Origin of the sequence: Pseudoalteromonas aquimarina, assembly GCF_049257255.1 — a bacterium.
In the GTDB taxonomy this organism is placed as follows: domain Bacteria; phylum Pseudomonadota; class Gammaproteobacteria; order Enterobacterales; family Alteromonadaceae; genus Pseudoalteromonas.
Map to the genome: position 1 here is coordinate 115,344 of NZ_JBMMUG010000002.1, position 115,343 is coordinate 230,686.

At 39.2% G+C, this 115,343-nt stretch carries 119 protein-coding genes, 1 pseudogene and 1 other annotated feature (2 of these 121 cut by a window edge); of the genes and pseudogenes, 44 read left to right on the forward strand and 76 right to left on the reverse strand.

Annotated features, from left to right (window positions below):
* Both AAEU29_RS05385 and AAEU29_RS05390 read left to right on the forward strand, forming a co-directional pair.
* Positions 1–45: the final stretch of a cytochrome b gene (locus AAEU29_RS05385; protein WP_421972389.1), read on the forward strand. Its footprint begins 495 nt before the window's first position; the window shows 45 of its 540 coding nt (coding positions 496–540); its start codon lies off the left edge, out of view; it ends in the stop codon at positions 43–45.
* 19 nt (positions 46–64) lie between these two features.
* On the forward strand, positions 65–625 hold the full coding sequence (locus AAEU29_RS05390; protein WP_421972390.1) for a YceI family protein: 561 nt from the start codon (positions 65–67) through the stop codon (positions 623–625).
* Positions 626–664: 39 nt separating this feature from the next.
* Here the strand turns inward: AAEU29_RS05390 and AAEU29_RS05395 are convergent, their stop codons facing one another.
* Positions 665–907 (reverse strand): DUF6868 family protein, encoded by a 243-nt coding sequence (locus AAEU29_RS05395; RefSeq protein ID WP_421972391.1) that lies wholly within the window; start codon positions 905–907, stop codon positions 665–667.
* Positions 908–1,098: 191 nt separating this feature from the next.
* Between AAEU29_RS05395 and AAEU29_RS05400 the strand changes: the two genes are divergently transcribed.
* Positions 1,099–1,380: a YebG family protein gene (locus tag AAEU29_RS05400; protein WP_274760574.1), complete on the forward strand. Its 282-nt coding sequence runs from the start codon at positions 1,099–1,101 to the stop codon at positions 1,378–1,380.
* 43 nt (positions 1,381–1,423) lie between these two features.
* On the opposite strand, the gene AAEU29_RS05405 is transcribed toward AAEU29_RS05400, so the two are convergent.
* From AAEU29_RS05405 to AAEU29_RS05420, 4 genes are all read right to left on the reverse strand, one after another.
* On the reverse strand, positions 1,424–2,614 hold the full coding sequence (locus AAEU29_RS05405) for an amino acid aminotransferase (protein WP_421972392.1): 1,191 nt from the start codon (positions 2,612–2,614) through the stop codon (positions 1,424–1,426).
* 122 nt (positions 2,615–2,736) lie between these two features.
* On the reverse strand, positions 2,737–3,396 hold the full coding sequence (locus tag AAEU29_RS05410) for a GAF domain-containing protein (RefSeq protein ID WP_421972393.1): 660 nt from the start codon (positions 3,394–3,396) through the stop codon (positions 2,737–2,739).
* 69 nt (positions 3,397–3,465) lie between these two features.
* Positions 3,466–5,112, reverse strand: a complete 1,647-nt coding sequence (locus AAEU29_RS05415) for an ATP-binding SpoIIE family protein phosphatase (protein WP_421972394.1) — start codon at positions 5,110–5,112, stop codon at positions 3,466–3,468.
* 7 nt (positions 5,113–5,119) lie between these two features.
* The gene (locus tag AAEU29_RS05420) at positions 5,120–5,425 is read right to left on the reverse strand and encodes an STAS domain-containing protein (RefSeq protein WP_274760578.1); all 306 of its coding nucleotides are present in this window, start codon (positions 5,423–5,425) and stop codon (positions 5,120–5,122) included.
* A 180-nt stretch (positions 5,426–5,605) separates the two neighbouring features.
* On the opposite strand from AAEU29_RS05420, the gene AAEU29_RS05425 reads away from it, so the two are divergent.
* The gene (locus AAEU29_RS05425) at positions 5,606–5,935 is read left to right on the forward strand and encodes an SUI1 family translation initiation factor (RefSeq protein WP_274760579.1); all 330 of its coding nucleotides are present in this window, start codon (positions 5,606–5,608) and stop codon (positions 5,933–5,935) included.
* Positions 5,936–5,981: 46 nt separating this feature from the next.
* On the opposite strand, the gene AAEU29_RS05430 is transcribed toward AAEU29_RS05425, so the two are convergent.
* On the reverse strand, positions 5,982–8,999 hold the full coding sequence (locus AAEU29_RS05430; protein ID WP_421972395.1) for a bifunctional diguanylate cyclase/phosphodiesterase: 3,018 nt from the start codon (positions 8,997–8,999) through the stop codon (positions 5,982–5,984).
* A gap of 189 nt (positions 9,000–9,188) precedes the next feature.
* Positions 9,189–9,305: a sequence feature (Phe leader region), on the forward strand.
* Positions 9,306–9,330: 25 nt separating this feature from the next.
* Between AAEU29_RS05430 and AAEU29_RS05435 the strand changes: the two genes are divergently transcribed.
* Complete coding sequence (locus tag AAEU29_RS05435) at positions 9,331–10,488, forward strand: chorismate mutase (protein ID WP_421972396.1); 1,158 nt, start codon at positions 9,331–9,333, stop codon at positions 10,486–10,488.
* 24 nt (positions 10,489–10,512) lie between these two features.
* Here AAEU29_RS05435 and tyrA read toward each other — a convergent pair whose 3' ends face one another.
* From tyrA to ffh, 6 genes are all read right to left on the reverse strand, one after another.
* On the reverse strand, positions 10,513–11,640 hold the full coding sequence (gene tyrA, locus AAEU29_RS05440) for a bifunctional chorismate mutase/prephenate dehydrogenase (RefSeq protein WP_421972397.1): 1,128 nt from the start codon (positions 11,638–11,640) through the stop codon (positions 10,513–10,515).
* Positions 11,641–12,103: 463 nt separating this feature from the next.
* On the reverse strand, positions 12,104–12,463 hold the full coding sequence (gene rplS / locus AAEU29_RS05445) for a 50S ribosomal protein L19 (protein ID WP_372766006.1): 360 nt from the start codon (positions 12,461–12,463) through the stop codon (positions 12,104–12,106).
* Between the two features lie 34 nt (positions 12,464–12,497).
* A complete protein-coding gene (gene trmD, locus AAEU29_RS05450) occupies positions 12,498–13,244 on the reverse strand; it encodes a tRNA (guanosine(37)-N1)-methyltransferase TrmD (protein ID WP_421972802.1) in 747 nt (248 codons plus the stop codon).
* An 18-nt stretch (positions 13,245–13,262) separates the two neighbouring features.
* The gene (rimM, locus tag AAEU29_RS05455) at positions 13,263–13,793 is read right to left on the reverse strand and encodes a ribosome maturation factor RimM (RefSeq protein ID WP_372766004.1); all 531 of its coding nucleotides are present in this window, start codon (positions 13,791–13,793) and stop codon (positions 13,263–13,265) included.
* A 16-nt stretch (positions 13,794–13,809) separates the two neighbouring features.
* Complete coding sequence (rpsP, locus tag AAEU29_RS05460; RefSeq protein WP_038640545.1) at positions 13,810–14,058, reverse strand: 30S ribosomal protein S16; 249 nt, start codon at positions 14,056–14,058, stop codon at positions 13,810–13,812.
* 202 nt (positions 14,059–14,260) lie between these two features.
* Positions 14,261–15,634 (reverse strand): signal recognition particle protein, encoded by a 1,374-nt coding sequence (gene ffh, locus AAEU29_RS05465; protein ID WP_372766002.1) that lies wholly within the window; start codon positions 15,632–15,634, stop codon positions 14,261–14,263.
* 168 nt (positions 15,635–15,802) lie between these two features.
* Between ffh and AAEU29_RS05470 the strand changes: the two genes are divergently transcribed.
* A complete protein-coding gene (locus AAEU29_RS05470) occupies positions 15,803–16,609 on the forward strand; it encodes a cytochrome C assembly family protein (RefSeq protein WP_421972398.1) in 807 nt (268 codons plus the stop codon).
* A gap of 97 nt (positions 16,610–16,706) precedes the next feature.
* Complete coding sequence (locus tag AAEU29_RS05475; RefSeq protein ID WP_421972399.1) at positions 16,707–17,975, forward strand: HlyC/CorC family transporter; 1,269 nt, start codon at positions 16,707–16,709, stop codon at positions 17,973–17,975.
* Between the two features lie 120 nt (positions 17,976–18,095).
* Here AAEU29_RS05475 and AAEU29_RS05480 read toward each other — a convergent pair whose 3' ends face one another.
* Positions 18,096–18,701 (reverse strand): transglycosylase SLT domain-containing protein, encoded by a 606-nt coding sequence (locus AAEU29_RS05480; protein ID WP_421972400.1) that lies wholly within the window; start codon positions 18,699–18,701, stop codon positions 18,096–18,098.
* A gap of 102 nt (positions 18,702–18,803) precedes the next feature.
* Complete coding sequence (gene gshA, locus AAEU29_RS05485) at positions 18,804–20,372, reverse strand: glutamate--cysteine ligase (protein WP_421972401.1); 1,569 nt, start codon at positions 20,370–20,372, stop codon at positions 18,804–18,806.
* A gap of 270 nt (positions 20,373–20,642) precedes the next feature.
* Between gshA and AAEU29_RS05490 the strand changes: the two genes are divergently transcribed.
* Entirely contained in the window at positions 20,643–21,068 is a 426-nt protein-coding gene (locus tag AAEU29_RS05490) for a DUF4124 domain-containing protein (protein WP_421972402.1), read from the forward strand.
* 40 nt (positions 21,069–21,108) lie between these two features.
* Here AAEU29_RS05490 and clpB read toward each other — a convergent pair whose 3' ends face one another.
* From clpB to rluD, 3 genes are all read right to left on the reverse strand, one after another.
* Positions 21,109–23,685, reverse strand: a complete 2,577-nt coding sequence (clpB, locus tag AAEU29_RS05495) for an ATP-dependent chaperone ClpB (RefSeq protein WP_421972403.1) — start codon at positions 23,683–23,685, stop codon at positions 21,109–21,111.
* Positions 23,686–23,799: 114 nt separating this feature from the next.
* Entirely contained in the window at positions 23,800–24,534 is a 735-nt protein-coding gene (gene pgeF, locus AAEU29_RS05500) for a peptidoglycan editing factor PgeF (protein ID WP_421972404.1), read from the reverse strand.
* Positions 24,534–25,511 carry a 23S rRNA pseudouridine(1911/1915/1917) synthase RluD gene (gene rluD / locus AAEU29_RS05505; protein ID WP_421972405.1) on the reverse strand — a complete coding sequence of 326 codons (978 nt, stop codon included), beginning with the start codon at positions 25,509–25,511 and terminating at the stop codon, positions 24,534–24,536. The genes pgeF and rluD overlap by 1 nt, the downstream gene beginning before the upstream one ends.
* Positions 25,512–25,648: 137 nt before the next feature.
* Here rluD and AAEU29_RS05510 point away from each other — a divergent pair, with 137 nt between their 5' ends.
* The gene (locus AAEU29_RS05510) at positions 25,649–26,413 is read left to right on the forward strand and encodes an outer membrane protein assembly factor BamD (protein ID WP_421972406.1); all 765 of its coding nucleotides are present in this window, start codon (positions 25,649–25,651) and stop codon (positions 26,411–26,413) included.
* Between the two features lie 67 nt (positions 26,414–26,480).
* On the opposite strand, the gene AAEU29_RS05515 is transcribed toward AAEU29_RS05510, so the two are convergent.
* Positions 26,481–26,819, reverse strand: coding sequence for a P-II family nitrogen regulator (locus AAEU29_RS05515; protein WP_038640527.1), 339 nt, complete (start codon positions 26,817–26,819; stop codon positions 26,481–26,483).
* A gap of 182 nt (positions 26,820–27,001) precedes the next feature.
* Here AAEU29_RS05515 and AAEU29_RS05520 point away from each other — a divergent pair, with 182 nt between their 5' ends.
* Positions 27,002–27,538 carry a GspH/FimT family pseudopilin gene (locus AAEU29_RS05520; protein WP_421972407.1) on the forward strand — a complete coding sequence of 179 codons (537 nt, stop codon included), beginning with the start codon at positions 27,002–27,004 and terminating at the stop codon, positions 27,536–27,538.
* 45 nt (positions 27,539–27,583) lie between these two features.
* Entirely contained in the window at positions 27,584–28,105 is a 522-nt protein-coding gene (locus AAEU29_RS05525) for a GspH/FimT family pseudopilin (RefSeq protein WP_421972408.1), read from the forward strand.
* A 416-nt stretch (positions 28,106–28,521) separates the two neighbouring features.
* On the opposite strand, the gene AAEU29_RS05530 is transcribed toward AAEU29_RS05525, so the two are convergent.
* The 13 genes from AAEU29_RS05530 to murJ all read right to left on the reverse strand — a co-directional run bounded on the left by AAEU29_RS05530 (position 28,522) and on the right by murJ (position 43,281).
* Positions 28,522–28,926, reverse strand: coding sequence for a type IV pilin protein (locus AAEU29_RS05530; protein WP_421972409.1), 405 nt, complete (start codon positions 28,924–28,926; stop codon positions 28,522–28,524).
* A 2-nt stretch (positions 28,927–28,928) separates the two neighbouring features.
* Positions 28,929–32,117 (reverse strand): pilus assembly protein, encoded by a 3,189-nt coding sequence (locus AAEU29_RS05535; RefSeq protein WP_421972410.1) that lies wholly within the window; start codon positions 32,115–32,117, stop codon positions 28,929–28,931.
* 1 nt (position 32,118) lies between these two features.
* Positions 32,119–32,589 carry a hypothetical protein gene (locus AAEU29_RS05540; protein WP_421972411.1) on the reverse strand — a complete coding sequence of 157 codons (471 nt, stop codon included), beginning with the start codon at positions 32,587–32,589 and terminating at the stop codon, positions 32,119–32,121.
* Positions 32,577–33,590 (reverse strand): PilW family protein, encoded by a 1,014-nt coding sequence (locus tag AAEU29_RS05545; RefSeq protein WP_421972412.1) that lies wholly within the window; start codon positions 33,588–33,590, stop codon positions 32,577–32,579. Before AAEU29_RS05545 ends, AAEU29_RS05540 begins: the two co-directional genes overlap by 13 nt.
* On the reverse strand, positions 33,590–34,156 hold the full coding sequence (pilV, locus tag AAEU29_RS05550) for a type IV pilus modification protein PilV (RefSeq protein WP_421972413.1): 567 nt from the start codon (positions 34,154–34,156) through the stop codon (positions 33,590–33,592). Before pilV ends, AAEU29_RS05545 begins: the two co-directional genes overlap by 1 nt.
* A gap of 108 nt (positions 34,157–34,264) precedes the next feature.
* Positions 34,265–34,972 carry a LytR/AlgR family response regulator transcription factor gene (locus AAEU29_RS05555; protein WP_421972414.1) on the reverse strand — a complete coding sequence of 236 codons (708 nt, stop codon included), beginning with the start codon at positions 34,970–34,972 and terminating at the stop codon, positions 34,265–34,267.
* 2 nt (positions 34,973–34,974) lie between these two features.
* The gene (locus tag AAEU29_RS05560) at positions 34,975–35,976 is read right to left on the reverse strand and encodes a sensor histidine kinase (RefSeq protein ID WP_421972415.1); all 1,002 of its coding nucleotides are present in this window, start codon (positions 35,974–35,976) and stop codon (positions 34,975–34,977) included.
* Between the two features lie 24 nt (positions 35,977–36,000).
* Positions 36,001–36,930, reverse strand: coding sequence for a 4-hydroxy-3-methylbut-2-enyl diphosphate reductase (ispH, locus tag AAEU29_RS05565; protein WP_421972416.1), 930 nt, complete (start codon positions 36,928–36,930; stop codon positions 36,001–36,003).
* Positions 36,930–37,370 carry an FKBP-type peptidyl-prolyl cis-trans isomerase gene (gene fkpB / locus AAEU29_RS05570; RefSeq protein ID WP_274763586.1) on the reverse strand — a complete coding sequence of 147 codons (441 nt, stop codon included), beginning with the start codon at positions 37,368–37,370 and terminating at the stop codon, positions 36,930–36,932. The genes ispH and fkpB overlap by 1 nt, the downstream gene beginning before the upstream one ends.
* Positions 37,367–37,855, reverse strand: a complete 489-nt coding sequence (gene lspA / locus AAEU29_RS05575) for a signal peptidase II (protein WP_372766878.1) — start codon at positions 37,853–37,855, stop codon at positions 37,367–37,369. The genes fkpB and lspA overlap by 4 nt, the downstream gene beginning before the upstream one ends.
* Positions 37,856–37,864: 9 nt before the next feature.
* Entirely contained in the window at positions 37,865–40,693 is a 2,829-nt protein-coding gene (ileS, locus tag AAEU29_RS05580; RefSeq protein WP_421972417.1) for an isoleucine--tRNA ligase, read from the reverse strand.
* A 25-nt stretch (positions 40,694–40,718) separates the two neighbouring features.
* Positions 40,719–41,645, reverse strand: coding sequence for a bifunctional riboflavin kinase/FAD synthetase (gene ribF, locus AAEU29_RS05585; protein WP_421972418.1), 927 nt, complete (start codon positions 41,643–41,645; stop codon positions 40,719–40,721).
* A 73-nt stretch (positions 41,646–41,718) separates the two neighbouring features.
* A complete protein-coding gene (gene murJ, locus AAEU29_RS05590) occupies positions 41,719–43,281 on the reverse strand; it encodes a murein biosynthesis integral membrane protein MurJ (protein ID WP_421972419.1) in 1,563 nt (520 codons plus the stop codon).
* A 288-nt stretch (positions 43,282–43,569) separates the two neighbouring features.
* On the opposite strand from murJ, the gene rpsT reads away from it, so the two are divergent.
* Positions 43,570–43,830 (forward strand): 30S ribosomal protein S20, encoded by a 261-nt coding sequence (gene rpsT, locus AAEU29_RS05595; RefSeq protein ID WP_274763246.1) that lies wholly within the window; start codon positions 43,570–43,572, stop codon positions 43,828–43,830.
* Between the two features lie 73 nt (positions 43,831–43,903).
* Here the strand turns inward: rpsT and AAEU29_RS05600 are convergent, their stop codons facing one another.
* Positions 43,904–44,284, reverse strand: coding sequence for a response regulator (locus tag AAEU29_RS05600; protein WP_421972420.1), 381 nt, complete (start codon positions 44,282–44,284; stop codon positions 43,904–43,906).
* Between the two features lie 99 nt (positions 44,285–44,383).
* Here AAEU29_RS05600 and AAEU29_RS05605 point away from each other — a divergent pair, with 99 nt between their 5' ends.
* From AAEU29_RS05605 to smrA, 3 genes are all read left to right on the forward strand, one after another.
* Positions 44,384–44,839 carry a hypothetical protein gene (locus AAEU29_RS05605; RefSeq protein WP_421972421.1) on the forward strand — a complete coding sequence of 152 codons (456 nt, stop codon included), beginning with the start codon at positions 44,384–44,386 and terminating at the stop codon, positions 44,837–44,839.
* Positions 44,840–44,932: 93 nt separating this feature from the next.
* On the forward strand, positions 44,933–45,172 hold the full coding sequence (locus tag AAEU29_RS05610) for a hypothetical protein (protein ID WP_274763243.1): 240 nt from the start codon (positions 44,933–44,935) through the stop codon (positions 45,170–45,172).
* Between the two features lie 49 nt (positions 45,173–45,221).
* Entirely contained in the window at positions 45,222–45,797 is a 576-nt protein-coding gene (gene smrA, locus AAEU29_RS05615; RefSeq protein ID WP_421972422.1) for a DNA endonuclease SmrA, read from the forward strand.
* Between the two features lie 14 nt (positions 45,798–45,811).
* Here smrA and AAEU29_RS05620 read toward each other — a convergent pair whose 3' ends face one another.
* Positions 45,812–45,946 carry a hypothetical protein gene (locus AAEU29_RS05620; protein ID WP_274763241.1) on the reverse strand — a complete coding sequence of 45 codons (135 nt, stop codon included), beginning with the start codon at positions 45,944–45,946 and terminating at the stop codon, positions 45,812–45,814.
* Between the two features lie 122 nt (positions 45,947–46,068).
* Positions 46,069–46,986: a 2-hydroxyacid dehydrogenase gene (locus tag AAEU29_RS05625; protein ID WP_421972423.1), complete on the reverse strand. Its 918-nt coding sequence runs from the start codon at positions 46,984–46,986 to the stop codon at positions 46,069–46,071.
* A gap of 155 nt (positions 46,987–47,141) precedes the next feature.
* Here AAEU29_RS05625 and AAEU29_RS05630 point away from each other — a divergent pair, with 155 nt between their 5' ends.
* The gene (locus tag AAEU29_RS05630; RefSeq protein ID WP_274763239.1) at positions 47,142–47,789 is read left to right on the forward strand and encodes an OmpW/AlkL family protein; all 648 of its coding nucleotides are present in this window, start codon (positions 47,142–47,144) and stop codon (positions 47,787–47,789) included.
* A gap of 91 nt (positions 47,790–47,880) precedes the next feature.
* On the opposite strand, the gene AAEU29_RS05635 is transcribed toward AAEU29_RS05630, so the two are convergent.
* Positions 47,881–48,486 (reverse strand): peroxiredoxin C, encoded by a 606-nt coding sequence (locus tag AAEU29_RS05635; RefSeq protein ID WP_274763238.1) that lies wholly within the window; start codon positions 48,484–48,486, stop codon positions 47,881–47,883.
* Between the two features lie 357 nt (positions 48,487–48,843).
* Positions 48,844–49,566, reverse strand: coding sequence for a fatty acid metabolism transcriptional regulator FadR (gene fadR, locus AAEU29_RS05640; protein WP_274763237.1), 723 nt, complete (start codon positions 49,564–49,566; stop codon positions 48,844–48,846).
* 271 nt (positions 49,567–49,837) lie between these two features.
* On the opposite strand from fadR, the gene dsbB reads away from it, so the two are divergent.
* Entirely contained in the window at positions 49,838–50,362 is a 525-nt protein-coding gene (dsbB, locus tag AAEU29_RS05645) for a disulfide bond formation protein DsbB (protein ID WP_274763236.1), read from the forward strand.
* A 1-nt stretch (position 50,363) separates the two neighbouring features.
* Positions 50,364–50,666 carry a DUF6170 family protein gene (locus AAEU29_RS05650; RefSeq protein WP_372766904.1) on the forward strand — a complete coding sequence of 101 codons (303 nt, stop codon included), beginning with the start codon at positions 50,364–50,366 and terminating at the stop codon, positions 50,664–50,666.
* A gap of 32 nt (positions 50,667–50,698) precedes the next feature.
* On the opposite strand, the gene AAEU29_RS05655 is transcribed toward AAEU29_RS05650, so the two are convergent.
* Positions 50,699–51,019 (reverse strand): ComEA family DNA-binding protein, encoded by a 321-nt coding sequence (locus AAEU29_RS05655; protein WP_421972424.1) that lies wholly within the window; start codon positions 51,017–51,019, stop codon positions 50,699–50,701.
* Positions 51,020–51,180: 161 nt separating this feature from the next.
* Here AAEU29_RS05655 and AAEU29_RS05660 point away from each other — a divergent pair, with 161 nt between their 5' ends.
* The 4 genes from AAEU29_RS05660 to AAEU29_RS05675 are packed head-to-tail and all read left to right on the forward strand — an operon-like array spanning position 51,181 to position 54,263.
* Positions 51,181–51,915, forward strand: a complete 735-nt coding sequence (locus AAEU29_RS05660) for a TrmH family RNA methyltransferase (protein ID WP_421972425.1) — start codon at positions 51,181–51,183, stop codon at positions 51,913–51,915.
* 3 nt (positions 51,916–51,918) lie between these two features.
* Entirely contained in the window at positions 51,919–52,653 is a 735-nt protein-coding gene (locus tag AAEU29_RS05665) for a 5-oxoprolinase subunit PxpA (RefSeq protein ID WP_421972426.1), read from the forward strand.
* The gene (gene pxpB / locus AAEU29_RS05670; RefSeq protein ID WP_421972427.1) at positions 52,646–53,338 is read left to right on the forward strand and encodes a 5-oxoprolinase subunit PxpB; all 693 of its coding nucleotides are present in this window, start codon (positions 52,646–52,648) and stop codon (positions 53,336–53,338) included. Before AAEU29_RS05665 ends, pxpB begins: the two co-directional genes overlap by 8 nt.
* Positions 53,331–54,263, forward strand: a complete 933-nt coding sequence (locus AAEU29_RS05675; RefSeq protein WP_421972428.1) for a 5-oxoprolinase subunit C family protein — start codon at positions 53,331–53,333, stop codon at positions 54,261–54,263. The genes pxpB and AAEU29_RS05675 overlap by 8 nt, the downstream gene beginning before the upstream one ends.
* 70 nt (positions 54,264–54,333) lie before the next feature.
* On the opposite strand, the gene AAEU29_RS05680 is transcribed toward AAEU29_RS05675, so the two are convergent.
* Positions 54,334–54,783, reverse strand: coding sequence for an Hsp20 family protein (locus AAEU29_RS05680; RefSeq protein WP_421972429.1), 450 nt, complete (start codon positions 54,781–54,783; stop codon positions 54,334–54,336).
* Positions 54,784–55,062: 279 nt separating this feature from the next.
* Here AAEU29_RS05680 and AAEU29_RS05685 point away from each other — a divergent pair, with 279 nt between their 5' ends.
* The 3 genes from AAEU29_RS05685 (at position 55,063) to AAEU29_RS05695 (ending at position 56,236) form a co-directional block, all read left to right on the forward strand.
* Positions 55,063–55,494: a TlpA family protein disulfide reductase gene (locus AAEU29_RS05685; RefSeq protein WP_421972430.1), complete on the forward strand. Its 432-nt coding sequence runs from the start codon at positions 55,063–55,065 to the stop codon at positions 55,492–55,494.
* 57 nt (positions 55,495–55,551) lie between these two features.
* Entirely contained in the window at positions 55,552–55,830 is a 279-nt protein-coding gene (gene ppiC, locus AAEU29_RS05690) for a peptidylprolyl isomerase PpiC (RefSeq protein WP_100912954.1), read from the forward strand.
* A gap of 139 nt (positions 55,831–55,969) precedes the next feature.
* The gene (locus AAEU29_RS05695; protein WP_010560676.1) at positions 55,970–56,236 is read left to right on the forward strand and encodes a GrxA family glutaredoxin; all 267 of its coding nucleotides are present in this window, start codon (positions 55,970–55,972) and stop codon (positions 56,234–56,236) included.
* A 78-nt stretch (positions 56,237–56,314) separates the two neighbouring features.
* Here AAEU29_RS05695 and AAEU29_RS05700 read toward each other — a convergent pair whose 3' ends face one another.
* From AAEU29_RS05700 to prmB, 5 genes are all read right to left on the reverse strand, one after another.
* Positions 56,315–56,590, reverse strand: coding sequence for a YfcL family protein (locus AAEU29_RS05700; RefSeq protein ID WP_421972431.1), 276 nt, complete (start codon positions 56,588–56,590; stop codon positions 56,315–56,317).
* Positions 56,591–57,718 (reverse strand): ATP-NAD kinase family protein, encoded by a 1,128-nt coding sequence (locus tag AAEU29_RS05705; RefSeq protein WP_372766924.1) that lies wholly within the window; start codon positions 57,716–57,718, stop codon positions 56,591–56,593.
* Positions 57,702–58,256 carry an elongation factor P hydroxylase gene (locus tag AAEU29_RS05710; RefSeq protein WP_421972432.1) on the reverse strand — a complete coding sequence of 185 codons (555 nt, stop codon included), beginning with the start codon at positions 58,254–58,256 and terminating at the stop codon, positions 57,702–57,704. Before AAEU29_RS05710 ends, AAEU29_RS05705 begins: the two co-directional genes overlap by 17 nt.
* 86 nt (positions 58,257–58,342) lie before the next feature.
* Positions 58,343–59,443, reverse strand: a complete 1,101-nt coding sequence (gene aroC / locus AAEU29_RS05715) for a chorismate synthase (protein ID WP_395389622.1) — start codon at positions 59,441–59,443, stop codon at positions 58,343–58,345.
* A gap of 77 nt (positions 59,444–59,520) precedes the next feature.
* On the reverse strand, positions 59,521–60,453 hold the full coding sequence (gene prmB, locus AAEU29_RS05720) for a 50S ribosomal protein L3 N(5)-glutamine methyltransferase (protein ID WP_421972433.1): 933 nt from the start codon (positions 60,451–60,453) through the stop codon (positions 59,521–59,523).
* Between the two features lie 93 nt (positions 60,454–60,546).
* Here prmB and smrB point away from each other — a divergent pair, with 93 nt between their 5' ends.
* On the forward strand, positions 60,547–61,086 hold the full coding sequence (gene smrB, locus AAEU29_RS05725; RefSeq protein ID WP_010560682.1) for an endonuclease SmrB: 540 nt from the start codon (positions 60,547–60,549) through the stop codon (positions 61,084–61,086).
* Positions 61,087–61,132: 46 nt separating this feature from the next.
* Here the strand turns inward: smrB and sixA are convergent, their stop codons facing one another.
* Positions 61,133–61,618, reverse strand: coding sequence for a phosphohistidine phosphatase SixA (gene sixA, locus AAEU29_RS05730; RefSeq protein ID WP_421972434.1), 486 nt, complete (start codon positions 61,616–61,618; stop codon positions 61,133–61,135).
* A 198-nt stretch (positions 61,619–61,816) separates the two neighbouring features.
* On the opposite strand from sixA, the gene AAEU29_RS05735 reads away from it, so the two are divergent.
* Both AAEU29_RS05735 and AAEU29_RS05740 read left to right on the forward strand, forming a co-directional pair.
* The gene (locus tag AAEU29_RS05735) at positions 61,817–64,552 is read left to right on the forward strand and encodes an insulinase family protein (RefSeq protein WP_421972435.1); all 2,736 of its coding nucleotides are present in this window, start codon (positions 61,817–61,819) and stop codon (positions 64,550–64,552) included.
* 46 nt (positions 64,553–64,598) lie between these two features.
* On the forward strand, positions 64,599–66,848 hold the full coding sequence (locus AAEU29_RS05740) for a sensor domain-containing protein (protein WP_421972436.1): 2,250 nt from the start codon (positions 64,599–64,601) through the stop codon (positions 66,846–66,848).
* A gap of 22 nt (positions 66,849–66,870) precedes the next feature.
* Here AAEU29_RS05740 and AAEU29_RS05745 read toward each other — a convergent pair whose 3' ends face one another.
* From AAEU29_RS05745 to fadI, 3 genes and pseudogenes are all read right to left on the reverse strand, one after another.
* Positions 66,871–67,074, reverse strand: a complete 204-nt coding sequence (locus AAEU29_RS05745) for a hypothetical protein (RefSeq protein WP_421972437.1) — start codon at positions 67,072–67,074, stop codon at positions 66,871–66,873.
* A gap of 100 nt (positions 67,075–67,174) precedes the next feature.
* Positions 67,175–69,307 (reverse strand): annotated as a pseudogene (gene fadJ / locus AAEU29_RS05750) (fatty acid oxidation complex subunit alpha FadJ).
* A gap of 1 nt (position 69,308) precedes the next feature.
* The gene (gene fadI, locus AAEU29_RS05755; RefSeq protein WP_421972438.1) at positions 69,309–70,619 is read right to left on the reverse strand and encodes an acetyl-CoA C-acyltransferase FadI; all 1,311 of its coding nucleotides are present in this window, start codon (positions 70,617–70,619) and stop codon (positions 69,309–69,311) included.
* Positions 70,620–70,906: 287 nt separating this feature from the next.
* Between fadI and AAEU29_RS05760 the strand changes: the two genes are divergently transcribed.
* The 9 genes from AAEU29_RS05760 to AAEU29_RS05800 all read left to right on the forward strand — a co-directional run bounded on the left by AAEU29_RS05760 (position 70,907) and on the right by AAEU29_RS05800 (position 79,405).
* Entirely contained in the window at positions 70,907–71,110 is a 204-nt protein-coding gene (locus tag AAEU29_RS05760; protein ID WP_421972439.1) for a hypothetical protein, read from the forward strand.
* Positions 71,111–71,325: 215 nt separating this feature from the next.
* Entirely contained in the window at positions 71,326–72,282 is a 957-nt protein-coding gene (locus AAEU29_RS05765) for an AAA family ATPase (RefSeq protein ID WP_421972440.1), read from the forward strand.
* Between the two features lie 8 nt (positions 72,283–72,290).
* Entirely contained in the window at positions 72,291–73,223 is a 933-nt protein-coding gene (locus tag AAEU29_RS05770; protein ID WP_421972441.1) for a DUF58 domain-containing protein, read from the forward strand.
* A gap of 7 nt (positions 73,224–73,230) precedes the next feature.
* Positions 73,231–73,692 carry a DUF4381 domain-containing protein gene (locus AAEU29_RS05775; protein ID WP_421972442.1) on the forward strand — a complete coding sequence of 154 codons (462 nt, stop codon included), beginning with the start codon at positions 73,231–73,233 and terminating at the stop codon, positions 73,690–73,692.
* Positions 73,685–74,665 carry a vWA domain-containing protein gene (locus AAEU29_RS05780; protein ID WP_421972443.1) on the forward strand — a complete coding sequence of 327 codons (981 nt, stop codon included), beginning with the start codon at positions 73,685–73,687 and terminating at the stop codon, positions 74,663–74,665. Before AAEU29_RS05775 ends, AAEU29_RS05780 begins: the two co-directional genes overlap by 8 nt.
* The gene (locus AAEU29_RS05785; protein ID WP_421972444.1) at positions 74,662–76,533 is read left to right on the forward strand and encodes a vWA domain-containing protein; all 1,872 of its coding nucleotides are present in this window, start codon (positions 74,662–74,664) and stop codon (positions 76,531–76,533) included. Before AAEU29_RS05780 ends, AAEU29_RS05785 begins: the two co-directional genes overlap by 4 nt.
* On the forward strand, positions 76,527–78,140 hold the full coding sequence (locus AAEU29_RS05790) for a BatD family protein (RefSeq protein ID WP_421972445.1): 1,614 nt from the start codon (positions 76,527–76,529) through the stop codon (positions 78,138–78,140). Before AAEU29_RS05785 ends, AAEU29_RS05790 begins: the two co-directional genes overlap by 7 nt.
* Before the next feature lie 52 nt (positions 78,141–78,192).
* Positions 78,193–78,705, forward strand: a complete 513-nt coding sequence (locus tag AAEU29_RS05795; protein WP_233430493.1) for a sigma-70 family RNA polymerase sigma factor — start codon at positions 78,193–78,195, stop codon at positions 78,703–78,705.
* Positions 78,698–79,405, forward strand: coding sequence for a DUF3379 domain-containing protein (locus AAEU29_RS05800; protein WP_421972446.1), 708 nt, complete (start codon positions 78,698–78,700; stop codon positions 79,403–79,405). Before AAEU29_RS05795 ends, AAEU29_RS05800 begins: the two co-directional genes overlap by 8 nt.
* A gap of 76 nt (positions 79,406–79,481) precedes the next feature.
* Here AAEU29_RS05800 and AAEU29_RS05805 read toward each other — a convergent pair whose 3' ends face one another.
* Entirely contained in the window at positions 79,482–81,035 is a 1,554-nt protein-coding gene (locus tag AAEU29_RS05805; RefSeq protein ID WP_421972447.1) for an AbgT family transporter, read from the reverse strand.
* A 154-nt stretch (positions 81,036–81,189) separates the two neighbouring features.
* On the opposite strand from AAEU29_RS05805, the gene AAEU29_RS05810 reads away from it, so the two are divergent.
* On the forward strand, positions 81,190–81,714 hold the full coding sequence (locus AAEU29_RS05810) for an NUDIX hydrolase (RefSeq protein WP_421972448.1): 525 nt from the start codon (positions 81,190–81,192) through the stop codon (positions 81,712–81,714).
* 19 nt (positions 81,715–81,733) lie between these two features.
* Here AAEU29_RS05810 and AAEU29_RS05815 read toward each other — a convergent pair whose 3' ends face one another.
* Both AAEU29_RS05815 and AAEU29_RS05820 read right to left on the reverse strand, forming a co-directional pair.
* Complete coding sequence (locus AAEU29_RS05815; protein ID WP_421972449.1) at positions 81,734–82,306, reverse strand: MiaE family protein; 573 nt, start codon at positions 82,304–82,306, stop codon at positions 81,734–81,736.
* Positions 82,307–82,366: 60 nt separating this feature from the next.
* Complete coding sequence (locus AAEU29_RS05820; protein WP_421972450.1) at positions 82,367–82,963, reverse strand: sulfotransferase family protein; 597 nt, start codon at positions 82,961–82,963, stop codon at positions 82,367–82,369.
* 92 nt (positions 82,964–83,055) lie between these two features.
* Here AAEU29_RS05820 and AAEU29_RS05825 point away from each other — a divergent pair, with 92 nt between their 5' ends.
* Positions 83,056–83,814 carry an MBL fold metallo-hydrolase gene (locus AAEU29_RS05825; RefSeq protein ID WP_421972451.1) on the forward strand — a complete coding sequence of 253 codons (759 nt, stop codon included), beginning with the start codon at positions 83,056–83,058 and terminating at the stop codon, positions 83,812–83,814.
* Here the strand turns inward: AAEU29_RS05825 and AAEU29_RS05830 are convergent.
* The 3 genes from AAEU29_RS05830 to AAEU29_RS05840 are packed head-to-tail and all read right to left on the reverse strand — an operon-like array spanning position 83,801 to position 85,481.
* Positions 83,801–84,097, reverse strand: a complete 297-nt coding sequence (locus tag AAEU29_RS05830) for a hypothetical protein (protein WP_421972452.1) — start codon at positions 84,095–84,097, stop codon at positions 83,801–83,803. The genes AAEU29_RS05825 and AAEU29_RS05830 overlap by 14 nt on opposite strands.
* A gap of 1 nt (position 84,098) precedes the next feature.
* Positions 84,099–84,563, reverse strand: a complete 465-nt coding sequence (locus tag AAEU29_RS05835) for a cyclic nucleotide-binding domain-containing protein (protein WP_421972453.1) — start codon at positions 84,561–84,563, stop codon at positions 84,099–84,101.
* Between the two features lie 12 nt (positions 84,564–84,575).
* Positions 84,576–85,481: a M14 family metallopeptidase gene (locus AAEU29_RS05840; protein WP_421972454.1), complete on the reverse strand. Its 906-nt coding sequence runs from the start codon at positions 85,479–85,481 to the stop codon at positions 84,576–84,578.
* 124 nt (positions 85,482–85,605) lie between these two features.
* Between AAEU29_RS05840 and AAEU29_RS05845 the strand changes: the two genes are divergently transcribed.
* Positions 85,606–86,895, forward strand: a complete 1,290-nt coding sequence (locus AAEU29_RS05845) for a hypothetical protein (protein WP_421972455.1) — start codon at positions 85,606–85,608, stop codon at positions 86,893–86,895.
* A 36-nt stretch (positions 86,896–86,931) separates the two neighbouring features.
* On the opposite strand, the gene AAEU29_RS05850 is transcribed toward AAEU29_RS05845, so the two are convergent.
* From AAEU29_RS05850 to AAEU29_RS05860, 3 genes are all read right to left on the reverse strand, one after another.
* Positions 86,932–87,978 carry a hypothetical protein gene (locus AAEU29_RS05850; RefSeq protein ID WP_421972456.1) on the reverse strand — a complete coding sequence of 349 codons (1,047 nt, stop codon included), beginning with the start codon at positions 87,976–87,978 and terminating at the stop codon, positions 86,932–86,934.
* A gap of 194 nt (positions 87,979–88,172) precedes the next feature.
* Positions 88,173–89,621, reverse strand: a complete 1,449-nt coding sequence (locus tag AAEU29_RS05855) for a sigma-54 dependent transcriptional regulator (RefSeq protein ID WP_421972457.1) — start codon at positions 89,619–89,621, stop codon at positions 88,173–88,175.
* Positions 89,622–89,759: 138 nt separating this feature from the next.
* On the reverse strand, positions 89,760–90,545 hold the full coding sequence (locus AAEU29_RS05860) for a flagellin N-terminal helical domain-containing protein (RefSeq protein ID WP_421972458.1): 786 nt from the start codon (positions 90,543–90,545) through the stop codon (positions 89,760–89,762).
* Between the two features lie 198 nt (positions 90,546–90,743).
* Between AAEU29_RS05860 and pseB the strand changes: the two genes are divergently transcribed.
* The 3 genes from pseB to AAEU29_RS05875 are packed head-to-tail and all read left to right on the forward strand — an operon-like array spanning position 90,744 to position 93,741.
* Positions 90,744–91,745: a UDP-N-acetylglucosamine 4,6-dehydratase (inverting) gene (pseB, locus tag AAEU29_RS05865; protein ID WP_274761114.1), complete on the forward strand. Its 1,002-nt coding sequence runs from the start codon at positions 90,744–90,746 to the stop codon at positions 91,743–91,745.
* A complete protein-coding gene (pseC, locus tag AAEU29_RS05870) occupies positions 91,742–92,884 on the forward strand; it encodes a UDP-4-amino-4,6-dideoxy-N-acetyl-beta-L-altrosamine transaminase (RefSeq protein WP_421972459.1) in 1,143 nt (380 codons plus the stop codon). The genes pseB and pseC overlap by 4 nt, the downstream gene beginning before the upstream one ends.
* Positions 92,881–93,741 carry an aldo/keto reductase gene (locus AAEU29_RS05875; RefSeq protein WP_421972460.1) on the forward strand — a complete coding sequence of 287 codons (861 nt, stop codon included), beginning with the start codon at positions 92,881–92,883 and terminating at the stop codon, positions 93,739–93,741. The genes pseC and AAEU29_RS05875 overlap by 4 nt, the downstream gene beginning before the upstream one ends.
* A gap of 31 nt (positions 93,742–93,772) precedes the next feature.
* Here the strand turns inward: AAEU29_RS05875 and AAEU29_RS05880 are convergent, their stop codons facing one another.
* Genes AAEU29_RS05880 through AAEU29_RS05920 form a run of 9 tightly spaced genes read right to left on the reverse strand, consistent with a single transcriptional unit; the run spans position 93,773 to position 102,196 of the window.
* Positions 93,773–94,510 carry a WbqC family protein gene (locus tag AAEU29_RS05880; RefSeq protein WP_274761117.1) on the reverse strand — a complete coding sequence of 246 codons (738 nt, stop codon included), beginning with the start codon at positions 94,508–94,510 and terminating at the stop codon, positions 93,773–93,775.
* Positions 94,507–95,139 carry a class I SAM-dependent methyltransferase gene (locus AAEU29_RS05885; protein ID WP_274761118.1) on the reverse strand — a complete coding sequence of 211 codons (633 nt, stop codon included), beginning with the start codon at positions 95,137–95,139 and terminating at the stop codon, positions 94,507–94,509. Before AAEU29_RS05885 ends, AAEU29_RS05880 begins: the two co-directional genes overlap by 4 nt.
* Positions 95,136–96,071, reverse strand: a complete 936-nt coding sequence (locus AAEU29_RS05890) for a DegT/DnrJ/EryC1/StrS family aminotransferase (RefSeq protein WP_421972461.1) — start codon at positions 96,069–96,071, stop codon at positions 95,136–95,138. The genes AAEU29_RS05885 and AAEU29_RS05890 overlap by 4 nt, the downstream gene beginning before the upstream one ends.
* Positions 96,062–96,730, reverse strand: coding sequence for a class I SAM-dependent methyltransferase (locus AAEU29_RS05895; protein ID WP_274761120.1), 669 nt, complete (start codon positions 96,728–96,730; stop codon positions 96,062–96,064). Before AAEU29_RS05895 ends, AAEU29_RS05890 begins: the two co-directional genes overlap by 10 nt.
* Positions 96,723–97,691, reverse strand: a complete 969-nt coding sequence (locus AAEU29_RS05900; RefSeq protein WP_421972462.1) for a glycosyl transferase — start codon at positions 97,689–97,691, stop codon at positions 96,723–96,725. Before AAEU29_RS05900 ends, AAEU29_RS05895 begins: the two co-directional genes overlap by 8 nt.
* A complete protein-coding gene (locus AAEU29_RS05905; protein ID WP_421972463.1) occupies positions 97,669–99,042 on the reverse strand; it encodes an NAD(P)-binding protein in 1,374 nt (457 codons plus the stop codon). The genes AAEU29_RS05900 and AAEU29_RS05905 overlap by 23 nt, the downstream gene beginning before the upstream one ends.
* 1 nt (position 99,043) lies before the next feature.
* Entirely contained in the window at positions 99,044–100,111 is a 1,068-nt protein-coding gene (gene pseI / locus AAEU29_RS05910; protein WP_421972464.1) for a pseudaminic acid synthase, read from the reverse strand.
* Complete coding sequence (locus AAEU29_RS05915; protein WP_421972465.1) at positions 100,104–100,871, reverse strand: cytidylyltransferase domain-containing protein; 768 nt, start codon at positions 100,869–100,871, stop codon at positions 100,104–100,106. Before AAEU29_RS05915 ends, pseI begins: the two co-directional genes overlap by 8 nt.
* Positions 100,871–102,196: an aminotransferase class III-fold pyridoxal phosphate-dependent enzyme gene (locus tag AAEU29_RS05920; RefSeq protein WP_421972466.1), complete on the reverse strand. Its 1,326-nt coding sequence runs from the start codon at positions 102,194–102,196 to the stop codon at positions 100,871–100,873. Before AAEU29_RS05920 ends, AAEU29_RS05915 begins: the two co-directional genes overlap by 1 nt.
* 83 nt (positions 102,197–102,279) lie before the next feature.
* Here AAEU29_RS05920 and AAEU29_RS05925 point away from each other — a divergent pair, with 83 nt between their 5' ends.
* Positions 102,280–103,266 (forward strand): hypothetical protein, encoded by a 987-nt coding sequence (locus tag AAEU29_RS05925; protein ID WP_274761126.1) that lies wholly within the window; start codon positions 102,280–102,282, stop codon positions 103,264–103,266.
* Here the strand turns inward: AAEU29_RS05925 and AAEU29_RS05930 are convergent.
* The 11 genes from AAEU29_RS05930 to AAEU29_RS05980 all read right to left on the reverse strand — a co-directional run.
* A complete protein-coding gene (locus tag AAEU29_RS05930; RefSeq protein WP_421972467.1) occupies positions 103,259–103,741 on the reverse strand; it encodes a GNAT family N-acetyltransferase in 483 nt (160 codons plus the stop codon). The two genes, AAEU29_RS05925 and AAEU29_RS05930, sit on opposite strands and share 8 nt — an antisense overlap.
* Positions 103,728–105,845 (reverse strand): motility associated factor glycosyltransferase family protein, encoded by a 2,118-nt coding sequence (locus AAEU29_RS05935; protein ID WP_421972468.1) that lies wholly within the window; start codon positions 105,843–105,845, stop codon positions 103,728–103,730. Before AAEU29_RS05935 ends, AAEU29_RS05930 begins: the two co-directional genes overlap by 14 nt.
* A 9-nt stretch (positions 105,846–105,854) precedes the next feature.
* Positions 105,855–106,139, reverse strand: a complete 285-nt coding sequence (locus AAEU29_RS05940) for a hypothetical protein (protein WP_421972469.1) — start codon at positions 106,137–106,139, stop codon at positions 105,855–105,857.
* The gene (gene fliS / locus AAEU29_RS05945) at positions 106,129–106,554 is read right to left on the reverse strand and encodes a flagellar export chaperone FliS (RefSeq protein WP_274761131.1); all 426 of its coding nucleotides are present in this window, start codon (positions 106,552–106,554) and stop codon (positions 106,129–106,131) included. The genes AAEU29_RS05940 and fliS overlap by 11 nt, the downstream gene beginning before the upstream one ends.
* Positions 106,555–106,565: 11 nt before the next feature.
* The gene (fliD, locus tag AAEU29_RS05950; protein WP_421972470.1) at positions 106,566–107,960 is read right to left on the reverse strand and encodes a flagellar filament capping protein FliD; all 1,395 of its coding nucleotides are present in this window, start codon (positions 107,958–107,960) and stop codon (positions 106,566–106,568) included.
* Between the two features lie 39 nt (positions 107,961–107,999).
* Complete coding sequence (locus AAEU29_RS05955; protein WP_421972471.1) at positions 108,000–108,410, reverse strand: flagellar protein FlaG; 411 nt, start codon at positions 108,408–108,410, stop codon at positions 108,000–108,002.
* Positions 108,411–108,490: 80 nt separating this feature from the next.
* On the reverse strand, positions 108,491–109,459 hold the full coding sequence (locus AAEU29_RS05960; protein ID WP_274761134.1) for a flagellin N-terminal helical domain-containing protein: 969 nt from the start codon (positions 109,457–109,459) through the stop codon (positions 108,491–108,493).
* Positions 109,460–109,663: 204 nt separating this feature from the next.
* The gene (locus AAEU29_RS05965) at positions 109,664–110,635 is read right to left on the reverse strand and encodes a flagellin N-terminal helical domain-containing protein (protein WP_274761135.1); all 972 of its coding nucleotides are present in this window, start codon (positions 110,633–110,635) and stop codon (positions 109,664–109,666) included.
* Positions 110,636–111,347: 712 nt separating this feature from the next.
* Positions 111,348–112,316 (reverse strand): flagellin N-terminal helical domain-containing protein, encoded by a 969-nt coding sequence (locus tag AAEU29_RS05970; protein ID WP_274761136.1) that lies wholly within the window; start codon positions 112,314–112,316, stop codon positions 111,348–111,350.
* A gap of 301 nt (positions 112,317–112,617) precedes the next feature.
* Positions 112,618–113,844 (reverse strand): flagellar hook-associated protein FlgL, encoded by a 1,227-nt coding sequence (flgL, locus tag AAEU29_RS05975; RefSeq protein WP_274761137.1) that lies wholly within the window; start codon positions 113,842–113,844, stop codon positions 112,618–112,620.
* 5 nt (positions 113,845–113,849) lie between these two features.
* Positions 113,850–115,343, reverse strand: the 3' portion of a protein-coding gene (locus AAEU29_RS05980; RefSeq protein WP_421972472.1) for a FlgK family flagellar hook-associated protein. 519 nt of this gene lie beyond the right edge of the window; 1,494 of the gene's 2,013 nt are visible here — the last part of the coding sequence; its start codon lies beyond the right edge, outside the window; the stop codon is at positions 113,850–113,852.

The window sequence follows — 115,343 nt, forward strand, 5'->3', positions numbered from 1 at the left end:
CACTTTATCGATAAAGATGCCACCTTGCGCCGAATGATTAAGTAAATTTATAAGGAAAATGACGATGAAGAAAACTCTATTAGCATCAGCACTTGCGCTTAGCAGTTTTGCAATGCCGGTAATGGCCGCCGACTATGTGATTGATACAAAAGGCGCTCACGCTTCGATTAATTTTAAAGTTAAACACTTAGGTTATAGCTGGCTAACAGGTCGCTTTAATACCTTTTCTGGTGAATTCAATTACGATGAAAAACAACCTGAAGCGAGCAAAATTTCAGTAAACATTGATACAACCAGTGTTGATTCAAACCATGCTGAGCGTGACAAGCACTTACGTGACAGTGATTTTCTAGATGTTAAGAAATTTTCAACCGCAACTTTCAACAGTACAAAAGTGACTGATTTAGGCAACGGTAAACTTGCTATAACGGGTATTTTGTCACTGCAAGGTATTGAAAAAGAAATCACTATCGACGCTGAAAAAATTGGCGAAGGTAAAGATCCATGGGGTGGTTACCGCGCAGGTTTTGCAGGCACAACATCGATTCAAATGAAAGACTTTGGTTACAAGATGGATTTTGGTCAAATTGACTTTGATCTGCATATTGAAGGCATTAAAAAATAAGAATCTATAAGATGAGTAGGACAAACCTGCTCATCTTAATCAAATAATTACTTTCAGTATCATGTACGGAACTAAATTAAAGAATACAATAAGTACTTTATAAAACGCAAAATACTGCACATAAAGTAAGTTGAGTGCTTTATGCTCTACATTAAAAAGCTGACTGTGAATTGTTATTATTGATTGGCGAAAAAGTAATAAAAGCACTGCGCTGACGCTTAAAATCACCATATTAACAATCGTTGACCATCCTAAAAAACTCACAATTTGTTCAATCGCCATAATATTTATTCCCTTCTAATTCATTACGCTAGATTAATCCAACGAACTAGTCATCGCAATGCTATCATGGTGTTTCTTGATAAACAGTGGTATTAATTTATAAAAAAGGGAATTGTGATCAACAAAGACACTTTATTTTTTCATGGTTACTGATATAGTACTGTATAAAACAACAGTTAAAAAGGTGCGATATGGCCGTTGAGGTATGTTACAAAGTAGTTAGAGATGGGGTGGAACGAATGACATTTACATCAAAAAAAGATGCGGACGCATATGACAAAATGTTAGACATCGCGGAAGCACTTGAAGCCATGTTAGGCGAAGTAGATGTTCCACTGAGTGATCAACAAAATGAAGCGTTAGCATTAGAAATGGCTAAACGCAAAGATCAGTTTATTGCTGCTCTTAAAGGCGGAAAGCCCACCCCGCCAAACAACAAAGCAAAAGTAACTGATATTAAAAAAGTCAGCTAAATAAAAAAGCCACCTAATCGGTGGCTTTTTATTATCAACAATCTTACTTAATTACAGTTGCTACAGCATCTGCAAAGTAGTCAATGTTTGCTTTACTAACACCTGCAACATTCACACGGCTTGAGCCAACAATGTAGATTGCATACTCTTTTTGTAAACGTTCGATTTGTTCTGGCGTAATGCTTAAGAAAGAAAACATACCGTGTTGCTTTTCAATAAATGAAAAATCTTGTGCAACACCACGGCTGTGAAGTGCTTCAACAATCGTGCTACGTAAACCATTAATACGATTGCGCATTTCAGCTAGTTCTTGATGCCACTCAGCAGTTAGCTCTTCACTGCCTAAGATAGTATCAACAATAGTTGCACCGTGTGCAGGTGGCATCGAGTAAATACTTCGAACCACACTTAACAACACCGAGTTGGCAATATCGGCAACTGCACTTGATTCTGAGATGATTGAACATGCGCCAATACGATCACGGTATAGACCAAAGTTTTTCGAGCATGATGAGCAGATAATCATTTCATCAACTGTAGCTGCTAATAAACGAAGACCTGCAGCGTCATCTTCTAAACTTGTGCCAAAGCCTTGGTATGCAATATCAACTAACGGAGTAAAACCAACCTCTTTTGCAAGATCAGCAACTTGTTGCCATTGCTCAGCATTTAAGTCCATACCACTTGGGTTATGACAACATGCGTGAAGTAAAACGATATCGCCTTTTGGAACAGTTTTAAGTGTCGCCATCATCTCGTCAAACAATAGGCCTTTATTCTCGTAGTCATAATAAGGATATTCTTTAACGGTTAAACCTGCTGCTGAAAATAAACCAATGTGGTTTGCCCATGTCGGGGTCGTTACCCAAACACTTGCATTTGGATTTGCTTTAGCAATAAATTCTGCCGCAACACGAAGTGCGCCTGTACCACCTGGAGCTTGTGCTGTTCTTACACGATTTTCTAAAAGTGCTGGATGCTCACCAAGTAAAAGAGTTTCCATTTTTGCACAAAAACCTAAGTCACCAGCTAGGCCAATGTAAGACTTGCTCGTTTCATTATCTAAGCGGAATTTTTCTGCTTTTTTTACACAGCTTAGAATTGGCGTATCGCCTTGTTCAGTTTTATAAACACCTACGCCTAGGTCGATTTTATTTGGATTTGTATCTTGGCGGAATTTAGCCATCAAACCTAAAATTGGATCCGTTGGTAGTGGCTTTAAGTTTGCAAACATAGTTATCTCTTAAATTGAATTTCTTGCTATGGGATGAAGCCTTAGCTTATCACACTCTTTGTTTTGAAGAAGTATCTAAAGAAAATTTCATGACATGATTGTATAGAACTTTTTGCTTTAGATTATTCAGGTAAGTAATTGGGCACAACCTCACATATTGCTTGTAAAAGCGCCAGTGCATCCTGATTGAAAACATCATTCTCAAATGCTTCAGCGTCTATTATGCCTAATACCTCACCTGACTCTGAAAAATACGGTAAACACACTTCTGATTTAACAGCAGGATCGCAGGTATAATATTCACCACCATTAGCTACATATCGCTCAACATTATTAATCACTCGCCCTTTTCCATGTAATGCGACAAACGCATTGTTACTTATACGCGCATAGTTCTCATCTACTGGAAATAATGGACGGCTTGGATTACCAAAATAACTTAGTTTAAGTAGCTGTATTTGATCTTCAATCTGACGCGATTGGTAAATTCCAAACCAATTAATAAGATTTTGCTTCTCAACAAAAGAGACAATTCTTGAAAGCGCAGCTAATGCTCGAGTATTTGACTCGTTTGCTGCAATGTATTGGGTTAACTCAAAGGGAGCTTCTTGTAACTGACCAAATAAACTGCAACTGCCACCTTCACCAAGCTCTGGAATTAAATACTGCCATACAATTTGTTGTTCATTTGATTGCTGAATTTCGGTTTCAAGTTGCTGACGAAAATCCGCCACTTTAGCTGGGTCGATTACATAATCAGTAAAATCTATTGAATTAGCCATCTAAACATCTACACTTCTTAATTTAAAGTTAGAGTTTATATTTCTTTTATGTTGTTATGCAAGCAAAGTTTAACTGTGAATTAACGAGTAAGTAACCGTAATTTTATTGCCACATTCATTTAAGTTAACAGACTCAGCAATTTCCTTAATTAAGCTAAGGCCTCTGCCATGAAAGTTACTGTCATCATGTGTATCTGTTTTAATAAATCCACTGCCAGAATCTGTGATAGTAAAACTGATTTTTGGGTTATCTGGGATATAGCTGATATCTAATTTTATTTCACCGTCAGTCAAATCAGCTAAACGTTCAGCACGCAATTCGTAGTACTGACAAAAACCATCATCGCTATCTTTGAGGCTCGATTCTAACCCCAATACGCCATGCTCTAATGCATTATTAAAGGTTTCTGAAATAAGTAAAAATAAATTTGAACGATGATCTGAACATCCTTTAATGGCACAAATCATTTCGACCACATCGAGTACTGGATCTGTGCTTTTTAAACGTTCTGCATCAAGTGACATTGAAACATTAAGCGGTGTGCTCATGTATTCATCACTTAGCTTAGGCTTTATTGGTGATGGCAAACACTTTATAAGGGCTAAACTGAGATCATCTTGTTGATCTTGCTTACCTGTAAAACGTTTAACTGATTCAACAATAGAACCAAGCTCAGTAAACGAAGGGGCAGATACTTTTCGTAACAAACGCTCTTCACTAAAAAACTCGCCTCGGTTGTTTTCGGCCTCAATTACACCATCCGTGTACAAGATAATTTTGTCATTTAAATCAGTCTCAACATACACAGTGTCACGCTCAAATTCATATTCATCTAGAATCCCTAACGCCATGTGTCTTGATGTCAGTTTTTGTTTTATTTTTCCATCTTTACTTAGTAAAAAGCCATCGGGCAAACCACCTAACCAAGCAGAAAAAGAGCGACCCGAGCTATTCAATTCAAGAATTGTCGCGGCACAAAACATGTTACCCGGCAATAAATCATACAAGGTGTGGTTTAACTCAGCGGCAATATCACCAACAGATAACCCTTTTTGAGTCATAGAATAGAAAATTTTTGACGCAGGAAGAGCGCCCATTGCAGCAGCTAACCCATGCCCTGTGAAATCCCCCATCAGCACATATACCCCACCTGTACAGCTGGGCGCCATTAAAAATAAATCACCATTAAACATTGAGGCAGGTGAGAGATTAAATTCGATAAGTTCAGGTAATAAAAAGCGGTTTTCTAGTGCGTTATCAAAAATATGTTCGACTAACTCGTGCTCTCGTTCGGTATGAAGTTGATAATACGCAAGCTCGCGATTTTGTTTATACGTTTTTTTGCTTAATTCACGGGTACGCGCATGAGCTTTAATTTTTGCTGACAGTATAACTTTGTCAAACGGCTTGTTGAGAAAGTCATCACCACCAACTTGCAAACACTTTTCAAGGCTGCTTTTGTCATCAAGTGCAGTAATAAAGATGATGGGTAAATAAACTTCTGCAGATTTTGCCTTAAGCAATGGCGCAACCTCAAAACCATCCATTTTGGGCATCACAACATCGAGTAAAACAAGATCGGGGGCAAATTCATCAAAGACGGTTAGCGCTTCCTCTCCGTCCACTGCAAGAGCAACTTGATGCTGCTCCTGCTCGAGCATAAAACGCAAAAGATTGCGGTTTAGCTCCTGATCATCAACAACCAATATTTTCATTGGTTAATCAATCAATATCAAATTTCTTATCAAAACGCGAAATTTGCAAAATCTTTTTAATTTGTGGTCTGCAATTTGTTATATGAATGCCACTAACCGAATCACCAAGTGACTTTTTCATATTGAGCAACATGCCTAAAGCAGAGCTGTCCATATACTCGGTTTCACGTAAATCGATAATGACTTTTGGGGTACTACTGCCAACATCTGCATAAGCACTTCTAAATGATTGAACTAGGTTAAAATCAAACTTGCCCTTAATTTCAATCGTAAATAATTTGCCATCTGGCGAAAGAGCCTTATTCAAACTCATTTAATTCTCCTTGGAATGTCCAAATGCATTGCTAAAATCACGCCATTCGCTTTATTTAAATTAAGTATCTAACCCGCTAATTTGCAAATAATAACTGAAAAAAAACTAAAATAGATAGGACAAATAGTATATTTAAAAAATATGTTAAACTTGCGACATTAGTAATTACTTGGATTTTGTATGTCTGATTCAAATTTAGTTTACTCCACTGAAACCGGAAGAATAAAACAACCCAAAGAAGCACCTGAGTTTGAGGTCAAGTTATTTAAAGATGGCGCTGTGCGCATTGAAAGGCAAACAAAAGGACGCAAAGGCAAAGGCGTAATGCTAGTTGTCGGTATCAACCCAGAAGAGCACGATATCAAGAAGTTGGCAAAATCTCTTAAATCCAAAATGGGACAAGGCGGCGCAGTCAAAGATGGCGTAATTGAAATCCAAGGTGATGACCGAGAAAAGTTAAAAGGACTGTTAGAACAACAAGGCTTTAAGGTAAAAATTGCTGGCGGATAATATAATTGGGAGATAACCTCGGTTATCTCCCAACCTCAAATCACAGCTAAAACTTGTGGCCTTGAATTTTATCAATCATCAATGAAATTTCATGTTCTGGTACAGGCTTGCTATAGAAATAGCCCTGCACTACATCACAATTATTCAATTTCAAAAACTCAACTTGCTCGTCACTTTCTACACCTTCAGCAACTAATTCAAGATTAAGTTTCTGTGCCATCGCAATAATCGCAGCGGTAATTTCCATATCATTGCTGTCTTCAGGGATATCCTTAATGAAAGAGCGGTCAATTTTAAGAATATCGAGAGGAAAACGTTTTAAATAACTTAAAGACGAATAACCGGTACCAAAATCATCAATCGACAATGACACCCCCAGCGCTTTAAGTTGATGCATCTGCTTAATTGAACCCTCAACATCGCCCATCAGCATACTTTCTGTCAGCTCTAAATGAATTCGCGCAGCATCTATTCCTGTTTTGGCGATTACTTTTTCTAGCAATGGAATCAGGCTCGTATCTTTAAATTGGCGCGCCGATAAGTTAATTGAAATATTACTGCCGTGATCTTTCAAGGCCATACGCTGTGCAAAGGCGCACGATTCCCACAATACCCACTCGCCCAATTCAACAATTAAGCCTGTTGTTTCAGCGATTGGAATAAACTTATCAGGGGCGATATAACCTAACGTTGGATGATGCCATCGAATAAGTGCTTCAAAGCCAACAATTTGATCATTATTAATATTGATTTGAGGCTGATAATAAAGCTCAAACTGCTGCTCTTTAATGCCAATTCTAAGTTCATTTTCAATGAACAAGCGCTCTTTTGCTGCAGCATCTAAGGTGTCATTGTAGAAATAATAGGTGTTTTTACCGAGCGCTTTTGCTTCATACATTGCAAGATCAGCATGCTTAAGCAATACATCTTCTTCAGGGCTTTGTTCCGACGCCATAGTAATACCGATACTGGCACTTACAATAACCTCATTACTGCCTAAGCGAATTGGTTGGCTTAAGGTATTTTGAATCGTTAAAGCAACGTCAGCAGCCTGCTCTCTGTCATCTATACCGCTCAGTAAAACAGCAAATTCATCACCACCTAAACGTGCAATTGTATCTTCAGCGCGAAGGCGCTTTTGTAATCGTTGTGCTACTTCTAGAAGTAATTGGTCACCAGCGTCATGACCTAACGTATCATTGATACGCTTAAACTCATCTAAATCAAAATAAAAGAGCGCAAAAGAATAATGACCACGCGAAGCTAAAGCTAAAGATTTCTTTAATTGCATACGGAATAACGCACGGTTAGCAAGCCCGGTTAATGTGTCATAGTAGGCCAGCTGTTCCATTTTGCGCTGACTTTCTTTAACAAACGAAATATCCTGCGCTGATGCCACATAGCTATACACTTTGTGATTATCGTCACGGATAGGTGAAACCGATAGCGAGACCCAAAGCGCACGTTTATCCGTATTGTGTAATAGTGTGTCACCCTTCCAGTGATGACGAGCGAGTAGGTCCTGTACGATGTCTTCTACTAAGATCATCATATCAGGCTCCATTAGCACCAATAATGGTTGGCCAATAAAATGACTTTTCTCAAACCCTGTCATTTCCAGCAATTTAGGGTTTACGTATTCAATATTTAAGTGCTCATCCGTAATAACAACTGCTGAACCCGAGAATTCAACGGCTTTAGAAAGACGGCGTGCACGCTGTTCTGCTTGCTCTTTTTCAGCAAGCTCTAGGCGTAAATCACCCATGGTTTTTTCAAGTTTGCCTGCCATTGCACCAAACTCAAAATTCAAAAGGCCAATTTCATCTTTATTTACTGCTAATTTTTGTGCTGTTTCAAACTGCCCTCTTGCAACTTCACGAGAGCTTGCAACCAGTGCTTTAATTCGTTTAATAACTAAGTGTGACAGTGTTTGATGAAGTAATAAAACGACTAAAACAGCATATAAGATAAAAAGACCAAAGAACTTAACTTCAATTTCATCAATAGCTGAAAGCGCTTCTGAGTGGGTTTTGTAAACGCCAATATACCAATCAAAATCACTAAACTTCTTGATACTAAAAATGTGTTTACTGTCATCAATAGCGAACTCGCCCTGCAATTCATGGCGCTTATTGACCAATAAATTATCTACTTGCGAGCGCAATTCATCTGGCAATTGATTTTTCGTATCCAGTGTGTCGTTCATACTGCCGCTGATACGGGTAATGATATCTGTTTTGCCTTCAAACTGAATTATTTGCCCTGCACTGTTAAGCACAAACAGTTTTGCATCACCTACTTTATCTGGAAACATTGCCTGTAATTTGGGCAACTCAATATCACTGCCTGTCACACCCTTAAATTCGCCACCATAATGCAAAGGCACTATCAGGCTTATCACCCAGCGTTCCCAAATATCGTCATAATAAATTGGGGTCCAAGATGCCTCTAAATTAGGGTTAGATTCCGGAGTGCCAATTTCATAAAACACATCTTGTCTAAAATCGTGGCTCGCAGGCACGTTAAGCGCCCAATTTGGTGGAGAAATACGAATAAAGCGATCTTGGCTTATAAAGTAGAAATTAAAGAAGGTTTCATCTGTTAAAATCGGTGCAAGTTGCGACCACACCTTTTCAGTTTGGGCAAAAATACGTTTGTATTCGTGACTGTAACTTTGTTGGGGTAAAAATGCAGCAGAACGCACACCGGCGACATTTGTACTGGAAGAGCTGCGAATACTGCCGTCTTTTCCAAATACTAATTTGCTCGGTACTATTTTTTCAGCAAGTGCCGACTCAGAATATAACGCTTCAGTTACAATCGTGTTAGCATCAATCGCAATACGCTTTTTTTCGTTCAGAAGACTTTCAAAACGCTCTACAAAAGGTTTTGAAAGTTCCGTAAGCACACCATACTCTTCAAAAAGTAACTGCTTTCGCTCAGATTTAACCATCAAGTAAGCAGCGGTTAATCCAGCGATTAAACAAATCGCTGATATTAATATTGATAACTTAGCACTTAGCGCGTTGATACCAAAACTCGCATCCAAATGTTTAGAGTTCACAATGTAACCTTACTTCTGCTGCAACTCGTTTTTATTATGCTTTGAACTATAAAAGAATCTAATCAATTTCTACACCTTTTTTTAGGTTTAATGCAAAAAAGCCATAATAAATAATGATAAAATTTATTCTAAGGCAAGATACATCCATTTAACGGTTGACTTTGCCACCACTTCTTCCTACATTCGAACTATGAACAGATTAATTTTTAACTTTAGCTTCTTTTTTCACCATCCGTAACTCGGGAGGCGACTTTGTCATGAAAAAGCTAAAGTCAAACTAAACCTCCCACTGGGAGGTTTTTTTTTGCAATTGGGAATGAGGAAAAAGAAAATGTCCAATGCGCTTGAGTCCCTTCGACGGGATATCAATGAGATAGACTCAGAATTACTTGTATTACTCGCCAAAAGGCGCCGAGTAAGTCATGGAGTTGTTGAATACAAAATTGCTAATAACAAACCAATTCGAGATGAACAGCGTGAGCAAGCGCTGCTTGAAAAGTTAATTAGTTATGGCAGCTCACTTGGTCTTGATGGTTATTATGTAAATCGCGTGTTTCAAACCATTATTGAAGATTCGGTATTACACCAACAGGCCATGCTTCAGCAGAACCTAAATCCAGATCTGCACACAGAAACAAATCGTGTGGCTTATTTAGGTGGTCAAGGTTCATACAGCCAACTTGCTTGTCACAAGTACTTCAGCCGTCGCCCTGGCAAACTAGTTGAACTTGGTTGTAGTAGCTTTAATGAAATCACCAATAAAGTAGAAACTGGTCAGGCTGATTTTGGTTTACTACCAATTGAAAATACTTGCTCAGGCAGTATTAACGAAGTGTATGATCTTCTACAGCATACTCAAGTATCAATTGTTGGTGAACTAACCCAGGCAGTTGAGCATTGTTTAGTTGCAAGCCCTGGTGTCGCTATCGAAGATATTGACAAAATTTACGGCCATCCTCAGCCTTTTGCACAGTGTAGCCAGTTTATTAGCAATCTAAGTGGTGTTCAGTTAGCTTATAGCGATTCAACATCTAGCGCATTAAAACAAGCACTTGCTGACAACACAGGCGCTGCAATTGCATCTGAAGATGCAGCGCGTAAAGCTGGCCTTGTGGTGTTAGAGCCAAATCTAGCAAACCAAAGTCACAACCATAGCCGTTTTATTGTGGTTGCTCGTAAAGCCGTGAAAGTGTCAAAGCAAATTCCTACCAAAACAACACTGATTATGGCAACTAAACAGACAGCTGGTGCGCTTGCTGATGCCCTAATGATTTTTAAACAACACAATATCAATTTAGTAAAGCTTGAGTCTCGTCCAGTACCAGGAAATCCATGGGAAGAAGTGTTCTATGTAGATTTAGAAGCAAACATTGATATGCCAGATGTGAGAAATGCATTAGATGCATTAAAAGAGGTTACTGCCTACATCCGTATTTTAGGCTGCTATCAAAGTGAAACATTAAGCGCGGTTAATGTCGCAATAGAGTAAAAAAAGGGGCTAACAGCCCCTTTTTTAATAATCTAACACCTTCGCATCATTTGCCTTACTCAATAATGCTTTACTCTGACTTAAAAAGGTACTCGCTGAATCAGAAAAAAACGTTTTTGCTTTTGCAAAATCATCGATTAGTCCTGCTTTATCATTTTGTTTTAATTTTTCAAACGTTTGCTGAAAAACTTCACAATACTCTTTCATCAATGGTGCTACATCATCAAACTGTGCCAGCATAATATCGCTGTAAAGCTCTGGTGATTGTGCAAATAATCGCCCTACCATCATTAATTCTAAATGGTAAATAGGCGAAGAGCAGGATTCAATTTCTTCCAAACTGTGGCTTTGCTTTGCTAAAAACTGACCATAGACAAATGTCGTTAAGTGGCGCATCACCTGTACGATTTGCATCGCTTCATCGTGTTTTTTAGCATCCATTGCAACAAGATTACATCCCCACACAGTAAGCTGCTCAAGCAAAGAACTCGCAACTTCACAGGTTTTGTTTTGGCACACTACAACGGTTTGTTTAACCCAATGAGGAATATCAGGACCAAACATAGGGTGCAGCGCCAAAATTGGCCCCTGATGATACTTTTCCATCGCACGCAAAGGAGCTGATTTAACACTCGTAATATCAACCAATAAACACTCAGAGTGCAGCTTTGGCAACTCTGAAATAACGCTCTCTAGCGCGTGAATTGGTACCGAGATAATCACGCAACGTGCTTCAGATAATAAGCTGTCACGTTCACTTTGATTATCCTTATCAAGCACGTTTACTTGATAGCCTGAACGCTCCAGCTGCTTTTTAAATAATTGGCCCATTGCCCCTTTACCACCGACAATAACAATGGGCGATAACAGTGGTGCAACGCACGCCAAACCGAGCTGTTGATTTTGATATGATTCACGCATCAAACGGCGAAGCACATCTTCGATAAGTTCAGGGCTTACACCTGCTTTTTCAGCTTCTTTACGACGCGCTGCAATTAACTCCGTCTCTCTTGTCGGCACGTATACAGGTTGCCCTTGCTGTTGTTTATAAGCACCTACTTGAGCAGTTATATAATTGCGTTTAGCAAGCAATTCAACAAGTTGCCTATCGCAATCATCTATTTGTTCTCTCAGGGTTTGTAGTGCGCTCATTATTTTGTAAACCTTTTTATACAGCAAGTAAATATTTATATACAGAATATTATCAAGCTTAGTTGCTCAAGAAAAGGCTTAAAAAGCGATAGTTTATATAACTTTGCTATTAGCGACTCAATCACTGTTATAGTTAAAAACGTTAGGTAGAGAAGTTATATTAAAAGTGAAAAGCCAATTGAGCTAAAACGATCAGCTATTTCTGAGGCTAGTTTTTACAGAGCACTCAACACGGCAGCTAATATATATTAACTACTTATAGAAACAAAAAATCTTAACTTTTATAAAGCTACTTTTATGAGTGTGTTACTTACAAATATTATTCGCAAACTAGATAAATGCGTTAGTTCATCCAGATGAGATGAAAGCCTGTGTGGCTTTTGAATTGAGAATTTTTAAGGTAGGAAAAACAAAACAGGCTGAGCAAAGCTCAGCCTGTTTAGATTCTGAAAGTTCAGACGTATTAGTTAAGTTTTTCTTTAATACGTGCAGACTTACCAGAACGCTCACGTAGATAGTAAAGCTTAGCACGACGAACCGCACCGCGACGCTTACGCTCAACGCTGCTGATTAGCGGGCTGTGTGTTTGGAAAACACGCTCAACACCTTCGCCATTTGATACTTTACGTACAGTGAATGAAGAGTGAAGACCACGGTTACGCTTAGCGATTACCACACCTTCGAACGCCTGTAGACGCTCTTTTTCACCTTCTTTAACACGTACTTTAACAACTACTGTGTCACCAGGGCCGAACTCTGGTAAATCAGATTTAAGTTGCTCATCTTCAAGCACTTTAATAATATTTTGGTTTACTTTTGCCATTATATTTCTCACATTTCCTAGGAGTAACTGTCTTCTAGCCACAAACATTATGTTCTTGCTGAAATTCAGCAAGTAACGTTGCTTGCTCCTCAGTCAGAGCTAGGTTTTGCAACAAGTCCGGACGTCTAAGCCAAGTTCTACCCAACTGCTGCTTTAAGCGCCAGCGAGCGATTTCTTTATGGTTTCCACTGAGTAATACAGCAGGCACCTGCTTGCCATCCAAGTTTTCTGGCCGAGTATAATGAGGACAATCTAATAAACCGTCAGAAAATGAATCCTGTTCGGCTGATTGATTATGACCTAACACGCCTGGCACCAATCGAGATACTGAATCGATTAATGTCATTGCAGCGAGTTCGCCACCGGATAATATAAAATCACCAATTGACCATTCTTCGTCAATGTGCGACTCAATTAACCGCTCATCTATACCTTCATAACGACCTGCCACTAAAATCAACTTTTTGTGGTTTGCAAGTTCTTGCGCACCTTGTTGATCTAGCTTTCTACCTTGTGGTGATAGATAGATTACCTTTGCCCCTTCACCCGCTGAAGCTTTCGCTGCATCGATGGCATCTCGCAATGGTTGTACCATCATTAGCATACCAGGGCCACCGCCGTATGGGCGGTCGTCTACTGTCTTATGCTTGTCAAAAGCATAATCCCGTGGACTCCAACAGTTAAAATCGATTAAACCGTTTTTAACTGCACGACCAGTAACACCTTGCTTTGTTACCGCATCAAACATCTCAGGGAACAGTGAAATAACACCGAACCACATGTGCGCTTGTTGCGACATTTAAAAACTAGGATCCCAGTCTACGGTAACTTCTTTTGCGTCTAAATCCACTTTTAACACTACGCTCTCGGTTAAATATGGAATTAAACGTTCACCTTTTCCAAATCCATCATTAGGGTTAGCTTTAACCACTAAAACATCATTAGAACCTGTTTCTAGCATGTCATCGACTTTACCTAAGTCGTAACCTTTATCAGTTACAACAGATAAACCGATGAGGTCACGCCAATAAAACTCACCTTCTGGTAAGTCTGGCAATTGTTCTTCAAAAACAGCAATTTCAGCATTTGTTAACACATTTGCTTGGTCACGGTCTTCAACATTTGCCAACTTGGCGATAAAACCTTTGTTGTGACGACGCCAGTCGACCACTTCAACGGTTTGCCAGTTTCCTTGTTGCCCTATCAACCATGGGCTGAAATCAAAGATCCCTGCGGGATCATCAGTAAATGAATGAACCTTAAGCCAGCCCTTAATACCATAAGGGGCGCCGAGTTTGCCTGCTATAAATTTGGCTTGCTCTTGACTCATGGTTACATTACGCCTATTAAGCCGCTTTACGAGCGTCTTTAACTAACTTAGCTACACGATCAGAAAGACCTGCACCTTGACCTACCCAGTGATCAACACGAGCAAGATCTAGACGAAGTGATTCTTCTTGACCACGAGCTAGTGGGTTAAAGAAACCTACTTTCTCGATGAAACGACCATCACGCGAGAAACGGCTATCCGCAACCACGATTTGATAGAATGGACGCTTTTTAGCGCCGCCACGTTGCAAACGAATAGTTACCATACCGTCCTCTACATAGATTGATTGATTTCATTAACATAAAAACTAATTTTTACTTCCCTAACGGGAAGCCCGAGAATTGTACGAATTTTTACTCTGATTGCAAGTTAAAATGCACTCTTTTGACGAGTTTGTCGGAAGTAGTGAATGGCTAGTTAATAAAAAAGCACCAAATAAGGTGCTTTTTTAACAAATAAATGAAGGATTAAAACTTCGGACCACCCATCATACCTGGAGGCATCATGTTCTTCATATTGCGCATCATTTTCATCATGCCGCCTTTGCCTTTCATTTTTTTCATCATTTTCTGCATTTGCGTAAATTGTTTAAGCAATTTATTTACGTCTTGTACTTGCGTACCCGAACCTGCAGCAATACGTTTTTTACGTGAACCTTTAATAATTTCAGGACGCTCACGTTCTTTTGGTGTCATCGAGTTGATAATCGCTTCCATTTGATTAAACGTCTTGTCACCAACTTGATCTTTTACCGCATCAGGCAGGTTTGACATTCCAGGCAACTTATCAAGCATGCCCATCATGCCACCCATGTTTTTCATTTGACGAAGTTGATCTGCAAAGTCTTCTAGCGTGAAGCCATCACCTTTCATGACCTTCTTCGCCATTTTTTCAGCTTTCTCTTTGTCGACTTTCATTTCGACTTCTTCAATAAGAGAAAGCACATCACCCATACCTAAAATACGTGATGCAACACGATCTGGGTGGAATGGCTCTAATGCATCGGTTTTTTCACCAACACCAATAAATTTAATTGGCTTGCCTGTAATGTGGCGAATTGACAGCGCCGCACCACCACGGGCATCACCGTCTGTTTTGGTCAGTACAACACCCGTTAATGGCAATGCTTCATCAAACGCTTTTGCGGTATTTGCAGCATCTTGACCTGTCATTGAATCAACAACAAATAGCGTTTCGATTGGCTTAATTGCACCATGTAGCTCAATGATTTCGTCCATCATTTCGCTGTCTACGTGCAAACGACCAGCAGTATCGACAATTACTACATCAATAAATTTCTTTTTCGCATGGTCAATTGCGCCATTGGCAATATCAATTGGCTTTTGTGAAATATCACTTGGGAAAAACTCAACACCAACTTCATTGGCAAGGGTTTCTAGCTGTTTAATCGCCGCTGGACGATAAACATCAGCACTTACTACAAGTACTGATTTCTTTTTACGCTCTTTTAAAAATTTAGACAGTTTACCAACACTGGTAGTCTTACCCGCACCTTGAAGACCTGCCATCATTACAACCGCTGGCGGTTGTGCCGCTAAGTTAAGCTCTTCATTTGCTTCACCCATAGCTTTTTCAAGTTCTTCACGAACAATCTTAATGAAAACCTGACCTGGGCTTAAACTTTTAGTGACTTCGACACCTACAGCACGTTCCTTAACTGTTTTCACAAATTCACGCACTACCGGTAAGGCTACGTCCGCTTCAAGTAGCGCCATACGCACTTCGCGCAGCGTATCTTTAATATTGTCTTCAGTTAATCGACCTCGACCACTGATATTTTTCAGGGTTTTACCAAGGCGTTCCTGTAAGTTCTGAAACATTCACGTTAATCCAAACTAGTATTTTGCGAGAATTATACCTAAGAAACAGGAATAAAAAAGGCTTGCGCTGAGTTACATCAGTTATTTCACTCCTTGGGCTAGGCTTTTAGTGATTGATAAAATACAATGAGGTAAAAATTTTAATCAAAATCGATTTATAACAAAGTCATGAATTTAATTGTTTTAACTGTTATTGCGAGCCTTTTTTATAGCCTCTCCACAATGCATGTGGTGAGTAAGTTGTTTGACAAGCAAGGCCCAAATCAAAAGAAGACTTTGTTGCTTAGTACCGTTGCTATTTTGCTGCACTTAGCAGTACTGGTTAATTCGATTTTTACTGAAGGCGGTCAAGACCTTAGTTTTGCTAATGTTGCATTACTCATTTGTTGGCTGATTGTTGTCTCTGTCACCACGGTATCGCTGCGTTTTCCGGCAACCTTATTATTACCTGTGGTGTATGGCTTTGCGGCGATTTTATTAATTGCCAGCTTATTTATCCCTCATCATGTAATATTGCAATCAGTTAACTTTGAGCTCGGCCTTGTATCACATATCTCACTGGCGTTTATGGCCTACTGTGTACTGATTATTGCGACTTTATACGCTATTCAATTTTACTTTATTAATCGTCGCCTAAAGCGCAAAGACATGTCTATTGTGACAAGTCACCTACCACCTTTAATGCTGGTTGAAAGGCAGCTCTTTCATTTAGTTTCAATGGGTTCGTTATTGCTCACCTTTGCATTAGCCACCGGCTTTTTATTTATAGATGATATGTTTGCTAAAGGTTACGTGCACAAAACTGTTTTATCATTATTAGCTTGGGTGTTATTTGTTGCTGTTGCATGGGGCCATAAGTATCGTGGTTGGCGCGGTAAAAGCAGTGTAATCACCACTATTTGTGCTGCAACACTACTGACACTTGCCTATTTTGGAAGTCGTTTTGTGCAAGAAGTTATTCTAGGTAAATTCTAATCTCGTTGATTTTGCTATTATTGAACTAATAGATTACTTGACTAATAACGTTAACTAAGAGTTAATACCCTTTCGACTGTTTTTAAAGGATCCCTCATTGGACGCCATATCGACAAGTACGTTATTCATCATTCTTGGTGTATTAATATTACTTTCAGCTTATTTTTCTAGTTCCGAAACTGGCATGATGTCGCTTAATAAATACCGCTTGCGACACCTCGAAAAAGAGCACCACAAAGGCGCCAAACGGGTTAGTAAGCTGTTACAACGTCCAGATAGACTGATAGGGCTTATTCTTATCGGTAACAACTTAGTAAATATCGCAGCGTCATCCGTTGCAACGATTATCGGTATTCGCTTATTTGGTGATGTCGTTGGTCTTGCTGTTGCTACCTTTGGTTTAACTTTCATCTTACTTATTTTTGCTGAAGTAACGCCAAAAACTCTGGCGGCTCTATTTCCTGAAAAAGTAGCCTTTCCAAGTTCAATTATTCTCAAATACTTACTCAAACTGACCTTGCCATTTGTTATGGCACTTAATTGGATCACCAACGGCATTTTAAAGTTGTTTGGTATTAGCCCAGAACAAATTGAAGAGCACAGTTTAAGTAAAGAGGAATTAAAAACCGTTGTAAACGAATCTGCAGCGCTGTTACCTGAACGTCATCAAAATATGTTGGTTTCAATTTTAGACCTTGAACAAGTTAAAGTTGAAGACGTTATGGTGCCACGTAACGAAATCGTCGCAATTGATATCAATGACGACTGGAAGCTGATTATGCGCCAATTAACGCATGCACAGCATACACGTGTTTTACTTTACCGTGAAAATATTGATGATTCTGTTGGCTTTATTCATGCGCGAGACGCACTTCGCTTGCTTACTAAAGAACAGTTCACCAAAGCGACATTGCTGCGTGCAGTACGCGAAATCTATTACATTCCTGAAGGCACATCGCTTAATGTGCAACTACTTAAGTTCCAACAAGCAAAAGAGCGCATTGGTATTGTGGTTGATGAATACGGTGATATTCAGGGGCTTGTAACACTTGAAGATATACTTGAAGAAGTAGTAGGTGATTTTACCACCAGCATGACACCTACACTGAGCGAGAACGTTCATCCTCAGCAGGATGGCTCTTTCTTAGTTGACGGCAGTGCCAACATCCGCGATCTTAACAAAGAAATGAATTGGGACTTTCCAATCGATGGACCAAAAACGCTTAGCGGTTTAATTATCGAGTTTTTAGAAGATATTCCAAGCGAAAAAGTAAGTATGCGTATTTCTGGCTACCCAATTGAAATAGTCGAAGTAAACGAAAATACTGTTAAGCTTGCGCGGATCATGCCTGAATTTAAGAGATAAATGTTCAGGGTTCAGGGTTCAGGGTTCAGGGTTCAGGGTTCAGGGTTCAGGGTTCAGCAGAAGTTTAAAACAGGTTTTAGCAATCGTCTAAAACCTGTTGTCTGAACGCTAAAATCTTCATTAACTAAATAAACGTTGTAACCAATTCTTATCTAAGTCTTCTTCACACTTTTTAAGTTGCACACCATAATTACCTGTGCGCACTTTTACCTTTTGCGCCGTTTTCATTAACCATGCTTTGTTTTTATAAGTACCGCGGCGGTAACCACCCCACCCTTCATGGTAATTTAAATATTGGCCATAAGCGTCCCATTTGGACACCCCATTAATCTTATGCGTGTTGTAAACAAACCAGCCCATAAAATCGATAGCATCACCAAAATCATCACGGTCTGCACCGCTGTTACCACTTTTGTTCACATAGTCATTCCAAGTGGGAGTTTTGGCTTGAGAGTAGCCATAAGCAGAACTGGCTCGTCCAGTTGGGATGAAACCTAGAAAATACTCCATCGGTGGTGCCGCATCGTGTTTAAACGAGCTTTCTTGGAACATCATACTCATTAATAAGTGCTTCGGCGCACCCCACTTTTCTTGTGCATCTTTGGCATCAAAATACCAATCGCGATGCTCAAAAAAGATATCGCAAATATTATTTGGATTTTGCGGCGGCGGTGTAGCACACCCGACCAAGGTACCAGCTAAAACTAATGGCAATATTTTTTTCATATTATTTTTGAACTTTACTAGCAAAAACATATCTGACTTATTAAGTAAAACACAATGTTTCATCCCTGAAAGCGAAACGCGGCCATCTAGCCGCGTTTTTTATTACTTAAAGTAATCATCTAAAAACTCAATAAAGCTTTTATCGTCACTTTCTTCTATTTCTTTTTGTTTCTTATGCGACTCAATCGCTTTAGCTAAGAACAGCGCTTCATCAAACACCTGGTAATTACTTGCCAGTGTTTTTAACTTATATTCATTCGCAAGCTTTAACGCATAATGACCATTATCTTCTTGGCTTTCTAATAGATTAGCTAAGAACTGTCCAGAATAAGTGAGTTCTGGGTGAGTAATTGTTTTGGCAAACTTTGCAATAACGTCGCTATATTGCGTTGTCTCAAATGCTTCATCAAATAAACTTGCAACTTTAGCGAGCTCAACAAAGATTGATTCTGCCCATGAAGACAGAGTTTGTGCTTTACCTTTATTTGATAATTCAAGCCCAGCTAAACGCCCTTGATTAACCACTAAATCTAAGTTTGCCTGTGTTTCAATTTGCTCTTGCCATGCTAAATCTGCTGATGGCTTGATTGCGCAATACAACAGGAACACATCTAAAAACAGAATTTGCTCTTTACTAATCCCCACTTCTGAAAATGGATTAACATCAAGTGCACGCACCTCAATGTACTCTACACCGCCATCCGCAAGTGCTTCGCTCGGAGTCTGCCCCGATTTAGCATTTCGCTTTGGCCTGATTGGCGAGTAGAACTCATTCTCTATTTGTAAGATGTTTTGGTTTAGCTGTTTTGCTGGTTGATCTTTATAGTTACCAAATTGCTGATACAAGTCAGACGTCATAGAAATAGCTTGTTTAAAACCTTCAAGATATTCTTCTAGGCTATTGTAGGTCACGCGTAAGCTTGATTGCGCACTATTAGTGTAACCTAAATCTCCTAAGCGGAGTGAGGTAGCATAAGGCAAGTAAAGCGTGCCATTACCTAATGACTCGAATGGTAAATTGGTTTTGCGACCACCTAAAAACGAGCTACAGAGCGCTGGCGACGCGCCGAATAAGTAGCTAATAAGCCACAGCTCACGTTTAAAGTTTCGAATTAAACCAAAATACTTGTCTGATATATAGTCACTTAATTGTGCCGTGTTCTCTTCAACTGCTTGTAACTTTTGCCAAAACTCAGTTGGGAAAGACAAATTAAAATGTACACCTGCAATGGCTTGCATCATGCTGCCGTAGCGGTTTTTTAGACCTTTACGGTATAAAGTCTTCATTTGACCAATATTAGAACTGCCATAATCGGCTAGTTTGATTTCGTCTTGGTCTTCAATAAAACATGGCATGCTAAGCGGCCATAATTCTTCATTATCAATATTAGACAGCGTAAATTTATGAATATCTTCAAGTTGCGCAAGGGTCGTATCAATATCACTACACGCAGGCGTAATAAACTCTAATAACGATTCAGAAAAATCAGTTGTGATGTATGGATGCGTTAATGCACTACCAAGGGCAATTTGATGAGATGTTTGTGCTAAACGGTGTTTATTAATACGTAAACACTCTCTTTCAACACCGCGTTTGATACCTTTTAATGCACTTGCAGAACCTTGTTCAGATAAGGTGCTTAGTATCGAATCAATTGACGCTGTTTTCAAAAATTCTGTCCTCTCACAGCGAATCCTTACCAAGGTTGTCGCTTTTTCAATATCTTATCAATGTATGGTCAACATTGCGATACCTCAAGATGTAAGATCAAAATTAATCGTAACGAGATTTTAATGATAATAGTGCAACAATATTTACAAAGGCTAAAAGGATAATGAGATTAGTAGCTTAGACAAAATAAATCAGCCTAAAAGGCAGTAGCCTTCAACAAAAGCTTAGGCTATAGTTAAAAACATAATTAGTTTAAGGAAAGTAAAAACATGTACAGGTTTACTGTCATCACCCTACTATTTGCAATTGTGACGTGCTTCGCGAGTAAAGCTGATGCCAAACAATTAACGGTTTACAGCTGGGTAGACGAAAAAGGTGTCGCGCATTTTTCATATGTTGAGCCTTCTCAGAAAAACGGTGTGCGTTCTTTCGAGCTAAAAGATCACTCCTCTTTTGGTGCTGAAAAAAGAAAACTAGATGGCGAACAAGAAACAGCTACTGACGATAAAATAGATCCTTTATTAAGCCGCAAACAAGAATACTGCGACAATGCAAAACACAATTTAAGTGTATTAGAAAACTATGCACAAGTGACGCAAGTTGATGATAAAGGACAAGAGATCACCATCTCAGGCGATGAAAAAGAAAAATACAAAAAACAAGCCAAGCAGCGTATAAAAGCATTTTGTAACTAATAAAAAACCACCCAATGGGTGGTTTTTTATTTTAGGTCTATCACTTTGCAGTGATTACCATCTCATCTTCTTTGCAATCGACAATAAAACAACTACCTGCTTTAAAATCACCTGATAACAAAGTTTGTGCCAATGGATTTTCAATCGTCTGCTGAATTGCGCGTTTGAGCGGACGTGCTCCAAATACAGGGTCAAACCCTGCTTCTGCAATTTTATCAAGCGCAGCATCTGTTAGCTCAAGCTGGTAGCCATTATCAATTAAACGCTGCTCGAGACGTTGTAACTGAATTTGAGCAATATTCTTAATATGCGCTTGAGCCAGCGGATGGAATACCACGGTTTCATCAATTCGGTTAATAAACTCAGGTCTAAAGTGCTGTCCAATCACTGACATTAAAGTATTTTTAAGACCCACATAGTCATTATTACCGGCCTGCTCCTGAATAACATCTGAGCCTAAGTTAGAGGTCATGATAATTACAGTATTCTTGAAGTCGATTGTACGCCCCTGACCATCCGTTAAACGGCCATCATCGAGTACTTGCAATAGAATGTTAAATACATCTGGGTGTGCTTTTTCAACTTCATCAAGTAAAACCACTGAATAAGGTTTACGACGAACCGCTTCAGTTAAGTAGCCACCTTCTTCATAGCCAACATAGCCTGGAGGTGCACCAACAAGTCGAGCCACCGAGTGTTTTTCCATAAACTCAGACATATCAATGCGTACCATGGCTTCTTCAGTATCAAACATAAAGTTCGCAAGCGCCTTAGTCAGCTCGGTTTTACCAACCCCTGTCGGACCTAAGAACAAGAACGAACCAATTGGACGATTTGGATCTGCCAAGCCTGCGCGCGAACGTCGTATCGCATTTGAAACAGCAACCACAGCTTCGTCTTGACCAACCACTTTTTCGTGTAATTTGTCTTCCATTGAAAGCAGTTTGTCGCGTTCACCTTGCAGCATTTTTGCCACCGGGATACCAGTCCAACGGGAGAGAATTTCAGCAATTTCATTCTCGCCTACTTTGTTAACTAACAAGCTCATATCTTGCATTTCAGCTTGCGATGCTAAATCAAGTTTGCGCTCAAGCTCTGGAATACGGCCGTACTGTAACTCACTCATGCGTTGTAAATCACCTGCACGCCTTGCAACTTCAAGGTCAAGTCGAGCTTGTTCAAGCTCAGTTTTAATTACTTGCGTACCTTGCAACGATGCTTTTTCAGCATTCCATACTTCATCCAGTTCGTTGTATTGACTGTCGAGTAACTTTATCTGTGCTTGAATATCTGCCTGACGCGATTTAGAGGCTTCATCGGTTTCTTTCGCAAGGGCGTTATCTTCAAGCTTAAGTTGAATGATCTTACGCTCTAAACGATCCAGCTCTTCTGGTTTTGAATCGATTTGCATACGAATGTTTGAACCAGCTTCATCAATCAAATCAATGGCTTTATCCGGTAATTGACGATCACTAATGTAACGATGTGAAAGCGTAGCTGCAGCAACAATTGCAGGATCTGTAATTTCTACACTGTGGTGAAGCTCGTAACGTTCTTTTAGTCCGCGTAAAATGGCAATAGTGTCTTCGACACTGGGTTCTTCAACAAGTACTTTTTGGAAACGTCGTTCAAGTGCCGCATCTTTTTCAATGTACTGACGATATTCATCAAGCGTTGTCGCGCCAACACAGTGAAGCTCACCACGAGCAAGTGCAGGCTTAAGCATATTACCGGCATCCATCGCACCGTCGGTTTTGCCCGCACCAACCATAGTATGAATTTCATCAATAAATAGAATGATTTGCCCTTCTTCTTTGGCAAGTTCATTGAGTACCGATTTTAAACGCTCTTCAAATTCACCTCGGTATTTAGCACCCGCTACAAGTGCCCCCATATCGAGCGATAATACACGTTTGTTTTTTAGACCTTCCGGTACTTCACCATTAATAATGCGCTGTGCTAAACCTTCAGCAATAGCGGTTTTACCCACCCCAGGCTCACCAATCAACACAGGGTTATTTTTGGTACGGCGTTGTAATACTTGAATCGTTCTGCGAATTTCTTCATCGCGACCGATAACAGGATCAAGTTTACCTAGCTCTGCACGTTCAGTTAAATCAACTGTGAATTTTTCAAGGGCTTGGCGTGTATCTTCCGCATTAGGACTATCCACTTTTTGGCCACCACGTATGGCACTAATAGCCGTTTCTATTTTATTTTGTGTGAGACCAAATTGTTTAAATAAAGCGCCAAGTGGGCCTTTATCTTCACAGGCAACCAAAATAAAAATTTCACTCGAAATATAGGAATCTTTTCGTTTTTGAGCGTGTTTATCGCAAAGGTTAAGCAAGTTAGCCATGTTGTGTGATAATTGAACATCACCACCTACACCGTCAACCTTAAATAACTTATCTATTTCGGCAGACACCTTTGTCATCATTTCGTCTGCGTTGACACCTGCTTGCGCAAGTAATGCACGAACACTTGAACCGGTTTGCGTTAGCAAACTGTACATTAAATGAACTGGTTCAATAAATTGATGGTCGCGACCAAGTGCTAATGATTGCGCATCAGCAAGGGCAGCTTGGAATTTACTGGTAAATCGATCTAAACGCATGCTAAATACCCTTATGAAAATAACTTCTATTGTAGTTATAAATGGGTATGAATATTTTTAAGATCAAGAGGAAAGAATAAATACGGCTTAATTTATTTACACTAATGTGACTATTTATTGTTCAATATAAATAATATGTGCATTGCGCCCTGTTTTGCCATCTCGGCGATAGGAAAAGAATAAATCTTCTTGATTAACAGTGCAGTATTCTCCACCTGTTACCTTGATTACATTATTTTTTGCAAGTACAAGCCGCGCCAGTTGGTAAATGTCTGCTAAAAATTTATTCGGCTGGTTAAGGATAGGTTTAAAGCAACTGTTAGCTTCTTTATGCTTGTCACAAAATGCATCGCGTACTTCTTTGCCAACTTCAAATGCAGTTGGGCCAATTGCTGCGCCAAAGTGGGCGATTAAATTTGTTGCTTTGAAACACGCTAAGGTATTTCCAATCACCCCATTTAATAACCCGCGCCAACCAGCATGCACAACAGCTACTTCATCTCCAAATTCAGAACAAATAAATACAGGTAAACAATCAGCCGTCATGATTGCAAGTGGCGTATTCGTTTGCCGTGTATAAAGTGCATCGGCTTCAATTAACAGGTCGGGTTCGCTTTTAGCATCAACCACAATAACCTTATTACTGTGAACTTGCGATAACCAAAATGCGGGCTTTGGTAATCGCTTTGTGAGAAGCGCTCTGTTTTCGATAACATCTTGAGGGTTATCTTCAACGTGAAATGCTAAATTGAGAGAATTAAAAGGCGTTTTTGAAACGCCTCCATTTCGTGTGGTTGAAAAGGCAATTACCTTTGCTGGTGCTTGCCAATTTAACGCAAGTGTTTGCATTAATATCCGATACTCGGATTAGCCTTGGTGTCTTGGCGAAGCGCTTCTGTTAACAGTTGCATATCTTCAGGGATCGGTGCTTGCCAACTCATCATTTCACCTGTAATTGGGTGCTCAAGTTCCAATTTAACTGCATGTAGCGCTTGGCGTTTAAAGTTACGTAGCACTTCAATAAATTCAGGTGATGCATTTTTTGGTGGACGAGGTCTACCATGATAGAGCGGATCACCAATAAGCGCATGATTTAAATGTGCCATGTGCACACGGATTTGGTGCGTACGGCCGGTCTCTAAGCGTAGGCGTAAACGCGTATGTGCTCTAAACTTTTCAGCAACACGGTAATGTGTCACAGCTGGTTTACCAAACGGATTTACCGCCATATGAGTACGTTTTGTGTTGTGACGACCAATTGGCGCATCTACCATACCACCCGCAGTCATTGTGCCATTGCAAATCGCTTCGTATTCACGCGTAAAATTGCGCCTTGCTTGTAGGTTAGCAACTAAATGTGTTTGAGCTGGTACCGTTTTAGCAATCACCATCAAGCCTGTTGTGTCTTTATCAAGACGGTGCACAATACCTGCACGCGGAACCGCATCTATGCCTGGGTAATCGTGCAATAATGCATTCAACATCGTGCCATTAGGGTTACCTGCACCTGGATGCACAACTAAACCAGCAGGTTTGTTTACAACTAGAATGTGATCATCTTCGTACACTTTATCAAGATCAATTTTTTGCGCTTCAAAAACAACTTCTGTTTCAAGTTCTGCATTGATTTCAATGTGTTCGTAACCCATTAATTTTTCTCTTGGTACATTTCGTACCTCACCATCGACAGTTACCATATTGTCGAGGATCCAGTTTTTAATTCGCGAACGCGAATAATCTGGGAACATTTGCGCTAAAATTTGGTCTAGACGTTTACCACCTAGTTCAATTGGTACTTCAGCTGTTAAAGTAATTTGCTCTGCCATTGTGCCGCTTAATTATGTAAAATCCAATGCAAGCTATTGCTTACTCGGTTAGAATCGCTAATATGCATAGTTTACTCGGTTTTGCTGACTGAGCCTAGGGTGGAATCCCAAACAAGATAATAAAAAGGTGTATTTTAATGACAAACGTAGTTGGGAAGCGTTCGCTTAGTAAACGTTCTATTGCAATGTTTTTTGCAATCTCAGTGTTATCAGCATGTTCTTCTGCACCAGATGAAGAAGAAATTCAAAGAGTTCCGAATAAATCAGCACAAGCCCTTTATCAAGATGCTAAAGAAACGCTTGATTCAGGTTTGTATGTGCGTGCAGTTGAATTATTAAGTGCAATTGACTCTCGCTACCCATTTGGTCCGTTATCTAAGCAAGTTCAAATGGATTTAGTGTACGCGTATTATCAATCTAATAATACCGAACAAGCGACTGCAACAATTGACCGTTTCATTAAGTTAAACCCGAATCATAAAGATTTAGACTACATGTACTACATGCGTGGTTTAGTAAATATCAAAGCGCATGAAAACGCGTTCCAAGAGTATTTTGGCATCGACCGCGCTGATCGTGACACAAAACGCACACGCATTGCTTATGAAGACTTCGCAACATTGGTAAAAAACTACCCAGATAGTAAATATACCGATGAAGCAAAAAAACGCATGGCGTGGCTTTTAAATAAAATGGCTCGTTATGAAATTAAAGTTGCGAATTACTATTATGAGCGTGAAGCATACCTAGCAGCAGCTAACCGTTGTAAATATGTTGTAGAACATTTTTCAAAGAGTAGCTATACAACGCAAGCACTTGAATTAATGGTTAAAAGTTATGACAAACTCGGATTAAGCGAGTTAAAAAATAACGCCCAAGCAGTGCTAGATGCAAACAAATAAATACAATTTTGAAAATAAAAAAGGGGCTCTATAGGCCCCTTTTTTATTTTTGAATGCTTGAAAAAGATTAAATCGCAGCTTCGTCTTCTTCTTGTGTACGAATGCGTATAACACGTTCTACTTCTGACACAAAAATCTTACCATCACCAATTTTACCTGTTTGTGCCGTTTCAACTATTACGTCGATGGCGCGATCAACATCTTCATCTGCTAACACAATATCCAGTTTTACTTTTGGTAAAAAATCAACCATGTATTCGGCTCCACGATAAAGCTCGGTATGCCCTTTTTGACGACCAAAACCTTTCACTTCGCACACAGTCATGCCTGTAATACCTATCTCAGAAAGCGCTTCACGAACATCATCCAGTTTGAAGGGCTTAATAATTGCCTCTATTTTTTTCATCGAACCATTTCCAATTTGCTAGTTATCTCCATTTTATCGCGTTAACTCATCAATTCAAGGTATTTACTTATAGACAAAATGGTGAATATTAAAATCAATATAAATAACTGTTCTAAATGAATTAAATGGTCTACTGGCTTGTGATTTTTAAAAGCGTATAATAGCCAAAGGAGGTACAGAATATGAAATATGTACAACAAGGTATTACATTACTAGAAGTCGTAATAACACTTGCGATATTGGGTATAGTCACAGCTATATCACTGCCTAACTTAGGGCCGATGTTAGAATCAGATCGCGCAGATAACTTTATTGATGAATTCAGCAGAACAATTAAATATGCCCGTGCCAAAGCTACATCTACAGATGAGTTTGTTGTTGTCTGTCCTATTGCTGATCCAGAAAGTGGAGGGGCTTGTTCCTCAGATTGGAAAAACCTACCAATTATTGCTTTTGTAGATAAAGCACAAGATTTAAACTTCAATACGACTAACGATCAATTAATAAGGGTCATGTCTTTGCCAAATTCAAATGATAAGGTTAGCCAGGAGAAAGGTACCACAGCCATTACTATTGATAGCCAAGGAAGAGTTAATCAAGAGCATCAATTTGTGATTTGTCCGAATGGTAAAAATGAGAACACTTCTGCACTTCAAATTAGTGTTTCAGGAAATACATGGCAACTTGGCCGAAATGTGCTTACTTGCGGAACCGTTTAAATGGACTAAGCTTCAGACATCTACTTATTTTATGAGGCTTCACGGATGAAGCGTTATTATTTTGGTCATACTCTCGTTGAAGTTTTAGCTTCGGCAGTAATCCTAGGGATAGTTACTAGTGTTACACTCCCTAACCTTTCTCGCTTTTTAGCTCAAAGCCGTCTTGATAATTCAATTACAAAAATAATTAAGTCGCTGCATTTAGCAAGGGGGTATGCCGTCTCACACGCAACAAACATCACCGTTTGCCCTTTAATCTCAGGAAGTTGTACCGACCATTGGCAAAATGCCATTTATATCTTCGAAGATGGAAATAGCAATTTATCATTAGACGAAAATGAATACATCATTAAAGTTATTGCTAAAATACACAAAAATGATGAACTTGATTATCCTCGCACAGCAATAACCTATAGAGCTGATGGTTCAATCAATTTTATGCAATCTGGTAGCTTCCTTTATTGTAATCAAATTTTCACAGACCTAACAGGAAACCAAATTACAGTAAGTCAAGTAGGAAGGGTTCGTATAAAAGACTCTGATAAATGCAAAATACCAACGCTATAACACCATTAACTAAAAGAAATAAAATGCTAATTTAGCACTTTTATTGATTGTTGTGTTTCGTCCTTGATTAGTTTGTCACTCGAGATAAGAAAGATTAAACTCTTTTGCGTAAGATAGGAAAGTATTTTTGTAAGCACTTACAAAGACAATGTTAAGACAAAATTCCTAAAAAATAGTTGCTTAATAGCATAAGGTCGAAGGTTTCAGAACGCCATTTGAAAAAATAATTTAAATAAATAACTCAAAAATTTCGATTCAACTAATTGACTTTTAATTTAGTTTTATTACAAGAGTTGTAAATATAGCGTAATTACCGAATCAATTTATTATATCTGAATATAAAAAACGCCTGATTTAGTAAATCAGGCGTTTTGTTCGGAAAATTTTAACTTATTCGAGGAATACTCATGAATGTTTTACCTATTCCAACAAGTGTTATTCCCCCCTGAACCTGATGCTGTTTTTTGACCAAGTTCGTCTATTTTAAATCCAGAGCACTCAGGATCTTTTGTTGCTGGGTAATCCAACGGAGATGCCGAGATTGTAAAAGAACTACCATCCGAAGTAAGCGTCAAAGAAAATAACCCAGTATCACTTGTATTTGCAACTCCCAAATCACCCAATGCTGATGTATATCTATGATTATCGGCATAGAACTGTTCTTGACGATTAGCAATTTCAAGCAAAGAAGACATGGCTTCAGCTCTTGAACCTTTATATAGGTAGCTCAAATACGAAGGGTAAGCAATCGCAGATAAAATGCCTATTATTGCAACTACAATCATTAATTCTATTAACGTAAAGCCTCTAATTACTTTCATCTTTAATTTACCTTGTTACTTGTTTCTCGGTACATATAGCTACGGTGTGTTTTAAAGCCTGAAAAGCCACCAACAAGTTGAATCTCACCATCTTTCATAAATGGTATTGCATTATCAATTATTGATTTAGCTTTAATAATGCCTGAGTTTTCTTCACCTGAACCTATGCCTATAAGTAAAAACTGAGAGTTTTTATCATCACCTTCAGAAAATACAAGCTCTGGAGTAGGAGGAATGCTATCGCCTGTATTCAAATAAGTTTTATCATAGATATTCACTGCATAGTGAAGATGGAATGCATATAATCGACCCTCTCCTCCAGTCAATGAACATGAAGAGCTACCTGAACTACCTGCAATAAATGTAGGAAAGTATGCTACACCACCAATAATAGCAGGCTTTGCCAGTGCTTTTTCTCCTGCCCCAGTAAGTGCATACTTCCAACCAGTATATTGTGAATATTCAGCCTCTTTCTCTACAAACTTTTCTAAACTTGTAGTAAGACTACCAAACGTGTTCGGGTCAATACTCATCAATTTTGTTGAATCTATTGAGAACGGGATATCAGTTTTATAAGATTTCGTAATAACATTTAAATCACGAATCATATAGAGATAATCACTGCTTGTTTGATCTAAAGGGCTGGTTCTGTCACCACTTCCAATTACAACAGCTTCGAATGGAATTGTGTTTCGAGTAACGTTTATTACTTCGCCCTCTACCTCATAATTCGTAACCTTACTATAGTAACTACGTGCAACTTCTGGTTCATAAAAAAAGTTACCTGACAAAGTTGCAAACTCAAATGCAGACCAATTTGAAGTATTATTTCCTGCTAAGTCAATCCTCCAAATTTTCCCACCTGTATCAGCAGCATACAACCTATCAGTATAACCGTCGTAATCAGAATCGAGTGTGGCAATTCTTCCTGTAATACTGTCTTGGCCATCAAAAGATATGTTATCAGTGCTCCAAACAAGAGTTCCTGACTCTGCATCAACTAAATAAACAGCGGCACCTACAGTATTATCAGCACCTTCTTCAAACTGCTTTTGATCATAACCTGCGCCAAATACCAGCAATGGCTTTTCAGTATAAGAGGGAATATTTACATACACTACTTTAGGCTGTGACCAAGTTTGCCCAAGTTTAGGGTAATCAGCGGCTGTTTTCTTCCATAACAATTTTGGACTAGCAAGGTCTGAAATATCAAGCGCATAATAAGCACTGCCACCTCGTCTCATTCCTAGAAATGCCCAAACTGTTTCACCTGCGTTAACCTTGCCATCACCATTACTGTCGTCATGATAAATCGTCGGTGTCAAATCCATACCATACTTTTTACCTGAATCACTGTCTCTCAGGGCAGGTTGAATTGCAAATAACTCTGAAGGAATAAAAGACCAGATTTCTTTTGCTGCAGTTTCACTTGTGTCCTCAAAAAGATGTACGAAGCCTGAATTAGTTCCCCAAAGTAAATATGTTTTATCATCGGTCGATGATGCATATGTAATTGCTGCAGGTTTAGAGTGAAGAGCGTCTCCAAGAATGTGATTTCTGGCAACAACTGTTCCATCGGTATTGTAGCTATCAATACCTCTCATCCAATCTATCATAGCTTCGGCATCACCTGTTTTTGGAGTAGTTCCATAGTGAGACTGAAGAGCACTATTGACGGCACTTATTATACTGCTATTAGTTTTATTCAATTGACTAAAACCACCTACATCCGTATAGATTAGACGTGTTGTAGGATCTGTAATTTGGTCATCTAACCCACCAACTGTAACGTTACTTCCATCAGCAGCAGGTACTGCTCCTCCTGTTTGAGCAGAGAAATCTTTCCAAAATGTTTTTGCAGTTTCTAAAATTCCACCATTATCATCAATAGCATTGACAGCAGTCTGGTCGACTACTTTTTGACCATCGATTTTTAATTTTTTAATGTTACCGTTCCATTTTGCGAAACCAGAAGGGGCAAATAAAGAATAATATACAAATTCTTTTGTCCGCGTATTATCACTTTGACTTGCGGCAACAGAAGGTGAAGTAAAGTTACCTACCCTATCTAAAATATCGTTTATTGTCGCACCTAAAGATTCAGCTAGTTTACTTGCATTTGTTGCATCTTGATATTTACCGTTACCGTTAGCTTCAGCAGCCATGTTTTTAAGCATTGTAATCGAACTTTGCTTCATACCATTACCAAACCCAATGGTATAAGTATAAACAAAGTTATCTTCAGGTGTGTCTGGATATTGATCGTTTGTTGCCATATATTTAGCAAGTTCTGGTAACAAAGTCTCCGTGCTGGAGTAGGATGTCTTTGTTAATCCTTGAATATTTACGGCTGATGAGGTTCCACCATTAGGGTCACCATCTGTCATGTAAATAACATAAGCATTGTTGTCACAGCGAAGTTTACCATCTGCTGCTGCTCTAAATGGTGATGTATAACTACTACCATCATCAATTGATGTATCTCGTCCACCAAAGTTAGTGGCTTCAAATACATTACCATCGCTTAAGTAACGATAAATTTCAAAAGCACTGTCCATTAAAGGTGTTGCACCTGAAGCTGGTAAACTAAGAACCTTAGATTTAAGCGCATCTTTACTTGGTGCAGAACCAATACCGTAAAGCATATAGCCAGAATTGCCAGAGCCAAAACGAGCTAGACCAAAATCCACATCCTCTGTCGCATCTATTAATGATACAACAGCATCTTTAGCCACTTTCATGCGTGAATCATCACAAGTACTTTGATACCAACCTTTAGTGTCGTTATATTGGTAGCATTTCCCGTCAGCACCAGCTGTTGTAGAGCACTCAACATTGTAAAAACGACGTTCAGTTACAGTGTAAGTATCCCATTTTTTACATACATATCGGCCTTTCCTACTACTCCATTCTTTTCGTAGGCAATGCTTATCTATATCGCCGGTGTCTTCGTCATATCTATATTCAACGTCAACATCTCTGTATTCACCACATTGATCACCTGAAACAGATGACCACTGCATACTGCCCGAGGTATCGAACATTAACATTACTCGCGCTTTTTCCTTTTCGTTAAGTAATGAGTTGACATAAATTTCTATGTCTTCAGCAAAAACTTTAGAACTCCATGGAAAGAAAAGTAAAATCACTCCGAGAAAAAATAATTTTTTATATGAATATAAACGAATCATTTTATTGTCCTCCCATCATTTCTTGCTCAAGACCAGTGTTCAGCGTCATGGTGTGCTTATCACCTTTACCATATTTTCTTGACGTAGTTAGTTTCAAATAATTACATTTGATATTTGGAGTAGGGGCAAAACGAGGTGGACATTCGAGTAAGTCTGTTACAGGGCTCGTATTTTCATTCACCATAACTATTTTTGAACCTGTTGAAGAAAGCGTAATCGTTGTGTCAGAACCATAAGCACTTTTCTTTAATAAAAATTTACTTGCACCTTTATTATCAAGTTGCTCTTTAATTTGTTTTTCTGTATCTCCGCGAGCAATGGACTCTGTTCGATAACTTTCCTGTGTTGCATTCACCATTTTACTATCTAAGGCACTACCACTCATTACACTTACAGCAATGCCTGATACCATTAAAATCATAAGCATAGCAGCAACAAGTACAACACCTTTTTGTTTATTTAAATTGCCCATTGGTCACTCCCTACATTCACTAAACGAACTGTCGAAGTTAAAAGTTTACGACGGAAACCATCACTGAAAGTGAACTCTCTCTTAAGATCGCCTTCACCACCCAAAATAAATGTTTGGCTTGAAACTGGATTATGCCTATCTTCCTCAAGAGTGCGTACAAGCAGAAAGATCTGCACGCTAGTTACAACTGCACCTTGCTGATCCCAATCATTTGCAGACATTTGAGATGTTGTTTTATATGTATCAACTCTGTAGTCGCCATCTGTATCTAACCCGAAGATAAATCTAATATTTTCTACACCTTCCATAACAGTTTCAGCACGCATTTCACCATTTGTTAGTCGCATTCGTCTTAATGTCGGTACAGAAACACTTTTGCCGTTTAAAGTGTAGGTTTGATCTTGAACAAAATATACATTGTGCGCATATTCCCATACTTTTGCGTTTCCACCTGGATTAATTACCGCACCAGTGCCCCTTAAAAAGCTCACAGATTGTGTCGTAGCAATAAAATAAGTATTTGTTGGTGAAGTAGCACCCGTAATTTCTTGACCTAAAACACGCTTAATCTGCAATATATCACTTCCCACAAGCGGACTTTTAACACAGTTTAATTCAGTTCCCGATTTAGCTTCTTTAGCATAAATCACCTTAAATGCTGTATTGGCGGCAGCTCCACCTTGTGGGAATGTAGAGTTATTAGTTCCTTCGCTACAATCTGTTGCAGGTGATGTTGGACTTGCGGATGTTAAAATTGAAACACTTGGAGTTCGTGGGAAATTCCCCCAAAAACCAGCTAATTCAATATCCCTCTTTAATAAGTCCATTGCCATGCGACCAGATTCTTGTAACTCACCAATATCCATAGTATCGGCTGTGGTCAACTTCATACCCTGATAGGTAAACATCACGCCTGCCAGTATAAATGCACCAACAAACAGTGAAATCATTAATTCCAACATGGTAAATCCATATTGTTTAATTAGATTAACCTTTCGCATTAAGCTGACCTCATAAATACATAGCTATCCAAAACCACCGTTCTACGGTTAGAAACAGTACCGCATTTTATATCTTTGTTAGTTGTTTCTGATATTTTTTGACGTCCTTGCCATGCAACTACAACGCGTAAGTTGACACCTTTACCATCAAGGGAAGGCATAATACATACAGTGCCATTTGCAAGTGAGCCCGTGTTATCAGCAACTCTAAGTGCCTTTAGCCATTGGAAAAGGTCATATTCAGCAATATTAGAAGAAGAACATTGAGTATTTAAACAATTTTTCTCAACTGGTGTATCTAAATAACTGAATGTCTTCGAGTAATTTGCAACAATATCAGCAGTGTCATTCGCTCGAATGCGTTCAACAATATCATTTGCAAGCGCTAATGCAGCACTACGCTGGTTTGCATCATAGCTAGCCTGTTTTGCACTGGTTTGCAACGCAACAGTACCTAATAAACCAATAGTTAATACGATAAAAGCAATCAACACTTCAATGAGTGTGAAACCTTTATTTCGAGGTTTATTCTTAAAAGAGGAAAAAAGAGAATTCTGTATTCGCATTTTTCATTCATCCTTTAAACTGAAAACTTTCTAGTTTAATAGTCGCTGAACGAAAAACGAAACTCAATTTACAAGTTATTAACGGTAAGAATTTCCGATAAACGGTATTTATTTTTGAAGCAGTTGTTTTAAATTAGGCCACTCTCGGCGGCTAACTTCAATTTTGTCATCTAAATCAAGTAGCTTTAGCCAATGTTTATTGCTGTCGTGACCAATCTCGTAAAGGTAACTACTGTTTACTATGGTATTGCGATGTGCTCTCACAAAAAAGAGTGCGTAGTCGTTCAATAGCTTTTTAAGTGAGCCTTCAATTAAAAAGCTACGTGAGGGTGTAATCACTCTAAGGTATTTATCTTCTGATTTTATCAATCTGATATCGGCAATTAATATTTGTTTGTGTAAACCATTTTCTAGATACTCTAATGCTTCTTGTTGTTTGAGCGCTGTTTGGGCTCGGTGAGCCAATTGCAACCCTGACAAAACTTTAGCTAGCGATACTTCATCAACCGGTTTTACTAAATAACCTTGAGGCAAGACTGAAAATGCTGGCAATGCTTTATCTGTATAAGCGGTAATAAAAATAATTGCGGGGGGCGGCTCAACCTCTTTTAATTTTTGGGCAAGTTCAATGCCTGACATACCCGGCATTTCAATATCTAACAGCGCTAAGTCAGGCATAACATCACTGCATATATTGAGTGCTTCGTTTGCATTTCCGGCTAAGGGTAAAATTGAAAAATCAGGTCGCAGTTTTTGCAATAACCTAGAAATTCTCGCTCTTGCTAAAGGCTCATCATCAACAATTAATACATTCATAACTATCTCGGGATCACTAATTTTGTTCGAAAGCGCTCGCCCTGAATAAAATGCGTAAGTTTAGCGCGCTGACCAAAATACATATGTAGGCGCTCTTTAATGTTCTCTACTGCAATCCCGTTTGAAGGACGAGATTTTGATGCATCTTGCAAATAAGGGTTATCAACAATAAGTGAAATGGAACTGCTACTGACCAATAACTGAACTGACACAGTAGAGCGACCTTCATTTGGTTCCACACCATGACAAATCGCATTTTCCAATAGCGGCTGAATAGTCAATGCGGGCACATTCAATTCAGGCAACTGCTCAGGCAATTGCCAGTCAATAGTTAATCTGTCACCGAAGCGCCATGACTCTACCAACATATACTGCTGTGCCAGTAAAATTTCTTTTTCTAACGGAATCGCTTCATCACAATGCATTGCTGCACGCGATAAATCAGCTAGTGCTAAGATCGTTTTCTCTGCATCTTCAGCATTATGATAAACAAGTTCAGCGGCAATATTTAAACTATTAAACAAAAAATGTGGCCTAATACGCGCTTGTAACGAGCTAAGCTGCGCTTGTGTGGCAATTTGTTCTGAATAGCCCCGCTCTGCATGCATGATACTGAATTGCGCGTAAAGGACAGCAATAATAAAAGCGATAAGTAAGTTTCTACTCAAAAACTCAAACAGAGTAATATTCTCTAGAATTTCTAGCGAAAAAACTAAGTAACTAGTGGCTAAAGTAAAACCGCAGATAACTAAAATCAACACCATCAGTTGTTGGTGATAACTGGCTTTACGCAATTGTGTTTTTAAAAGGTAAATAGAACTGAGGCTTGCAAGTGACACAAAGTGAATAAACAAACTCACAGGTGCGAGTGTCAGCCAAGGATCGGTATGGAGTAATGGAGAAAAGGTTAAAATAATTGCCAACAGCTGTCCAACAATAATGACTGCCAGCAGTGCTCTATCATTAAGTAAGCTTGCTAATAAATCACCTTTAATTTGACTCATTGAAATCATTAGCAAGCCTTACAATTATCTCAATTCAGCGGGTACCGCAAAAATGATGTTTTCTTCTTCGCCTGGGTTTTCGATAGCTTCCGTACCACCCCAAGCTTTTAGTTGATCTACCACTTGTTGTACTAATACCTCTGGTGCAGATGCCCCTGCAGTAACACCAACCGTACTAATTCCAGCAAACCAACTTTGTTCCATAACAGATGCATCATCAATTAAGTGTGCAGGCGTACCCACTTTTGCACTTAACTCACGTAAACGATTTGAATTAGAGCTATTTTTAGCCCCGACAACTAACACTAAATCAGCTTTATCGGCTAAATCTCGCACTGCATCTTGACGATTTTGTGTCGCATAACAAATATCGTCTTTACGTGGGCCGTGAATATTAGGGAATTTTGCACGTAGTGCATCAATCACATCGGCAGTATCATCCACCGACAGCGTTGTTTGGCTGCAATAAAACAGGTTATTTGGGTCTTTCACTGATAAAGTCGCAACATCATCCGGCGTTTCAACCAAATAAATACCGCCTTCATCATTATCGTACTGACCCATTGTGCCTTCCACTTCGGGATGACCATGGTGCCCAATTAACACGCACTCAGTACCTTTACGGCTCGCGCGCGTTACTTCCATATGCACTTTAGTAACCAGCGGGCAAGTTGCATCAAACACTTTGAGCTCGCGACGCTTAGCTTCTTGTCTTACGGCTTGCGATACACCATGCGCACTAAAAATAACAATATTATCATCAGGCACTTGGTGTAGCTCTTCAACAAAAATAGCGCCGCGGTCTTTTAAGCGATTTACCACATATTTGTTATGTACCACTTCATGGCGTACATAAATCGGTGGTTTAAATAAATCTAGCGCGCGTTCAACTATGCTGATTGCTCTATCAACACCAGCACAAAAGCCACGAGGGTTTGCCAATAAAATTTTCATTAGTTTCGCACTTCTAAAATTTCAACTTCAAACTCAACGTGTTGACCCGCTAATGGGTGATTAAAGTCAACCGTAACAGAGTCACCTGCAACTTCGCGAATTAAACCCGGTAAGTCGGTGCCATCCGGTTGTGTAAACGCAATAATTGCACCTACTTCAGCAGGTGTATCAGCACCAAACTTAGTGCGGTCAACATAATAAATATTATCTGGGTTTGGCATACCAAACGCATCTTCAGGTGCTAGCTTAAAGCTTTTTTCATCACCTGCTGATAAACCAAGCAAACACTTTTCAAAGTTTGCCGTTAAGCTACCATCACCCATTACAAGTTTAGCTGGTTTGTTGTGCACTTTGGTTGAGTCTGCAGCCGAACCATCTTCTAACTTAATCGAAAAGTGGAAAATAACTTCTGAGTTCTCACTAATCTTTAAATCTGTCATTTATCGCTCTCTTTTTGCTCAAAAAACGCATCAAGTAACAGCAACGCTGCGCCAATACTGATTGCTACATCAGCGATATTAAACACAGGGAAATCATATTGCTGATAATATACATGAAGAAAATCTATTACGTATCCATGTACTAAGCGATCAATCAAATTACCAATTGCACCTGCCAAAACTAATGCATACGCACTACACAGTAATTTATTAGTTGCTGGTAATTTCTTTAACCAATAAATCAGCAGCACACTTATAGTCACTGCAATCGTACTAAAAAAGTACTTTTGCCAGCCACCTGCTTCACTTAAAAAGCTAAATGCAGCTCCGTAATTATGCACATAAGTGAAATTGAAAACGGGCAAAATATCAATTGTTTGGTAGAGCGACATTTCTGTACTTACTACCCATTTAGATATTTGGTCAAGTGCCAGCAAAAAGATGCTGAGCACTAACCAAATAAGACCACTACGTCCTTTTAACACGCCTATCCCCTAAGCAAATTGACGAACTTCACCTTCGCCATCTACGTTAGTTACACAGCGGCCACAAATATCTTTGTGTTCTTCATGAGTGCCTACATCATCACAGTAATGCCAACAACGCTCGCATTTTTCAGCCGACGTTGCTGCAACAGCAATAAATAGACCTTCAATATCACTTGCCACAGCATCTGCTGGACGATTTTCTTTGCTTTCAACAACCGCTTTAGATGTTAATAATACAAAGCGTAGTTCATCACCTAGTGCAGCTAATTGCTCTTCCAGTGATTTACCTACATAAAGTGTCACTTCCGCTTGTAGCGTCGCACCAATCTTCTCTTCTTTACGTGCAGTTTCAAGAACTTTGTTCACCTCTGCACGTACTTCAAGTAGCTGCTGCCAGAAGTTGTTATCAAACTTAGCTGAATCAGCTTTAACCAGACCTTGGTACCACTCACCTGTAAATACAAACTCATCGCGTTTGCCAGGCAGTACTTGCCAAATTTCTTGTGCTGTAAAGCTCATAATTGGCGCCATCCAACGAGTCATTGCTTCAGCGATATGATAAAGCGCTGTTTGACATGAACGACGTGCAACACTGTCAGCTTTTGCTGTGTACTGGCGATCTTTGATCACATCTAAGTAGAATGAACCTAATTCAACAGTACAGAAGTTCATTAGTTTTTGCGTAACTACCAGCATTTGATATTCGTCATATGCTGCAATTAGCTCATCTTGTAATACCGCTGCACGGTCTAAAATCCAACGGTCAAGCGCAACCATATCATCTGCTGCAACCATGTCAGTTTCTGGATTGAAACCGTTTAAGTTTGCTAATAGGTAACGTGCAGTATTACGAATACGACGGTAGCGATCTGCAGAACGTTTGAAAATCTCATCAGAAACCGTCATTTCAGCTGTGTAATCAGTTGATGCAACCCATAGACGTAAGATATCTGCACCCATCTTGTTCATAATGTCTTGTGGTGAGATTACATTACCAAGCGACTTAGACATCTTGCGACCATTTTGGTCAACGGTAAAGCCGTGAGTAAGCACTTGCTTGTATGGTGCGTGACCGTTAATGGCAACTGATGTCATCATTGACGACATAAACCAACCACGGTGTTGGTCAGAACCCTCAAGGTATAAATCAGCAGGGCCCGTTAAATCTTCACGTGCATCAACCACACATGCGTGCGTCACACCTGAGTCAAACCAAACGTCTAGCGTATCTTGTACTTTTACGTATTGCTCTGCATCGGCTGCACTTAATAGTTCTGTTGTTTCTAGGTCATACCAAGCTTGAATGCCCTTTTCTTCGACTTTAACAGCAACTTGTTCGATTAATTCAGCAGTATTTGGGTGTAAGCTACCCGTATCTTTATCAACAAATAGTGCAATTGGAACACCCCACGTACGCTGACGCGAAATACACCAATCTGGGCGGCCTTCAACCATGTTCGCAATACGGCTTTCGCCCCACTCTGGTAACCACTGAGTCTTTTTAATTTCGTTTAATGAATCTTGACGTAAGTTAGCCTGATCCATGCTAACAAACCACTGTGGTGTTGCACGGAAAATGATTGGCGTTTTGTGGCGCCAACAATGTGGGTAACTGTGATTAAGCGCATGGTGGTGCATTAACGCACCTTTTTCAGTTAATACGTCAATTACGCTAGCATTCGCTTTAAATACATGTTGGCCTGCAAATAGCTCTGTATCAGGTAAGTAAACACCATTTGCACCCACTGGGTTTGCAACTTCTAAGTTGTACTGCTGACCAACCACAAAGTCTTCTTGACCGTGGCCTGGTGCTGTATGTACTGCACCTGTACCAGAATCAGTTGTTACGTGCTCACCTAAAATCACAGGTACTGTGAAATCATAGAATGGGTGATTAGTTTGCAGTAATTCAAGGTCAGAACCTTGGCAATAACCAAGTGCATGGAACTTATCAACGCCGTAACGATCCATTGCATCTTTTACAAGATCAGATGCTAATACTAAACGTTGTTTGCCTTGCTCTGTTTCAACCTGTACTAGGCTGTATTCAAGACCAGCATGTACTGCAACAGCACGGTTAGCAGGAAGCGTCCATGGTGTTGTTGTCCAGATAACAATGCTGATATCGCCTTCACCTTCATGACCATCTGCTAAATTAAATTTAGAGATAAGTGCAGCTTCATCAACAAAAGTAAACTTAACGTCAATTGCAGGTGATTGCTTATCTTGGTATTCAACTTCTGCTTCAGCAAGTGCCGAACCACAATCAGTACACCAATGAACAGGCTTAGAACCTTTGTGTAGGTGACCATTTTTAATGATGCGACCAAGCACGCGAATTGCGTTTGCTTCGAAATCGAAGTTCATTGTTAAGTATGGCTTATCCCAATCACCAAACACACCTAAGCGTTTAAAGTCAGCCTTTTGACCTTCAACTTGCTTTTTCGCGTATTCACGACATTTTTCGCGGAATTCTGCAACAGATACTTTTTTACCAGGCTTGCCTACTTTCTTTTCTACTTGTAGTTCAATTGGTAAACCATGACAGTCCCAACCCGGTACATATGGCGCATCAAAGCCAGATAGCGTCTTAGACTTAATAATAATGTCTTTAAGAATTTTATTTACAGAGTGACCTAAGTGAATATCGCCATTTGCGTACGGAGGACCGTCGTGCAAAATGAATGATTTCTTGCCTTTTTTAGCGGTGCGGATTTGACCATATAAGTCTTTCTCGTACCAAGATTTAAGCATTTGTGGTTCGCGTTGTGCTAAGTTACCACGCATTGGAAACTCAGTTTCCGGCAAATTTAAGGTATGTTTGTAGTCGCTCATTTAATTCTACTTTCCGTATCGGCTACTAAATTAAATCAAAATAGGCTTTTGCAGCTTCAACATCACAAGCAATTTGTGCTGTTAACTCTGAAAAGCTATCAAACTTTTTTTCATCTCGAAGTTTATGCACAGGTGCTACTTCGATAATCTGACCATAAAGATCACGATTAAAATCAAATAGGTGCGCTTCTAAAAGGGTGCGCTTGCCGTTAAAGGTAGGTTTAATACCTATATTAGCAACCCCATAATAAATCTTGTTTGCCACTGTGACTTGAACACAGTAAACACCACTTAGCGGACTCACTTGTCGCTTTAGCGGAATATTCGCAGTTGGAAAACCAAGCTCACGCCCTTTTTTCCAACCATGTGCCACTTTGCCAATCACGCTATATGGTCTGCTAAGCATTTCATTTGCCAGTGCAATTTCGCCATTGCTCAGTGCGATGCGAATTGCAGTACTGCTAACACGACAATCTTGTTGGCGTAAGCTTGCTGTACTTTTGACTTTAAAACCATACTGAGCACCATTTGTTTGCAACATCTCGTAGTTACCCGTACGGCCTTTACCAAAACGGAAATCATCACCTACGGTAAGCGCAGTTACACCCAGTTTTTCAACTAAAATGTGCTCGACAAATTCTGCTGCAGATTGATTTGCAAAGGCTTCATTAAACTTAATGCAGATCACACGTTCCACACCAAGCTTAGATAGCAATGCCAATTTATCTCGCAAGCGCGTTAATCGCGCTGGCGCATCACTTTTTCTGAAATATTCTTGAGGTTGAGGTTCAAAAATCATTACCGTACTTGGTAATTGATACTCTTTTGCATCTTGGATTAGCCCCTTGATAACCGCCTGATGCCCTAAATGCACACCATCAAAATTACCAATAGTTAATACACAGCCTTTGTGTTTCGGCCTTATATTGTGTATACCGCGGATTAACTCCATTACGTACTAAGAAACCTCAAAAAAAGTGAATTCAAATTTAAGCGCCCGATTATAGACTTTTTTTACTCGATTATCAGTTAATATTTTTTATTTGTCCGAATCGCACACCCATTAATAACAAGAGTACAAAATAAACAACGACAGCAGATACAATAAATCCACTTAACAGTATCACTTGCTGAGTAAATCCTTGCTGTTGCCAAACAAAATACTCTTGTAATTGATACACAGCAACAAACATCAAAACACTTGAAATAAGGCATTTAATAAAAAACCAACTAGTGTCTTTTGATACGCGGTAAACCTGCTGTTTTTGTAAAAAATAATAAAGCAAAATTGCGTTACAGGTTGCTGAAAGCGATGTGGCAAGTGCCAACCCTAAATAACCAAAAATAGGCGCTAACATTAAATTAAACACCATATTTAACACCATTGCCGCAACACCAATTTTGGCAGGTGTTTTAGTATTTTGTTTTGCGTAAAAAGCAGGTGCTAGCACTTTAATTAACATAAAACTTAAAAGGCCAGTAGCATACGCTGTTACGCCCATAGCCACTTTATCTACATGATTACCACTTGCCATAAATTCGCCATGGCCAAATAACACATTGATAATGATGGGAGCTAACGCAATTAAACCAAAACAGGCAGGAATACCAAGCCACATAACAAATCTTACCCCCCAATCCACAGTCGCCTGAAATTGTCGCGGGTCATCATTTACATGTAATTTAGACAAGGTTGGCAAAATAACCGTTGCGATACCAATGCCAAACAAGCCAAGTGGAAATTCAATTAAACGGTCAGAGTAATAAAGCCAAGCGACAGAGCCGGTAACTAAAAACGATGCTATTACAGTATCGAGCAATAAATTAATTTGGCTTACTGATACACCAAACATCGCGGGCAACATTAACGTACGCACTTTTTTTACGTTTTTATCGCGCCAGGCAAACTTTGGTTTTACCAGCACCTTGTTATTTCGTAAAAATGGCAATTGAAACAACAGTTGCACTACGCCGCCAATAAACACACCAAGCGCCATCGCAAACGCGCCAAATTCAAATTTATCGTGAAAATAATACGCACAAAAGATGATAGAAATGTTTAATAACACAGGCGTAAATGCAGCGACTGAAAACTGGTTATAAACATTTAGAACCGCGCCAGAAAGTGCAACTAGACTGACAAAAAATAAATACGGAAAAGTCAGTTTAAGCATTTGGCTAAAAAGTTCATACTTAAACCCTTCATTTCCGCCTGCTAGGTATTCATTGTACCAACCTGGCGCAAAAATCGCCGCCACAACACCTGAACCAATAACACCTAAAATAGTGACAATTAATAAAACCGTACCAAGCGTACCTGCGGCTTGTGCTACAAATAAACGCACGCCATTATCACCGTCTTTTTCTTTCACCTCGGTCAATACGGGTACAAACGCTTGCGCAAACGCCCCTTCTGCAAATAAGCGACGTAAGAAATTAGGAATTTTATTAGCAAACAAGAAGATATCGGCAGCAGCTCCCGCACCAAGTAAATGCGCGGTGACAGCATCACGTACTAATCCTAAAATACGTGATAAAAAGGTCATGAAACTCACAACCATACCAGATCGAAATAGGCCTTTCGCCACTGTCCCACCTATATTTTTAAGACATAAAGTAAATTCAGTCCCTCAGTATGCCACAAACTGCTACAATGATGACACCGAGGTATTCACTTTGTAGCGATAATTTATCTTGTTAAGTACTAGTATTAATAAGTGCTTATTTGATATACTCCCGCCACTTGTTCGGTTGAGGCAAGCCAGTACAGCTTTTAAGCTAAACAAAAGTACAAAAGTAATTGACTTTTGCACTTTATATTGGCATATTCCTCGGCCTTTAAATTAAGCTTATTTTAAGATTGTTAGGAGCAAACCTTGGCTAACATCAAGTCTGCAAAAAAACGTGCTATTACGAGCGAAAAGCGTCGTCAGCACAACGCAAGCCGTCGTTCAATGATGCGTACTTTCTTCAAGAAAGTAGTTGCTGAAATCGAAGCGGGTAACAAAGAAGGCGCGCAAGCAGCTTTCGAAAAAGTAGTTCCAGTTTTAGACCGTTACGCAACTAAAGGTCTAATTCACAAGAACAAAGCAGCTCGTAGCAAGAGCCGTCTTGCTGCAAAAATTAAAGCACTTTAATTAGTACTTAATTTTGCAAATAAAAAAACCGGTTAACACCGGTTTTTTTATGCCTGAAATTCAAGCTAAAAAATTAAATCGCCAGTTCAGGCATTAATTTTTTCAAAATGCCCGCAATCTTTTTTGGGGAAAACGGTTTAACAACAAACCCTTTTGCGCCTCGTTCAATTGCATCTTTTACATTTTCAACTGTTGAATGCGCCGATACCATTACAACATTTGCTTCTGGCGATATCGCATTGATTTCTTTAATCAATTCTTTGCCATCACCATCTGGTAATTCAATATCTAAAAATATAACGTCATACTGTTTATTTTTAATTTTTTCTAAGCATGCTTGTGCTGTCGAAGCTTCATCGATATTTGCTAAACCAAAGTGAATTAATGTTTGGTGAAGAAAATTTCTCACTGTCCCTACATCGTCTACTATTAAAATAGCGTGCTCACCACTCATAAATCGTCCCGTATTTATTAATGAATTATAATGTTAAACTTATATACTTATAATTCAGATCACAAATTAATGACACTATTGTCAAACGAATTAATACATATGTCTATTAAAATTAAGCGCCAGTCGCTCATGGGCGGCTCAACAAACAAGAAAAAAGTAAAACAGCGTACAGCCCCAAAAAGCAGTATGCAACCTCAGCCTGCTGTTGCCAATCAACAAACGACTTCAAAGCCGTTAGTTGCAACTAAAGAGGCTAAATCAAAAAAAGGCATTTGGTTAACTTTAGCCTTTATTGCAATTGCAGCACTTATTATTCCAAAGCCACAGATGATCTCTTACCAAAAGCTTAATGTCGTTGGCACCAGTATCTATTGGCCTGGTTTTCTAGGTCTTCCTGCAACTATTTTAGATTCTGATTTAACGCTTGCTGGCGAAATTGAACAAGGCAAGATCTACTTATGCGATAACATTAACCAAAACGTAGGATGTCATAAATATCAAATAGTTAAGCGAGAAGGTTTTATTTCTGTTTTAACACACCTATTTTCGGATTAGTTTTTTTTATTTGAAAATTGTAGATTTTCTCGTTTGAAGAAAACACTAAATGCTCCGATAATTCTCGCCACTTAGAATTATCGGAGGCACCAAGTGGAAAACTTTATCTTTTTATCAACAAACCTTGTTATTGTCGCTTTATGTATTGGTGCCTTTTTTATTAGTAATACTAAGGTTATCAAGCTGTTTGCAGCAATTTCATTGGTATCGCTTTTTGTTATGCAAAGCATGACAACGGATCCACAACAACATTTATCAAATATCACTCTAATTTTGATTAATGCATTTTACCTTTTTAAGGTTTATACACAGTATCAGCTAGAACAGAACTAAGCATAAAGATACAATAGCGGCATGATTTCGTAATTTTCGGGGCCATGCCATGTCTAATTCAGACTCTGATTTCTTCCTTCAGCAAATGGCTGATGTTACACCGTTAAAGCAAGATGCAATAACAACCCCTAGCACTAATGCAAAAAACGCGCTGAATAATTTCTTCAAGCAACAAAGTAGTAAACAAATAAGCCTGCTTAATGATGCGCTAACAAATACACAAGTTACTTTTATCGCTCCTGACGACTATATCAGCTTTAAGTCACCTGGGTTACAAGCCGGCGTATTTAAGAATCTGCGTTTAGCCAAATACGATATTGATGCAAAAATAGAGCTGCAAGGTCTATCAATAAAAGAAGCACAAGATACCTTAATAAATGAACTAACGCTGTGCCACCGCAGAAACATCCGTATGGTATTAATAAAACACGGCGTCGGTAAAGAGAATACCGAGCAACCAGCCAAAATGAAAAGCTATGTTAATGCCTGGTTGGTTCACTTTCCGTTTGTTCTTGGTTTTCATACAGCGCAAACCCACCATGGTGGCTATAGCGCGGTTTATGTGTTGCTGAGTAAAAATGAGCAAGCTAAATTAGCGAATAGAGAAATTCACGCAAAAAAATAAGGCTCAATTGAGCCTTATTCTGCATTTGTTACTACTGTAGTTTGGTTTACGGCTTCATCAGCCTGAGTGAACCAAGCACTCACTCCTAAAAAAGCAACCAATAAAGCGACTGAGCTTAATTTGATGCCTTTTGTCATTGCGCGGTGCATAACTCCCCCAAAAATGTATTTTTATTATTGTTTTTTAGTACATAATCTGTACTGGACAATCATTCTAAACAATTTACAAATTTTAACAACCCATTAAAGTGCTGGTTTTACAACCAGTATTTTTAATAACCTAGGTCTTTATTCACTACATTCAACAAAGGTTGGTTTTGCATTAGTCTCAAATAGTTTTCACATAGCTGCTGAGTAACTGTATCCACATTACTCAAAGCAGAACAATGTGGTGTAATTGTCACACAAGCATGCTGCCAAAATGCATGAGATTTTGGTAATGGCTCGACGCTAAAGACGTCTAAAATCGCATGCGCCACATGATTAATACTTAATGCCTTTAGCAAACTTTGCTCTTCAACGATATTACCCCGTGCAACATTAATCAAAACAACCCCTTCTTTTACTTTTGCTAAAAAGTCATGATTAATAAAGTGTGTTGTTTCTTTTGTGGCTGGTAGTAAGCACACAATATAGTCTGCATTTTGTATCGCGTCGGTTAATTGATCGCTGCCATAACAATTAACGTTTGCTAATGACTTTTTCGTCCGTGACCATACAGAAACATCAAAACCATTTAGGTGTAATAAATTCGCACAAGCTGAACCTAACTGCCCTGCTCCTAAAATAGTTACTTTATTACCAGCACGCGCTCTTTTCGGTTTCCACTCGCGTTTTATTTGCTGTTTAAAATAAGTTTCTACACGGTGCTGATACGCCAAAATATGTGTAAGAACATAGCGGCTCATATCTTTTGCAAGATTTTCATCCACTATGCGGGTAATCGGTACGTCAGGTAGCCCATCATACTGTAATATGCTGTCGACACCTGCGCCAAAAGAAGCGATTGCTTTACAATTTGTATAGGGCGCTAACGATCCTTTAGGAGGTTGCCAAGCCACAATGTATTCAACTTCCTGGGGTTCTTTTACATTTGGCCATACTTCAATTGTGGTGTTTGGTAATAAATTTTGGAATTTAGCAATGAGTTTATCGAGATTACGATTGGGAATTACTAATAAAATACTCATAAATGAACTCAACTTGGCCAAAAACTTAATCTAAATCAAATTCTAATGTGACTGAATACCTTTTGACTATCAAAACTTGATCTAGAACAGCTTTTAATTTTTTCAGCTACCGATAATAGCCACATCAAAACAAAAGATGATTCGGGAGATTATCGATGAAAAAATTACTAACTACAGCACTACTTACTTCAGGTCTATTAGCAGCTCCAGCAATGGCTAACCTTAGCGTTAACGTAGGTGCAATCCACGTTAATCCTGATAGCAGCGCAAGCCCTCTAAGCTTAGATGGCACAGGTGTAACAGTAGATAGCAATACACAGTTAGGTATTACTTTTGACTATGCGCTAAACGACAATTGGGTTGTAGAGCTAGTTGCAGCAACACCTTTTAGTCATGACATTAACGGCTCTGGCGGTTTAAATGGCGTAGCAATCGGTTCAACAAAACACCTACCACCGTCACTATTTGCTCAGTACCACTTTGGTAGCGCAGACAGCCAGTTCCGTCCTTTCGTGGGTCTTGGCGCAAACTATACAATTTTCTTCAGCGAAGAAGTTGATGGTGAGCTTAAAGCGGCACTAGGCACAGATGATGTTGAACTTAAACTTGATGATTCATTCGGTTTAGCTGCTCAAGTAGGTGCAAACTACTCAATCAATGATAAATGGGGCATTCACGTAATGGCATCATACATTGACATCAACACTGATGCAGAAGTGTGGGCTAACGGTCAAAAAGCGGTTACTTCAGACGTAGCAATCGACCCATTCGTATTTATGCTTGGTGCTAAATACAAATTCTAATCAGAATTTACACTATAAAAAAATCCGGCAATTGCCGGATTTTTTTATATCTTTTAAAAGCTGTTAATTAAAACAGCTCAACGAATAAGACTTATAGGTCGCCTTCGTTTTCAGAAAGGAAAGCAGCAACGCCAGCTGGGCTTGCGTCCATACCTTTTTTACCTTCTTCCCAACCAGCTGGACACACTTCACCGTGCTCAGTGTGGAATGCTAGTGCGTCAACCATACGAAGCATTTCGTCGATGTTACGACCTAGTGGTAAATCGTTAACTACTTGGTGACGTACGTTACCTTCTTCATCGATTAGGAAAGAACCACGGAAAGCAACGCCAGCTTCTGGGTGCTCAACGTCGTATGCTTTACAGATTTCGTGCTTAACGTCAGCAACTAGTGCGTATTTAACTGGACCAATACCGCCTTCGTTAACTGGCGTGTTACGCCATGCGTTGTGTGAGAATTGAGAATCGATAGAAACACCGATAACTTCTACGCCACGCTTTTGGAATTCTTCGAAACGCTTGTCAAAAGCGATTAGCTCTGAAGGACATACGAAAGTAAAGTCTAATGGGTAAAAGAAAACAACTGCTTTTTTACCTTTGATTGCTTCGTGTAAGTTGTAGCTATCTACGATTTCACCGTTGCCTAAAACTGCTGCAGCTGTAAAGTCTGGTGCCTTGCGGCCTACTAATACGCCCATTATTTTCTCCAATTATTTATAATGAAATATCCAGTTGTGATGATTTAACATCATCTCTGGCAATAAATATAATGCCTAAATAAAAAAAACCAAGTGGGCTTGGCTTTTATTTTTAACTTAAGAAAGTGTAACGAATCAGTACACTTAAAGATAATCAATTAAAACGATAAGGCCATTCGATAAAAACGATTATGATAGAAATCACACTATCGTGCGTTCTTGTTTATCAATCATTGTTGTTTTTGCACGACGCTTTTCTTACGGTAGGTAAGAGGTGTCACCTACCTTGCTATCTCAGCAATAAAAACAAAAAAGCCAGCAAACTTGCTGGCTTTTTTAAAGTAAGATTGCGGTAAATTACGCATCTTGCTCCATAATATCTTCTGGCATAGTTTCTCTAATTTCTTGCCACAATGCGCCAGACTCTAAACCGTATTTACGCACTAAGAAAATAGACTCATCAAATTTATTTTGCTCTGCTAATGCTTTTAACTCTGCAAAAAACTTAAGCGCTAACTTTCGCGTACGCTCATCGGCAAAGTAATGGCGCGCTATACGTGCGTAGAATCCTTTAAAACCATTTAACGTTAGTACGTAAATTGGGTTGCCACAGGCAAATGCCAGTTCGTGGTGCATGCGGTAGTCGTAATCTGCAAACGCTTCAGCTGTGTCGGCTAAATCATCTGCACGAGTCAGTGTTTCGATTACTTTATCTGGATTTGTTTTAATCGCTGAACGCGTATAAATTGCACTAATATTGGTGCGCGCTGAAAGCAGCTGATCAATTAACTCGGGTACTTTAGTTGAGTCTAATTTTGCAAGCGTTTCAAGAATATTAAGGCCTGAGGTTTCCCAATAGTTATTAACACGTGTTGGTTTACCGTGTTGAATTGTCAACCAGCCATCTCGCGCTAAACGCTGTAGCACTTCACGTAAAGTTGTACGTGTTACACCTATAAGCTCTGAAAGCTCACGCTCTGCTGGTAAAATTGAACCTGGCGCAAATTCGCCGTTCCAAATCGATTCAACTATATATTCCTCAGCAAATCCCGCAGGGCTTTTGGCTTTAAAAATTCTCATGAAGTGTCCAGTCGTTCTTGTAATGCTTTTTTAATCAAACTGATTGTACCAGATGCGATTGTTTGCACAAGCAAATAAATGCATAAGATAAAATAGTCTGTAAACTGTTTTTACCAAAGCTCTGTTAATGTTTGTAACGCATTTCACAATACAAAAATCACGCAAACCTTAATATTTACGCGGTTTTACAAAATTCCATCGAAAATTCGTGCGAAGCAGTCACGTTTTTTTTATAGTGTGCCCCATTATTAACAAATAATTAGTAACGCCTATGTTATCAAAACTTGCTTACTGGCCTGAACAGCGCTTACCTTGGCTTTTATTGGCAGGCATCGCGCTCATCCTTGAAGGCGCTGCACTTTTCTTCCAATATGCTATGGATTTAGGGCCATGCGTAATGTGTATTTACCAACGTACCGCGATGCTGGGTTTATTATTTGCTGGTATTGCGGGTGCCATTAAACCGCAAAATATTTTTGCCCGTGTTATCGGATTTGCACTTTGGGCTATTTCTGCAATTTGGGGTTACTTAATTGCAGCAGAACATATCGCTATGCAAAATAATACTGACCCATTTGCCTTTGCAGGTTGTGCCTTTGAGCCAAATTTCCCTGAGTTTTTACCACTGCATCAATGGATGCCATGGTTTTTTGAGGTTACGGGTGATTGCGGCAATATCAGTTGGCAATTCCTAGGACTAAGTATGCCAGGCTGGATGCAAGTGATCTTTGCGATTGCAAGCGTAGTATTATTTGTAGTGTTAATCACACGATTACTTTTCGCTAAAAAGATTTAATATGTATTTCTCGACAAAGAATATTTCGGAACTAAATGGTTTATCTGTCAAACAACGACAAGAAGTAATTCACAAAGCAGTTGCAAATTTACCTGCAGGAAAAAAGATAACGTTAAACGTTGTTAAAATTGCTTGCTTAACACCAATATTTTTATTGCTAGCAAATATTGAATCTTGGTGGTTGCTGTTATATTTGTTGATTGTGGGTATATGCTACCCATTAATCACCACGCCATTGACACTGATGTTCATTAAGCCACTTTTGGCAAATGCACGAAAAGAGCTTGAAGCTAACAACGAATAAAGGGGCAAATGCCCCTTTTAATTTTATCAATGTTAAAAAACGACTCGTCCTTTCAATTTAGCAATTGAGCGTTCTCCAAACCCTTTTATTTCTGACAACTGCTCTAGTGATTTTATCTTCCCGTTTTGTTCACGGTAATTAATAATACGCAGCGCCCGAGACTCACCTATGCCCGGTAAAGTTGCCAACTCCTTAGCATTCGCTGTGTTTAAATTTATTAGTTCACTTTTAACAAGCTTTGTAACTTTTGTATCTGCAGGGTTCACTTCTTTGGGTGCTGCTGAAACAGGTAAAAGCGTAGAAGATACAATTAAAGATAGTGCGCCAAGTACTGGCAGTGAAAGTAATTTCATAACGCGCTCCTTTGCGTTGAGGTTCAAACCATTTGAACAATTTAGAGATATAAAGCATTTGCTTTACACTTTTAGGTATAGGTCAAAAATTCTTGTTGTCAAAACCCTTCCGCCTAAAGCGATGAGTGATATAATTTTGGGAGAATTAAGAAGGGTACATTATGATCTCTAAAAACCAGCTAAAACAATTACGTGCGTTATCTCAAAAAAAACAGCGCAAGTTACAAAATTTATTTTTAGTGCAAGGTGAAAAAAACGTACTCGAATTACTAAATAGCGATTTAGTCATTGAACAGCTTTTTGCTACCCAAATTTTTTGCGAAAAGCACGCATCACAATTAACTGGCCTCAATATCATCACTTGTGAAGAAGAGGAACTTGCTAAGGCAAGTACCCTAGTTAGTAATAATGCTGCCATTGCGATTGTAGAAACGCCAAAACAAAGTGAGCCAAATAGCCAAGGTATTTCCATTGTACTTGATGGCGTTGCCGACCCTGGCAATTTAGGCACTATTATTCGCGTGACCGACTGGTATGGCATTAAGGAACTGATTTTAAGCCCCGACTGTGCCGACCCTTATAATCCAAAAGTGATCAGCGCAACGATGGGCAGCTTTACCCGCGTCAACATTATTCAAACTGAATTAACTGACTATTTTAGTAAGCAAACTCGTCCTGTCTATGGAGCGTACTTAGGCGGCGAAAGCATTCACTCAACCCAGTTTGAAAGCGACTTAATTTTAGTGATGGGCAGCGAATCACATGGCATTCGCGAGCATATTGCCAGTGCGATTACTAAAAAAGTAACCATTCCGGCATTTGGTCAGGCTGAATCACTCAATGTTGCTATGGCTAGCGGCATAATTCTCGATAACATTAAACGCTGCCAAGGATAAACCATGAAGCTCAATTGCGATTTAGGGGAAAGTTTTGGTCAATACTCACTAGGTTGTGATGAACAAGCTATGGCAATAATTGATATGGCCAATATCGCTTGTGGCTTTCACGCAAGCGACCCAAATGTGATGGCGCATACACTGAGTCTAGCGAAACTACATAATGTAGAGATTGGTGCTCACCCAAGTTACCCCGATAGGCAAGGTTTCGGCAGGCGCAGCATGCAATTATCAACTACCGAGCTTACCAATTTATTGCACTATCAAATTGCTACGCTTGAAGGCATGGCAAAAGTAAAAGGGCTTAGTCTTAGCTATGTAAAGCCGCACGGCGCACTTTATAACGATATGATGGCAAACTCGGAGTTACTTACCACCATTGCAAATGCAATCGCAAGTTACCCTTGTGAGTTAAAGTTAATGGTGCTAAGTAAAGTCGATAACAGCCAAGTCACTCGCATCGCTGAACTAGCCGGTATTGAGTTACTGTTTGAAGTTTTCGCTGATAGGCAATACAACCCTGATGGCTCGTTAGTATCACGCAATCTTGCAGGTGCTGTGCACAATGAAACCAAGTTACTTGAGCAAGTGAGTGAGATAAAGCAATTTGGCACGATCACCACCCGTGATGGCGGTAAGTTAACACTGCAATGCGACTCGCTATGTGTACACGGTGACAACCCAAGTGCTATCGCTCAAATTACCAAGATAAAGCAGCTACTTGCAGAACATGGCTGATCCCAAATACCGTATCATTGATGCGAGCGAAAATGCCGTATTAGTTTATTTAAGTGATATTATTTCAAGCGAGCAATCGCAAAAGCTCGCGGCCTTTTCACACGCTTTAAAGGCATCACTGGGTGAATTAATTGTTGATGTGACCATTTCCTACACCAGTGCGTTAGTTACTTATCAAAGCCTTAGTATTGATCACTTCTCAATAAAGCAAAAAATTAAAAGCATACTTACCCAGCTAAACGATATTTCATTTTCAGTAAAACAAATCGAGTTACCCGCCTATTATAATAGCGAAGTAGGTGCTGATCTAAACGCCATGGCAAAAGCAAAAAACCTGACTGTAACTGATATTATCAAATACCACAGCGAGCAAATTTACAGTGTATTTGCCATTGGTTTTGCTCCTGGTTTTGCATTTTTAGGTGAAGTAAACCCAATACTTGCCACTCCACGCCTTGCGACTCCTCGTAAAAAAGTAGCCAAGGGTTCAATCGCCATCGCGGATAGGCAAACTGCGGTTTATCCAGCTGCTTCACCCGGTGGTTGGAATCTTATTGGCAACTGCCCTATTTCACTGTTTGATGCAGCGAATACCCCACCTTTGCCTTTTAATATTGGTGATAGCGTGAAGTTTATACCGATTGAGCGAAACGAATTTATTCGCTTAGGAGGTCAGATTGACTAGCGTACTCAAAGTGATAAATCCGGGGCTCTATTGCTGTGTTCAAGATTTGGGGCGGTTCGGGCAAAACCATTTAGGCCTTACCACCGGTGGATGCCACGACCCGTATGCCTTTAAAGTTGCCAATGCCCTTGTTGGCAACCCAATTAATAGCCCAGCACTTGAATTAACGCTTGGCGGCTTTCGCGCCGAAGTACTAGCGCCAATAACAATTGCACTTACAGGGCCAAACGTCGGGTTTACGATTAACAATAAAAGCCAAGCGCTTTGGCAAAGTATTCAAGTAACACGGGGTGATATAATTGTAATTGCAACGCCTAACATTGGCTTGCGGCACACGCTTGCAATCTCGGGTGGAATCAAGGCGCGGTCACACTTTACCAGTGTTAGTACTGTCATGCGTGAAGGACTTGGCTGCAAAATTGAAGCTAACACACTGATAAAACAGCAAGCACCTCGTTTTACAAAACAAAAGGTTTTGCCTGCTAATTTAATACCCAACTATTGCCAAAACACACCGCTTAATATGGTGCTTGCGCTGCAACATCATGAATTTTCAGCGGCTGATTTAAACCGCTTTTTAAGTTCAAGTTATACCGTAACTGGGCAAAGTGACCGCATGGGTTATCGTTTACAAGGCGCGACATTAGAAAGCCCTGCCGGTGCGCGCTTTTCTGAGGGCATTAACCTAGGTGCCATACAAGTCCCTGCCGATGGCCAACCCATAGTACTTTTAAATGATCGTCAAACCATTGGTGGCTATCCGAAACTAGGTTCAGTCACTGCATTAGATTGTGCAAACTTATTACAAAAACGCGCAGGTGATGAAGTGACATTTAATGCGATTAGCATTGAAAAAGCGCAAAACTTTAATCACCTCGCCCAAGTCAAATTACAACGTGCGCTCGATGCTCTAAAGCAATCCTAAAAGGAATTGGTAATAAAACTAAAAAAGCGCCTTACGGCGCTTTTTGTGGTTGGGAAATCTGTTTTAAAGTTTATGCTTCTTCAAGTAATGCTTGCGGCGAGTTAATGGCAATTTTACGTGGTTTATGCGCTTCTGGAATTTCACGAAGCAAAGTAATGTTCAATAAACCGTTTTCTAAATTTGCGCCAACAACTTTAACATGATCGCCCAACTGGAATTTGTGCTCAAAGTTTCGCTCAGCAATGCCTTGGTGAATAAATTTACGCTCAGCTTGCGACTCTTTTTCTGCTTTCACGCCCGATACTTTTAGCGTGTTTTTCTCTGTTTCAATGGTTAACTCAGATTCTAAAAAGCCTGCAACAGCCATGGTGATTTGATAGTCATTTTCACCTAAAAGCTCAATATTGTAAGGTGGAAAATTTGATTGTTTGGTATTGCGGCTCGCGTTATCCATCATTTGAGCTAAGTGATCAAAACCGATGAAAGAACGATAAAGTGGAGATAGATCTAAATTACGCATAGTATATATCCTCATAAAGCGATAATTGTCTTAAAAACGACTCTCCTAAAGCGGACAAGTCTTAAATAAAGTCAGGTAATTCAATTTGTTACCTGAGTAGAAAACCCTTATGGCGTCTTCATAACTAGATATGTGGTGGCTAAATTCTTTTTCAAGGTATTAATTTAAATTTTTTTAATTAACCGCCTAAACTTCACCTTTAGAGAACACTTCAACCCTATGAAATTAAAAATAAAAAGTATCATTTCAAATATTTTATTTTTTTCTGTGATTTTTTTTGTGATCACCACTTTTCAGCAGCGAAACTTACTCAGTAACGACCAACCTGCGCCCTATTTTAATTTAGAGACACTAGAAACCGGCAAGCGAGTATCCATTAAATCGCTACAAAACCAACAAACGGTGATTTATTTTTTTGCCCCTTGGTGCACCGTATGCAAACTCAGCATGCCAAACCTCGATAAACTGGCTAAAAATGGCAGTATCAATGCTATAGCTATTGCCGCTAACTATGAGAGTAAACAACAGGTTGAAGCATTTGTAGATGAGCTATCCCTCAGCATGCCAGTGTTATTAGCCGATAGCCACACCGCAAGTAATTATAAAATTTCTGCGTTTCCCACTTATTATGTGATTTCAGAAGATTTAAAAATTATTGCCAAGTCGATGGGTTATTCCACAGAAATAGGCCTAAGAGCACGCAGCTTTTAGACAAAATAGCGTCTAGCCATTAAAATACGCGTATCTTAATTTGCATTCGAGAATCCAATGCCTAAAGCATGCGCGTACCACATTTTAGTTAATACTGAAAAACTCTGTTTAGAATTAAAAGAAAAGCTGAAAAAAGGGGCTGACTTTAACAAGCTTGCCAAGCAATATTCAACGTGCCCGTCGCGCAAACGCGGTGGCGACTTAGGTGAATTTAACAAGGGCGATATGGTAAAAGCATTTGATGATGTGGTTTTTAAAAAGCCATTATTTGAAGTGCACGGCCCTGTAAAAACAAAATTTGGTTATCACTTAATTAAAACGGTTTATCGTACTTAAACCTCATCTTGGGATAACAAAAACATTTTTATTTAAAACACCCATCGTTATTTGCGAATGATGCGATTGAGTTAATCAATTTCACAAAAACGTTTTTCGCTGACACAATGGGTTCATTAAATTTAAAGAGGAAAGAATAATGTTTACAGTAATTTTTGGCCGTGATGGCTGCCCATTTTGTGTTCGTGCAAAAGAATTAGCAGAGCGTTTAACTCAGGAACGCGATGATTTTAAATTCCGTTACGTAGATATTATTAAAGAAGGCGTATCTAAAGCGGATTTAGAAAAATCAGCTGGCAAGCCATGCGAAACAGTACCTCAAATCTTTTTAGATCAAAAACACATTGGCGGCTTCACTGATTTTGAAGCATACGCAAAAGAGCACTTAGGCTTATACGCTGAGTAATTATCAACACTAATGTGTTTAAAAAGTAAAAAAGCAGCCATTGGCTGCTTTTTTTGATTTTGAAAATGCACAAAATACTTAAACAAGTTCTTTTACTTTTTCCCAAATCACAACCACATGATCGCGGTCTTCATCAGTTAGTTCGCCATTGCGATACGCTTTAACCAGTGATTTTTCGATTTTTTCGTTTAACTCATCACTACTTAAATCATCACCTTCAACTTGTGCGTAACCTACTTGCAAATCAAAGTGCCCACGTAAGTAACCACTTGCAAACAGTTCATCATCGGTCGCTGTTTCAACCAGTTTATCAAAGAACTCATTGGCCTTATCAACATACGCTAAAAATTGCATTTATTTTTCCTCTTCAAGGCCCACTGCATACATCACATGATCGTTGTATCCAGTTACCACTTTTATAAAACCTGATAGTTCATCATCTAACACGCTGTCGCCTGTGTCGCAAATAAGCGGACGGCCGTTAAGCGCTTGCAGTTTGCGTTTAGTTGCAACCACAATAATATTTTCTTTACCTACTTGGCGAATAAGTTCAGGGCTGAGCTGCTGATTACCACGACCAAAAATATGGCCTTGCCCACCAATTAAGGTGATCACAATTTTTGTTGGCTTACCCTTGGTTAAATCAATTAGCTGTTGTGCGGTGCAATCCGCGGCAATAACGTCTTGGTCGAGCACTACATCGACACCGAGTAAGGTGTTTTCAAGCCCCATTTCGTCCATAATTGCAGCAACGGTAGAGCCAGAACCCATAACATAATATTCGTCATCTTCCATTTCTGACACAACATAGGCCGATAAGTCAGCAAGTACTAACTCATCTGTTTCTTTGCCACCACTTTTTACTGCTTGCACATAGCGCAATTCGCTTGGCACCTGCATTTCACCATAGCGTTTAGCTTTAACAACCCCTTCGCGAAATGCCGATTCATCAATATCCATTACATCAGCATCTGAAAGCGTAACCAGCTCGCCATTTATCAGCATTTCAACAACGCGCCCTGCTGCTTTGGGGGTAATCGCATATACGCCAGAGTGAATTTTACAACCAGCAGGAATACCGAGTACGGTTGTATTATCACTAACCGCACTGCAAACATTGCGTGCTGTACCATCACCACCAGCAAATAAAATTAAATCAACGCCTTGTTCAATTAAGGTTTTAACCGTTAGCTCGGTATCAGCAGGTGATGTGCTCTCTCCTACTGTCAACACAACTTCGGTACTAAATCCCATTTCTTCAGCAAGAGTTTGACCCATTTTGCCACTTGGGGTAAATATTTGAATCTGTTCTTTATACGGCAAAAGCACTTCAAGTGCCGCTTGAGTGCGTTTGTGCGATTTTGGCTCTGCACCAAGGGCAAGCGCTTCTTCAGTAACATTATCACTGCCTTTTAGGCCAACACTGCCGCCTAAACCAGCAACAGGGTTGATAATAAGGCCTAGTTTAAACTGCTTCATCATTGATTAATTCATCCTGCCAAGTAAATTGTGCGCGTGTTAACGGGTATGGTGTGTGATAAAAATCACATAATGCCTTAATTAAGGTTTCCGTACGCTTATTAAACCCGCTCTCAAGTAACTCACATACCTTTTTGTAAACCTTACGCTGAAATGCAAAGCGACACGTTTGTGCGCCGTTTAAGTTATCTGCTGAGACATTAAAATTAAAGCCAGCTGCTACACTCAGTGCCCATTCAATGGCTTGTGGATGCACTTCCACTTTTTCAAATTCAGCTTGCTGCGCTTCATCACGCCCATCTGGGCAATACCAGTAACCGTAATCTTCTAATAAGCGTCTAGCGTCACCTGCCACTAACCAATGCGCCACTTCATGCAGGCCACTGGCATAATAACCATGGGCAAATTCAATGCGATGAAATGCTGTATTGTCATCTGCAGGCAGATAAATCGGCTCGCCATCGCCTTTCACTAAACGTGTGTTTAGGGTGCGCTCGAAACAGCCATTAAAGATGGAAATTAAATCTTGATAACGATGCATAACGATAGGTACAGCAAAAAATTGCTGGCATTTTAGCAAAAATAAAAAGGGGCTGAAATAGCCCCTTTTTTAAATATCTGCGGTAATTATTCCGCTTGCCCTGGAATTGGGCCAGGCTGCACATTGACATGCTTGTTTTGCCCTTGATGACGCAATAAGTGGTCCATCAAGGTGATTGCCAACATGGCCTCGGCAATTGGAATTGCACGAATTCCCACACACGGATCATGACGCCCTTTGGTGATCATCTCAACTGCTTCGTTTTGCGTATTAATGCTTTTACCTGGCACTGTAATGCTCGATGTTGGTTTAAGCGCAATAGATGCCACAATATCTTGCCCTGTTGAAATGCCCGCAAGTACACCGCCTGCGTGGTTTGAGGTAAAGCCTTCAGGGGTGATGGTATCGCGATGCTCTGAGCCTTTTTGCTCTATCACTTCAAAACCGTCACCAATTTCAACGCCTTTTACCGCGTTAATGCTCATCAGTGAATGGGCAATTTCAGCATCTAAACGATCAAACACTGGCTCACCTAAACCCACAGGTACATTCTTCGCAACCACAGTAACTTTGGCACCAATTGAATCACCTTCTTTTTTCAACGCGCGCATATATTCATCAAGCGCATCTAGCTTAGTGCTATCAGGGAAAAAGAATGGGTTTTCTTCAACCACAGACCAATCAAATTGCTCTGCTTTAATTGGCCCAAGTTGCGATAAACACGCATTAATTTCAACACCATGAAATTGTTTTAAATACTTTTTAGCAATTGCGCCTGCGGCAACACGAATGGCTGTTTCGCGTGCTGACGAGCGACCGCCACCACGGTAATCGCGAATGCCGTATTTGTGCCAGTAAGTATAATCACCATGACCTGGACGATACACATCAGCAATTTTTGAATAATCTTTTGAACGCTGATCGCCATTTTCGATAAGCAGGCCAATGCTCGTGCCTGTCGTTTTACCTTCAAAAATACCCGATAAAATTTTAACGGCATCTTCTTCGCGGCGCTGCGTGGTGTAACGACTTTGCCCAGGCTTTCGTCTGTCTAAATCGATTTGTAGGTCAGCTTCACAAATCTCCAACCCCGGCGGGCAGCCATCGACCACCCCACCCAGTGCAATACCATGGCTTTCGCCAAAGGTACTCACCTTAAATAATTGACCAATACTATTTCCGGCCATAACGTCTCATTTCCTCATTCCCAAATGGCAGCGTTGGTAGATACAGTGCCGCCAAACTGCGTTTTTTTACTTAGTGATTACCCTAAATGTGCAATTAAATCTTGTTTATTAATTGCAAACACACCTAAGCCGCCGTGTTTAAATTCAATCCACTCAAATGGCACGCCAGGATAAAGCGCTTCCATATGTACCATAGAATTACCCACTTCAACAAATAACCAACCGTTATCAGTTAGATGCTCTGCCGCTTCATTTAATAATGTACGAGTAACATCAAGGCCGTCTTCACCTGAGGCAAGGCCTAATTCAGGCTCATGATGGAATTCATCTGGCAAATCGCCCATGTCTTCGGCATCAACATACGGTGGATTCGCCACGATTAAATCGTATTTTTGGCCAGGCACACCCGAAAAAACGTCCGATTGAATTGGGAAAACACGATGGTTTAACTGGTAATTTGAGATATTAATATCCGCTACTTCTAATGCATCAAACGAAATATCAACCGCATCTACTTCGGCATTTTCAAACGCTTGTGCTAGAGCAATAGCAATACATGCCGAACCTGTGCACATATCTAAAATTCGGGTAACTTCTTGTTCTGGATCGAGCCAACTATCAAACTTTTTATTGATAAGTTCAGCAAACGGTGAACGCGGCACTAATACGCGCTCATCAACATAAAATGGTAGGCCTGCGAAATAAGCTTGATTAGTTAAGTAAGCAACTGGCACACGTTCATTAATGCGCGCCGCAATTAACGCCACCAGCGTTTCTTTTTCAGACGTGGTCAGCTTGCTGGTTGCAAGCTCTTTTGGCGCATCAACAGGTAAACTCAATGCTGGCATAATTAATTGTACAGCTTCATCCCACGGGTTATCCGAACCGTGACCAAAGAAAATACCTGACGCAGCAAACTGACTGGTCGTCCAACGTAACCAATCATTAATTGTATTAAGCTCTGTAACGGCTTCTGTTTGCATTGCCGAATCTAAAAATGCCTGTTCCATAATCAAGTTTCACTAGTGTTTAAAAGCACTATTGTAACGGTTTAAAGGCGCAATACTCTAGGTTTTTTACATATTTTTGGATACAATTGCGCCATGAAAAAAGATCACTCACTATCCGATGATGACATTGCCCTTTTTCGCAGTGAAATGTCTGGCTCAAAAAAAATAAGCCAAGATACTGTTCATTTTAAAAAAGCGCAAAAAGCACCTGAGCAAACTACCAACACTAAGGTAAAACAGCTCGATGCTGAATTTTATTTCTCGGATGAATACATTCCTGACATAGACACATCGGGTACCGTTAACTTTGTTAAACCTGGTGCGGATAGCTATTTAGCCAAACAATTGCGCCGTGGTGACTTTGCCCCTGAACTTATTTTAGATATGCATGGCATGAATAAAGAAACGGCAAAGCTGGAGTTAGCAGGCCTTATCAGTGCGTGTAAAAAGCGTCATTTACGCTGTGCATGCATTGTGACGGGTGTGGGTGAACGCGTATTAAAACACAAAGTGCCGCATTATTTAGTACAGCACCCTGATGTACTGGCTATTCATCAAGCACCGCTTGAATATGGTGGGCGTGGCGCGTTACTTATTTTAGTGGATATTCCAGAAGATCCGTTTTTCCGCTAATGTTTTTCAGCTAATAAAAAATGACTCCATTGAGTCATTTTTTGTTTTAAGAAGCTTTTTCATCAACATCCGGCAAATGCATGGCCACTAACTCAGCCAAACCTGATTCTTCATTATAGTGAATCTCGGCGACCGCCGCTGTTGCAAAAATTGGCATATTATCAGGACAAAATTGCTCAACGATGTAACTCACAATTGGCATATGAGCAACCAAAATCCAATTATTTAAATTAGGTTTGTAGCTCACCATTGCTTTAATTAATTCAGCGGCATTTTCGGCATCACCACTTGGAATAAAATCGTCAAAACTCTCTTGATAGCGAATGTTTTCTTGCTTTGCTGCAACAATTTCTGCTGTTTGCTTTGCACGTACATAAGTACTTGTTAAAACTGCATCAATTTTGCAATCTTGCTGCAGCTTGTTAGCCATCGACTGAGCTTCAAGGCGGCCTAAATCGGTCAACATTCTGCTTTCATCAGTCACAGTCAAAGACTGTGCTTGACCATGGCGCATAATAAAAATTTTCTTCATAACAATGCTCGTTGAAACAAAATCCGAAATCTACAAAAAATAACGACTTTGCTATAGCCAAATCTATGATATGTCCGCTATATTAGCTTTAAAGCAATAAAAACTCAGGTAGTTTTTTAGTTAAGCTGTGTTGCTTCCTGATCCACTCTAATCGCAATTAAACGCGATAACTCTTTCTTTTTAGATACGGAGCAAACATTGATTACCAGCAGCAATGATAGCAGAATTTATCAGTCCCTAAAACTGGACAATGGTCTAAAAATCCTTGTGATTGAAGACCGTGCCAGCGATAAATCTGCAGCTTCACTTACCGTAAATTGCGGCCACTTTGACGACCCAATTAATCGCCAAGGCTTAGCACATTTCTTAGAACATATGCTGTTTTTAGGTTCGGAAAAATACCCAGAGCCAGGGTCTTTCTCGCAGTTTCTTTCTCACCATGGCGGCAACTGTAATGCGTGGACAGGCACCGAGCATTCAAGTTATTTCTTCGAAGTACTTAACGACCATTTTTTGCAAGCGCTAGGGCAATTTGCCGATATTTTTCATGCGCCGCTTATTTTACCCTCTGCTTGCGAGAAAGAGCGCAATGCTATTGATGCAGAATTTAAATTAAAACTTAAAGACGATTCGCGTCGCATTTACCAAGTACACAAAGAAACCTGCAACAGTGCGCACCCGTTTGCTAAATTTTCAGTAGGTAATCACCAAACACTGAGTAATCAAAATGAGTGTATTAGCGAGGAGATCCGCGCCTTTTTCACTCAGCAATATCAAGCTCAAAATATGACATTAGTGGTTTCAAGCAATATGCCTTGTGAACTAATGCAAGTTAAAATTAAGCAGCTGTTTAGTTGTTTAAATGGCGACCCAAACAGTTTAAAACCTGCCGTTAGTGAACCGCTGTATTTACCAGAGCATATGCAAAAGTCGATTTTTATTGAGCCACACAAGCATATGCAAAAACTGATTGTGTCTTTTGCGCTGCCTAGTATTGATAACTTTTATCGTGAAAAAACTGTAAGCTTTATCGCCCATTTAATTGGCTATGAAGGCGTTGGGTCTTTGTATTCCTTGCTTAAAAAAGCAGGCTGGATCAACGGTCTTAGTGCAGGTGGCGGCATTAATGGTAGCAATTTTAAAGATTTTAATATTAGCATCGCACTAACCGATGAAGGCGAAAAGCACAAAACCGCCATTGTTGAATACCTATTTTGCTATCTACAACTGATCGCCCGTGCTGAAAATAATTTGTTAGAGCAGCTCTATCACGATAAAAAAGCCTTGATGGAAATTGCTTTTAACAATCAAGAAAAGTCTCGTGTACTGGATTGGGTTAATAGTTTAAGCGTCAATATGCACCACTATCCAGACGAGCATTTGATTTATGGTGATTACATCATGACGGGTTTTGAGCGCGTGCAATTTGATAAGGTGCTAGCACTATTAAATGCCCAAAACATGCGTTTGATTCACATTCACCCAAATGTGCCGACAGACTCTCAAGCGAAATGGTATGCAACACCTTATAGTGTTAGAAGTATACCATCACCGTGGCTTGCATCTCTTGAAAAAGTGGATGCCAGTGCTGTTGATTTATCACTACCGTCAACGAACCCCTATTTGGCTAAACCTGTTGTGTTACATGACATTGTGCACAAACATAAAACTCCTGAAAAACGCGTATCGAGCAACGAATTTGAATTTTGGTTTAAGCAAGATACCACCTTTAGAGTAGCCAAAGGCCATTTTTACCTAGCGCTAGACAGTAAAAAAACGGTTGAAAGCACCAAAAATATGGCGATGACGCGACTTTTTGCAGACTTATTTATGGATAAAGTCGCGGAGCAATTTTACCCTGCGGAATTAGCGGGCATAAATTACCAATTATCAGCTCACCAAGGCGGCTTAACGCTGCATACTTGGGGGTTAAGTGGCAATCAAATCGAGCTAGTCAATGAAATTCTTGATGAACTCTTGAATTGTAACTTTGATGCTATCCGTTTTTATGAATACCAACGACAACTAGTTAGGCATTGGCAAAATGGCAACCAAAATAAACCTGTAAGCCTGTTATTTTCAGAGCTAAGTGCGACGCTGTTGCCATGGAACCCAACCCCGTTAAAATTAGCTGAAGCAATTGAGCAAATCAGCTTCTGTGAATTTATTGAGTTTAGTAGCCATTTGTTTGAAGCAATACATTGCCAAACGCTAATGCATGGCAACTGGACACCAGCTGAAGCTGATAGTTGTATTGCCCTGTTACAACAAAAACTCTCTGGCAAAACGACAATTGCAGATTTAAATCGCCCTATCGTCACATTAGCGGCACCTGCGATGCAAACCCACGAAGTACCGCATCCTGACCATGCAATTGTGAGTTACTTTCAAGCCAATAATGATTCAATAAGTGAAAAAATCCGCTTGATGGCGCTTAATCATTTAATTAGCCAAGACTATTTTCATGATATGCGCACTGAAAAACAACTCGGCTACCTCGTAGGCTCTGGCTTTGCACCATTAAATAACCGTGCAGGTATTGCATTTTATATTCAGTCACCCGAGGTCACCTCGGATATTCTTATAGAACATAGCAACCACTTTTTGGCAAATTATCATCTTAAATTGAACACCATGGATGCAGATGATTGGGAGCAAGCCAAACAGGCCTTGATGATGCAAATTGTTGAAAAAGATAAAAACCTGCGTTTGAAATCGCAACGGTTTTGGCTCGCAATCGGCAACGGTGATGGTCAGTTTGATATGCAAGCGCAGCTAAAAACAGCATTATTGCAACTTAGTAAGGCGCAATTAGTTAGCTATAGCAAACACTTATTTGCTGAAAATAGCACACGTCTTGAACTAAAAACCGAAAAAAAGATGGTAAAACAAGCAACTAATTCCAAAACAGAGAAACAAGCTTTGACACGTTAGTAACAATCCCTTAGTGTAAGGGGGTTGTACTATATGTGTTAAGCCAATGCCCAATAAAATAATAAAAATAATTGCTGGGTTTACTGGTTTGTTTACTGCTTTTGCATGCTATGCACACCAACCCACATTGCTAGACTCCAAGCTGTTAATACCACTAACGCTCGCTACATTGAGTTTATTGGTTGCGCTTGTTGCTGTGCTGCGCCTACGAAAATCTCAAATCGAGCTTAAACACTCTGAACACCGCTTTAAAAACAGTATCTTAGCGAGTGGCGATGCGGTTTGGGATTGGCATATCAGTGAACATCGTTTGGAGCGCATGAATGATGGCTTGTTTAATGCCATTGACCATACACCAGATATACCACCTAACAAATCCAATATTCATCCTTCAGATATCGCAAACGTTGAAGACATTCTTAAAAAACACCTGTCTGGCGAAATTTCACACTTTGAAGCAAGTTATCGCGCGAAAGATGCTACGGGGAATTGGCGCTGGGTACTTGATAAAGGCCGCGTAATTGAAACTGATGCAAACCTTAAACCCGTGCGAATGATGGGTACGGTAAAAGACATAGGTTCTATCAAGCAAACACAAGAACGACTTAATTTATTGGCCAACTGTATTGAAAACTTATCCGATCCTATCGTTGTTTTTGATGCCAATTTTACCATCGTAGAAGTAAACAAAGCTTATTTAAACTATTTTGGTGGTAATGCAGCTAACCATATTGGTATGCCCTATCGTCTTCCTGGTCACGATAAACAACAAACTCAACAACTTTATAAAGCAATTCAAAAAACGCCGCACTGGCACAAAGAACTGACGCTGAGTAAAGACAAGCAAAATACCTTCTTTTCTTTATCAATTGACCGCATTGACGACAAGAAAAACAATTTACGCCATCACATTGCAGTTTATAACGATGTAACAGATAACAAACAAACCGAACTTGCACTGCAAAAACTCACCAATCGCGACCGTCTTACAGGTTTGCCAAATCGAAATCAATTTTTTACTAATATGAAGTCTCTGGTGAGCAGTAAGAATCGCCATGCTTTACTGGTATTTGATTTAGATAACTTTAAGAAAATTAACGATAGTTTAGGCCATCATGCAGGTGATATTTTGTTATGCCGCTTGGCCTCTCGTTTATCTAAGCGCACTCGTGAACGCGACCAGTTTTACCGTTTAGGTGGTGATGAGTTTGCATTAGTGATGCAAAATACCAATGATATTCATACTATCACGCAAGCTGCGAAAAACTTTTTGTCACTCATTGAAGCGCCGTTTCATATGTCAGGGCATGAGCTGGTAATTACCTCAAGTGTCGGCATTGTGCTTTTCCCAGAAGATGGCAATACGCCAGAGTTACTGCTTAAAAACGCCGATACCGCAATGTACCATGCCAAACAGCACGGTAACCGTTATCTCTTCTTCAACGATGCGATGAATCGCCAAGCAGTGAAACGCCTACAAATCGAAAATTTAATTCGTTATGGCTTAAAAGAAGATCATTTCAAAGTGTTCTACCAACCTAAAATAGACATTAACAGCGGTGAACTTGTTGGCATGGAAGCGCTTGTCCGTTTTATTACGCCTAATAAAGGCCTAATAAGCCCAGCGCAATTTATTCCGATTGCGGAAGAAACCGGTCAAATTGTAGAAGTTGGTGAAGTTGTGCTTGAAAAAGCATGTCGAGACGTTAAGGACTGGATAAACCGTGGTTTATTCGATGGTCGTGTAGCTGTAAACCTTTCTGCAAAGCAATTTATGCAGCCGGATCTCATTGGTAGTATAGATAAAATACTTAAACGTGAAGGACTTGCGTCGTATTACTTAGAACTCGAGATCACTGAAGGCACTATCATGGAAGATCCAAAAGATGCCATTCGCATTATGAATACCTTAAGTGCTCGCGGTATTCACCTCGCCATTGATGATTTTGGCACAGGTTATTCATCACTCGCATACCTTAAACAGTTCCCTCTTAATACGCTTAAGGTAGATAAAGCCTTTATTGACGATATGGGCAATGAAAAAGGTAAGAACATGGTCGATTCAATCGTGACAATTGCCCATAACCTCGGTTTATCTGTGGTTGCTGAGGGCGTTGAATACGAAGACCAAGTTGAACAATTAAAAGAACTTAATTGTGCCACGGTACAAGGATACTTTTACTCTAAACCACTGTCTCATGAACAGTTTGAGCAGTTCTTGTTAGAGCATTGTAAAAAAGCACACCAGCCACGCCGCGAAATAGAAAAAGAAGTAAAACTTAGCCTAGTGCAATAATTTTAAGCGCTAGGCAGTTCATTTATGCGCTGATGCGTGTGAAAACAAAGCCTAACGACTTTCTCAGTAACATTCGTTGTTTTACATTGATTACACTGTAAACCGCAGGCCCAGTTAATAAACCAGCAATCGCCCAACGCTTGCCAATTAAACCAAAGTGACCCGCCACAACAGCGCTCATGTAACCGTTAATAACCAATAAAACCAACAAATACCACAACATCATTTTTCTCATTGAATGAAAGGGGCGCTATAGTATAAAAAAAAGCTCAAATAATCGATGATTAATTGAGCTTTCAGGGTGAAATTTATACTAAATAATTAGACTAACTTACGCTTGCCTGCTCCGTATAAAACGCCTCTTTTGCTTCAGCCATAGCAACTAGTGGCTCACACGGTGTAAAGTGTTTATTTTGTTATGCAAATGTTGCTAAACGTGATGCGAGATGACCTGCACCTAACGAATCCATATAACTGAATGGGCCACCTAAGAACGGTGGGAAACCAATACCAAAGATTGCACCGATATCACCGTCACGGGCACTTGCGATAATGCCTTCATCTAAACAACGTGCTGCTTCATTAAGCATTTGTGCCACACAACGCTCAGCAATTTCTTCTTTGTTTAAACGTGGGTTTTTGCTAATGCCCAATAGTTCGTAAATCGACTCATCCACTTTTTTTTCTTTCTTATCGTAAACAAAAAAGCCTCGTCCACTTTTACGACCTAAACGACCTGCATCAATTAAACGTGAGAATGCATCTGGCGCTTTAAAACGCTCACCCAGCTCTTTTTCAAGAATTGGTGCAATTTTAGAGCCGATATCAATACCCACTTCATCAAGTAATGTCATCGGGCCTACCGGGAAACCGAACTCAACTAACGCTGCATCGATTTTCTCAATTGGCTCACCAGCAAGTAATAAGTTTGCTGCCTCGTTAACGTATGGCGCTAAAATACGGTTTACATAAAAACCGGCTTTGTCTTTAACCACAATCGGCGTTTTACCTTGCTTGCGCGCAAAATTAACAACGCGCGCAATGGTTTCTTTCGCTGTTTTCTCGTGAGGAATAATTTCCACTAGTGGCATTTTTTCAACTGGCGAGAAGTAGTGAAGACCAATTACGTTTTCAGGACGCGCAGCATTTTCAGCAATTTGCCCAATTGGCAGTGATGATGTATTCGATGCAAAAATGGTATTTTCATTACAATTTGCTTCGATATCAGCAACCATGCTTTGCTTCAGTTTTAAATCTTCAAATACCGCTTCAATGGCGATATCGGTATTTTCAAAACCTGCGTAATCAGTACCACCAGTAATACGAGCCATCTGAAGCTGTACTTCTGCTTTTGATAAAATACGACGCTTTTGCTTTTTATCTAGAATCTTAAAGCTATAGTTAAGTGCACCTGAAATGCCTTTATGTGCGATGTCTTTAACACGTACACGTGCACCGGCTTTACATGCACTCACATGTGCGATGCCAGCGCCCATTAAACCGCCGCCTAACACAGCAACATTTTCTGTTGGCTGAGATTGTTCGTTCCACTCTTTTTTCATTTCAGTGGTAGCAAAGAAAATACCGCGCAGTGCTTTTGATTCTTTACTCATTACCAGATCAGCAAACCCTTGTGCTTCAATTTCATAGCCTTTTGCAGGTGCCATTTCGGCAGCTGCACGAACAGCTTTGATGATTGCAAAGGGTGCTGGGTAATGCCCACTTGTTTTCTTCTCCACATTTTCAGTGGCTTTTTTGAAGATAATGTTGCGCCCAAATGGATTTGATTCAAGCAATTGAGACACTTTACCTAGCTTAGGCTTAATGCTCTTGCGTTTGCCTTTCACAGCAAACTTAAGCGCAACATCAAGTAACACACTGTTAGGTACAACGTCGTCAACCAAACCGGCTTTTTTAGCCTGCTTAGGGCGTACTTGTTTACCTGTAAGCATCCATTCAAGTGCTTTTTGAATTCCTACCAGTTTTGGTAAACGCTGCGTACCACCACCACCTGGTAGTAAACCAAGTTGTACTTCTGGTAAGCCTAACTTGGTATTGCTTGCATCACTTGCTACGCGGTAGTCACACGCCAGTGCAAACTCCAAACCACCACCAAGTGTTGCACCATTCATTGCTGCAACGGTTGGGAAAGGTAGTTTAACTAAATCAGCAAAAACGCTGTGGCACGTTTGTGATAAATACAGCGCATCATCGCGGGTCTTAGCGTTATCTAGCATTTTGATATCTGCACCTGCGATAAAGTTATCCGGCTTACCGCTGATAAACACCATACCTTTGATATTTTTTTCAATACCTTGCTTGATTACCGCATTAAGGTCATCAACAAAGCTATCGCGCAGGGTATTCATTTTCTCCCCTGCAACGTCAATGGTGACAATCGCAATGTTGTCATCATTCACTTTAAAATCAAAAACTGAGTTCGCTTGTTCAGCTGTCATACTATGCTCCCTCTAGAACAAATGCTGCACCTAAACCACCTGCAGCACATGCTGTTGTTAATGCAAGCCCACCGCCACGACGGTTTAATTCATTTAAGCTTTGCGTAATTAAACGAGCGCCTGTTGCTGCAAATGGGTGACCATAAGCAAGTGAACCACCGTTCACATTAAACTTATCCATATCGATTTCACCAATCGCTTTTGAACGACCTAACTTCTCTTGGGCAAATTTATCACAGCCAAACATCTTCATGTTGGCCAGTGCTTGTGCTGCGAATGCTTCGTGCATTTCAATTAAATCAAGATCTTGTAACGTGATGCCCGCTCTATCAAGTGCCATAGGTGTTGAGTGTGCAGGACCCATTAGCATATCTTCATGTACGTCAATTGCGCTAAACGCGAAGCTACGAATATAGCCTAGAATTGGGTAACCTAACGCTTTTGCTTTAGACTCACTCATCATTAATACTGCTGCCGCACCGTCAGTAAGTGGCGTTGCGTTTGCAGCCGTTACCGAACCATGTTGACGGTCAAATACCGGACGTAATTTGGCGTAGCTTTCAACCGTTGAGTTTTCACGAATATTGTTATCGCGATCGAGGAAACCTTTGTAAGGTGGTACGTGAGCGGTCATTACTTCATTTGTTAGTAAACCATCATTCCACGCTTTTGCAGCAAGAGTGTGAGAGCGATGCGCCATTGCATCTTGATCAGCTCGGCTAATATTATGGGTTTTCGCCATTTGCTCAGCAGTTTGGCCCATTGAAAGACCCGTTGAATATTCAGCAACCGCTGGCGGAACTGGCAGTAAATCTTTGAGACGTAATTTAGAAAGAATATTAAAGCGCTGACCGAAGGTACGTGCTTTATTTAAATCAACAAGGCTACCTGCTAATTTTTTGCTTACACCAATCGGTAATACAGATGATGAGTCCGCACCACCAGCAATACCCACATTTACCGAACCGGCGATAATTGATTCAGCAACGTTGGCAACTGCTTGGAAACTAGTTGCACACGCACGCGATACAGAATATGCATCTACCGATACTGGCATGCCAGTACCCAGTACAATTTCACGTGCAATGTTTGGTGCTTCTGGCATTTGAACAACCTGCCCGAAAACCAGCTGATCGATTTCATTTTTATCAAGATTCATGCGTTCAAGCATTTCATTTACAACCATCTTACCCATATCTAATGCAGGTACGTGGTGGAAGTAAGTTGCTTGCTTAGCAAATGGAGTTCTCAATCCGCTGACAACGGCAATACGGTCGCCTTTTGTTGTTTTTAGTATATTTTGTTCAGACATAGGTTGTTCCTCTGGTTACAGGTCTGACCTGTTATCAAGTTTATTGATTCTAAACAAGGTATCTTTGTTTGCCAATAGCAAAGCGTAAGTTTTTCCAATGCCACTCGCCTATTCGATTATGCGTCGTATCAAGCCAAGCTTAAGTGTAGTTCAAACACATTCGTTTATTTTTAACTGAATAACATTTAATCACAAATTAAAACAAAGGATTACGCTGGGTACCTATTTTTTAACCAACAAAGAAGTAACAATTTCCCCATTGAAAATCACGTTAGATGGAGAACGCTATGAAGCTAACTCAATACATTAAAATGGAGCTAGGCACGCAATGGACCGCTAACACTATTTCTGACCAAACCCAAGGTGCGCTCAGTAAACGTACAGCAAACAATTGGTATAATGGTGAGAAACGCCCAATTCTTGAACTTGTAATTGATGGTTTAAAATACCGTAAATTACAGCAGGAGCAAGGCAGCAACGAAGGCGCTTAACACGACCTTTGAAATAAGCCGAATCAATACATAATAAAAGCTGCACACTTGGTGCAGCTTTTTTTTGAACTTTTTCTTACCAACACCATCCTAGCTACACACGATTTTTCGGATACATTTATTAACTTAAGCGCTTGGCTTACAAGGCAGCTTAAGTATAATCTAGCGGTTAAGAACTATTTAAGCCAATTAAAACAATAAGGATAGCGACTAACATGGCGGTATCAGCGTTTGTTCAGCTACAAAATTATTTAGACAGCCAAATCATTGGCCAACCACAGCTTACTCAAGCATTATTATTAGCACTTTTAGCCGATGGCCATTTATTGGTAGAAGGCCCACCAGGGCTTGCGAAAACACGTGCGGTAAATGCCTTAGCAAAAGGTGTCGAAGGTAATTTCCAACGCGTACAATTTACCCCAGATTTATTGCCGGCAGATATCACAGGAACAGATATTTACCGCCAGCAAACGAGTGAATTTGTCTTTGAAGCAGGTCCGTTATTTCATAACCTTGTACTTGCCGATGAAATTAACCGTGCGCCAGCAAAAGTGCAATCAGCACTGTTAGAAGCCATGGCCGAAAGACAAATTACCGTGGGTAAAAAGACTTATCCATTACCTGATCTTTTCTTAGTAATGGCAACGCAAAACCCACTAGAACAAGAAGGCACCTACCCACTGCCAGAAGCTCAGCTCGACCGTTTCTTATTGCATCTCAATATTGATTACCCAGATGCACAAAATGAGCTAGCCATTTTGCGATTAACACGTGGCGAAGCGCTTGCTGAAGAACAGGTTAAAGCACCACAAATCTTACAAGAAACGCTGTTTGAATCGCGCAAGCAAGTGTTGTCTTTGCATTTATCAGAACCACTTGAGCGCTATCTTGTACAACTGATTATTGCAACGCGACAGGCTGAAAAATTAAGCCCTGAGCTAGGTAGCTGGATTGAATATGGCGCCAGCCCACGTGCAACAATTGCATTGGATCGCTGTGCCCGTGCCCATGCATGGCTTGCAGGCCGTGATTTTGTTGCACCCGAAGATATTCAAAGCGTATTTGCTAATGTGCTACGTCATCGCATTATTTTGTCTTATGAAGCGCAAGCCGATGGGGTAAGTAAAGACGATGTATTAGCAGAAATTATTGCACGTGTGGTCGCGCCTTAACATTTATTATGAACACACACTCTGCACAACTCGCTGAATTACAAAGTAATGGTGTGGCACTTTCACTCAATGAGTTAATGGCTTACCACAATAAAACCACTTTGCTTGAGTTATCGCCAAAGCGCAAAGTTAAGCACCCAAATGCGGGGCAATACTTAGCTCCGCACAAAGGACGTGGAATGGAATTTGCCGAGGTAAGGCATTACCAACCAGGTGATGATGTGCGCGCAATTGATTGGCGTGTAACTGCTCGCACTGGCATTGCGCATACAAAGCTATTTCAGGAAGAAAAAGAACGCCCTGTTTTTATCTTAACGGACTTTAGCGACAGTATGATCTTTGGCTCTCAGCTGCTTTTAAAATCTGTGCAAGCTGCACATTTAAGTGCACTGATTGCTTGGAGCGCGATTCAACGTGGTGACCGTGTTGGTGGTTTAGTGTTTAACCATAATGCCCATTGGGAACTCAAGCCGGCATCAAGACAAAGTGCTGTGCTTAAACTGTTTCATAACTTACAACTTGCGCATCAAGCGGCGCTTGAAAGTAAGCTTGATGGCGAATCGCAAACACTGAATGATCAACTAAATCGTTTAGTGCACTTGGCAAAACCAGGCTCGTTAGTGTACTTAATTTCTGATTTTCATCATTTAAGCGAGGATATGGCAAAGCAACTAATGCTGCTTACACGCCATTGCGAACTTATCGCCTGCCCTATTTTTGACCCGATGGAGCTATCGTTACCGAATGTGGGTGAGCAACTTACGCTCAAATCAGGTAACCGTCAGGCTAACCTTCCACTTGCCAATGCAAAGTTTCGTGAAAGCTATGCTACAAAAGCAAATGCCCAACAAACGTCGTTATTTCAATTATTACAAAAATCAGGCTTAGCGTTGATGCCATTTAGTGCTGCGCAGCCGATTGCTCAACAATTAAAGGGATAATGGTTAAATGGCAAACCCAACATCTCCGCTCGACAACTTACATGATGTTATCGCGCCAGCCACAGTAGCTTGGTGGCCGCTGTCACTGCCTGCATTTGCAATAATTATTGGCTTTTTATTGCTGTTGTTTGTTACTGGCTTTTTAGCTTATAAACGTTATCAATTGGCAAAAGCAAAACGACAAGCACTGCAAGAAAGTCAGTCTTATTTAACCTCTACCTTCGCAAATAGCCAAGCTTTGCATTTAATTTTAAAGCGCCTTGTAAAACACTATTACGGTATTGAGGCTGCAAATCAATTTGGTGAAAAATGGCAAAGCATTGTGTTAAAAACATCAAAAGTAAAATTAACACCAGAAGAGCTATCACGCTTATATCAAAGTGAGAGCAACCAACCAATTAATGATTTCCATCAGAAACTAGTCAAAGCAATAAAGCAATTTAAGGTGAAAGGAGCGTTAAATGTTTGAGTTTGCTTGGCCATTCGCTTTTTTATTATTGCCCTTGCCGTTTTTACTGCACAAATTACAAAAACATCAGCAAGTCGCCACTGTGCGTACAACTGCCCTTTACCATAATCCCATAGTGCAAACAGGCGATATTAAACAACCAGCACGTTTTTCAATTTGGCCTTGGCTAATTTGGTTATGTTTATGCATCGCCCTCGCTCATCCAAAATACTATGGCGAGCCCATTCAACTGCCTAATGAAGGCCGTGAAATTATGCTTGCTGTTGACTTATCCACCTCGATGCGTGAGCAAGATATGCAGTATCAAGGGCAATATATTGACAGATTATCTGTTGTAAAAGCCGTGCTTAACGAGTTTATTACAGCGCGCACAGGTGACCGATTAGGTTTAATTTTATTTGCCGATACCGCATTTTTACAAACCCCACTAACCCGCGATTTAACTACCGTTGCCCAAATGCTCGACGAAGCGCAAATAGGTTTAGTTGGTCAAGCAACCGCCATTGGTGATGCACTTGGCCTTGCCGTTAAGCGCTTTGCCCTTAAAGATGATAGTAATCGCATACTTATCTTGTTAACTGATGGTCAAAATACTGCGGGTAATCTGGCACCCGATGAAGCACTTATTCTTGCAAAAGATGCGGGCATAAAGGTGTACACTGTCGGTGTGGGTGCGGATAGTCAATCGAACTTTTTTGGCTTTCAGATGCAGCGTGGCAGCGCCCTAGATGAAAGCTTATTAACCGAAATAGCTCGCGAAACCGGTGGTCAGTACTTTCGTGCAACGGATGTAGCAAGTTTGCAACGTATTTATCAAATGCTCGACCAGCTTGAGCCAATTAGCGACAACAGCGAAACCGTTCGCCAGCAAACTGCATTATTCTATATCCCGTTATTTACCGCGGTGTTGTTATTGTTTTTACAAACCTTAGTGAATAGTTTTAAAACGCTACTATCAAGGAGAGGCGCATGACACTTGAATTTATTCGCCCTGAAGCATTTTATTTAATGCCCTTTGTTGTTTTAGTTATCGTTTTGCAATTGCTAAAAAAACGTAAACATATTGCCAGTAGTCCCATTGCACCTCATCTTGCCCAATTTTTACTTGATGGTGAGAGCAAACAAACTAAAACCAATGCTGTGTGGCTCAGTTTATTTTTAATAGTAAGTGTATGCGCTCTTGCTGGCCCTAGTTGGCAATCACAACCCCTGCCCGTTTATAAAAGTAAACATGCACGCGTTATTGTAATGGACATGTCGCGCTCAATGTACAGCCAAGACATTAAACCAAATCGTTTAACACAAGCGCGCTTTAAAGCACTTACACTGACTGACATTTTAAAAGAAAGCGATTTAGCCTTAGTTGCTTATAGCAATGATGCCTACACCATTTCGCCTTTAACCTCAGACCATCAAACACTGGCCAACTTAATCCCTAGCCTAAGCCCTGAAATTATGCCAGTTCCCGGCAGTAATGCCTTTGCAGGTATCACACTAGCGGTTGATTTACTCACGCAGGCCAATGTCAGCAATGGCGAAATCTATTGGATTACCGATGGTATTGATGATTTTGAAGAAAGCCGTGATATCGAAAAGCTCGTTAAGCAACATAACATTAAACTTAATATTTATACTGTAGCCACCGAACACGGTGCACCGATCCAATTACCTGACGAAGGCTTTTTAAAAGATAACCATGGCCAAATTGTTATTCCAAAAGCCAACTTCAGCTTATTGCAGCAACTGGCAGCAAATAGCGATGGTAAATTTAATTATTATCAAGTGAGCGATGCTGATTTATCCCTCTTTAAACCATCATCTACTAATACAGATGATGTTATTAAGCGGGAGCAAACTAGTGAACAGCCGATTGATGGCGGTATTTATTTAGTATTTTTATTAATTCCACTGGCCTTTATGATGTTAAAGCAGCAGCCTAAATTTTTACTGGGTTTATGCTGTTTCGTGCTGTTTAAACCTGAGTTGAGTTACGCATTTTCACTGCCCACTTGGCTACTAAATGACGAGCAAAAAGCGCATCAGGCTTATCAACAACAAAATTACGAAGCGGCAACAAAATCAACGACCGCCAGTCTTTCAGGCTCAGCTCTATATCAACAAGGTGATTTTGAAAATGCGCTGACTAAGTTCAAGCAAGATAACAGCGCACAGGGCCTTTATAACCAAGGAAACGCCCTTGCTAAACTAAATCGTTTTGATGAAGCAATAGAGGCTTACAAAAAAGCCCTTGAAAAACAGCCTGAGTTTAAAGAAGCAGAAGAAAATAAAGCGCTGTTGGAAGATTTAAAGCAACAGCAACAAAATCAACAACAGCAAAATGGTGATGATCAACAAAAGAGCGATGAGCAGCAGCAAAGCGATCAAAACCAGCAGCAAGGCGAGCAATCGGGTGAACAATCGCAGCAGCAAAACCAACAAGAACAAAATCAATCGCAGCAACAAGGCCAACAAGATAAAAACAGCGAAGAGAGTAAAAATGGCAGTGATTCTTCGCAGCAAAACAGCAATCAACCAGAAATGAAAGCAGACTCAGAAGAAGCTAAAAGCAATGAGCCTAAGCAAGCGCCCGAGACCCAAGCAGAGCCGCAAGAACAATCAGGTGATGAACAACAAGCGCCACAGCAACCGCTTTCAGAGCAACAGGCTAATCAGGCACCTGAATTAACCCCTGAAGAGAAAGAACAAGTACAAATCATTAACCAACTACTAAGAAAGGTACCGGACGATCCGGCCATCTTGTTACGCAATAAAATGAAATTAGAAAGTCAAAAAAGATATCGTCAGCGCATCCAGCAACAAGGAGTTGAGAAGTCATGGTAAGTCGCATAGTTGTATTAATTTGCCTCGTTTTACTGCCATTGCAAGCTGTCGCAGCACTGAGCGCCAGTGTTGATCGAAACCCTGTGCTCGCAGGTGAGTTTTTTAATTTAACCATTCGCGCAGACCAAAATGTCAAAGGTGAACAACCCGATACCTCCGCACTACTTAAAGACTTTGTGGTTGGCCCCACGTCTGTACGAAGTAACACCAGTATTATTAATGGCCAAGTAAACCATACAACGCAGTGGCAAGTTGAACTAATGGCGCGTAATCCAGGTGATTACACAATACCCAGCTTTGCTGTTGCGAATATGCAATCAAGCCCGATTACTGTGAAAGTGGTTGCCGCTTCCAATGCTGATACACAAAGCAAGGATGTGTATATTGAAACTAGTATGGAAAACAGCGAATTGTATGTGCAGCAAGCAGGTGTTTACACAGTAAAACTGTTTTTAGCCAATGACCTAACCGAAGGCCAACTCGGCTCACCTGAATTAGAGAATGCCAATGTTTCTCAACTAGGAAAACAAAAAGAAAGTTATGAAATTATTGATGGTATTCGCTATTTAATCATTGAACGAAACTACCTTATTCAGCCGCAAAAAAGCGGAAAGTACACTATCAAATCGCCTTATTTTAAAGGCCGTATTCGCGATAATTACCGAACCCGTGCGGCAAGTGCTATTGGCCGAGATGTTCAGCTGACTATCAAATCGATTCCAGAAAATATTTCCGGCAACTGGCTACCGAGTGAATTAGTCACATTAAATGAAGAGTGGCAACCTGAAAAACAAAGCTATCAAATTGGCGAACCCATTACCCGCACCATAACCATGACTGCGCTCGGCATCACCAAAGAGCAACTACCAGAAATCAATTTACCAAGCATTAATGGTGTGCGCAGTTATTCAGACCAAGCTGAAACCAATAACCTTGTAAGAAATGGCAAAGTGATTTCACAAAAAGTAGAGTCATTTGCACTTATGCCGCAAACGCCTGGCACTTACATATTACCTGAAGTGCGTGTGCCTTGGTTTAATGTAATTACTAATCGAATTGAATACGCGACACTACCAACAAGGGAATTAACCGTCGTTGGCGATCCAAACTTTGTACAGCCAACTATCACAGCACCACAAGTGAATAACGCACCAATCAGTGACATTAAAGAAGACTCCGTTACCACACGCGTTGAAACGCCAATTTATTACTGGCCGTTAATGATTCTGGGTTACGCACTTTGGCTAATCACACTGCTTATAATGTGGTTTAAACGCAAGCCAGTAGCTACTTTAGCAAAAACTGATAAAGAGTACGTACCACGTACAAATCCACTGCCAGCGTTACAAACCGCAGTAAAAGAAAATAATCAGCGAGCGTTCTATCATCAACTGGTTACACTTTGCAAGTTACATACAGGCAGCGCAGATTTAACTAAACTTAATACCGTCATAAATAATCCGCAATTTGCAGAAGCGATTAATCACTTACAGGCAAATCTTTATGCAGGTAAGAATCACACTGTTGATCTTAAATTTATCTATCAGCAGTTAAATAATTTAAATAAAAAACCTAAAAGTGAGAATGAGTTAACCCAGCTCTACTAAAATAGTTTCAATGTTCGGAAAGAAAAAACAACAACGTCAGGTCTTAATTGACATGGCAGATAAACAAAAACGATATGAAGCTTTAGTGAATGTGTATCACAAAGAGCTATACCGCTTCGCATACTGGTTAGCAGGTGACCCGACGGTGGCCGAAGACCTGGTGCAAGAAACTTTTTTAAGGGCTTGGCGCTCGCTTGATTCACTTCTCGACCAGCAAGCAGCTAAAGCATGGTTAATTACGATTTTGCGTCGTGAGAATGCACGCCGTTTTGAGCGTAAACAATTTGATTACAGCGATGTTGAGCAAGATACGCTATGCGATACACAAACCCTCGATATGGAACAAAACGCTGAGCGCTCACAGCTACAAAAACGCATTATGCAGCTGGATGAAGAGTATCGCGAACCTCTACTTTTGCAAGTAGTAATGGGGTTTAGTGGTGATGAAATCGCATCCATTTTATCACTTAACAAAAATACGGTAATGACTCGGCTTTTCCGTGCTCGCAACCAACTGAAAGACAATTTACAACCAAGTTTACAAAGGGGGATCAACAATGGATGAATTAGAATTACGACGTCGTTTATATGCTGATCCTAATACCAGCGATAAAGACGTACTTAATGCGCTCGAATCAGACCCAGATGCACACGCATTTAGTAAAGAGCTAAAAGCACTCGACAATGATATTGAGCATGCGCTTAATGTCCCTGTGCCTGAAAACTTAGCTGAGCGTTTAGTGTTAAATCAGTCATTGCATGCATTTCAAACTCAGCGTAAAAAAACACGCATCCATTTAGCACTAGCGGCATCGGTAGCGTTTTTATTTGGCGTGTCGTTTACTTATTTGAATATGGGTGCACCGCTCAACTTAGAGCAGCATGCACTTGCTCATGTTTACCATGAGCCGAGCTCGCTTACTAATGTAAATCACAGCTTTAGTTTGCAAGAAGTAAACGCCAAGCTTGCAAGTTTTGGCGGTAACTTTAGCGAATTACCAAACCAAGTAAGCTACCTAACCTTTTGTGACTTTAAAGGGCAAAAGAGCCTGCACTTGGTGTTTCAAACAGAGCAAGGCCCGATGACACTGTTTATTGTGCCAAGTAAAAATCAGTATCGAACTGAGTCTTATTTTTCGGATGAGGCATTTGACGGTGCAACTTACCAAGGCCATAAGGCTAATCTAATTTTGCTCGGCGAAAAAGGACAAGCACTCTCGCCATATAATGAGAAATTACAAAATTCACTGCAATGGCGCATTTAATAAAAATAGTTAATAACTTAAACAAAAACAGCAGGTATCAACCTGCTGTTTTTATTTTTACTGATAGTTTTAAGCACTAACCATAGGTGTAACTTGCCTGTAAGCCAAGTTGAATACCTAAACCCCAATAAGCCAGCAAGAACAATGTCCAGCCAATCATAAAGGCGATTGAGTATGGGATCATTAACGCGATAAGCGTACCAATGCCAGTATTTTTAACATACTTTTGACAGTACACCACTACTAGCGGGAAGTAAGGCATTAACGGCGTGATAATGTTAGAGCTTGAGTCACCAATACGGTAAGCCGCTTGTGTTAAGTCTGGCGAAATACCCAATTGCATTAACATAGGCACAAAAATTGGCCCTAGCAGCGCCCATTTTGCACTACTTGAACCAACAAACAGGTTTACAAAACCGGTTAAGAAAATAATGCCCACCACAGTTACCGCACTTGGTAGTTGCATTGCTTTTAGTACTTCCGCACCTTCAATAGCGAGTAATGCACCCAAGTTTGACTGTGAAAACGCAGCAATAAATAGCGCACAGAAAAACGCCATAACCACATAATACGCCATGCCATGCATTGCTTTGGTCATAGCATCAATCATGTCTTTACTTGACTTAAAGGTGCCCACTACAAAACCGTAAACCGCCCCAGGGATCCAGAAAACCAAGAAAATAATCGGCACGATAGATTGCATTAGCGGCGCTTTAAAATCAGTAAGCGAGCCCTCTTTACTACGAAGTGGAGAGCTTTCGCCCCACGCAGCATAAGCAAGTAGCGCAAGTCCAGCAATCATAACAGCTGACGCAATGTAAAAGCCTTTACGCTCGGTGTCATTAATTTGATCAAAGCTCGGTAAGTCATCAGTGTTGCCATCAAGCTCAACCTTGTTAAGGCGCGGCTCGATAATTTTATCGGTAATATACCAGCCCAGAAGCACGATAAATAAACTCGACGCCGAAGTGAAATACCAGTTATTGAGTGGATTCACTTCAATCGTTGGGTCAATAATTTGTGCTGCACTTTGGGTAAAGCTTTGTAGTAATGGATCGATACCCGATGGAATAAAGTTAGCACTAAAGCCACCACTTACACCGGCAAACGCTGCAGCAATACCGACTAATGGGTGACGCCCCATGGCATAAAAAATCACACCCGCAAGCGGAATTACTAATACATAACCTGCGTCAGTAGCTGTATGACTAACTATCGCAATTAAGATTACGCAAGGTGTTAATAGCGCCTTCGGTGTGCGTTTCAACATTAATTTTAGGCCAGTGTTAATGTAGCCCGAATGCTCGGCTACACCTACACCTAGCATTGCAACAAGTACAACACCAAGCGGCGCAAAGCCGGTGAATGTTTTAACCATATTCGCTAAAAAGGCGGCAAGGCTATCACCAGTAAGTAAGTTATTAACAACTATCGCTTCGCCGGTGCGTGGGTCGATTGCTGAAAACGTGTAATTTGAAAAAATTGCAGAAAGTACCCAAATCAATAACATTGAGAACAAAAAAATCATTGCCGGATCTGGCAATTTATTTCCTACATACTCAATACCATTAAGAAATTTATCTATGGGTTTTACTTTTTGTGTCTGTGCATCAGTGTTACTCGATGACATGGTATTTCCCTAATAGTTATTATTCTTGATAATTTATCATAAACGATGTGGCGATAAAGGAAACTTAATTTGTTTTAACGTGTCGTTTAATTTGCGTTTAAATTCTGAATTCACGGTGCTACTATGCGTGCCTTTTAACGATTTGGTAATTTTTATGCAGGTAATAAAAGAGTTTAATTTTGTTGATGAACTCGCGCTCAGTAAGCATCAACGTATATTGCGCCCCGCTACACGCGCTATTGTAACCAAAGGCCAAAACATTTTATTACTACACACCGAACGTTATCGTGATTACTCTTTGCCCGGTGGCGGAGTTGATCATGGCGAGAGCTTGCAGCAAGCGTTAATTAGAGAGTTAACCGAAGAAACTGGCGCACGCGAAATTGATAATATTACGCCATACGGCTTAATTCGTGAATTTCGTCCCAACTACAAACAAGATGGCCAAATCATTGAAATGCTCTCTTATTGCTTTACCTGCGAAATTGATGATGAATTTGATCAGCAAAATTTAGAAGATTATGAAATTGCCAATGGCATGACAGTTCATTGGGTCGATATAGATAAAGCCATTGCTTACAACAAGCAAACAATGGCAGAGTCAGATAAAAAAGGTATCAGCATAGTGCGCGAAACCTTTTTACTTGAGCATATTGCAGAAAACTTACTTAACCCTTAGTGCTGATAAGCAAGACTTATTAGTGAAGCGCCGCTGTATGCGGCAGCTTGGCACAGATTTCGGCTTCTGCTTCTAAAATTTCCTCTAAACGCGCATCCACCACGACTTTATCAAAATATTCATACGCCAGTTCAACAAATAAAAATGCGTGCTTTTCTTCTGATTTAGCTATGGTTACGTAAAAGTCTTTTTCTTTGCCTTCTTCAAGCGCTTCAGCAACCAGAGAGAAACGCTCGTAACCACGGGCTTCAATCACCGCAGCAACCAGTAAGCGGTCGAGTAAAAATACGTCTTTACCTTGGCGAAATAGCGCACGTAAATCTTTTACATACGAATCTTTGGTGTCTTTACCTAACGTAATATCGCGCTCTAGCAGAATTTTCACTACTTGCTTAAAGTGGATCATTTCTTCAAGCGCTAAGTCAGTCATTGCACGCACTAATTTGCGGCGATCTGGGTAATGCGAAAGCATTGAAAGCGCCATGCCCGACGCTTTTTTCTCAGCGGCAGCGTGGTCTTGTAAAAAGGTATCAAAATCGGCCATTACCGCTTCAGTCCAAGAAAATGGCGTTTTGTATTTTAGTTCAAACATACTTGGCTAATTGTCATCAATTAAAATTAGCCGCAGTTTAATGGTCAGCACCAAAGATGTCTATTTTAAATCCGCTTTACCATTACGTGTTGAGTCGAGTTTTAGTGGGCTTTTGATTTGTTTCCACGCCGTAACTTTGCCATTTACGTTGAGCTGTTCAAAACCGCCTTTCGATTGTTTATCTAGAAACGAACAAAATTGCTGGTAGCTGTTATCATCAGTCAAGTTAACCACTAAGTGCTCGTTATCGATGCGCTGCAAAAAGTCCATGACCTTGGCTTTATGTGATAAATAACACTGTGTTAAATGCGCATCATCTAACATTGTTTGCTTATTAAGTGGATGAAAAATCTCACCATAACAGCGTTTCAAGCTTGGAAAAAAACCACCGTGTTCAGTTAGCAGCCTATCAGCCATACGCGTTAACAGTACTTTGATTGATGGTAACCAGCTTGCTAAATCTCGCTCTAGATAAATAAATTTCGCATTTGGGTATGCCGTCAAAAGCGTTTCATAATCATGAAAAATGGGGGTATCGGCAATAAACTCCGCTTCATCCAAGGTTGACTGAATATAGGCGGTATGCGCGGTTTTAAAGCCTAATGCTAATGCGGCTGCACACACACTTGTTGTGCCTGTGCGCGGTAAACCAAGCACAAAGATTTTTTGACTACTAATAACACACCCCTTGAGTGGTCTGATGAGTTGCGATAAGCTGAATATTATCGCATGTTCTAAAGCAACTTATTATGCAACTACATACCTTAAATGGACATATACAATCTATCTATTTAGTAGAATATCCAGATAAATTAATGTTACTGGATGGTTGCTGCCGTGCCGATTGCGATTTAGTTGCGCATTTTATTACAACCGAATTGAATCGCCCACTGTCTGATTTAAAACTCATTGTGGTAACCCATATGCACCCAGATCATGCCGGTGGCGCACATAAACTGCGTGCTATGACAGGCGCAAAAATAGCAACATCAAACGCACCCGGCCACTGGTATCAGGGGTTTGATGGCATTATGATGCATATTACCGATATTTTGTTAGCGCGTTGGGTAGCCAGTCGCAAAGGGAAAAAGCAAGGGTTTATGTGGTACTCACGTAAGCTTAAGGCCGATATTTATTTGCCTGATGGTATGAGCGTGCCAAATTTTGATGAGTGGCAAGTACATCATAGTCCAGGCCATACTGACAGAGATATTTGCTTGCATCACCTACCCAGCAATATGCTTTATGTGGCTGATTTAATGGTTAAAGTAAAAGGGAAATTGATCCCACCTTTTCCTGTTTTTTACCCAAAACGTTATCTTAATTCCCTGTTAATGTTAAAAACATTAAAGCCAGACTCTTTACTATTGGCACATGACGGTAAAATCCAATTTTCCGACATCGACTTCAATTATCTCTTACAAAAAGCACCAAGTATCCCGATGACACATTGGCGCTCTGTTAAAAGTAAATTAAAGCAGGTTTTTAAGAGCTCTAAGGCGTATTAACCACGCAGCCGTTATATAAACTCATCCATTGCTCATAGCTAAGCGACGATGCTGTTTGACAGGTTTTAGCTTTAATCTCTTTTAACTTGCCAGAGACGCAACCTGGGCGAAACTCATGACGCATCGCAAAGCGCTCTACTTCATATTGTTGCATTTCGCTCATATAAGTTACTGGATAACGCTCGCCATTACATTCAATTTGGTTGCTGCTACGTGGCGCTGTGCTACAGGCACTGATCACTAAAACAACACTTAGCAAAAATGCTTTTTTTATCAACTTCATTCTATAATCCTTGCAGCTTATCAATTACCGCACCGAGTTTTTCAATGCGCTCACTCATACCCCGAATAATGCGGTCTTTTATTTTATCGCGAATCGCATAAGGCAGTTTTTGCATTGCTGTATGGGAAATTGCCAGCAAAATAGTTTCATCATTTGCTTTTGCATTGATATTGCGAGTATGGGTTTCAACAAATGATCCCTCCCCAACAAAGTCGCCAGGCTCTATATGCACTAATGATGGTTTGTGCTGCTGTTTAAACAGCACAAGCTCGCCTGAAAGCACAATATAAAGATGGTTATCATGCTCATTTTGGCGAAAAACCATTTTACCTTTTTTAAATAAATGCAACTCTGAAAACGACTCTACAACCATTTGCCTTTCCGCTAATGTAAGCGTTTTAAAAAAAGATAATCGGTTAACTAATTCCATTTTCTTTATCAGTGGAATTTGGGTAATGAGTGCCACCTAAATTCTCCGCTATAAAGATTGAAGGTAATTCAAACCGCCACAAATTGCAGCAACTTGCGCATCAATACAAATTTGCTCATCAGATTTTGGGCTATCAGGATATACTTCTGTGGTTGTTACATATTTTGCATCTGTAATACCAGCACACAGCGATAATCCTTTGCAGTCATAATTGCAAACGCCAAACTGTTCGATAGCAACCCCAATAAGCTCACCATTTTCGTCTGCTGGTGCAATATGCGTTACTTTTTCAACAGATTCAATAATGGCTTTTTGAAAAGCCGCTTCAGGTCGTTTTGAATCACCAACAAGATAAAAACCATCCGGAATATTCCAGTTGGTATGTTCTACAGCATCGCGCGCAGCAAGTGCTGGGCGAAATTCCGTATTATCGGTATCAGTTGTTTCATGTAAATCAATATGCATTAAGAAATCACAATTCAATTTAGCGAGATAATCTAATACCGCTTGTGATTCTGGTGCTGGAGAATCCATATAAAATGAACGATTTGGGTCAACCGCATATGAATTCCAACGATTAATCGTTTCAAAACCCCAAGGGCTAATACAAGGTAAAATAACGAAATTAAATGCGCCTTGATACTCTTTCACTCTTCCTTGTGCAAACGCTAGAGCTCCCATTACACCACTTGTTTCATAACCATGAACGCCACCAGTAATTAAAATTGCCGGTTTATCCTGCTGCCAAGACTTAGAGCGCAATGCAAAAAGCACAAGGTTTTCGCCATAAGGTAGCTCACCATATTGCTCTATCTGAAAATCAGCTTCTAACGCATTAATCTGAGAAACAACTAATTGATGATAGTCACGTTTTTTGTTTTGAAGATTTAACCATTGTGATTTTTCGGTTTCATTCCACTTTTGACCCGGAATGCCTATAACGTATTTTTTCATATTGTTTTATTAACTTTTAAGTCATTTTAAAAATGTTTATCACATCATTGTGATTCTACATATTCAAAGTTGAGAATGACATTGATATTATAGAGAACATGCATTATTCACACTCATAACTCAAATGAAACTATTTAAATCGATTATTAACATCGCTTGTTTGAGCACTTCTCTAATTTTAATTTCGGAATCGTCATTTGCTTTTAGTACTGCAACTGAGCTAACAAAACAGAATCTAACAGCTATTAATAATTCAAATGAAGATTCAGCAGTACGTTCATTTATTAAAATGAAGCTAACTCATAAAAAAATAGCGTTTCAGGAAGAAGGTGGTGTTATTTACACTTCATCTGCAAAGGGGGGGATAAAAAATCAAATATTGATTGATGCGAGAAATCCGAAGACCTTTGATGAATTTGCTACAATTCTAAATAAGATCGATACAAATATAAACACAAGTAATTCTAGAATTGTTATTCTTTTAAACACTTCTGATGAAATTTTAAAATCACTTTCTAAAAGTGATGTAACGATCTCTTTGGATTCACCTTATCCAAGTATTTTGAACTTTTACGGTCGAAGTATAATTAACATTCAATTCTCAGAGAATGTGGTAAATGAAATTGAGCATGAGTCCTTAAAACTATCTCAATTTAGTAGTACTCAAGACAACAATTTCCCTATTTTGGCCAGTATTCTAATTGAGAATATTACTCCAGAATTATTTACGAAAATAAAAAATAGAAGTGAAAATCTAAAAAAAGTAAGCCGTATCCGTTCAGAAAAGAAATCTGTAGTTAGCTATGCATTTTTGAATCAAACCAATGGATTAAAAATAGTAGCTCGTGGCGAATTTTTCGGTCATGATCAAGAAATAATGAATATAAATGCGATAAGTTATTTAGCATCACTTTTTAAAGGTTTGCCAATAGATTTGACTACAAGTGGACAAGCAGTCAAATATTTAAATAGCCTACTAGCACTAAACCCTTACGCTGTAAGATTTGGAGAGTTAGCATTTAAAGATGAAGATATGGGCCCTCTTACACTTTGGCCTCAATCTATAAACAGTGATGGTAATTACATAAATCTAGAACTTAACTCTAGATTTCCTAATGGAAAAAGCATTGAAGAAATTGAAAGAAATGTCTTAGATATATCAAAGAAATGGCAAGACCATTTTAAGGTTTCTTCGTTAAAAACACAGGTTAATTCAACTCCAGCAAAACGAACTAACACGACTGTTTTTAGTTCTCAGATAAACGAAATTTTAAATTCTATTAAGCATAAAGATAAAGGTTCTGAGTATTTATCTAAAGAACGAATGTTAAGTGACATGGTCGAAGATGGGCTAGCACTTTCGCTTAATCAAACTGATTTAGAAAAACTTCTTCAGATTTTAATACAAAACTAATTTTATAAGTGTACTCTCAAAGAGAGTACACTTCTTTTATAGCTTTGGAGTAGCTCTATACAAATCTTTCTTTAAAGAAAGCATTAATGAATTCAGTTGCTCATTCGGCTTCAAGTCAACTTTTTTAACATTTTTTGCATAGTTATAGCGCTCTTTTAACTCTTCAGTAACTGCTGCCAGTTTATTGCGTGCAGCACGCGATTTCGCAGCAAAGTTTGAAAACTCATCAGGTTCTATGGTGTAACCTTCATACGCTTTTAATAAACGATGACAATCTTTGGCAATTTCATACTCACGAATTTTTTCATCAAGTACCATACAAGTGTTATTCACCAACTCATATCGCCACAGGTTTTTTTGCTGCCATGCATACATATCTGGCTTTAACATTTGCCTCGCTTTTTCTGCGCGTACACCAGCCAAAATACGGTCTGCATCCTGTTCAATTTGTTTTTTATCGGCGTAAAAGACTTCTTTATCTGTTTCACTCGCTTGTACCAAGATATATACAATCTCTTGTAATTCTTGGTATTGGCGTGCGATTGCTTTATCGAGCCACTTTCTTAATTCGGGGTTGTTGTTGTTATTTTTAACATTTTTGCCTTCATCAACAGCATGTAACACTTGCGCATTATATTTAACCTGTTGAATCACCGAATAAATATCCCATGAATCAGCTGAAGTATTATAAATAAAGTCAGCCGCTTGTTCAGTTTTAAAATAAGGCTCAATACGACGGTATAACCCTGTTACGTCTTCTAATTTTTTTGCACTTACAACAGCTTGGTAGTCGGCTTCATCGGTATAATACGCGTTTCGCGCCAAAAAACCGTGATGGTATGAAGAAAAACGATCTTTCTCTTTCTTGCTTTGCTCAAGTAAGTTGTAGCTTGTACTAATTTGTTGATAAAGCGCTTTGTGCTTTTCAGAACGCTCTTTGGTAAGCTCTATAGTAAGCAGTTTTTCATGCAAATTTTTGTTTTCAAGATTGCGTTTAACAAACTCAATATTATCTAAACTGTCTGGGTCACCACAGCCAGCTAAAGACAGCCCAAGCAAAGCTGCCATCGCGAATTGTTTCATACCACCAACCTTATAATTATTATTTTCTCGACTACGATACAAAAAATTAACAATTATTACAGTTTAATTCAATAAAATTTATGTTTTCTACGAAAATGAGTGTAATTAGGGTCTTTGGAGTGTGGAACAAATGGGGATATTTGACTGACTTAACGTCAAGCTAAGTCAGTCGGAATTATAGAAGGGATAAAGAGTTAGCTATTCAAATTATATTTTTTCATTTTTTCAACAAGTGTAGTGCGTCTTACACCTAATACTTCAGCAGCCCGAGCAACCACGTTATCATTTCGTTCAAGCGCTTGTTCGATCAAGCATATCTCAAGCTCAGCTAAGTAACTTTTAAGTTCAATGCCTTCAACTGGTAAAACCGCAGGTTTACTTGAATCAAATACTTGTTCGGTTACTTCTTCGTCATCATCTTCAAACTCTGCAAAACCTTCGCTGAAAATGTCGTTTAATGCCTGACGCTCTAGAATTTCTTCTGGATATTCTGGAATATATTCTTCTACATCAATATGCTGATATTTTTTTGGTAAATCAGATACATCAACAACCTTTTCAGGGAACATAATTTGCATACGCTCAACTAAGTTCGACAACTCCCTCACATTACCGGGCCAGTTATGCTCTTTAAGGCTTTCAAGCGCTCGCTCAGTGAACTTTACATTTGCACCACCAACAGCAAGATTACGTTTAATTAGTTCTTGCAATAGTAATGGCACATCGTCTTTACGCTCACGCAAAGACGGATTTTCAATAGGAAACACATTTAAGCGATAATACAAATCCTCGCGAAATGAATCCTCTTCAATCATGGTTTCTAAATTACGGTGTGTTGCTGCAATTATGCGTACATCCGCTTTTATAGGCTTGCCACCACCAACACGTTCATATACTCGCTCTTGAAGTACACGCAATAACTTAACTTGCATTTGGCTTGGCATATCACCAATTTCATCTAAGAAAAGCGTTCCACCTTGAGCCATTTCAAAACGCCCTTTTCGGGTTGAAATAGCCCCTGTAAACGCCCCTTTTTCATGACCAAACAGTTCACTTTCCAGTAAATCGCCAGGAATTGCACCGCAATTAACTGGAATAAATGGTCCTGAGTTGCGGTTTGATAGTAAATGAATATTGCGTGCGACAACCTCTTTACCTGTACCCGATTCACCCAAAATAAGTACATTGGCATTCGTTTTAGCAACTTGCTGAATCAAAAAGCGAATATGTTCTATTTCAGATGTGGCACCAATTAAGCCGTCAAAACGTTTTTCTTGAGTATTATTAGCTAAGCTTGGTAAATGCCTTTTATATTCTTGACAATCGCGCAGTAATTCAGTGGTAGGTGCGTAGGCAAATGGTTCAGCTAAAATCCCAATTACATTTGCTAATGCCAGTAAGGGTCTTAGAGTTTCACCGATGAGAATAAATGGAGTTTCAGGTTGGCTTTTGATTAGTGCTTCATGATCGTGACCTAAAATCGCGCCTAGAAAAACCGCTTCCACATGGTGTAATGCTGAATCTTGGATTTCTGAAACCGTTGCAACTTTTGCATTTTCACCAATAAAGCACAGTGAAGATACAAGTTTATTCGCACGGTTGTCGTTTTCGTCAATTACCCATATGGCATTGCTAAGCTTCATAATAAACGCACTACAATATTATTTATTCTAATTATTGTTTTATTGTAACGGCTTAAGTTGAGGTTGCAAGGGACAAGCGGCGGGATTTTGGCGTCAATTCAAAAAATTGACACCAAAAATTGATTTATCACAATCAAATTAAAGCAAGCCAAGAACTTGGCTTGCCGATTGATTGGCTTGACCTCTAAGTGCTATCGATGCCTGTGATAAAATATCATTTGCTGTTTTTTGCGAAATAATACTGGCGTAATCAGTATCTTGAATTCGACTTTGAGACGCCGCAATATTTACAGCATTATTAGTCAAACCACGAATATTCTGTTCAAACGCATTTTGGCTTGCGCCTAAACTTGCACGATTAGAATTAATATCATCACGCGCCTGTTGAGTCACACTTATGGCAGCTTGAGCACCAGCTTGTGTCGAAACGTCAATAGTAAGTACGTTAGATACAACGCTATTATCGCCTGGGTTTAAGTTTTGGGTTTGATTTGCATCTGCACCCACTTGAAAGGTGACATCATTACCATCAAACAGTTTTGCCCCACCAAACGTAGTGTTGTCATAGGTTTCAGTAATACCTGTTTGTAGTTGCGATATTTCTTCTTGAATTGCACTTCTATCGGCATCTGTTAATGCACCATTAGCAGCTTGCAATGACAATTGCTCAATACGAGATACGGATTCATTTACCCCAGCAAGCGCCCCTTCTGCGACTTGAGCATATGAAATACCATCATAAGCATTTCGGATAGCCTGGTTTTGACCGTTTTGCTGTGCTTGTAACCTGTCAATAATTTGCAATGCTGCTGCATCATCCGATGCAGAATTAACGCGCTTTCCGCTTGCTAATTGTTCAAGTAATGTTTTGCTTTTTTCCTCAGTTCGATTGAAAAAAGCAAAGTTTTGATTTTGGATCTTCATACTAGGTTGCCTCCTACCTGTATTACATAATGATCTAATCAAGTTTTTGCTTGAGTGATTATAGTACAAAAAGCTGCTTTTTTATGCGCATGCAAAGTGTTTATTGACAAACTATTGGCATATTTAGTGCTTATTAAGCTAAAGTAATGAAAGAACTATTAATCTTTCTGTAGTTTTGCAAATTCAATGGGAAACACTATGTTCGACAATAAAACTATTTTAATAACAGGTGGGACAGGATCTTTTGGCAAAAAATACGTCAAAACATTGTTATCACGTTATAACCCTAAAAAAATTATTGTGTTTTCTCGCGACGAATTAAAACAATTCGAAATGCAACAAGAGTTTAATCAAGACTGTATGCGCTATTTTATCGGCGATGTGCGAGACAAAGAGCGCTTAAACCGAGCAATGCGAGGCGTCGATTTTGTTATTCATGCAGCAGCTTTAAAGCAAGTTCCTGCAGCTGAATACAATCCGATGGAGTGTATAAAAACAAATATTAATGGCGCAGAAAATGTAATTGATGCAGCACTTAACAATGATGTTGAAAAAGTGATTGCTCTCTCGACAGACAAAGCTGCTAACCCAATAAATCTATACGGAGCTACCAAGCTCGCATCCGATAAACTATTTGTCGCAGCCAACAATATCGCAGGTGGGCATAAAACCACATTTTCTGTTGTGCGATACGGTAATGTAGTTTGTTCTCGAGGCTCCGTAGTACCTGTTTTCCAAAAGTTTATCGACGAAGGTAAAGATCACATTCCTATTACGCATGAAAATATGACGCGTTTTTGGATTAGCCTACAACAGGGCGTTGATTTCGTTTTAAAGAATTTTGAACGTATGCTTGGCGGTGAAATTTTTGTACCTAAAATACCATCAATCAAAATTACTGATTTAGCAAAAGCGATGGCGCCCAATTTACCGCTCAAAATAATCGGTATTCGCCCAGGTGAGAAACTGCACGAGGTAATGTGCCCAGCTGACTTATGCTATGACACATTTGAATATGATGACCATTTTGTAATTGCCCCAGGTATAAAATTCAGTAGTAGAAGTAATGACTTTACGATAAATGCGATTGGAGAAAAAGGCAAAGCAGTGGAACCTGGTTTCGAATACAACTCACTTGATAATGCCGACTACATGTCTATTGAGCAAATTGCCAACTTCAATATTGAGGCACTTAAGTGATTCCATATGGTAAACAAGATATCAATCAGGATGATATCAATGCCGTTATTGAAGTCCTAAAATCTGATTTTCTTACTCAAGGCCCCGCAATCCCTGCTTTTGAACAGGCTATTGCAAAATATTGCCAAGCTAAATTTGCTGTTGCCGTAAATAGTGCCACATCAGCCCTTCACATTGCCTGTTTAGCACTTGGTGTTGGTAAAAATGATAGTGTTTGGACATCGCCTAACTCGTTTGTCGCTAGCAGTAATTGTGCTCTTTATTGTGGTGCAAAAGTTGATTTCGTTGATATTGATGTTGAAACTGGCAATATGTCAGTTGCGTTACTTCGGATGAAATTAGAAGAAGCCCAAAAAAATAATGCTCTTCCCAAAGTCGTCATACCCGTGCATTTTGCTGGTCAGTCATGTGAAATGGCTGAAATTGCAAAATTAGCAAAAAAATACCAGTTTAAAATCATCGAAGATGCGTCCCACGCTATTGGTGCAAAATATCAAAACTCACCTGTTGGCAACTGCCTTTACAGTGATATTTGTGTTTTCAGTTTTCATCCGGTCAAAATTATTACAAGTGCCGAAGGTGGTATGCTCACTACTCAAAATAAAAAACTGGCTGAAATCTTAAAAAAGCTGCGAAGCCATGGCATCACTAACGTTAAAAATGAACTCCATGATATGGATCAAGGACCATGGTATTACGAACAGCAATCACTGGGATTCAACTACCGCATTACTGATATACAAGCTGCTCTTGGGCTTAGCCAAGTGTCACGCCTAGACCAATTTGTCGAGGCGCGTAACAAACTAGTTTCTCTCTACGGTGAATATTTACCCGATGGTGTTACACATTTAACGTTAAAACCAGAGTGCTATTCGTCTTATCATCTATATGTAGTGCAATTAGACGATGCAAAAAAAAGGAAAGCTATAGTTGAAAGCCTTCGAAAAAAAGACATCTTTGCTCATGTTCATTACATCCCGATTCACTTACAGCCATTTTATAAAAATTTGGGATTCAATAAAGGCGATTACCCTAATGCAGAAGAGTATTATTCAAAAGCAGTTACCTTGCCTCTTCACCCAAATTTAACTGAGAAGGATATAAATTATATAACGACCACACTTAGAGCATTACTATGAAATTGGCACTAGGCACGGTGCAATTTGGTGTTGATTACGGTATAAGCAACCACCAAGGGAAAACAAGTTTAGATGAAGTAAAACGAATTCTTAAATATGCTCGAAATCACAATTTAGAGTTACTTGATACTGCAGCTGCGTATGGAGATTCTGAACGTGTATTAGGAAAGTGCGGTATTAATAATTTTGAAATAGTATCTAAACTCCCACCATTTCCAACTTCTACCACTTCGTTAGAAGTAAAAGAGTTAGCTGAATACTCTCTCAAGCACAGCCTCGAGCATTTAAAATTAGAACAAATCTATGGCTATTTACTTCATTCTGCTGATGATATAGTCAGGTTACCCTTTTTATACGACTGGCTTCAATCAAAAAAAGAACAGGGGAAAATAAAAAAAATTGGTGTTTCAGTCTATAACCCTATCCAAACTAAAAATATTATTGATAAATTCGATATTGACCTTATTCAAATACCTTTAAACCTATTTGATCAGCGCTTTATTAGCTCTGGCACTCTCAATAAATTAAAAGAGAAAGGTATAGAAGTGCATGTACGTTCGGTTTTTCTACAAGGCCTTTTGCTGATGAAAGAGCGCCCAGATTACTTTCACAATATTTCCTATTTATTTGATAAACTTGAGGCAGTATCGACGAAATTTAATCTTAACAAAGCAGCTATTGCTTTAAATTTTGTGGCTCAACTGCCGCAAATTGACAAAGTAATAGTTGGCATTAACGAATTAGCTCACTTAAAACAACTCATTTCCTTACTAAACACACAGCTGCCAGATTACCCTTGGCATGAATTTAGATGCGATGATGAGCAATATATCAACCCTAGCCTATGGCAGCTATAGAAGATCTAATTTTACTACAAATAACCCGCAACTAAAGTTCTGAGTATTTAATTGGTGATTGGTGCCCTTTACGAATTAATAACAAGGTTTTCTCTGGGCCAACATTAAATAAACTATCGACCACCGCTAAATGCGAAATAAAACCACCAAAAAGTTGAGTATATTCTGGATGCTTAAAGTTTTGATAAAGAACATTAATATCGTTCTTAGCAAGTTCACCTCCGGGGGTGGTTGACTCAATATAAGCTTTAGCACCAAGTGGCGAAAAATATGTATCTCCTTGTAAATATTCACAGATACTGACTAATTTGCCATCTTTTACGCCAGACATACTTGGTAACTCAGAAGCAATGTAAAAATCACTTTCTATCCCAATGTAGTCTGCTAATAAGATTATAAGACCAATATTAAATTGACCTAACCGATAAGAATAAGACGCTTCAAAATAATGTTTTAATAACGGGTATAATTGTTCAAAAAAAGGCGCCTTTCGGTAACAAGCTTCAATACTTTTTAAGTGTTTTTTACGCCATGGGTGGCCACTTGCAAATTCAGTTGTATTGATTTGTGCTGACAAACGTCCATTAGGTGTCGCAACAGGGCAAGTTAGCATTAGCTCACCACTTGCAGATTTAATACGATTTCTAACGTGCCAATCACTTTTTTCAAGTTTTACATTATCAAGAAAAACAAATTTATCTGCGCTATCAATTAAATCAAAATAACCTAACCATGGCAGATAAGTTGGCTGCATTACACTGATAATCATTTATTGAACTCTTTAGAAGATTTACTGATTTGCATGGTAAATTCATAGGGAAACCCTCCCTCTTTTGTTACATAATCATGTGTGAGAGAAATATAAGGAGACAAAGAGCGTTTACAGTAATCAAACAGTAATAGGGGCGATACATAAAACAATTCACTATCCTGATATTCTACATAATCAGATAATGCATTAAAAATTACTGAACTCGAACAAGCTTCATAACTTTTTAATAGCGTTTTTTTGATAAACGAAAGATTATCGTCCATGAGATTATTAAAAATCCCACTTATTAATACATGATTATAATTGTTTGGTAGCGAATCATTATATATATCAAATTCGATGAATGATGCTTTGCTATCATTGGAGTAACTCTTTTTAGCGAACGATATAAATTCAGGTACAAAGTCACACCCCAAATAATTACCTTTAAAGCCATTTTTTCTCATGTATGGCAACATGTCTCCTAATCCACAGCCTAAATCAATAATATCATCGTCATTGTCGATAAGCTTTTGAAATAGAGCAAATCGCACCTCTTGAGAATGCTTAGAAACATGCTGCACAGCATTGTGAGTTGCGCCATGCATTCTAAATAACTGTTGATAATAATCTTTTAAATCTTTCATGACGTTTGAAATTCATTGATACAACTCACCATTTTTTCGAGCTGTTGTTGAGGTGTTTGTGGACGCACAAATAGATTTATTATTTTGTTTCCTATTTGCTCAGCATTGGGGCACTGAGTCGAAGTTTGTAGTTCACTCAGGCTTTTATAATGCGTTGTAAAAAGCACCCCTTGTTGCTTTGCAAAGCTAAGAAATTCACCTCTTTGATTACATAATAATGGATAACGCCAATATGCATATTCTTGTTGATAAGGCAATTTTACGAAACCTTTGTTAGTGATATTTTGTGTTAAATATTTAACATTTTTCAGCCTTTGCTCAACGTATTTAGGTAAATACTCCATTTCCATAACCAGCTTTTCGGCTAAATCGCAATTGTTAAATACACTTATTTCATTATTATTTAGGAAGGCTAGTAACGCATTTTGCTTTTCTGCTTCATTTACCAATACAGCACCACCATAACCTAAATTTATCGGCTTATCGTAGCCAAAACTTACTACAGAATAATCACCAAAACTACCAACGGCTCTCCCGTTGACACTGCTTCCATAAGCCAAGCAAGCATCTTCAATCAGTGCGATATTTCGATCTTTAGCAAACCTTTCTATCGCCTCTATACCACAACATCGTCCATATCCATGTACAGCAATAATTGCACTTACAGAGTTATCATAAACAGCACTAATTTGCTCCACTTCCATCGACAAAGACGTCAAAGACACATCAGCAATTTTGACATCAAAGCCAGCTATTTGAATTGCAAATAAAACAATTGGACACATACTTGCTGGGATAATTACTTTGCTGCCAGGTGGCAATTTTGCACTATGTAATGCGGCAATAATTGCCATACTACCAGAACGAGTTAAAACTGCGTTTTCCCGCTGGCATAGTTGTGCAAGTTTTTGCTCCACTAGTGCTAAAGCCACAATCTAATATCCTTCCGATAACCTGATAGAGTAAATTCACTGGGTTGTGTTAAGACCTCAAATTTGCAGACTAAATCTGAAAGTTCACTTTGTAAAAGAGCAAGGTCATAGAATTGCCATTGAGAGTAACGATGGATGTAGGGTATTTTCTGTTCATATGCCAAATCGCTATTACTTTTAATTTCATTTTCATAGCTAGAATCCAGTACATCGCCAATCAGGATAATACCACCTGGCTTTACAACTCTGATCATTTCTTTAACCACTGAAAGCGCATATTCTCGGTCAGGAAAATAGTGGAAAATACTATAGCTTAGCAATTTATCAAATGAGTCACTTGTAAAGGGTAGAGTTTTTGCTTCACCACAATAGAAATTAGCATTGGGAAGTAATATCTGTGCCTTATCTACCATCGCCTGAGCATAATCAATACCACTGATATTTGCGCAATTCCTTGCAAGTTTGGACAGTAATAATCCACTACCACAGCCAACATCTAATAAGTCATCTGTAAGTTGCAACATTAGCTTTTCCTGAACATCCACAGCTAAAAGTTGCCAACTTTCATCACTTTGCGGACGTCCAACTTGAAGTTTGAGGTCATCTGACGACTCAGCTTGCTGCTGCCACTCCGTTTGTTTTGTTAAAAATTCACTCATGTATGACCTCTAGAATCTTTTTTGTTAAATGCTTCATCGAGTTTCTATCAAAGTTACTTTTTTGGGCCGTTAACTGCTTAGTAGCACTGTCATTAATAAACTGTGATAATTTCACACTTAATTCATCTTGTGATATTGATTCAGCCAAACCTAAATCAAAGCATAAGTTAGCCTTAGCTAACATGTTGGTGTCCTCTTGCTGCTCTTTTGTCTGGGACAAAGCAGCATTTGGTTTTAAACAAAACCCTGCCTCATATTTAGTAAGACCGCCACCAGAAATAATAATATCAGCCCAATCATATAACTGAGCTATATCGTCAACAAATGACCATTGTTCAAGGTTATTATTCTTTAATTCAAAATCTAACTTATTCGCAGCAACCAAGATAATGTGTTTATCTAACAACAAATTATCGAGCAAAGCTAAAAGTCGACCTGCTATTTGGTGCTTATCATGAGCCCCTATGAAAACCATAACATGCGAGATAGAGCCTTTATTATTCTTTGAAAGCGTTTTATCTCTTACCGATATCAAATCTTCAGAAAAAGGGAAGAAAGTTAAATCTAGCGCATGGCGAGGAGTCACCTTACAAAGCTTTGCGGCGCCATATCGAAAATTCACAATTAATTTAATAAAGTCATAATTATATTGATCAAAATCATCAATGAGGATGAGCTTGCCACCAGCCGCATCAATTGCCAATAAATGGTTTATACCCAAATTATAGTCATCACATAAAACCGTCTGACCAAAAATAACATTTAATTCGCTCGAATATGAAAACCCAGCATTAACAAGTTTGTTATGTGCAAAATCATCGTAAAGTCCACAAAAGGTAACTGACACTCGACATTTTTTTAGAGCCAGAGCAATATTAAAACATCGAGAGAAGTGACCAAGCCCTGATTTTTTGTTTCCATTACAGTGAATTACAACATCATGCATTTGCGAGAAACTCATTAATTTCTTGATATGCAAGCTTTAATACATCATTTTGTAACCAACAACGTCCACTAAACCTTCCTGATAAGATAAAATTATCAAAATGCTGAGTTAATTGTTGATAATGGGCATCCGTCAACTTTGCAAAATCATGAGTTGGTACTGGAAAAGTATTATGTATAGTCTGCTTTAAACTCGATAATACTTGCGCATTCTCTTCAATCAGCCCCATTGCTTTTAAATCTTTTAGACCTTGCTCTAGGCTAATTTCTTGTGCCTCTTCTTTACTGCTCAAAATTTCAGCTGTCAGCTGATATTGCTGATTCTTGCGGATATTATGGTACAGAGTGATTCTAAAGATTGGCGAACACGCGTCCCAATTCCATAAATAGTGTGCAATATCATTATTAGGTTTTATATCAAATGTATAATGCAATAAATTAGCCGTTCTAAAGCTAATTGGTGCAGTTTCAACGTCTAATAGTGCGGCTTTTAATGCAAAAATGGGCGGCGCACTCCAATACACCAGTTGGCAATCTAACTCTTGCCCACCACTTAACAGCACACTAGTAATTGCCCCAGATTTACTATTTATTTTAACCACTTGCTGTGAGGTGAAAATCTCAACGCCAGCTGTTTGTGCTTTGGCAGCAAGTTTATCAATCCATACTTCTGCGCCACGCTCCCCTTTTGGGTAATAATACTCGGGTAATAAAACACCTTGCTCTGCTAATAAGGCTTCATATTCTGCTGCGCTATGAAAACCAAGTTTGCTATCAAAACTTGGATGTGTTTTTAACACTTGAGTTGTCGCTTTATCAAATGCTTTTATTCGCCCGGCACCAAAGTAATTCACCCCAGTGCGCAGTGCTAGGGAGGCGCAGTCCACCTCACTACCATATAGTTTTTTAATTATTGGCTCAGCAAGATGCTGATAGAATGTCGTTCCTAGCGTTGATTTCAAATAAGCTTCGATATTACTTGAGTCAGGAGTATCTACCAATTGCATAAACTCACCAACCCCTTGTTGGTACAAAGCAGCTGGTAACTTACGGGCATCAATTGTTTGCGTCGTGTTATCCCAACTACCAGCAAAGTAGTTGCCTGTGACTAAAGGAGATAAAGCATGCCAATTGTCACTAAGGTCCTGCTCGTCAAATAGAATTTCATCTATTTCTGATACTCCTGTCTTTTCAGGAATGTGTGTACCTTGATCATAGCTATTGCCAAGCTCATCGGATACGCTCGATAACAAGCCACCTAGCTGATCACTTTGTTCTATCAAATACACTGAGTCGAAATGCTTTTTTAATAAGATAGCAGCTGTTAAGCCACTGATCCCACCACCTACAACAACGCATGCTTTCATTCTACTTCTCCGTCAACCCCGTTACCGCATCAAAGGTAACACGATCACCTTGAGAAACATCTCGGGCGACGGTTTTACCTAGAACATCATCATAGTATTGGGTATGTAAGCCAAACCCTGGCCGTACCGATTGAATATCATTTTCTGTTATCACAGCGCCAGCGTTTAAATCTCGACAAAAATACAGTGAGCGTCTGGCGAGAATATTTTTCTGAGCAGACTGGGTTATCGAATAATTGACTGAACCAATAGCTTGTTCAGCATCTCTAACCGCACCAACCAATTGTTTAAACTCTTTTTCATCGAGTGAAAAAAATGCGTCTACCGAATCATCTGATTTATCTAAAATAAAGTGCTTTTCTATAATCTTGGCACCTAAAGCAATGCTAGCAATTGGTGAAACTAACCCTAGGGTATGGTCTGACAAGCCAGAAACACAATTAAAGCGTGTAGGTAAATCCACGATAGTCGCTAAATTACATTCCGAAAATGGCGTTGGGTAAGCAGTGGTACACTTTAAAATAGCAAGTTGCTCGCAGCCATTTTGCCTAAGAGTATGAACAGCCAGTTCAATATCACTTAGTTCAGCAATACCGGTAGATAGAATAATGGGTTTGCCAGTACTGGCAACCTTCTTCAATAATGGGATATCTGTAATCTCTGGCGAAGCAATCTTATAGACAGGCGCATCAAGCGATTCAAGTAAATCAACCGCACTAGCATCAAACGGGGAAGAGAAAATATCTAACCCGATTTTTTTTGCTTCTGCAAATAAGGTTTCATGCCATTGCCAAGGTGTAAAGGCTTTTTCATACAGCGAGTACAGAGATACATGTTCCTGCCAAGGGTTATCTGAAGGTAAACAAAAATCAGGTTTAGTTGAATTAAGTGTAATAGTTTCAGCACGGTACGTTTGAAGCTTCACAGCATCCGCGCCTGCCGCTTTTGCTGCATGAAGGATTTCAATAGCTTTCTCTAAACTCCCTCCATGATTTGCGGACATTTCAGCTATGATATAACACGGCTCACCTTCACCAATTATACGGTCATTAATTATTAACTTATTCACTTAGCCCTCCAATTTCAGATTCTTGCAAAAGTGAAATTGCTAATCCTTCATTACGTTCAATGTGTTTATTTATTGATTTAATTTCGGGGTGGTTATCAAAAAATGATTTGACCGATTGGTAATCCATTTCTTTCACATTAGGGTTTGCTTGATAAAAGGCTTCAATCACTTGCCAATCTTCACTACTATCCAGTGTATAGCGGTAGTGACTGTCATCCTGTATGTTTTTCATTTCTAAACAGCGGTAATTCTTATCATTATTTTCATAAAAGTGAAGGGTTACATGCTCTTGTTCTGATGGTCTCAGAGTGCTGCTATTGAGTTTTTTCAACTCTTGTGCGTTAATTACTTCGCAATCAACCCCTTCTGCAAAACGCTCACTCAAATAAGCGTAATCAACATTTTCATGAAAATAAGCGTCTATAAGTTGGTCACAAATTGAGGGGTCAACTAAGGGGCTATCACCAGTTATACGCACAATAACATCAGCCGGATAAAGCGCTAGTGCAGATTGGAAACGTTCTAGTACATTCTCTTCATCACCAGCAAAAACATCAACTCCATATGCTTTAAGGCAATCAATTAGAGGGATGTTTTCCGGATTTATTGAAGTTAAAACAACAATACCGTCAATTTTACGACACAACTTTAATCGCTCTACAATATGAATAATAACCGGTTTACCATTTAGACACTTCATGACTTTTCCAGGTAAGCGGGAGGAGCCCATTCGCGCTTGAATAAATGCTAAGACCGACATTAATTCAACCTTTGAAAGCCACTATGACAAACTTCATTTTCAATAAGAGTTTTCAAATCAATACCTTGTTCCATAGCATTCTTAATCATAGTGAATACTTCTTTTACTGTATCGAGATACTTATCAATTAGTTCAGTTGTATGTGCAATGGACAGGTAAATTACATTGCTAGCAAGATATCCACGTTTAAGCATTTCTTGAGTGAACAATGTCTTTGTTGCAAGGGGGTTATCCCCAGGAAAAATAAAAATTGGCACGCTATCAATGCCAATAATTTTTAAATCAAACCCCGTTTCTTCAGCTACTTGTGAAAGACCTAATTTCAGATATTGCCCAATCGACATCAATCGTTCAGGAACATTCTGAGATTCGAAAATTTCAAGGGTTTTTAAAGCCGCCACAAACCCAACTCGTTCAGTCCAATAAGAACTACTTATAAATGATTGCTGGGCAGCATCCATCACAACATGTTTACCAATAACAGCACCAATCGGGTGTCCATTTCCTAATGCTTTTCCAAGAACACAAATATCAGGTTCGATATCCCAAAGTAAATGAGAAGCGCCCGTGTTTAATCTAAATCCAGATGAAATCTCATCAAATATAAGCACAATATTATGTTGATCACATAATGCACGGATCTCTCTAATAAAAGTCAGATTTGGAGCACCATGTCGAAATACTTCCATCATTACAACACCTAGTTTATCACTATGTTTTGCAAGAATTTCTTTAAATCCTTCAATATCACCTTCTTTAAATGGTAACACTGAACCACCAAGCTGCTGCGGAACACCCGCGGGTTTTAAGCCAGGAAGTAATTGTTCGTCAAGGTTTCCTTTATCATTAATATTTGTAGCGAGATACCAATCATGCCACCCATGATAACCACAAAACGCTACCATATCTTTTTTTGCATAAGCTCTAGCAATGCGTATTGCTAGAGCGCATGATTCACCACCCGTTCTCGTAAACCTTGCCGCTCCTGCCCAAGGGTGTAAAGCAATTAATTTTTCAGCTAATTCAACTTCTTCCGGGCAATTTAAACTAGACATAGTGCCATCTTGAATAGCAGTAATTACTGCTTCATTCACTTCGGCATGTGAGTACCCTAAAGAACTTGTACCAATACCCATAATTGAAAAATCATAGTAATGATTATTGTCTAAATCCCATACTTCACAGCCTTTTGATTTTTTGTAATACGCGGGCCATGCCTCCGGCAAAAACATTTCAGCACGTTTTGAGAGTAATTGATTACCGCCAGGTATAATTTTCTTGGCTTGTTGCCAAAGTTTTGCGCCTGAATTTTCTTTAAGTGACAAAATTTAAACTCCACAATGCGTTGTTTTTACTGAAATCATCTGCAATATTTACACCATAAATAGAAAGTTAAAATACAGTTACAATGACATCAAATAAAAAGCGATTACTCGTATTCGTTTGTGATCTAGGGGCCATTCAGATCATAACATCGCTCTATCATTTATTATCGGCAAATTTCGAAATTAGTTTATTGCTTTCAAAAGAGCAGAAAATAAAATCTTGCATGGATTTCAAAACGGTTGAAAGTAACGAAGACGTATTGACCCATATAAAAAATTTTTGCCCTGATTTGATTTTACTTGGTACAAGTAGCGGTAATTTGATTGAGCCATTTATTATAAAAAGCGCAAGGTCTCTCAAAATTAAAACTATTTCGTTTGTGGATCAATGGCACAATTATACTTTACGCTTCACACACCTAGATCAACTGGTACTTCCAGATAAAATACTTTTTCCAGATGAAAATGCACTCTATGAATTTAAGCGAGAAGTCTCAGAACAGCCTACTTTGGTTGCATGTGGACAACCTTATCTAGCTCAAATAAGAAAGCTTAATAGACCAAAGAAACAATCCAAAGAATTACAAGTATTGCTGATAAGTGAACCAATCTCAAAATATTTAGATAAAGCGCAAAAAGATGTGTTGTATGGGTTTGATGAAAAGATACTTCTCAAAAGTACTTTAAAGGTATTAAATCATTTAAATGCTAAGTATAAATGTACCGTAAAAATACACCCAAAAGAATCAGGATATCTTAAAACGCATTCTAAGCGGTTTAAAGTATTCCATAAGACCATGTCACACAATCAATTAGTAAATTTTGATATAATTATTGGTATGCATTCAACCATGCTAATTGAAGCCTACTTATTAGACTTAAATGTCATAGTTTTTCACCCTCGAGGAGAAAACCACTTTGACCATTGTATGTTAAGTAGATTTGGCTTCACGGAACGTGTCACAACCACGTTTGCATTAATGAAAAAGCTAAAAAAGAAAAAAAGAACACAAAAAAGACTAGCTATACAAGAATATAAACTTATTGATTTTCTAAAAAATATCAACTAACTATCAAACGCATGTATAAACCATCGTCAGTTTCTTTATAGATCACAAACCCTAATTTTTTATAAGCACTAATAGCAGCAATATTTTCACATTCAACTCCGAGTAAAATGGAATTAATATCAAATTTTCGCCTTAAATATTGAGCCGTTGCAGAAATCACTTCACCTGCTACCCCCCTTCCACGCCATTTAGGATCACCAATTAAGATCCCCATAGTTGCTTCACGCTTAACAAAGTCAATCGGCTCATATTTTATATTGCCAATATGGACATCTTCAGCAAATATACCCATGAACAAACAGTTTTTAGCTTGCGCTTTTTCAAGAATATAATTTTTTAGTTGTTTAGTTGAGTCAGCACGTTGAGCAATAAATTGCTGAGTTGTGATATCTTCAAACCAGCTTAGGTAACGCTCACTTGCATCAGCAACTGTGAGCGGTCTTAAAACAAATCGCTCGGTACTAATCTCCAACATTTTCAACTGAGGGTTTGCTGTAATCAAAACTATAATCGCTTAATTTATTCCAACGTTCACGATAATAATCAGGCGCCTGCTTAAGGAAATCAATCCAAAGTATTAATGCGTCTTTGTAATAAGGTAAAGCTTGCTCTGAAGAGCCAAAATTATAAAGTGCACTTATCAGGATCGAACTTGTATACAAACACTCACCTTCTAAAATCAAATATAAATGAGCATAACGCGCTTCTTGTTTAAAAGAGTATAAAAATCGTAAGCTAGCCAATAAATTTTCCAACGCTTGCTCGCGCGATGTCATTGGTTGTTCTAAAATTTCGACCATGCTGTTGCAGATACTCTCAAAAATATCGAAATCTAAATATTTTTTTGCATCTATGCTTTTATCAAAAGGCTTATAGCACTCTTCTTTGATAAACTTTATTACGTTTTGCTTTGTGGCTGTAGATTCATCGAGCAAAATATCAGAAGAACGAAGTGGTAAAGCACCTTCAATTTTAGTTCCGTCGCTACAGTTATAACAATTTAGATGCGTACCTTTAAATGATTCTAGCAAGCGTTCCATCTGCTCTTTGCCTGTATACATGAAATGGTCTGTAATAACTTTTTTACCAAAGTTTCCGTCTACAACCATCTCATTACCCATTTTAAGAGGGCTATGAATAGTAGACCCTTTATCGTTATAATAATAACTTGCTTTAGAATGATGGTGATTAGGATCTACATAACCATTATCAACACCAAACAAATAAATTTCTTTGAACTTTTTGCTCGCGAAAAAACTTAAGGCAGTGTTTCCAACTAAAGGATTACAGTATCCTACTGTCGTTGTAATTTTCTGTGTTTTTATATATTCGGCAATGTGATAAATACTTGTTCCAGGCTCATTCCCTTTAAAGCCAACGCCACACCAGCCAAAAAGTTCAGGAACTTCTGGATACATAACATTAACAGTAATAAGTCCTATTTTCTGACGCTGCTCTGGTGTAATAAAAGCAGTGAGGAAATCAGCAGTTGCCTTTGTTCTTTCTAATGCAACATGAAAATCAGGAATAATACCTTGCTTAAGTAAAGCTGTTGTCGCTGAATTACAAGACACTAAAACTACCTGCTCTTTCATCGCTCGAATTACTTCGATGTCTTTATCCAGTGATGGTCCGTTTGCAACAATAAATATTGGAAATTTTTCAATTTCAGCGGGCAATTTATTATGCTGAACCAAAAGATTAATGTCTTTCTGAGTGTTTTCTAAGGTATGGGCAATACTCATTAAAGCATCATCAAAAAAGCCCCATCCCATAAAAAATTGATGAAAGTTTATTTTTATTTTTTCAATTAATTCATTCACTTCCTGAGAAGGATAATGTTGATAAAAGAAGGAGTTTGAAATACTAAACGCCCCTAAATATTGAGCTCTTCGGTATAATTCTTCATATAACTCTTCTTCAGGCACACCTATACCAATGTAAAGTGCACTTCCTTGCTCATCAATTGTGTTTAAGTAACCAGCCCAATCAAAACAAAATAAACTACCAAAAAAATAATCTTCATTGGGTTCAAAAATATTAATATATGAAGCTCTTACCTGCTCGTTCAAATAATTTAAATGATAGCCAAGACCAACACCAAAAATAATCACACTCGGTATGACATCATCAAGCATAGTATTTGGCGGAAGCTCACTTTTAGCTTTGTTATAAACAACACCAATACTTTTTAATAAGTCAACGTGAAGGAAATTAGTTTCGTTTGATAGATGTTCAATCACAGACTGATCTACACGACAAACCTCAGGGGTTGCAATAGCATCATCTACCTGCTTTTTACTCTGTAAAACTGGGTTTTCTGAATAAAAAGGAACATCTAACTTGGTGTCTGTAATATTACCTGTGCCATTGTTGTTAACAAATAAATTGAATTTTTCTGTGGGCTGATAAAGTACAAATTTCTCATATATATCAGGAAAATATTTTTTAAATGCAAGCATATTTGATTCGAACCGTTTATTTGCTTGTTCTACGAAGTTCGATTCTCGTTCAAGTTGAGATTTAGCATTATCAATGGAGGAAGCTAGTTGGTTTATTTCCTGATCAATTGAAGACATGTGAGCCTACTATTTATGTTGAATGTATTTATTTATTTTTAGGTTGTTACTTTTAAATTGAGCAATTTCTTTAATTAAGGATTTTTTGTTATCTGACATTTTACTAACTAACTGCTCAAATATATTAAATTGATAAAGCAAATCTTTATAATCCTTTTCAGTCAAGCCTTGCTGCGTAATTTCAATCGCAAATTCATGTTTAAATACAGCAAGACTATTCATTGCAGCACTGTAATTACCAGTGTCAATATCAAAAGAAAGTTGTGAGATAATTTCTTCAATTTTATCCAACACTTGCGCTCGCTTCTCCATTGAGTGTTTGCTCTCTTACATCAACAGGAATCGCATCCCAACCTAATTTTATTTCTTTGATCAAATTAGATACTTCTTCAACTATTTCAGGATCATTCTTAATACTCGCATCAATTAAACGGTCAAGCATGTAACTATAAAGAGCGTATAGGTTTTCCATCACATCACCTCCTACCTCAAAATCAAGACAACCTCTAAGTGCCTCTATTATTGCACTTGCTTTAGAAAGGTGTTCAGCTTTGGCCTCTAAATTTTGCCTTTCAATAGATACTTTTGCCATTACGAGTTTTTCTATCACACCTGCCATTAACATTTGTATTAGTTCGTAGCGATCCGCACCAGCTACTTGAGTCTTAAGTGCTTCTTTTTGGTAATTTTTTACTTTGGCATTATACATTTTCTGTTACCCTACTTTTTAGCTGAAGTGAAACCAGGCAAACTTGCAAGTTGCGCACTCAAATAAGACTGCGTTGATTGCATTTCCGCGAGTAGTACATCTAAAGAAGAATATTGTTTCCTAAGTCTAATCTCTAGTTGCTCCATTCTATATTCATGATTCAAGAAGTCTTCTTCCATATCATCTAATTGTTGATTTAGAGAAGAAGATCGTTCCTTGATAATTCCTTTAGAATCTATGTAATTATCAATAAGTCCTTGAAACTGTTTTGCTAGACCATTTTCACCAGCAAAAGCTTCACCAACTTTGTCATAATAATTATCTAAAGAATCATTGACGCTTCTAACTAAAGTAGATTTTTCAAGGTAACCTTCTTTATCAATACCTAAACCTATATCAAAAATTGTGCCAAAAGGTTCAACACCAGTTAGACTTGTACCAAGAATACTTGTTAATTGATTATCCAATGAACGCATTGAAGCATCACCATTTAAAGGATTGCCTATACGTGTTTGAAAACCTATATTTCCGATGAGGTTATTGTAATTGGCAATAAATTCGTCAATTAAGGTATTAACAGCAGCTTTATCATAATCTACATTAATTCGAGCTGTTTCGTTATTTTCACTTACTTGCTTTGCTGTAATTGTCATATCTTGAACAGCATCAGTAAATGTATTCGAATCATTTGTAACTGTTATTCCATCTACTTTGATAATAGCATCTGTAGCTTGGTCTGTAGCAGCAATTGCAAGCCCTCCAGCTCCACCACCATTTGCTACTGTAGAAACGGAATCTAATTCTGCTATGTCATTACTCACAACTAAATCATTACCAAGACCTGTTTTGGTAGAAGTCAAAACTAGCTTAGATTCAGAACCAGTATTTATGATGTTGGCAATAACGCCAAAGTTGGTATTCTCATCATTAATTGCATTTCGAACATCTTCAAGTGTTGCTCCTGCATCTAAAGTTACATCAAAACTTGAAGTGCCAGCACTGAAACTTAGTTTTCCACCTGACGCAGTTACTACATCGGTACTGCTGCTATATCCTGTTGCAGACACAGCTCTACTGCCTTGAGCAAGTTGGACTACTTCAATATCAAATTTTCCAGCAGTCGAGTCTTTTGTGGTTGAGACGCTAATTATTTCGCCTGAAGAAGGTTGAGTTATTGATGCTGTACGTTTATTGAAGTTATCGATATCACTAAGCTTTTCAATCGTAGATTCAAGCTGAGAAATTGCTGAACTAATAGTATCAATTGAACTTAGTTCTTTTTGAAGTGACTCTTCTTTGGCAGCAAATGCTTGAAGTTTTGGTATATTCTCAGCATCAATTGAAGCTTTTATAATGCTTTCTAAATCTAAACCAGAGCCAACCCCTGCTGATGTAATGCTTGCCATAACTCACCTCTAAAATAGCACTCTACTAACTCGCACACCCTAAACAGAATCGTTAAACAAAATTCCTGTTTGAGTAATTAATTTATCGGCCAAACTTTCAAAAGCTTTAGCGACATCCCTTATTTCTTGCGGCGGGATCTCTCTTATAACTTCATTATTTGACTTATCGATCACTTTTACCACTGGCGGCTCTCCCAGTTCATCAAATTCAAATATTAAATTTGTTGAGCTTACAGGAATAAAGTCATTAATTTTTTTCAGATTCTCTCTAATTTCATCAAAAAAATTTTCATCGTTTTTTTGTGAATCATTTCTTTTAATAGATGTTGTATCTGAAACATTTCCACTTTCACTAGCACGATTCATACCAATTGATTGTGAAAGCTCTTGCTTTTTAAGCGCGCTGTTAATGTCGAGCACACTTGAAACTGTTTCTGGAATTGTATTCATAACAGGTTCCTCTTCTAACAAGTATAGCTTAATTCTGATTGCATCAGCATTAGCCTATGCAATCAGAATTAACTTGCTAATTAACCCAGTAGAGACAATGCTACCTGAGGACGTTGATTAGCTTGACTCAGAATTGATGTACTTGCTTGTTGCAAGATCTGATTGCGAGTCAATGTTGCAGTTTCCGCCGCAAAGTCTGTATCACGGATTCGTGAACGCGCAGCTGCTAGGTTTTCAGAAACATTCGCTTGATTTCGAATTGATGATTGGAAACGGTTTTGAACAGCACCTAACTCAGCACGCTTTTTATCAACAACTGCAATCAATGAATCCATACCTGCAAGCGTAACTTGAGCATTTACTTGACTAGAAACACTGATAGCAGTGGCAATAAAAGCAGCTGCAAAGGTGTCTGTTGTTAATGCTGCACCACCAATATCAGAGGCACCTTCAGCAAGTGTAGACAGACGCTGACCAGTAACTGCACTTGCAACACCTGCGATACCAGACAATGTAAAACCGCCATTAGCACTAATACTGTTAATGGCAGCTGTACCACCAACATTTTGCATTGAAAAACCAATAGTCTGAACTGCATCAGCACCGATTTGGAAGTTCGCGTCATATGAGCCATCTAGTAAATTTTGGCCACCAAAGGTTGTATCCTCTGCCACACGGTTAACTTCTTCAGATAACTGACGAATTTCTTCCTGAAGCGCTAAACGGTCTTCATCAGTATTTGAACCATTAGATGCCTGTTGAGCTAGTGTTCTCATACGTTGGAACATACCTGTAATTTCATCCATTGCGCCTTCTGCTGTTTGCGCAAGAGAAATACCATCATTCGCATTACGAATACCTTGGTTCAAACCATTAATTTGACCAGTTAGACGATTAGAAATCTGCATTCCAGCCGCATCATCTTTCGCACCATTGATACGTAAACCAGATGACAAACGTTGGAATGAAGTGTCTAGAGCATTACCTGACTGACTTAACTGTCTTTGAGCATTTAAAGAGCTCACATTTGTATTTACATATAAAGCCATAATTGCCTCCGCTTTATTAACTATAGTGCTTTCTAAGTGAGTACCCCTACTCAACATGAAAGCCCAAATTAGAATCCTAATATAGGTGTTCTATCTGCCTTATCGACATCTTTAGAAAAAGCTTTAGAGTTTTTTTTAATTTTTTTTAGTTATAAAAAAAGCCCCAAAAATGGGGCTTGTTTACGATTAAGTAATTATTACAAATTACCCTTGTAACAGGCTTAATGCAGCTTGAGGTCTTTGGTTTGCTTGACCTAGAATTGTTTGACTTGCTTGCTGAAGGATTTGAGCGCGTGTTAATGCAGCTGTTTCAGCCGCAAAATCAGCATCTTTAATTCGAGATTTAGCCGCACTCAAATTTTCTGCAATATTCGCTTGGTTGCGAATTGTTGATTGGAAACGGTTTTGAACCGCACCTAATTCAGAACGTTTTTTGTCAACAACGGCAATAAGTGAGTCTACACCAGCCATTACAATTTGAGCATTTGTTTGTGTTGATACACTAATTGCGGTAGCTATAAATGCTGCAGCAAAGGTATCTGTAGTTAATGCTGCTCCAGCGATATCTGATGCGCCTTCTGCGAGAGTTGACAAACGTTGCCCTGTAACGGCACTTGCAATACCTGCAATACCAGAAAGTGTGAATCCACCGTTTGCACTTAAACTGTTGACAGCAGCTGTGCCACCAACATTTTGCATACTAAAACCTACAGTTTGAACTGCATCAGCACCTATTTGAAAGCTAGCTGAATAGCTACCGTCTAGTAGATTACGACCACCAAATGTTGTATCTGTTGCAACTCGGTTAATTTCTTCGGATAGTTGACGAATTTCTTCCTGAAGAGCTAATCGGTCTTCATCTGTGTTTGAACCATTAGCAGATTGTTGTGAAAGTACACGCATACGCTGTAGCATGGTTGTCATTTCATCCATTGCGCCTTCTGCAGTTTGCGCTAATGAAATACCATCGTTAGCATTTCGGTTACCTTGGTTCAAACCTAAAATTTGTGACTGAAGACGATCGGAAATCTGAAGACCTGCGGCATCATCAGCTGCACTATTAATTCTTAATCCAGAAGACAAACGTTTGAAGGCTGAATCCAGATCACCACCTGATTTATCTAGTTGGCGCTGAGCATTTAGCGAGCTTACATTTGTATTTACATATAAAGCCATAATCTTACTCTCTCTATCTCTTTTTATATGGTTAGATATGAGTAACCCGGTAAACGCAGTACTATCGCACCACTTGCAACAATGCCATTAGGGTTTAGGAAAATACTTGCCAGCTCAATTTCAAAAGCGGCAAATTAACGCCTAATTTTTCCTACATATCTTGTTCAATAGAGTAGAATTCAATAATTGTGCCAAAAACTATTTTATAGTCATCAAAGATCATTAATTAGGTGAAGGAGTTTAAATTTTATTACTTTTCGATAGCATGCAAATGGACTCACTATTCAAACCTTAATAAACACTTACTATTTATAAAAATAAGCAATTGTTACCCCGGTGAAAATCATTATTGCCAATGAAGAAATAACATTTTAAACAATTTTTAAGTATTTATTTTCCGATACTAGATCAACTAAAAATTCTTTAACTCATTTTTAAGGTTTAGTTGCAAGTGTTAACAAAGAACAATTTCAATCAATAAAAAAGGGGCCAAGCGGCCCCTTTTAGAGATAGTGAAAGTAAGAGTGAAATATAGCGATGTCAAAAAACTTGTTTTATACTTGGTACTATATTTGCTTAATTAATTTTAGTACGAGATACCTGCATGGTGTCTTATACTTACTTGTTTGGATATTTTAGCAGTTGCCTCCGCTTTAAATATCCCTTTTAATGCCCTTGCCTATTACCCCATTTAGCAAGGGCATTTTCATTATTAGCCTAGAAGGCTTAATGCTGCTTGAGGACGCTGATTAGCTTGACTCAAGATTGTTTGGCTAGCTTGTTGCAGAATCTGATTGCGTGTTAACGCCGCAGTTTCAGCTGCAAAATCAGCATCTTTAATACGTGATTTAGCTGCACTTAAGTTCTCAGCAATGTTTGACTGGTTTCGAATTGTAGATTGGAAACGGTTTTGTACCGCACCTAGCTCTGCACGTTTTTTGTCAACAACTGCAATCAGAGAGTCAACACCAGCTAGGGTCACTTGTGCATTTACTTGACTAGAAACACTAATTGCCGTTGCGATGAAAGATGCTGCAAATGTATCTGTAGTCAGCGCTGCACCACCGATATCTGATGCACCTTCTGCCAATGTTGATAAACGTTGACCTGTTACTGCACTTGCAACACCAGCAATACCCGACAGTGTGAAACCACCGTTAGCGCTTAAACTGTTAATAGCCGCAGTACCGCCTACATTCTGCATCGAAAAGCCGATTGTTTGAACTGCATCAGCACCAACTTGAAAACTTGCTTCATAGCTACCATCTAGTAAGTTTTGACCACCAAATGTAGTATCAGTTGCGACACGGTTAACTTCCGAAGAAAGCTGACGAATCTCTTCTTGAAGAGCTAAACGATCTTCATCTGTGTTTGAGCCATTTGCAGCTTGTTGCGCTAGGGTACGGATACGCTGAAACATACCAGTAATCTCATCCATTGCACCTTCAGCAGTTTGTGCAAGTGAAATACCATCGTTTGCGTTACGGTTACCTTGATTTAGACCGTTGATTTGCGATTGCAGACGGTCAGAAATCTGAAGACCAGCAGCATCATCTGCTGCACTATTGATACGAAGACCTGATGATAAGCGCTGAAAAGATTGATCTAACGCTGTACCTGAATTCATTAATTGACGTTGAGCGTTTAATGAACTTACGTTTGTGTTTACATAAAGTGCCATGACTCATTCTCCCGAAGTAAAATAACTTACTTTCAAATCTCAAATAAACTGATATTGGTTTGACTGTTTTGTCTTGCTCAATATCTCTAAGTTATTTTTGTTATCGGGCGGAAAAAATTTTCCTTTAGGTTATTTTTTAACTTTTTTTGTTTAATTTCATAAAGTTAAAAAACATTAAAAGAAGGGCTAACTAATATATCGACAGTTAGTTTATATACTTTAAAGCTTTTTAGTAAATTTAATAATAAGTAGCAAAAGAAAAGCGGTAAAACCGCTTTAATAAATATTATGGGGCAAAATTTTATCGTATGTAATCGAATAGTGACAACTGTGTTAAGCGGCCAAAAGTTGCCTGTGAAGCCTGTAATGCAGTTTCCTCTTTAGTGAGTTCTGATATTGCTGCAGCCATATCAAGCTCTATCAAATTTGCTTTGGATTCTTTATGATTAATATTGATATCGGCTGTTGAGCTTAAAAGTCGTTCGGCAACGTTCAAACGTCCACCTAAGTTTGCTTGAGTTATGGATACTTGATTTTGAGCATTAGTTAAACCTGTAATGCCATTTGCTAAATATTCATGATATTGATCGTTTGACAAACCAGGAGTCGTTAGACCATTAATAAGCTCTTCCAAAGTATTCAGCATATTTTTCTTTTCAGGCGCTGCTAATGTAAAATCAGCAGTCCCCGGTGCGCCCCCCGATAAACTGATTTCCATGCCCTGAAACTTGATTGTATCTCCAGTAAAACTTCCTGAACCGACAGGCGTACCACCCAAAGTTATCGCATATGTATCAGGTGCACCTGCAGAGACTGTAACTTGGAGGTTATTATTTGCAGGTACAAGAGGGTCATAATTTGCTTTATGAAAGGAATCAAATTGAGCTTGTTCCTTCACAAAAACTGAGCCCCCTGTAATACTACCTCCTACCGTTGGCGTATTTGTGTTTACATTTAAACGCGCATCTACATTTTCAAATGCATCTACGCCATTATCGCTAGAACGAAGTGTAACACCCACCGCCAACTGCATTTCATGATTACCTTGGTCACCTTGATAATCATAAGTACCGGTTGCACCATTAAAAACATATGTTTGATTACTATCTTGAAATCCTGAGAATATAAATTTGCCATCCTCCGATTTAGCATTCATTAAATCATATAGAGTTGCTTGAATTGATTTCATTTCTTCAGCAATTGTTTCTCTGTCTTGCTCTGATAGAGCGCCATTACCAGCTTGGATGGTTAATTGATAACCTCGCTGCAAAGAAGTTTTAATATTCTGTAAAACACTTTCTTCAGTTTGAAGCTTACTTGTTAAATAACTATTGTTTTTCTGGAATTGGTCATTTATTTCAATTCTCTCACCAAATAATAATGCTTGCGCAGAAGCGGCAGGATCATCAGAAGGTGTTAAAATACGTGTTTGTGTCGAGACCTTCTCTTGTGCAATAGCAACCTTCTGCTGATTATCTAAAATTTTATCAAGGTTATTTTGATACATTATGTTGTTTGATAAACGCATTTAAATTACCTCGCTGCATTCAATATAGTGTCAAAAACTGTTCTGGCTGTAGATAGTATTTGAGCAGCGGCAGAATAAGATTGTTGAAATCTTAAAAGGTTTGCGGCTTCTTCATCTAAATTCACACCAGAAATTGACTCATACCAAGCATTCGATTGATTCGCTAAAGCTTCAAAAGCCACTTGATTTGTTTTTGCTGAAGACGTTCTAATACCTACATCCGTTATTAAATTGCCGTAAGCTTCATTCAACTTCGTCAAATTGTCACCACCCGGTGAAGATTGAATATTAGCGCGTACCAATTCTTTATCTTGTAACCCTGCAAGCATTAAACCATTACGGTTGTCATCAAAACCATTAGTATTAAATTCAACCGTGAATGTATCCCCTGCATTAGGAACGCCTTCAATATTAAAATCAAAACCATAAGCGTTATAAGGTGCCCCAGCCTGATTTAACACATTATCGTAAGGTGGAGTAAGTACCACAGTAGTCGTTACTGCAGGTGTTCCATCCGTTATATTAAACTCATTTGGATTACCCGTTTTAGTAATCGTAATAGGACCATTTGTTAGCGACGGAGGTGGGCCTACGGTAAAGCCCGCAGCACTTGTATCTGTAACAATACTAGATGAAATACTACCCGTGCCTTGGTTATTAATATTATTACTAGTACGTATTGGCGAAGCCAATGCCAAATCTTCTGGACGATTAGTCGCTAGTTGAATATTGGTTGAAGCATCTGAATTTAACTTCAACTCAAATTGGTCACCAATATTTGCACCCGCAGTTAAATTAATTTGCAGGCCAAACAACTCACCTCCAACTGCAGTCGAGGAATCCGCTTGTCCGGCGACAATACTGGCAACAATTGGGGTTCCTGTAGGGTCACCATATTTATCGAGTGCCGACACAGTGATTTGATTTGCCGCAGTATATTCAATTAGGAAATCGGATGCCGGAATTTCGCTGCCTTTGCCTGGTTCGAGTGTGCCAGTCAGTTGAGCGGTCCCTGTATTTGCAGCAAAAGCATAAGCGCCTGCCGTTGGAATAGTGAATAAATCACCACCCAACTCGCCGTCAGCATCTAAACCTAGCCTATTTTGCTGATTAAATGCATCAGCCATTGCCAAACTAAGCTGGCCTAACTTATTTTGTGAAGGTATCAAAATATCTTCGCGATAAGCTAAAAGACCACCTATTTTGCCCTTTAGTAAACTGGTATTTACTTCTAGCGGAATTGCTTTGCCTGAATCCACATCTAATTTTAGATCTTTGAAGTTTGGATCAGGATCACCAGATAATGAGAATAAATTAAACGAACCATTTTCCATCACCACAGCTTCACCAGTGCCCATAAACACTAATTTTTCACCATTTGGTCCATCAAGCGTTTCAATATCAATATATTCTGCCAGCTCTTTAATCGCTAGGTCACGCTGATTAATCGTGCTATTGAGTGCACTGCCATCCGGACCAGAAGAGCCAGATGCAATAGC

Bases quoted from the DNA above. Each gene is read 5' to 3' on its own strand.
- AAEU29_RS05965 (WP_274761135.1), bottom strand. From the start codon at position 110,635: ATGGCTTTATATGTAAATACAAATGTAAGCTCGCTAAATGCTCAGCGC.
- pgeF (WP_421972404.1), bottom strand. From the start codon at position 24,534: ATGCAAACACTTGCGTTAAATTGGCAAGCACCAGCAAAGGTAATTGCC.
- AAEU29_RS05785 (WP_421972444.1), top strand. From the start codon at position 74,662: ATGACACTTGAATTTATTCGCCCTGAAGCATTTTATTTAATGCCCTTT.
- AAEU29_RS05605 (WP_421972421.1), top strand. From the start codon at position 44,384: ATGTCTATTAAAATTAAGCGCCAGTCGCTCATGGGCGGCTCAACAAAC.
- flgL (WP_274761137.1), bottom strand. From the start codon at position 113,844: ATGCGTTTATCAAACAACATAATGTATCAAAATAACCTTGATAAAATT.
- prmB (WP_421972433.1), bottom strand. From the start codon at position 60,453: ATGGAACAGGCATTTTTAGATTCGGCAATGCAAACAGAAGCCGTTACA.
- AAEU29_RS05560 (WP_421972415.1), bottom strand. From the start codon at position 35,976: ATGAGTCAAATTAAAGGTGATTTATTAGCAAGCTTACTTAATGATAGA.
- fliD (WP_421972470.1), bottom strand. From the start codon at position 107,960: ATGGCAAGCATTACATCAGCAGGGGTTGGCTCTGGTTTAGATTTAGAA.
- AAEU29_RS05825 (WP_421972451.1), top strand. From the start codon at position 83,056: ATGCAACTACATACCTTAAATGGACATATACAATCTATCTATTTAGTA.
- AAEU29_RS05535 (WP_421972410.1), bottom strand. From the start codon at position 32,117: ATGATTCGTTTATATTCATATAAAAAATTATTTTTTCTCGGAGTGATT.
- AAEU29_RS05650 (WP_372766904.1), top strand. From the start codon at position 50,364: ATGTATTTCTCGACAAAGAATATTTCGGAACTAAATGGTTTATCTGTC.
- AAEU29_RS05415 (WP_421972394.1), bottom strand. From the start codon at position 5,112: ATGAAAATATTGGTTGTTGATGATCAGGAGCTAAACCGCAATCTTTTG.
- AAEU29_RS05925 (WP_274761126.1), top strand. From the start codon at position 102,280: ATGACATCAAATAAAAAGCGATTACTCGTATTCGTTTGTGATCTAGGG.
- rluD (WP_421972405.1), bottom strand. From the start codon at position 25,511: ATGGCAGAGCAAATTACTTTAACAGCTGAAGTACCAATTGAACTAGGT.
- AAEU29_RS05765 (WP_421972440.1), top strand. From the start codon at position 71,326: ATGGCGGTATCAGCGTTTGTTCAGCTACAAAATTATTTAGACAGCCAA.
- AAEU29_RS05805 (WP_421972447.1), bottom strand. From the start codon at position 81,035: ATGTCATCGAGTAACACTGATGCACAGACACAAAAAGTAAAACCCATA.
- AAEU29_RS05520 (WP_421972407.1), top strand. From the start codon at position 27,002: ATGAAATATGTACAACAAGGTATTACATTACTAGAAGTCGTAATAACA.
- fadI (WP_421972438.1), bottom strand. From the start codon at position 70,619: ATGTCTGAACAAAATATACTAAAAACAACAAAAGGCGACCGTATTGCC.
- AAEU29_RS05855 (WP_421972457.1), bottom strand. From the start codon at position 89,621: ATGAAGCTTAGCAATGCCATATGGGTAATTGACGAAAACGACAACCGT.
- trmD (WP_421972802.1), bottom strand. From the start codon at position 13,244: ATGTGGTTCGGTGTTATTTCACTGTTCCCTGAGATGTTTGATGCGGTA.
- AAEU29_RS05880 (WP_274761117.1), bottom strand. From the start codon at position 94,510: ATGATTATCAGTGTAATGCAGCCAACTTATCTGCCATGGTTAGGTTAT.
- AAEU29_RS05860 (WP_421972458.1), bottom strand. From the start codon at position 90,545: ATGAAGATCCAAAATCAAAACTTTGCTTTTTTCAATCGAACTGAGGAA.
- rplS (WP_372766006.1), bottom strand. From the start codon at position 12,463: ATGGCAAAAGTAAACCAAAATATTATTAAAGTGCTTGAAGATGAGCAA.
- clpB (WP_421972403.1), bottom strand. From the start codon at position 23,685: ATGCGTTTAGATCGATTTACCAGTAAATTCCAAGCTGCCCTTGCTGAT.
- AAEU29_RS05915 (WP_421972465.1), bottom strand. From the start codon at position 100,871: ATGTCGGTCTTAGCATTTATTCAAGCGCGAATGGGCTCCTCCCGCTTA.
- AAEU29_RS05470 (WP_421972398.1), top strand. From the start codon at position 15,803: ATGAATTTAATTGTTTTAACTGTTATTGCGAGCCTTTTTTATAGCCTC.
- AAEU29_RS05885 (WP_274761118.1), bottom strand. From the start codon at position 95,139: ATGAAAGATTTAAAAGATTATTATCAACAGTTATTTAGAATGCATGGC.
- AAEU29_RS05665 (WP_421972426.1), top strand. From the start codon at position 51,919: ATGAAGCTCAATTGCGATTTAGGGGAAAGTTTTGGTCAATACTCACTA.
- AAEU29_RS05435 (WP_421972396.1), top strand. From the start codon at position 9,331: ATGTCCAATGCGCTTGAGTCCCTTCGACGGGATATCAATGAGATAGAC.
- AAEU29_RS05540 (WP_421972411.1), bottom strand. From the start codon at position 32,589: ATGGGCAATTTAAATAAACAAAAAGGTGTTGTACTTGTTGCTGCTATG.
- AAEU29_RS05830 (WP_421972452.1), bottom strand. From the start codon at position 84,097: ATGAAGTTGATAAAAAAAGCATTTTTGCTAAGTGTTGTTTTAGTGATC.
- AAEU29_RS05420 (WP_274760578.1), bottom strand. From the start codon at position 5,425: ATGAGTTTGAATAAGGCTCTTTCGCCAGATGGCAAATTATTTACGATT.
- AAEU29_RS05795 (WP_233430493.1), top strand. From the start codon at position 78,193: ATGGCAGATAAACAAAAACGATATGAAGCTTTAGTGAATGTGTATCAC.
- AAEU29_RS05395 (WP_421972391.1), bottom strand. From the start codon at position 907: ATGGCGATTGAACAAATTGTGAGTTTTTTAGGATGGTCAACGATTGTT.
- AAEU29_RS05840 (WP_421972454.1), bottom strand. From the start codon at position 85,481: ATGAAAAAATACGTTATAGGCATTCCGGGTCAAAAGTGGAATGAAACC.
- AAEU29_RS05960 (WP_274761134.1), bottom strand. From the start codon at position 109,459: ATGGCTTTATATGTAAATACAAATGTGAGCTCTTTAAATGCTCAAAGA.
- pilV (WP_421972413.1), bottom strand. From the start codon at position 34,156: ATGCGAATACAGAATTCTCTTTTTTCCTCTTTTAAGAATAAACCTCGA.
- AAEU29_RS05390 (WP_421972390.1), top strand. From the start codon at position 65: ATGAAGAAAACTCTATTAGCATCAGCACTTGCGCTTAGCAGTTTTGCA.
- AAEU29_RS05555 (WP_421972414.1), bottom strand. From the start codon at position 34,972: ATGAATGTATTAATTGTTGATGATGAGCCTTTAGCAAGAGCGAGAATT.
- AAEU29_RS05760 (WP_421972439.1), top strand. From the start codon at position 70,907: ATGAAGCTAACTCAATACATTAAAATGGAGCTAGGCACGCAATGGACC.
- AAEU29_RS05710 (WP_421972432.1), bottom strand. From the start codon at position 58,256: ATGCATCGTTATCAAGATTTAATTTCCATCTTTAATGGCTGTTTCGAG.
- dsbB (WP_274763236.1), top strand. From the start codon at position 49,838: ATGTTATCAAAACTTGCTTACTGGCCTGAACAGCGCTTACCTTGGCTT.
- pseB (WP_274761114.1), top strand. From the start codon at position 90,744: ATGTTCGACAATAAAACTATTTTAATAACAGGTGGGACAGGATCTTTT.
- smrB (WP_010560682.1), top strand. From the start codon at position 60,547: ATGAAAAAAGATCACTCACTATCCGATGATGACATTGCCCTTTTTCGC.
- AAEU29_RS05695 (WP_010560676.1), top strand. From the start codon at position 55,970: ATGTTTACAGTAATTTTTGGCCGTGATGGCTGCCCATTTTGTGTTCGT.
- AAEU29_RS05510 (WP_421972406.1), top strand. From the start codon at position 25,649: ATGACAAACGTAGTTGGGAAGCGTTCGCTTAGTAAACGTTCTATTGCA.
- AAEU29_RS05425 (WP_274760579.1), top strand. From the start codon at position 5,606: ATGTCTGATTCAAATTTAGTTTACTCCACTGAAACCGGAAGAATAAAA.
- AAEU29_RS05490 (WP_421972402.1), top strand. From the start codon at position 20,643: ATGTACAGGTTTACTGTCATCACCCTACTATTTGCAATTGTGACGTGC.
- fkpB (WP_274763586.1), bottom strand. From the start codon at position 37,370: ATGACAGATTTAAAGATTAGTGAGAACTCAGAAGTTATTTTCCACTTT.
- AAEU29_RS05525 (WP_421972408.1), top strand. From the start codon at position 27,584: ATGAAGCGTTATTATTTTGGTCATACTCTCGTTGAAGTTTTAGCTTCG.
- ppiC (WP_100912954.1), top strand. From the start codon at position 55,552: ATGCCTAAAGCATGCGCGTACCACATTTTAGTTAATACTGAAAAACTC.
- AAEU29_RS05790 (WP_421972445.1), top strand. From the start codon at position 76,527: ATGGTAAGTCGCATAGTTGTATTAATTTGCCTCGTTTTACTGCCATTG.
- tyrA (WP_421972397.1), bottom strand. From the start codon at position 11,640: ATGAGCGCACTACAAACCCTGAGAGAACAAATAGATGATTGCGATAGG.
- AAEU29_RS05775 (WP_421972442.1), top strand. From the start codon at position 73,231: ATGGCAAACCCAACATCTCCGCTCGACAACTTACATGATGTTATCGCG.
- AAEU29_RS05780 (WP_421972443.1), top strand. From the start codon at position 73,685: ATGTTTGAGTTTGCTTGGCCATTCGCTTTTTTATTATTGCCCTTGCCG.
- ispH (WP_421972416.1), bottom strand. From the start codon at position 36,930: ATGAAAATTTTATTGGCAAACCCTCGTGGCTTTTGTGCTGGTGTTGAT.
- AAEU29_RS05815 (WP_421972449.1), bottom strand. From the start codon at position 82,306: ATGTTTGAACTAAAATACAAAACGCCATTTTCTTGGACTGAAGCGGTA.
- ileS (WP_421972417.1), bottom strand. From the start codon at position 40,693: ATGAGCGACTACAAACATACCTTAAATTTGCCGGAAACTGAGTTTCCA.
- AAEU29_RS05970 (WP_274761136.1), bottom strand. From the start codon at position 112,316: ATGGCACTTTATGTAAACACAAACGTAAGTTCATTAAACGCTCAACGT.
- smrA (WP_421972422.1), top strand. From the start codon at position 45,222: ATGTCTAATTCAGACTCTGATTTCTTCCTTCAGCAAATGGCTGATGTT.
- AAEU29_RS05660 (WP_421972425.1), top strand. From the start codon at position 51,181: ATGATCTCTAAAAACCAGCTAAAACAATTACGTGCGTTATCTCAAAAA.
- AAEU29_RS05625 (WP_421972423.1), bottom strand. From the start codon at position 46,986: ATGAGTATTTTATTAGTAATTCCCAATCGTAATCTCGATAAACTCATT.
- fliS (WP_274761131.1), bottom strand. From the start codon at position 106,554: ATGTATAATGCCAAAGTAAAAAATTACCAAAAAGAAGCACTTAAGACT.
- AAEU29_RS05545 (WP_421972412.1), bottom strand. From the start codon at position 33,590: ATGCGAAAGGTTAATCTAATTAAACAATATGGATTTACCATGTTGGAA.
- AAEU29_RS05895 (WP_274761120.1), bottom strand. From the start codon at position 96,730: ATGAGTGAATTTTTAACAAAACAAACGGAGTGGCAGCAGCAAGCTGAG.
- AAEU29_RS05680 (WP_421972429.1), bottom strand. From the start codon at position 54,783: ATGCGTAATTTAGATCTATCTCCACTTTATCGTTCTTTCATCGGTTTT.
- AAEU29_RS05800 (WP_421972446.1), top strand. From the start codon at position 78,698: ATGGATGAATTAGAATTACGACGTCGTTTATATGCTGATCCTAATACC.
- ribF (WP_421972418.1), bottom strand. From the start codon at position 41,645: ATGGAGTTAATCCGCGGTATACACAATATAAGGCCGAAACACAAAGGC.
- AAEU29_RS05655 (WP_421972424.1), bottom strand. From the start codon at position 51,019: ATGAAATTACTTTCACTGCCAGTACTTGGCGCACTATCTTTAATTGTA.
- fadR (WP_274763237.1), bottom strand. From the start codon at position 49,566: ATGAGAATTTTTAAAGCCAAAAGCCCTGCGGGATTTGCTGAGGAATAT.
- aroC (WP_395389622.1), bottom strand. From the start codon at position 59,443: ATGGCCGGAAATAGTATTGGTCAATTATTTAAGGTGAGTACCTTTGGC.
- AAEU29_RS05635 (WP_274763238.1), bottom strand. From the start codon at position 48,486: ATGGGCGTATTAGTAGGCCGCAAGGCACCAGACTTTACAGCTGCAGCA.
- AAEU29_RS05810 (WP_421972448.1), top strand. From the start codon at position 81,190: ATGCAGGTAATAAAAGAGTTTAATTTTGTTGATGAACTCGCGCTCAGT.
- AAEU29_RS05530 (WP_421972409.1), bottom strand. From the start codon at position 28,926: ATGAAAGTAATTAGAGGCTTTACGTTAATAGAATTAATGATTGTAGTT.
- AAEU29_RS05620 (WP_274763241.1), bottom strand. From the start codon at position 45,946: ATGCACCGCGCAATGACAAAAGGCATCAAATTAAGCTCAGTCGCTTTA.
- AAEU29_RS05480 (WP_421972400.1), bottom strand. From the start codon at position 18,701: ATGAAAAAAATATTGCCATTAGTTTTAGCTGGTACCTTGGTCGGGTGT.
- AAEU29_RS05935 (WP_421972468.1), bottom strand. From the start codon at position 105,845: ATGTCTTCAATTGATCAGGAAATAAACCAACTAGCTTCCTCCATTGAT.
- AAEU29_RS05630 (WP_274763239.1), top strand. From the start codon at position 47,142: ATGAAAAAATTACTAACTACAGCACTACTTACTTCAGGTCTATTAGCA.
- AAEU29_RS05740 (WP_421972436.1), top strand. From the start codon at position 64,599: ATGCCCAATAAAATAATAAAAATAATTGCTGGGTTTACTGGTTTGTTT.
- AAEU29_RS05875 (WP_421972460.1), top strand. From the start codon at position 92,881: ATGAAATTGGCACTAGGCACGGTGCAATTTGGTGTTGATTACGGTATA.
- AAEU29_RS05600 (WP_421972420.1), bottom strand. From the start codon at position 44,284: ATGAGTGGTGAGCACGCTATTTTAATAGTAGACGATGTAGGGACAGTG.
- AAEU29_RS05405 (WP_421972392.1), bottom strand. From the start codon at position 2,614: ATGTTTGCAAACTTAAAGCCACTACCAACGGATCCAATTTTAGGTTTG.
- AAEU29_RS05515 (WP_038640527.1), bottom strand. From the start codon at position 26,819: ATGAAAAAAATAGAGGCAATTATTAAGCCCTTCAAACTGGATGATGTT.
- pxpB (WP_421972427.1), top strand. From the start codon at position 52,646: ATGGCTGATCCCAAATACCGTATCATTGATGCGAGCGAAAATGCCGTA.
- AAEU29_RS05745 (WP_421972437.1), bottom strand. From the start codon at position 67,074: ATGATGTTGTGGTATTTGTTGGTTTTATTGGTTATTAACGGTTACATG.
- AAEU29_RS05955 (WP_421972471.1), bottom strand. From the start codon at position 108,410: ATGAATACAATTCCAGAAACAGTTTCAAGTGTGCTCGACATTAACAGC.
- ffh (WP_372766002.1), bottom strand. From the start codon at position 15,634: ATGTTTCAGAACTTACAGGAACGCCTTGGTAAAACCCTGAAAAATATC.
- AAEU29_RS05770 (WP_421972441.1), top strand. From the start codon at position 72,291: ATGAACACACACTCTGCACAACTCGCTGAATTACAAAGTAATGGTGTG.
- rimM (WP_372766004.1), bottom strand. From the start codon at position 13,793: ATGAGTCAAGAGCAAGCCAAATTTATAGCAGGCAAACTCGGCGCCCCT.
- AAEU29_RS05400 (WP_274760574.1), top strand. From the start codon at position 1,099: ATGGCCGTTGAGGTATGTTACAAAGTAGTTAGAGATGGGGTGGAACGA.
- rpsP (WP_038640545.1), bottom strand. From the start codon at position 14,058: ATGGTAACTATTCGTTTGCAACGTGGCGGCGCTAAAAAGCGTCCATTC.
- AAEU29_RS05705 (WP_372766924.1), bottom strand. From the start codon at position 57,718: ATGATGAAGCAGTTTAAACTAGGCCTTATTATCAACCCTGTTGCTGGT.
- sixA (WP_421972434.1), bottom strand. From the start codon at position 61,618: ATGAAGAAAATTTTTATTATGCGCCATGGTCAAGCACAGTCTTTGACT.
- AAEU29_RS05410 (WP_421972393.1), bottom strand. From the start codon at position 3,396: ATGGCTAATTCAATAGATTTTACTGATTATGTAATCGACCCAGCTAAA.
- AAEU29_RS05900 (WP_421972462.1), bottom strand. From the start codon at position 97,691: ATGAGTTTCTCGCAAATGCATGATGTTGTAATTCACTGTAATGGAAAC.
- AAEU29_RS05845 (WP_421972455.1), top strand. From the start codon at position 85,606: ATGAAACTATTTAAATCGATTATTAACATCGCTTGTTTGAGCACTTCT.
- AAEU29_RS05905 (WP_421972463.1), bottom strand. From the start codon at position 99,042: ATGAAAGCATGCGTTGTTGTAGGTGGTGGGATCAGTGGCTTAACAGCT.
- AAEU29_RS05850 (WP_421972456.1), bottom strand. From the start codon at position 87,978: ATGAAACAATTCGCGATGGCAGCTTTGCTTGGGCTGTCTTTAGCTGGC.
- AAEU29_RS05700 (WP_421972431.1), bottom strand. From the start codon at position 56,590: ATGCAATTTTTAGCGTATGTTGATAAGGCCAATGAGTTCTTTGATAAA.
- AAEU29_RS05930 (WP_421972467.1), bottom strand. From the start codon at position 103,741: ATGTTGGAGATTAGTACCGAGCGATTTGTTTTAAGACCGCTCACAGTT.